A 115,343-nucleotide genomic window follows, 5' to 3' on the forward strand; every position below is an offset into this window, starting at 1 on the left:
GGAACGGACGTGTGCGTCACGATCAAGCGTACGAGGGCGAGCGTGCCGAGCTGCTCATCGTCGGTCGGCACGCGGTCGCCGAGATCTTCGAAGCGTCCGCGATGACCACCGGCCTCGTAACCCTGCGCGACGATGGCGTCTACACCGGCTGCTTCGATGGCGCGCGCCTCGGTGAGGTTCGTCGCTGTGGCGAACAGCGTGATGCCGGCGGCGTGAAATGCGTCGATCTTCTCTTGCGACGGCAAACCGAAATGGAAGCTGACGACGGCCGGGCGCTCTTCGAGCAGCATTGCGTACATCGCGTCGTCGGCAACAAAGCTCTTGTAAATCTCGGTGAGCGTGGCCGGCGGCGTGGCGTCAAAGCGTGCAAATTCCGGGGCTAGATAAGCCAGCCAGGCGGCGTCGCGCGAAGCGTCGAGTTTGGCCGGTGCGTGACAAAACAGGTTGACGTTGAACGGCTTGCGCGTGAGGGCGCGCGTGTCGTGAATGGCCTTGCGGGCGGTTTCCGCATTACCCGCCGCCACGCCGATGGAGCCGAGTCCGCCTGCGTTGGAGACGGCGGCGGCAAGCGCCGGCGTGGACGTGCCAGCCATCGGCGCCTGAATGATCGGCGTGATCAGGCCGAGTCGCTCGATCAGGGCGCGATTGCGGGATTGGGAAGCAAGGGAGCTAGGCATGACGATCTGCACCTAAGAGTGTTCGATTTGGGGGGGAACAGCGGCAGTCACAGCAGGCGGTATGTTCACTATGGCATACGCCCAACGCGACAAAAGATACCACTTAAATGCATCTTTATGCCAGCGACCCTTGGCGCTGATAGGGCTTCTCGCGGTCAAGTACGCTTGTGCGGCAATAGCTGAGCAATGCTCACGTACTCACTCTTTTTCCGGGTCGTCGTTACCCATCAGATCGGAGGCGCGCGAGCGTTGCATGTCTGCTCGACGGAAATACCCGACGACGGTGGCCACACTCGTGTGTCCGGTCATCGACATCGTCTCCGCCAAGGGGACTTGCTGAAGTGCCGCCTCGGTCACAAAGCCAGCACGCAACGAGTGGGCGGAGAAATCGCCGTCGAGACCCGCCAATGCGCACCGGTCGCGCACGATGTCGCGCACTGCGGCTTCCGATAGCGCTTCGCCGACATGGCCTCCGCGCCGCACACGCCGGAAGATTGGACCCGCTTCGATGCCGGACGCCGCCAGCCAGTCCGTGAGCGCGGCGGCGGCGGCACCTGTGACAGGCTTTTCATTCTCCGGGCGGTCCGCACCCTGCTGGTTCGTCTTCGACCAGCCCAGCGTGTAGACGTAGTGCTCCGGTCCACTGCGTCGCACGTTCTCACACGTTGCCCGAACGACTTCGGAGCGTCGACGTCCGCCGCTGGCCCAAGCGAAGAGCAGCAATGCGCGGTCGCGCTTGCCGCGTAACGAGTCGTCGCAGGTGGCCAGCAGCGCGCGCAGCGGCTCGCGGGTGAGGGCATCTTTCTTGATGGTCCGCACGCCGCGTTTCGCATAGGCGCGACGCGTTTTCGCGAGCAGCTCGCGCACCGCCGGTTCGGCACAGGGGTTAGGTAGTTCGCGCGACGTATGCAGCTTGGCGATGACGCTCATCCGGTGGAGCAGCGTCGCGAGCGCGGGCGGACCGACGCGCGCTTTGAGCCCTTGCGCGACCAGCGCCGAATCGAGCGCGTCGGGCATCTCCGTCGTCAGTCCATGCTTGCCTTGACGTTGGGCGTGATCGACGACGAACTGCACGATCGCTGCGACCGATAGCGGCGGGACAAGCGGCGCGCCGTAGCGCAACCGGTACCAGCCCATCCAGTAGCGCATGGCCGACTGATAGCTCTGACGCGTATTCGCGGAGTCGCCTTCACGAACGAGCGCCTGCGCGGCTTCCCGGGCGTCCGCGTCCAGCTTTGCGGGGTCTAGCGGCGCAGGGAGGTGTGCTGCATCCGCGATTTTCACGATATCGCCAGCGTTGCTTTTGCGCATTGAATCGCCTCAAAACGTAATTTTCCCACTAAACATATGAATTAATATGTAATATGTAGTAAATATAACGTATGTGTTAAATAAGTATCGATAATCTTCCATTATCGTGACTTATTTGGCAATGCCGTCGATTTCAAGGAGTGCTCGCGATGACTGCGTCCCAACCCCCCAAATCCGCCACGCTCGCGCCGTCGCCCCGACAGGGCGGTCGCGGTATTTCGGAGCGCGACGTGTGGACGGCCGCCGATACGTTATTGATGTCGGGGCAGCGTCCGACGATTGAGCGGATTCGCCAGCAATTGGGGCGCGGATCGCCGAACACCGTGAGTCCGTATCTGGATGCGTGGTTTGCGGGTTTGGGTGCGCGTCTGAGCGGTGCGGGCAGTGGTGTGCCGGGCTTGCCGGATGGCGTGGACATGCCGGAGCCGGTGGCCCGGGCCGCATTGGATTTGTGGACGTTGGTGATACACGAAGCCCGTACGGCGCTGGCCGAGGAAGCTGCCGTGCAACGTGCCGCGCTCGAAGCGCGGGAAGCTGAGTTGGCGGCAGATCGGGAAGCGTTGGAACAAGCCCGCGCTGTGCTGCATGAGCGGATTGCTTCGGCGGAGACGGCGGCGGCGGATGCGCGTCAGGCGCGAGATGAGGCACAGGCGCAGGCGCGTCGCGCCGAGGCGCTGCTTATCGATGCGCAGGCGGATGCTGTCGCGTCACGTCAGTCGCTTGCCTCAGCGCGCGACGCCGCGCAAGCGATGCAGGAGGCGCATGCCTCGCATCGGTCCGACTGGGACGTTGAGCGTACAAAGCTCGCGGAGCGTGCCGATGCCAACGAGCGTCGACTGATGCTTGAACTGGACGCGGCGCGCGAATCCATCAAGTCGTTGCAGCAAGAGCGCAAACAGGCACAACGTCAATTGCAGGACACCGAGGTCAGTCTCAACGCGATGACCGAAGCACAACACGAAATGCGTTCGGCCAAAGCGCTACAGGACGCCGTCATCGCGCGACTGCGCGAGCAGGTCAGCACGCAGGAAGCGTTGGCCTCGACCTATCAGTCGATGTTGGCGGCACCGCTGGCGTCGGGTCCGATGGCCGGGCGTGGCATGACGCAGGGCGTCAAGCGGCGCCTTAGCAGTGCCGTCGCGCCGACGGCTTCAGTGTTGCGTCGAGCGCGACGTCCTTAATGGTTCTGAGGGTTCTGAAGGTTCTGAACAAATTCGGTCGGCGACCTTGGTGTAGTGCCGACCTTCACTTCGCCTGCGCCAGCGTCGGCGCATCCGCCTCCCATCCACCGCCTAGCGCACGGAACGTCGCCACGGCCGCTCGCGCGTTGTCTGCTTGTGCGCGGGCATCGGCGTCGCGCACCGTCAACAACTGGCGGTCGGCGTCGAGCACTTCGTAAAGACTGACGGTCCCGCCGGTGTATGCCTCCTGCGCGCTGTCGCGAGCGCGTGTCTGCGCGTCGACTGCGCTGGCCAAATCCTTGCGCTGCTGCTCCAGTTCGACCAAAGTGACGATGGCGTTCTCGACGTCCTCCGTGGCGTGCAACATCGACAGCCGGTACTCCGCCAACGCCTGCGCGTTCGCGCCGCGCGCCTGAGCGACTTCGGCGTCGATCCGTCCGAAATCGAACAGACGCCAGCGCAGGCCCAGTGCGGCCAGCGGCTGGAACGTCGCAACGCTCGGCACACGTCCGCCGGCGAGCGTATCGAATCCCAGAACGCCGGACAGCGACAGCTTGGGGTAATACTCCGCAAGCGATGCGCCGATCCGTTCGTTCGACGCGGCCAGTTTGCGTTCTGCTGCGATGACGTCCGGTCGGCGGCGCAGCAAGTCGGCGGGGGCGCTGGCGTCACCAATCGCGGGAATTGTCAGCGCACGTGCCTTCAGGTCGTCATCCTGCGTCGCTACGCTCATGCGTCTCGCATACGTTCCCGGCGCGGCACCCATCAGCACATCGAGCCGGTTGAGTTGTGTCTCGCGCTCGATGCGTAGCGGCGGCAGCGTTGTGCGCGCCTGCGCCAACAACGCTTCCGATTGGGCCAGTTCGCGCGCCGTCGCCAATCCATCCTTCAGTCGCAATCGGACGATCTCCATCAACCGGGCATCGGTGTCGATCTGGTCCTGCGCAATGGCCAGTCGTCGCTGAGCAGCTCTGACGCGGAAGTAGGCGTCGGCGGCTTCGGCCACGATGCTCACGCGCACACCGTCGCGCTGCGCCTCGGCGGCTTGCGCCAACGCACCTGCGGCCTGCGCCGAGCGTTGCAGTCCGCCAAACAGATCCAGCTCCCAGCTCGCACCCGCGCCAATGTCGTAGATCGTCATGTTGCGGTTGTAGCCGGGGAGGTTGCGCGCCACCACGCCGAGCGGGCTTTCCAGCGACTGATGCTCGCGCGTGACGCTTCCGTCCAGCGTGAGCGAGGGCAGCCGTTGCGCCCCGGCCGCGCGTGCCTGCGCCCGGGCCTGTTCTACGCGTGCCATCGCGGCCTGCAAGTCGAGGTTCTGGGCGAGCGCCTGCTCGACGATCCCCGTGAGCACCGGGTCATGAAAGTTCGTCCACCAGCGATCCAGTGCCACACCCTTTTCGGACGGCAGGCCCGTCGCCCCATGGTCCGCATCGCGTTGCGTCAGGGCGGCGCTGCCCTGGAAATGCGCCGGCAAATCGGCCTTCGGTGCGACGTAATCGGGGCCGACGGCGCACCCGGCCAACGCGCTGGCTAATGCGCTGACAGACAGTGCCAGCAAGGCATTGCGCAGAATCGACGGGGTAACGCCAGAGGCCTTCAGCAAGGATGCATTCATGGAATTTAACGAGTTACTTGCAAGATGATAGTTGCAACTCTATACTCACTTCCATTATGAAAGCAACCCCCGGTTGCGATTTCCTGTTCTCCGTTTCATCACTGCCTAATCACCGCCTTAAGCGCAAAGAAGGATCGACCCATGACATCCCCGAGCACTCCCGCCCAACCCGCCAGCCAACCGGGCGGTTCCTCCGAGAAGCGCACGTTCCCGCGTCGCCTCGCCATGCGTGGAGCGATTGTGGTCGCAGCGATTGCTGTGCTCGGTTACGGGACTTACTGGTGGACGACGGCGCGTTATCTGGAATCGACGGACGATGCCTATGTCGGTGGCGACGTCACCGTGCTCGGCCCCAAGGTGCCGGGGTACATCGCAGAAGTGCTGGTGACGGATAACCAGACGGTGCATGCGGGCGACGTGCTGGTGCGACTGGACGATCGCGATTACCGCGCCGCTTTGGCGAAGGCTGAAGGGGCAGTCGCAGCGCAGCAGGCGCTGATGGCGAATCTCGACGCGACAGCGAAGTTGCAGGCGGCGGTCATTGCGCAGGCGCGTGCCAGTGTGGTGGCCGTGAGCGCCGACGCGCGTCGCGCACATGACGATCAGGTGCGTTATCAGGATCTCGTCGCCAAGGCGGCGGTGTCGGTCCAGAGCGCGCAGAAGGCGGATGCCGATTACAAGCAGATCGCCGCGAATCGCGAGCGGGCGGAGGCGGGCGCTGTGGCGGCAGAGCGTCAACTGGACGTGATCGCCACGCAAAAGCAGCAGGCGCAGGCGGCGCTGGCACAGGCCGTTGCCGAGCGCGACATCGCCAAACTCAACGTCGAGTACACGGTCTTGCGTGCGCCGGTCGACGGCACCGTCGGGAACCGCCGGGCGCGTCCGGGGGCTTACGCGCAGGCGGGCACACAACTGCTGGCCGTTGTGCCGGCGCACGGTCTTTGGGTCGATGCGAACTTCAAGGAGGGGCAGGTGGCACATCTGCGCCCTGGCATGCCGGTGAAGATCGAGGCGGACGTGTTGCCCGGTCGTGTCTTCCATGGTCGCGTGGCGAGCCTCGCGCCTGCGACGGGCGCGCAATTCAGCGTATTGCCGCCGGAGAACGCGACGGGCAACTTCACGAAGATCGTGCAGCGTGTGCCGGTGCGCGTGCAGCTTGACGATGCGGATGGGCGTCTGGGGACACTGCGCCCCGGGCTGTCGGTGACGGCCGAGGTGGATGCGCGGGGTGACGGCGGCGGCGACAAATCGTCGGCCCCGGCACCCGCCAAGGTGGCGGCACGATGAGCGCCGCGAACTCAGGCGCGGCACAGCCGCTGCCTGCCGGTGGTGATGGCGGCGGCGGGCGAGGCGACGGGCACTCTGCGAACGACGAACGCCCCCGGCTAGCGCCTGCCCCGGCACCGGCGGGTGGCGGTTTCTCGGTCGACGCCATGTCGACGCCCGCAAAGATCATCGCGTTCGGCACGATGGTCGTCGGCATGTTCATCGCGCTGCTCGACATCCAGATCGTGTCGGCCTCGTTGCGCGATATTGGCGGCGGTCTCTCGGCGGGGGCAGACGAAACGGCCTGGGTGCAGACCAGTTACCTGATTGCCGAGATCATCGTGATCCCGCTGTCGGGCTGGTTGTCGCGCGTGATGTCGACGCGCTGGATCTTCGCGGCTTCGGCGGCGGGCTTCACCTTGGCGAGCCTGCTGTGCGGCGCGGCGTGGAACATTCAGAGCATGATCGCGTTCCGCGCGCTGCAAGGGTTTCTCGGTGGTTCGATGATTCCGCTGGTCTTCACTACGGCGTTTGCGTTCTTCAGCGGGCCCCAGCGCGTGGTGGCCGCGGCCGTGATTGGCGGTCTTTCGTCACTGGCACCGACACTCGGGCCGACCATCGGTGGCTGGATCACCGACAACTACTCCTGGCACTGGCTGTTTTTCATCAACATCGTGCCGGGCATCTTTGTGACGGTGATGGTGCCGTTGATGGTGCGCATCGATCGTCCCGACTTCTCGCTGCTGCGCGGTGCCGACTATCTCGGCATGGTCCTGATGGCTGTCAGCCTTGGATGTCTCGAATACACATTGGAAGAGGGGCCGCGCTGGGACTGGTTCGGTGACGACACCATCCGTGCGACGGCATGGCTTGCCGGGCTGTGTGGCGTAGCGTTCATCTGGCGCAGTCTGGTGTATTCGCAACCGATTGTGGACTTGAGGGCGCTCAAAGAACGGAACTTCGCGCTTGGGTGCTTCTTCTCGTTTGCAACGGGCATCGGCATTTTCGCGACGATTTACCTCACGCCGCTGTTCCTCGGGCGGGTGCGTGGATTTTCTGCGTTCGAGATCGGGATGGCCGTGTTCTCGACGGGTGTTTTCCAGTTGTTGTCGATTCCTGTCTACGCGATGTTGGCCAACCGGATCGATTTGCGCGTACTGATGATGCTCGGGATCGGCGGCTTTGCGTTGTCGATGTGGCAGTTCGCGCCGATCACCCACGATTGGGGTTCGTTGCAACTGATGCTGCCGCAGGCGCTGCGTGGGGCGTCGCAACAGTTCGCAGTGGCACCGATTGTCACCCTGACGCTGGGCAGCCTTCCGCCTGCGCGATTGCGACTGGCGTCCGGGCTATTCAATCTGATGCGCAACCTCGGTGGGGCGATCGGGATTGCCGTTTGCACAACCGTCCTCAACGACCGGACGACTCTGCACTTCTTCCGGCTCGCCGAGCGCATGGGCGAGGGCAATCCGGCGGTCGGTCAGTGGCTGGCGAGCGTGGGTGCCCGGTTGGGGGCGGCGGGGCTGGATGTGGTCGACGCGCAGACGGCGGCGCTTCGGCAACTGTGGCTGCTGACGTTGCGTGAAGCGCAGACGATTACGTTCGGCGACATCTTCGGCGGGTTAGGGATGATCTTCCTGGGGGTCACGCTGATGGTGCCGCTCATGCGTCGGGTTGCACCGCCCAAAGCGCCAAGCGCAGATGCGCATTGAGGGTGCGGCGACGACGCTCTGAGGATATCGGCAGGAGATTTCACTTCAAACTATTTACGTCGAAAATCATTTGTAAGTTATTGATTTTCAATGATGGGCAGGGGCGGTGCCTCATTGTTAAAGTGAAATGTAAAGTTCTCGAGACACGGGCGGCTTGCCCGCCGGTGTCGACGCGCTTATGCTCACTTGCATGGTAATAGGCAGCGCTGTCGTCATCGGTGGCGCTGAACAGGAGGAATCCTTATGCAACGAAAGACATTTCGCGATATGCAGTGCCCCATTGCCCGCAGCCTTGAGCGCGTGGGCGAATGGTGGAGCATTCTGATCTTGCGCGAGGCCGGCTACGGCACCACGCGCTTCGACGATTTTCAGCGTCGTCTGGATATCGCACCGAACATGCTGACCCGACGTCTGAATGCGTTGGTGGAAGAAGGCTTGCTGGCGCGGCGTCAGTACTGCGACCGTCCGCCTCGCTTCGAATACGTGCTTACCGACGCCGGTCGGGATTTCCGTCCGGTACTGTGGGCATTACTCGCGTGGGGTAACCGGCACTTTGCGCCGGAAGGGATCTCGGCGCAGCTGGTGGACCGGGAGACGGGGCAAGTGGTCGAGCCGGTCGTGGTCGATGCGGTGACGGGGGTGCCTTTGGACCCGAAGCGTCACGTGCCGACAGCAGGTCCGGCGGCGTCCGACGGCATGCGTACGCGTCTGGCGCGAGCCGCTGCGTTTGCGACGGGGCAGCCTGTGGCGGAGGTGGACGGAAAAGCAGAGGTCAGTTCTGAGGAAGCGACGGCTGATCGTTGATTTTGTTTGCTATTTCGGCACGCGTTATTGTCTGCCCCGTGACGGCCGTTCAGGCCATCACGGGCGCGCCGGGGATGCCCGGCAGCGTCGAGAGCAGGCGCGCGAAGGCGTCGCCAGTCAGCGGTTTGCCCAGCAGGAAACCTTGCAGTTCGTCGCAATCGAGTGTTTTGAGCGCTTCGCGTTGCGAAGCCGTCTCGACGCCTTCTGCCACCACATCCATATCGAGCGAGTGGGCCAGCGCGATGATCGCCGACACCACGGCACTGCCTTCCCGTCCGCAAGTGTCCAGCCCGTTGGTGAAAAAGCGATCCATCTTCAACTGCTTGACGCGGAAGCGTTGCAAGTACGCCAGACTCGAATAGCCCGTACCAAAGTCGTCGATCGCCACCTCGAAGCCGTGATCCTGGAAGGCGCGGATCACGTCGATCGTGTGCTGTGCATCGAACATCGCGACCGTCTCCGTAATCTCGAACATCAGCCGCGTGCAGGCGATACCTGCGTCGTGCACGATTTCCACGATGTTCTCGACCAACTGCGACTGCGCCATCTGGCGCGGCGACAGGTTGATCGCCACCTTCACCGGCGGCAACCCGGCCGCATCCCACTCCTTGATGTGCTGGCAGGTGGCACGCACCACCCAGTAACCGATCTGCACGATCTGTCCCGTGCGCTCGGCCACCGGGATGAAGTCGGCCGGCTGTAATTCGCCGAAGGTCGGGTGCGTCAGGCGCAGCAGGGCCTCGGCCCCCGCCAGCGCTTCCGTGTCGCCACGATACTTCGGCTGGAAATGCAGCGAGAAGTACTGCTCGCTCTCGGCGTCGTGCAGCGCTTGCTGAATCTCCCAGGTGCGCTGGGCCGCCGCGTTCATGCGTGGCTCGAAGTACCGGAAGATGCCCCGTCCCGCGCGCTTGGCTTCGTACATGGCGGTGTCGGCATGCTTGAGCAGCAGGTCGATGCTGTCGCCGTCGTCGGGGAAGAGCGCCACACCAATGCTGGGCATGACGTGCAGCGACTGGGAGCCGACCTTCAGGCCGTCGCGCATGTCGTCAAGTAGGCGCTGCGCCACGCGTCCCGCCACTTCCGGGGACGACAGCGAACCGAGCAGCACCACAAACTCGTCGCCGCCGAGCCGTGCCACCACGTCGTCGCCGTTCACGTTCTTGCGCAGTCGCTTGGCGAAGGCGCGCAGCACGTCGTCACCCACGTTGTGGCCCAGCGAGTCGTTGATGGTCTTGAAGCCGTCCAGATCCATGAACAGCACCGCAAACCGGCGCTGGTCGCGACGCGAGTTGATCAGCATGCGCGCGGCGGCGTCATGCAGCGCGCGGCGGTTGGGCAGATCCGTCAGCGCGTCGTACGTCGCCATGCGGGCGATCTGGGTGTTCAGTTGCAGGACGGAATTGGCCAGGAAGCTCGTGCGGGCATCCAGACGGGAGACGAGCAGGGTGGTCACCAGAATCAGGAAGGTGAACAGGCTCACGGTCGTGACCATCCACGGCGAACTCACGCCGTTGGCCGCGCCGCAGACGGCACCCGCGGCGAACGTGGCGGCCGACATGCCCGTGTAGTGCATCGCCGTGATGGCGAGCCCCATGACGACGGCGGCACCCACGCGCTTGGCCATCACATAGCGCAGGCTGCCGTCGCGTAGTGTCCGGGCGATCCACAGCGCCGCCGTGGCGGCCGCAATGGCAATGGTGATCGACGCGGCGAAGAGCAGCGGATCGTAGCTGATGTCCGGGTCCATCTTCATGGCAGCCATGCCGGAGTAGTGCATGGCGGCGATGCCGATGCCCAGCGTGACGCCCGCGCATCCGAGACGCCACCGGGTGAAGCGTTCGCTGGCGACGAGCCAGAGCGCCGCCCATGAAATGGCAATCGCAATGCCGAGCGACGCGGCCGTGATGGCCGGGTCGTAGCCGAGCGGCAGGGTGGCCTTCGAGTCGAGCGGTGACCACGAAGGCGACAGCGACAGGGCGAGCATGCCGATGAAGTGCATCGACCAGATGCCGATGCCCATGGCGGTCGCGCCCACGGCAAGCCACGCGTGACGCATGCCACGGTGGGTCAGAAGATAAATGCGACCTGAAAGGTCGAGCGCCGTGAACGACGCCAGTACTGCCACTGCGAGCGATAGCGCAACAAGCCAACCACTGTACGAACTGGACATATGAAAACCGACCGAAAAGTCCCGCTTAACTGGTTATCGGCACGCAGCGCCAATAGTTGAGGATTGCAGTGGAATATTTCCGAGAATCCGGGAGCCGGCGACTGTTCACACCCGCGCGCGCATGTTTGCGCGCCTGCTGTGTCGATGCTCGACAGTGCCGATGCCATAGTGAATAATCCGTGCATACCCGCCCGCGCGGGGCGAAATACAGCAGCCCTAGATTTTGCCTGATTTCCTTGGGATTTCCTCTCACTGAGTGCAATCTTGGTGGCCAATGTGCCCGCAGGAGCCGTGATATGCGCATTCGCATGGGGCTGTTGCAAGTGCTGGTGGTGGTTGGAATGACTGTCGCGCCGCTCACGGCTGCGGTATCGGCGACATCGGCAACATCTACGGTCGCATCGTCGCCGGAGTCGTCGTCGGGTGCGGCGGACGCGTCTGCCAACGCCCCGAACGACGGTGCCGAGCTTCGCTTCATGGACCGGCCGGTCGTCACGTTCCGTGGCACGCTCGGCGGAGCAACGCCCGAGGTGCGGGCGGCCCGGGCGCAGGCGGTGCTCGACAGCCTGCCCGGCAGCACCTTCGATCTGCCTGTCGACGTGCTGCACGCATCGCTCGGCGGTGTATCCGGCGTGGCGTTCCGCGTTCGCGACCGAATCCTCTTCGCGCTGACGACCGACGACCTCGCGCCGGGCGACCCACGTCCGCTCGACGTCGTTGTGACCGAGGTGCAGAAGAATCTTCAGACGGCCTTCGCCGCCCGGCGCGAGCAACTTCACTGGCCGACGATTCTGCGAGGCATCGCACTCAGCGCGCTCGGTGCCGTGGTGCTGACGATTTTCGTGATCGCCATCGGACGCACGCGGACCCGGCTCGAGACACGGCTTCAGACCGCCTTCGAGAAGCGCGTCCTGCAACGCACGGCCCGCACCTTCGACTGGACGGGGTCGGCCGTCCATCTCGTGCATCAGGTCGTGCAGATCGGGGCCGTGTGTCTGGCGCTGGCCTTCGCTTATCTCTACCTCATCTTCGTGCTGATGCAGTTCCCGGCCAGTCAGCCGCTGGCCGGACGCCTGTCGGACTTCCTCTGGACACTCGTCGACCGTTTCGGCATCGGCGTGGCGGGTGCCATTCCGGGCATCCTCACCGTCATCGTCATCTTTCTTCTCACGCGCGCGTTGCAGAGCCTCGTCAACAATGTCTTCGACGCGGTGCAAAGCGGACGCCTGGCCATTCCCGGCATGCACCCCGAGACCGCCGGTGCGACGCGGCGAGTGGTGTCGGTCGTCGTCTGGGGACTTGCGCTGACGTTCGCCTACCCCTATATGCCCGGCGCGCAGAGCGACGTCTTCAAAGGTCTGTCGGTCCTGCTCGGTCTGATGGTCACGCTGGGATCGAGCGGCATCGTCAATCAGCTGATGAGCGGGATGGTCGTGATCTACAGCCGCTCGCTGAAGAAGGGCGATCTCGTGTCGATCGGCGACGCCACCGGTGTGGTCATCGGCGTCGATGCGCTTTCCGTCAAGCTGCGCAATCTCGCGCAGGAAGAGCTAACCATCCCGAACGCCGTGGTCGTGGCGTCGACGGTGCGCAACTTCACAGCGCAGGGGCGCGGACACGGTGTCGCGATCAGCACGACGCTGACCATCGGCTACGACACGCCGTGGCGTCAGGTGCACGCCATGCTGATCGAGGCGGCGACGCAGACGCCGCAAGTCGCCGCCGTGCCCGCGCCGTATGTGTTGCAGCGAGCGCTGTCGGACTTCTACGTCGAGTATGAAGTCTTCGCCACCTTGCGCGATCCGTCCACGCGTTTCGCCGCGATTTCCGCGCTTCACGAGAACATTCAGGACGTCTTCAACCGTTACGGCGTACAGATCATGTCGCCGCATTTCGAAGAGCAACCGCATTCGCCGCTGACGATCCGGCCGGAACACTGGTATCCGGTCCCGGCGCGTGCACCGGCGGATGCGGGCGGCGTGCCATCGGCATCCGCACCCTCGCCGACACCACAAGAATTAGGAGCCGGTCATGACAGTTAAGTCGTTGAGGAAAAAGGAAAGTGCCTCGAAAGCGACCCCAGCCGCTCCGGCCGCAGCGCCCGTCGCGCCTGTCGCGCCTGCGTCGTCTTCACAGTCGGCGGCCCCCACCGTTCCCAGCGTCCCATTCGAGGCCCGCGTCGCGGCGGGTCGCCAACTGCGCGAAAAGACACCCCGCAGCAGCCATTCGCATCTCGGCAACACCGACCGCGACATCGTGGAACTGTTGCGAACGAGCAGCGAGGGGCGGGTGGCGGCGCTCGTGCCGCTGCGTTACGGCCGGATGCTCGCGTCGCCGTTCGCCTTCTATCGCGGCAGTGCGATCGTTCAGGCCCACGACCTGGCGGGCACCCCGAACTCCGGGCTCACCATGCAGATCTGCGGAGACTGCCATCTGGCGAACTTCGGCGGATTTGCCACGCCGGAACGGACCTTGATCTTCGATCTGAACGATTTCGACGAAACCGCGCCCGGCCCATGGGAATGGGACCTGAAGCGGCTGTGCGCGAGCCTGGTGCTGGCAGCACGGCAGTTCGGTTTTGGCGACACGCTGGGGGTCGAGATGGTACGCGCCGCCGTGGACACCTACGCGCGACGGCTCGACGAATACGCCCACATGCCCACCATCGAGCTGTGGCATGAGCAGATCACCTTCGAGCGCATGCTGAATCTGGCGGGGACCGACCGGGTGCGTGAAGGCGTCAAGCGCGGCATCGCCCGGGCGTCTGGCCGCACGCATGAGAACGTTCTGCCGAAGTTCGCCCAGCAGATCGGCGATCACTGGCAGATTCGCGACACGCCGCCCACGGTGTTTCACGTCCACGGTGCGACCACGCTTTTCGGTCCGGAAGACGACTGGCTCGGTCTGGGCGACTGGCGCACCTTATTCGCCCCCGTCTATAAGAGTTACGTCAGCTCGCTCCCGCCTGACCGTGCGCGCATGCTCGAGAGCTATACGCAGCAGGACATGGCCTTCAAGGTGGTGGGGGTCGGCAGCGTCGGTACGCGTTGTCTGGTGTTGCTGATGATGGATGCTCACGAGCAGCCGCTATTCCTTCAGTTCAAGGAGGCGTCGCGCTCGGTCGTCTCGCGTTTCTTCCGCAGTGTCACGCCCAAGCACGACGGGCGGCGGGTGGTCGAAGGGCAGCGCCTCATGCAGGCGGCCTCTGACGCTTTCCTCGGTTGGGGATCGGGACCGTTCGGCCGTTGTATCTATGGCCGCCAGTTGCGCGACATGAAGATCTCCGCGCAGTTCGAGTTGTTCCGTGCCGACGGCTTTCGCGAGTACGCCGGGCTATGTGGCTGGGTGCTGGCCCGCGCGCACGCCAAAGCGGGAGGATGCGCGCCCGAGCTGGTCGGCTACGTCGGCAAGGGGATTCGACTGGGCGAGGCGATGATTCATTACGCGACGGACTACGCCGATCAGGTCGAGCGGGACTATGAAGTGTTCCGTAAGGCGTGCCGCGACGGGCGGCTCGAAGCCCGCACCGACGCGGATATGGCCGCCGACTTTATGGCTTGAACAAGGAGCGCATTGAAGTATGCCGCTGCATCGGTTGCAGGCACGTGTGGTCGTCGCGTTGGAAACGGCGGTGCGCTGGGTCGCGCGCACGCCGACGCTCATCGTCTGGAGCGGCGTGGGGATCTCCATCCTCGTCATGGTGGTGGCCGTGGCGTTGCTCTACGAAGGCCGACTATTGGTGCTCGCCCGCGCGGCCGACAATCAGCGCAACATCGCCGAAGTGATGGAGCGCGATCTGGAGCTCAACTTCCAGTTGTACGAGGCCTCGCTCGATGCGGTGGTGAAGTTGCTGGCGCGTCCCGATGTCGAGGCCATGGCACCCGCGCTTCGGCGTGAGTTGATCTTCGAGCGGGCGGGGGCGTCGCGTTACATCGGGTCGCTCGTCGTGCTCGACGCCGAGGGAAACATTGCCATCGACGCGGAGAGTACGGTGCCGCGGCCGTTTAACTTTGCCGATCGGGATTACTTCAGCGTCCATCGTGCCGGTCCCAACGCCGGACTCTACGTGAGCGGCTTCATTCACTCGCGCCTTCGCAACAACGCGCCGACCATGGTCCTTAGTCGACGCCTCTCGCGCCCGGACGGCTCGTTCGCCGGGGTCGTGTCGCTGGCCGTGGATATCGAATACTTCCGTCATTTGTTCGACCACATCGAGGTCGGACGCGAGGGGGTGATTCTCCTGCTTGGGAAGGACGGCGCAATTCTCATGCGCAAACCGTACGACGAAAGTGTGATCGGGCTGACGATGGCGCAGACCGGCCGCTATGAATCGCTGCCGCCGGGGCGTGACGATCAGCGTATCTTTCCCATTCGCTTTCTAGGACGCGACAGCCTGATGTCTCGGCGCTTTCTAAGTAATGTGCCGCTCACGCTGATCATCGTGACGTCCAGCGACGAGACGCTCGCCCCATGGCGCAAGCGGGTGTTCGAGTTCGGCGGACTGTTCCTGCTGCTCAACGCGGGATTCGTACTGACGTCGTTGCTCCTCGCGGCCCAATTGCGGCGACGCCTACGGGCCGAGCGGGAGTTGCGGCTTCTGGCCCGTACCGATGGCTTGACCGGTCTCTCGAACCGCCGCTCGCTCGACAAGATCCTCGCCCTGGAGTGGCGGCGCATGCGTCGCGCCGGACATTCGCTGGCCGTCGCCTTCATCGATATCGACTGGTTCAAGCGCTACAACGACACGCACGGACATCAGGCGGGGGATGCCGCACTCGCCGCAGTTGCCGGTGCCATCGGGGCGGCGCTGCAACGCCCGTCGGATGCTGCCGGGCGTTACGGCGGAGAGGAGTTCATGGCGGTGCTGCCTGACACCGACGCGCTGGGCGCTCAGCGCGTGGCGGAGGGTATCCGGCTCGCGGTCGACCGGCTCAATCTCGACCACACGTCGAGCGACTTCGGTCATGTGACGGTGAGTATTGGTGTGGCTTGCAGACACCCGCAGGCCGGGGAATCGGTCGACATGCTCGTCAAGGCGGCGGACCGCGCGCTCTATCGTGCCAAAGAAACCGGTCGCAATCGCGTCATCGTCGCTTCGGAAGCCGATGCGAGGGCTCCGGAGGAATCGTAAGGCCGTCGATCCCGGAAGGGTCGTCTCTATCTCCTCGTAGGAATTGTCTGATTCTCCGCCTGCAACGAGTGCGGATCGACGCGCCGCGCTCCCCATTTTCTCCAGAATCTCTCGTTCTTCAAGAGGATCAGAAGACGGCTGTAAGCCGTTGATCCTTTGGGGACTATTTGCGCCCCGACTTATTGATGCGGCCGCCATATACGTTTTGCCAGCGCCCGCCTACACGTCTTTCAGATTCCGCCGATTCGCCGAATGAAACTCGCTCTCTACAATCGATTTCAACAAGTCCGGTGCGCGTTGCAATAGCACGGACAGCAGCCAAGGAGTTGTCATGGCGAAGCGTAACCCCCCATCGCCAACACCGCCCACCGAGACTGACAAGCGTGGGTTGGTGGACGAAGGAACGCAGGAAGGCACGCAGTCCCCGTCGGAGCACGAGCAACACGCACTGACGCATGAAGACGGTGATGCCGAGACGCAGGGCGCGCCCATCGACGCGGTGAAGCGCAATGCGAAGGCCAGCAACGTCAGGGATATCGAAGGCGAAGCCGGACAGGCAGCAGGGAGTCGGGGCCGTAGTGGCGGAAGTGGAGGCGGAGACGCTCAGGCCGATGGCGCGGTACACGATGCGATCAGAGAGTCGCTATCCGCCGCCATCGACCTCGACGTCTCCCACGTCGAAGTCACCGTGACGTCAGGGCTCGTACTGCTGACCGGCTATGTGCCCGAACGCTGGATGCAGCACGTCGTGCAGACGGAAGTGGAGAGGATCGACGGTGTGAAAGGTGTCGACAACCGGTTGCACGAGCGGCGCATGAAATCGATGAGCCGCCCGGGCGAGAGCCAGGAAGGCCACAAGATTTAGCGCAGATTCAGCGCTAACAATCGAACAAAGGACAAACCGGCATCTGGGGTGCAGCGACATATGCGCAAAGAAGCGCAAAGCACCGAAGACGCCGGTCAAGAGGCAAGACCGGGCATCTCCGGGCGAGGGGATGTATCACCTAAGTCTCGGTCGTCGTATGGGCGCCGCACGTGTGCCGTGCAGGAGGTGACGCCCAAAGGCAACGCAAGGCAATGCCAGCGATGCGACGGCCCATTTCGGGAGGTCAACACAATGAAACAAGCCAATCTGCTCAAACTCGTCATGGCGGGTGCACTTGCTACCACGGGCATCGCAGCCCACGCGCTCGATCAGGGCGGGATCATCAAGATTGCCGATAACGCGACCGCCAGCGGCGTGATGAGCGATACCGGCCGCAAGATCGACGATTCGGCGCTGACCGCCAAGGTCAAGGCCGAGCTGCTCGCCAAGAAGGATGTGCCGTCGACCAAGGTCCACGTCACGACGCGCCACGGCGTGGTGCATCTGACGGGTTCGGTGCCGCAGTCGGCGCAGAAGACCCTCGTTGAGGATACGGTCAAGGGCGTAGACGGCGTGGTCGATGTCAAGAACGACATCAAGGTATCCGCCAAGTAAGCGTCAGTCATTGCAATTGCAGGACGTTGCGGAGGCACGTGCCGCCGCAACGTACAAGAGACCGCACTCTCGCCCCGTCGAAGGCGTGTTCTCGGGATGACGCTGTGAGTTGTCCGGCGTTGTTCTGAAACGCGTGCCTCGACTTCACAAGCGAAGGAGGAATCATGACTATGCAATCCGGCCGGGGCCAGACACCCCAAACCAGTCAATCAGGCGCTCGCATCGTGGGCGCATCGCACAAGCTACCCGACGGGCCGGGCCCGTCCGTGATGGCGGCCGACACGCTCGACGCGGAAGACGTCGTGAACACCGCAGGTGAGAGCCTGGGCAAGGTCAAGCACATCATGCTCGACGTCCAGCGCGGGACCGTGGCTTACGCCGTGTTGTCCTTCGGTGGCTTCCTCGGCATGGGCGACAAGCTGTTCGCCATTCCGTGGCATGCCTTGCAGCTCGACGTAGAGAACAAGCGCTTCATCCTGAACATCGATAAAGAGGCCCTCAAGAAGGCGCCGGGGTTCGACAAGGATCACTGGCCGAGTATGGCCGACATGCATTGGGCCGAGCAGGTGCATACGTATTACACCGTCGACCCTTACTGGCATTGAGCCGCACGAGTGTTTGCTCATGCCGAGCCTAGATCAAATTCGTCGACTGACGCAGACCCTTTGTCTGGACGGTCACTTGCCTGAGCCGTACGACCCGGGCAACCCGCCAGGCAAACCGCCGGGGACACCGCCGCCGAACACACCTCCTGACGAGGATGAACCGACGCCGATGCCACCGCCCGACCGGCCGCTCGATCCGCCGGTGGAAGAACCGCCGTTGCGCCCGCCCGGCAAGTACGTCAGGCGACCGAGCGGTCTGAACGGAGCAGCGTACAGGTCGTAAGGATGCATCGGCGGGTGAAGGTTGTCGTCGGATCGACAAGGGAGGAAAGCCATGCTTGGCACCATCTTGTTGATTGTTCTGATTTTGTTGTTGGTCGGTGCGTTACCCGCGTGGCCGCATAGCCGGGGATGGGGTTACTACCCGTCCGGTGGTCTCGGACTGATCGTTCTGATTGTGGTGTTGCTCGTGGTGATGGGGCATATCTGACGATAGGCCCCATTCAAGGCACGGAGGACTCGTCATGCCGTATCGACAGACTCACGATTTACCGGCGAGCGTGAAAGACAACTTGCCGGCGCACGCTCAGGAGATCTATCTCAAGGCGTTCAATTCGGCCTGGGATGAATACAAGGATCCTGGCGAGCGGCGCGGTCATGAATCGCGTGAAGAGACGGCGCACAAAGTGGCATGGAGCGCCGTGAAACAGACTTATGAAAAGGATGACAAGTCCGGGAAGTGGCATTCGAAGCCTCACTGACCACTGACCGGTGGTTCCGGAGAGTGGGCGTAAGCGCTGCGCAGTGATTCCCATGCGGCGCGCGAATCGTCACTCACCGTTGACCCCCAATACGACTGCATCCGGTTCCCGCAACCGGAGCGCATTCGTAGCTTGCCGGCCCACCCACTGGGCCGGCTTTTTTTTGCGCCGTGCACGCGTGTGCAAGTGGGGTGGCGTGTTCATTAGGGCGCATTCGTCGTTCGCCATATTGCAATGCGGTAGATGTGTGCCAAAACGAGGCTGTTTGCCCGTATTTGTGACGTTTTGATGATGTTGCAACGCCGCAGTGAGCCTGCAGACTTTGACGGCTTCGCGTAAAATCCACGCTTGCTGTCATCTCCGAATCCCGATGAGTTCCCCCCAAATTCTCCCTGTCGAGGCGACTGAAACGTTGCCTTCGTCGTCCATTCCCGTCTGGCTCTCGTTCGTGGCGCTCGCCATGGGCGGCTTCGGTATCGGGACCGGCGAGTTCGTCATCATGGGCCTGTTGCCCGACGTCGCCCAAGGTCTGAACATCACCATCCCTCAGGCGGGGCACGCGATCAGCACCTACGCACTGGGTGTCGTGATCGGTGCGCCATTGCTTGCGGTGCTCGGTGTGCGTCTGCCGCGTCGCGCGTTTCTCATCGCCCTGATGGCGATGTTCGCCATCGGCAATTTCGCGAGCGCGCTGGCCCCGGGCTATCTCTCGCTGATCGTGTTGCGCTTTCTCAGCGGTCTGCCGCACGGCACCTATTTCGGTGTGGCGGCGCTCGTCGGGGCGTCGCTCGTGCCGCCGCATCGCCGCGTGCATGCCGTCGGACAAGTCATGCTGGGTCTCACGCTCGCGACACTCTTCGGTGTGCCGATTGCCGCAGGCCTCGGCCAATGGCTGGGCTGGCGTGCGGCGTTCGTGATGGTAGGGGTGATCGGCGCGCTGACGGCCTTGCTCGTATGGCGCTGGGTGCCGGACGCGCCCGCACCGCATGGCGCAAGCCCGCTGCGCGAATTGAATGCACTGCGCAACTCGCAGGTCTGGCTCACGCTTGGGATCGGCGCTATCGGCTTCGGCGGCATGTTTGCCGTCTTCAGCTATATCAAGCCGACGCTGATGCAGGTCGCCGGTGTGCCCGAGTCGTGGGTGCCGTTCTATCTGGCGCTGTTCGGCGTGGGGATGGTCGGCGGCACGATCATCGGTCCGCGTCTGGTGGCGGCGGCCACGTTGATGCGCGCTATCGGCGGCACGCTGATCTGGTCGGCGTTGTTGCTCGTGGCCTTCACGTTCACGTCGTCTAGCCCCTGGCTGGCGGGCGTGAACGTGCTGGCGATCGGCACGATCATCATCATTGGCCCGGCATTGCAGATTCGTCTGATGGACGTGGCAGGCGAGGCGCAAACCCTCGCGGCGGCGCTGAATCATTCGGCCTTCAATATGGCCAACGCCGCCGGCGCGTGGCTCGGCGGCGTGGCGATCACCGCGGGTTACGGCTGGACGTCGACCGGTTGGGTCGGCGCGCTGCTTTCCTGTGCCGGCATGGTCATGTTCTTCTGGGCGCGACACGATGCCCGTCGGAAGGCCCGGTAACACAAGCCCTGCATCGCCAGCATGGCGATGAACGCGAGCGGATACGCCCACCAGATGCCGGTGAGTCCGGCGATCCGCTCGAACATCCACGCGGCGGGCACTTCGATGCCCAACAGCCCGATCATGCCGAGTAGCGTCGGCACCCACACGCGGCCGCTGGCGCGCATTGCGCCGGTCATCACCGCAGTGGTTCCCATCACGAGCACACTCCAGGCGACGATGTAGAGCAGGTGCGTCGCGAGCGACAGCACGTCGGGATCGGTCAGGAAGCCGCGAAGGATCGTGGGGGCGATCAGATAGATCACAACGATCAGGCTGCCGGTCAGTCCCAGGTTGCACAGCAGACCGGTGCGTACGATCGCACCGATGCGCTCACTGCGTCCTGCGCCGATGGCATGGGCGCACAAGATCGACGCAGTAATGCCCAGCGTCATCACCGGCATCTGCAACCAGCTCATCACCTGCGTCACCGCACCGTAAGCGGCAGTGGCATTCGCACCGTGTCGATTGACCATGCTCAGCAACACCATTTCGGCAATCGCCATCGTCAGCATCTGAATCGCTGCCGGCACGCCAATGTGGAGGATGCCGCGCGCCAACGCCGGGTTCCATCGAATCGCGCGCCACAGATCGGCGTTCGGTGCCAACGGATGTCCCTTGCGTCGCCAGTGGAGGGCCATCCAGATCAGGGCGACGGTGAACGCGAGCACCGTCGACGCCACGGCACTCGCCACGCCCAGTGCCGGGAATGGTCCCCAGCCGTAGATGAACGCCGGCGTCAGGCCGAGCGACAGCAGCGTCGCTATCAGTAGCGCGATGAGCGGCGAGACCGCGTCGCCGGTGCCCCGGCTCATCGACGTCGTCAACCAGAGCGTAAAGATGACGGGCATGCCGATGAGCATCCACCGGGCGTATAGCGTTGCGGCGTCGAACACAGGCTCGGGGGTGCCGAACACGCGCATCAGCGGTGTCGCAAACAAGGCGCCTAGTACGCTGATCACGATCCCCGCACCGAACATCATGACGAGCGCCGTGCCTGCGATGTTGCGCACAAGCGCACGATCCTGCGCGCCCCACGCCCGACCGACCATGACGGTGGCGCCGGCAGACAGACCGATCACGATCGCCAGCAAAAAGAAGAAGACGGGAAAGAAGGCGGAGACGGCCGCAATTGCGTCGGTACCGATCAGGTGCCCGAGATAGATGCCGTCGGCCGTGCCCGCAATGGACTGGAGCGCGTTGGTGAGCATCATCGGCACCGCGATGAGAAGCCAGGTTTTCCAGAGCGGCCTGGGCGGCTGCGGTGGTGTGGTGGGTTGTTGCGTCATGGTTCGTTTTCCTCGGTGAGAACGCAAACGTCGGACGGGATACGTCAGACAAGGACGTCGGCAAAAAGGGACGTCAAAAGGGACGTCAAATGCGACGCCAAAGGGGATGTCGCAAAAGCGACAGGCAAAGCGAGGCCTATCCGGGACGGCGGTCCGCCCGGTGAGCAGTGAAATCAGCGAAATCGGTGAAGGAGGCGAGGGCGCGACGCGGCCCCGCTCCGATGCGTTACGACGTGATCAGGTCGGTTCGACGGATGTCCGGCACTTCTTTTGCCGGGGGATCACGCCGACCTTGTCAGGCAAGCGCGTCGACCAGATCGTCGGTGGACGTGAGGCGCATCAGATGCGTGCGCACGTCTTTGGGCCATTCGACGATGCGTTGGGCCAGTGCGTCGAGATCGTTGGCGAAAAGCGCGCGGGACGCCTCTTCGAAGTGCGGCAAGTCGCCCGCCATCGTCGACATGAAGCTGTACGACCGCTCCTGCGCGCGACGCTGCATATCGCGCTCGGCATTCGCGCGGCGCGCTTCGTCGATCAGCTTGCGCAGTGCGACGGATGCGCCACCGCGCTGCTCGGCGAGCCAGTCCCAGTGACGCGGCAGCAACGTGACTTCGCGCGCCACGACACCGAGCTTCGGGCGACCCCGGCCCTTGGGGGCGTCGTCCGATTCGGGCGACGTGTCGGCGCTGTCGGCCACCGGTGCGGGATAACGCGCACGGATGTCGGCGGCGCTACCGCGCACGTCAACGTCGCGGGTGTCGCCCGTCAGGTTGTCGAAAATGAGGACCGACGCGTTCGGGTCGGCAAGCATCGCCTGGGCAAAGGCGATGGCGGCGTCGGCAAGCGAGCCGGAGGCAATGCGGCGCTTGTCGCGAAAGACGGTATAGCCAAGTGATTGAGTAGCCACAACGGACTCCGATAACAATGACGGATGGTCGATGTGGCGAATATTACCCGGGTGTTATTTGGATTGCAATATTATCCGGGTAATATTTTTGACGGTGTGGCAGAACGGTGTTTCAGGCCGTCAGCGCCACGCCGCCGTTCAGCCGTTCGAGCACGGTGGCCTTGACGGCACCCGGCGCATCGTCGAGCAATGTGGGCCAGGCGGCCTGCGCCTCGCGAACGGTCTCGCGGGCAATCGTCATCAGCCGTCCCACGCGCAGCAGACCGGCCCCTTTGAGCAGTGCTTCGAGGGCCGGCCAGTCGAAGGCGCGCAGCGTCTTGTCGATGGCGCGGTTCACGCCGTAATGCGAGGGCGGTACATCGTGGAAGAAGGCCGCGACGCACACCGGATCGTAGACGGGGGCGAGTTGTGGTGTCTGCGCGTCGGGATAGATCAGCGCCCAGTTCTTGAGATGCGCGTCGGTGTTGCCGAGCAAGATGAACGCGATCAGACGTCGCATGAATTCGCGCACGTCGCGCACGGGCTGGCCGGAGAGCTGGTCGAGCACGCGCAGCATCGTGGTGTAGTCGACGTCGAGGCCGCGTCCGTATTTGCTGCGCGGCGGGTATTGCAGCACCTGCGCGAACTCTTCCATGTGCACACGTCGGCCATCAGCCAGACGGTCGAAGCGGGGCACCGCGAGGATGTGCTCGAAGGGGACGTGTTCGGGCAGATCGGCGTCATGCCGCGAGATGATTTCGGCCTTGGCGCAGTCGAGATCGAGGGCTTCGCACAGCTGATAGCCGGTGAATTCGTTTTCGACGAGATCAGGGTGGCGCGTGGTCGGTAGCTTGAGAATGACCGATCCAGCGCGCCCCTGACGCTTCACGATGTAGCGGCGGCCGTCTCGAATGGCGGAGAACTTCGTTACGACACCGGGCAGCGACGCCGCATCTTCCACGGGCGTGTCGACGAAGCCGGGCTCGACCATCTCGAGTCCCAATGCGGTGTGCCAGCGATGCACGACGTCCGGCACGCCTTCGCGCGGCGGCACGGGTTCGACCTCCAGTGCCCCCATCAGATCATGACCGGCGGCGGCGAGCAGTTCGAACTCGTCGTCGGGACTGCAATGGCGCTCGGCGGCGAGGCGTTCGCGGTTGTGACCTTCGGGCAGCAAATTCTCGAAGTACACGGGCCAGCGGCCATCGGTGCGCACGAGCCGAACGTCTTGCGGCGACGCGAGAATTTCGCGCGTGGCCGTCTCGTTGGCCCCGCGATAGGCGAGCGAGAGGACGGGACGCCGTGCGTCAGCAATGTAATCCTCGTCGAACGACATGCGCAGGATGTCCCCGTACTGCGAGAGATAGCCGATGGCGCGACGCGTGCCGTCCGGCTGATGCAGATAAGCGCGCAAGTATTTGATATGCATGGCGAGAGTCTCGTGCGGGCGGTCATGTGCCGATTTCAACGACGATGACGGCCGGGGCGGTCGGGCGGGTTAGGCCCGAAGCGTTTCCACGATGGAGGGCGGGGCCGACACGCCGCTCGGCTGCGCGAGATATTTGCCGCCTGAGCGCAAGAACGCTTCGACTTCCTGACGAAGTGCCGCGGGCACGAACATCGGTTCGAGACCGAGTGCGCGTGCCGTCTCCAGCAGCGTCGACATGCGTGGGTCGAGCGCGCCCGACTCCATTTTTTGCACGGTCATGCGCGACAGACCGGCCTGATCCGCCAGTTCGGCCTGCGTCAGTCCGGCGTCCTTGCGTGCTGAAATCAGAGGCTCCATGAAGCTCATCATCATATGCTTTTCAGGGGAAATGATGATTTATCTTAGCATTATTTCGAGCGCCTGATGGAGATAGGCTAATTAAAATTAGTTTTTGCGTGTAAATGATAATAAATATTAGCTTCACCCTTCGTGTCCCGAATGCACTTTGCCTCTCGATGCCTTGACGCGAGACCGCACCTGTTTGGCGTCGCGGCGGCGCACCTGACTTGCGAGCGTGGGCCGCGTGGCCACGCGGCGGCGGGGCACGACAGCGGCGGCGTCGACCAGCGCCTGAAGACGCGCCAGCGCGTCGGCGCGATTGAGTTCCTGCGAGCGGTGTTGCTGTGCCTTGATGATGATGACGCCGTCTTGCGTAATGCGATGATCGAGCCGGGCGAGCAGCCGCGCTTTCACTTCGTCGGGCAGCGACGAGCGCATGACGTCATAGCGCAGATGAATGGCACTGGAGACTTTGTTGACGTTCTGGCCGCCTGCGCCTTGCGCGCGCATGGCAGTGAGTTCGACGTCTTCGGGAGCGATAAGAATGCGACGGTTCATGGGCTAAAGGATAACGTTCCCGATGCGGCACTCACAAGAGATCCCTAAAAGCGATTCGGCAGCGCCGGACTTGTCATCCGGCGCTGCCGATGCTCGCGCTGAGAGGGCCGTCTCAGTGAGGTGCGGTCACGACGACGAACTGGACGGTGGTGCCGGAGTAGACCGGCTGATACCACGTCGAGCCGCAACGCTGATAGGCGACGTTGTTGACGATAGTGCTTACACAACTCGGTGGCAATGAGGCAACGGTCGAGCCGATGATCGCCGCTGACACCCCGATGGTGACGGCGGCCGCCACCGGGTCATACCAACCACCACCCCAACCCCAATATGGCGGCGGGGGAGGTGGCGGAGGTGGAGGTGGAGGCGGCGGATGTGGTCCGGGCCCCGGTCCCGGTCCGGGAGGTGGTCCGGGCGGATGCGGCCCGGGCCCAGGTCCAGGTCCAGGTCCAGGTCCAGGTCCAGGTCCAGGTCCAGGCGGATGTGGACCGGGATTCGGCGACGGGTTAGGGCCGGGGTTCGGATGCGGCTGAGGTCCCGGTCCGGGTGGTTGCCCGCCGCCGGCATTGGCGTGCATCGCGCCACCGCCCGCAGGCCCGCCCCCTCGGGTGGCACCACTCAAATTGCCTTGCGGGGCACCGCCGCCATGGAATCCACCACCTCCGTGGAAGCCGCCACCAGCGGCACCACCGCCACCGTGAAGGCTGGTGCGCGCGCCGCCCCGAAACCCGAAGCTATGACTGGCCGTGGACGTCAGGACAAGCACCGCCGCTGTGGCAAGACACGTTGCGCGAGCCACCGTGAGGACGCCGGGTCTGCGCACCTTCGCTGTCGTGTTTCTTAAAGAGGTCGTTCGCGTCATTGCTGACCTCCTGCGGCAGGCGCGCCGTCCATTGCGGCAGACGGCGGCCGCATCTCGATGCGCTGCGCGCCGGCCGGGGCCTTGTACGTGAAGGTGCCCGACGGGAACGTCGGATTCAGATCCCAGCGGTAGTTCACGGAATGTCGCGGGCGCGACGGTTGCGACGTATCCGTGATCACGAAGCGGCATGGCAGCGGGCGCGAACCGACGCGAATCCAAAGCTCCCAGTCGACGTCGGGCTGCTGGAACGCGTAGTGGTTGCACCACTCGCCACCTACGCGATCAAGCCCGATGAACAGCGCCGAACGCAATTGCGAGGCATCGTCCGGGTCCATGCCCCAATAGAAGAGATCGGCCAGCGGCATGCCGATCTGATACTTCTCGTCGATATCCCGGATCAGCGCATCGATGGTCGGCGGGGCGCTTGCCTGACTGAAATACCGCTTGCCTTGCGATTCCTGGTAAAGGGTGAAAGTTTTGCCGTCGTAGACGAAGCCGCGATTGCGCGCCTGACCCGTTACAACGGCGCGTACCTTATCGGGGCGTTGAACGGAAAGCGCTGTTTGGTGAAGAAAGCCGACATTCTGTCCAGTGCTCAACACGGCATCCGTCACGGTATCCGCGTGGACCTGAAAGCGCTTGAGCGAGCGCAAATACCGACTCATTGTCGACAACGCATCGACCGCGCCTTGCTGCATCTCCGGCATGCCCTGTACGGGCAAAGTGCTGTCCGATTCAGGGGCCTGCGCCAATACCGGCGTGGCGACGAGCAGCGCGCCCGTCAACAGGATCAGCCTTACCCCGCGGGGCGGATCTCGTCGGATTTTTCGTCGGGAGAATGAAAAAAGCACTGTGTGACCTCATTCGAATAGTGGAATTGAACGGGACGACCGACACGTGCAGACGCGACGCCAGATGGCGCGCAAACATGAACTTCAGGCAATACACACGCGGCATGGCGCGCGGTATGTGAAATCAGAATAGTGATTCGGATTGCAAACTGTCAAGCTGCAAAACCATCATCCAAACGGATTAAGAATTACTTGAATCTTATGAATAATTTTGTAACAAGCTGTATCAAAATCGATGCAGGAAGAAAATCTATTACCCCGAGAATCATCAGGAAATGTTGATCTACATCAAAGTGTGATATTTCCAGTCCCCATATTTAGGGAGCATTAAGTGATTTCGTGAGAATTTGTCAGTAATTTTAATAACGTAAGTCGATGGTGAAATTTGGCATGCAATTCGAAAGAAACTTGCGGCTTTGAATTATTTTGTTACTATCCGATGGAAACATCCGGGTTTTTACGCAGTCGGCGAATGCCCGGTGTTTTAGTTTGGATAATTAACTAATTTGCGAAACCGGTTGCAGTATCTGCATTCGGTATTTGCATACATCGATAACAAAAGGACTCAGCATGAAGCTCACGAATGCCATGATTCTGGCCGGTCTGTTGTCGTTGGGAACGCTGGCGCACGCACAGGATGCGGCCCGTCCGGCACCGATCGTTGCGGGCGACGTCGTCGAATTTCGGACCACGTTGCTGGGTGTGGACGTCAAGAAACGCTCCATTCAGGTGGCCGACGATAACGGCAAGCCGGTCACGTTCCTCGTCGGCCCGGATGTCCGGAACTTTGAACAGATTCGCAAGGGCGACAAAGTCATCGTGGCGTTTAAGCGCTCGGTGGCCATTTCGGTCGCGCCGGGTGACGGCATTCGCAGCCGCGTGCTGACCGAAGGGGCCGACCGTGCTGCGCCGGGTGAAAAGCCTGCCGCCGATGCTGCGCGCAATCTGAAGGTCGTGGCGACGGTTCAGCGTATCGACCGCAAGTCGAATGTCGTGACGCTGCGCGGCCCGAACCGTACGGTCGACGTGAACGTGGAAGATCCGAAGCTGCTCGAAGGCGTGAAGGTGGGCGACGCCGTGACGGTGAACTACACCGAAGCGGTTGCCGTGGCCGTGACGCCCGATCCGTCGGCCAAGAGCAAGGCGAAGAAGTGGGTGCCGCCGGCACCTGCCTCGGCCCCGAAGCCCTGAAGTCGCTTCACATGGCGGCTGCGCCGCGCAGCGCGCAGTCGCATTGACCGTCGTATCCCCGGGAGGCCCAGTGTTGGCTCGCCGGGGCACGATACCCCCGATACGGTAAGCACCCGGAGATCGCCATGGCACGGTCCGCCTTGCAGTTCGACGATGCAACCTACGCTGCCTTGCTCGGCGCTGCACGCGATGCAGACGCCGCACACCCCCACAACAACCCCGCCTTCCTCGATGCCTTTCTGACGGATGCATGGAAAGCCGCGCGCCGGATCTACGGTGCGCAAACCTATCTGCGCTTTATGGCGCAGGCCGGTGTCACGCGCCGCCCCAGCGCCGGTACCGTGCAAAAAGCCATCGTGCGTGCCCGCGCGCTCTACGAAGTCCCGGTCATTCCGGCATTCGGAGGGATACCCGTCGCAGGGCAGTCCGTCTGGGCACAGCAACTCGAACAGAATCTGGCGCGCGCCATGACGCTGCTCGACGCGATGCCCGAAAGTCATGGCACGGTCAGCGATGGCGTTACCGATGTGGCAGACGCCATGCGTCGAGTGCAGCATCTGGAGCGGGAAAATCTGGAGCTAAGGGCGCGTCTGGCGCAAATGACGGTGGCCGCGGCCTATGCTCGCGAGGCACTGGGCGAGACGCTCACGGTCTTTGCACCGCATGCCGTACAGCAGGCGAGCAGCCTGGGTCGTCACGGGGTCTGACGCACGAGCTGGGTCGGAGTTGTCGCCGTTGAAGATGTAGCGGGTGGCGTGCCGGCGGCACCCGCGTCTTCGCGATAGCTCACCGAAAAGCCGAACGCATTGAAGCCGTTCGCACTGTGTGCCCACACCGTACCGCCGTGCATTTCCGCAATCGCCTTGACGATGGCCAGCCCAAGGCCGTGATTCTCACGGCTATTGGTGCGCGACGCCTCCGCGCGATAGAACCTGTCGAACAAATGCTTGAGCACGTCTGCCGGGATTTCTGCCCCCGGGTTGACGACTTCGATGCGCACGTGACGGGCGCGGTTCGGCTCGGCAGCGGTGGCGGCGTCGGGGATCTCGGTGGTAATGCGCACGTCGATATTGGCACCCGGTGCGCAATGCTCAATGGCGTTCATCACCAGATTGGCTAACGCACGTCCGAACAGCGCCTTGTTGACTTGCGCGAACGCGCTGCCATGCAGACGCGCCGTGACTTGTGCTTCTTCCAGCGGAAATTCCAGAAACTCCAGCGTGTGCGCCGCTTCGCTCGCCAGCGACACCGCCGTGAGTCCCGTCGCGCGTTCGCCCTGATCGGCGCGCGAGAGGAACAGCATGTCGTTGATGATGGTGCGCATGCGGCCGAGTTCTTCGAGATTCGATTGCAGCAGCAGGCGCAGTTCTTCGACCGGCCGGTCGCGCGTGAGGGCCACTTCCGTTTGTCCGATCAGGATCGTGACGGGCGTGCGCAACTCGTGGGCGACGTCGGCGTTGAACGATTCCAGACGTTCGTAAGCACCGTCGAGCCGGGCCAGCGCGCCGTTGAACGAATGCGCAAGATCGTCCAATTCCACGGGCAGCGAGCGGGTCACGAGCCGTTGCGTGCGGTTGTCCGGTCGAATCTCGGACGCCTCGCGTGTGAGTCGCGTGAGCGGCGAGAGGCCCAGCCGCGTCACCGAGTAGCTGAGCAGCAGCACGCCCAGCGCGCCCAATCCGGAGAGCGCCGCGAGACTGAGCCCGAACGCACGTAGCGTCTGCTCGTTGGGGGAATAACTGGCCGCGACTTGCAGCGTCACGGCCGGGCGCGTGCCATAGGGCGGCAGGATCTCACGCGTCGTCAGCATGTCGTCGCCACCGCCATCCGGGCTCAGACGCACGTAGCCATTGGATAGCCGTTTGACGAACATGCCGCTCACCGGCGTGCCGAACGTGTATCTCGGGTCGTCGCTGGAGACGGCATACGTGGTGGTGCCGTCGCGCGGGGTCATGTCGCTCAGCTTTTCCCGCACGATCTGCCACTTTTCGGGCGTGGCACCGTGATACACGATGATGTGAGCGATCTGCGCGCGGTCGTCGAGCGACTCACGCAGGTGCCGCTCAAGTTGCACGCGCAACACCAGATACAACGCCGCACCGACGAGCGCGAACACCGACAGCGCCACGACGGCGAACATGGCGGCAAGGCGGCGGGAGATCGAGTGTTTCACGGTGACGTCGTCGGCGTGGAGGGCGGGGGCGCTCAGGCCTCGCGCACTTCCAGCACGTAGCCCATGCCGCGTACGGTGTGCAGCAGCTTGGTGGTGAAGGGGCCATCGAGCTTGGCGCGCAGTCGTTTGATGGCGGTCTCCACCACGTTCGTATGGCTGTCGAAATTGACATCCCAGACCAGTTCGGTGATGGCCGTCTTGGACAGAATGTCGCCCTGACGGCGTGCAAGCACCGACAACAGCTGGAACTCCTTCGCGGTGAGATCGAGCCGGTGCCCGTCGCGCGTCGCCCGGCGGCCGATCAGATCGACGAACAGGTCGCCGACCGAGATCAGCGTCGATTCCTGCACGCGGGTGCGACGCGCGAGTGCGTGCAGACGTTCGACCAGTTCGATGAACGAGAACGGCTTGGTGAGATAGTCGTCGGCGCCTTCGCGCAGGCCGCGCACCCGGTCGTTCACATGATCGCGGGCAGTGAGCATGATGACGGGCGTGGACTTGCGCTCGCGCAGCGACCCGAGCACGGCAAAGCCGTCGCGCTTGGGCAGCATGACGTCGAGCACGATGACGTCGTAATCGAACTCCAGCGCCAGGTGCGTGCCTTCCTCGCCGTCGAGCGCAACATCGACCACCCAGCCTTGCTCGGTCAGCCCGGAGCGCAGATAGTCCACTACCTTTTGTTCGTCTTCAACGATCAGCACTTTCATGTCGTCACCTCATCTTTGCGCATTATACGAGTCAGAGGATGTCTCCGAGGGCTGCCATCCGCCGCCCAGTGCCTTGACCAGCGCCACCGACAGCACAAGTTGCTGTCCCCGGATCTGGACGTCCTGACGCTCGCTCGCCAGCGCTGCCTGCTGCGCCGTAATCACGCTGAGATAGGCCGTCAGTCCGCCCGAGTAGCGGTCGTTGGCAAGACTGAGCAGGCGCTCGGCGTCGACCACGGCCGCGTGCGATTCCTGCGCGGCGGCATTGAGGACAGACAGACCGGTCACGCCGTCCTGCACTTGCTGGAACGCGGTGAGCACCGTCTGACGGTAGTTGGCCTCCACCGCGCGATAACCGGCGCTCGCGTAGTCGACCCCGGCCTGACGCCGTCCGCCGTCGAAGATGACTTGCGACGCCATGGTGCCCAGCGTCCACAACAGGCTTGGCGCGGAGAGCAGATTGGCGAAGTCGGTGCTCTGCCAGCCGATACTGGGATTGAGCATCAGGCTCGGGAAGAAGGCTGCTTTCGCCACGCCGATCTGCGCATTCGCGGCGGCCATGCTGCGCTCGGCCGAGGCCACGTCCGGACGCCGTTGCAGCACATCGCTCGGCACCCCGAGCGGGATCTCGGGCAGCGTGGCAGGCAGCACGCCCTCCGGCACGGAGAACGCGGGTGCGGGCACGCCGACGAGCGCCGCGATGGCATGTTCGTACTGGTCGCGTTGCTGATGTAACAGACGGGCTTGCACGCGCGTGGTGTCGAGTTGCGATTGCTGCTGGAGGACATCCAGCCCCGAGACCGCGCCGAGATCGTGCTGCGCGCTCACATAATCGAGTGCCTTTTGCTGCAAGATGACGGACTGGTCCAGCACCTTGATCTCGGCATCGATGGCGCGCAACTGGAAGTAGGCGGTGGCCAGTTGCGTGGTGAGGACGAGTCGCGCATTCGCCAGATCGTCGCCCGCTTGTTCGGCGGACGCCTGCGCGCCTTCGACCTGACGGCGAATACGACCGAACAGATCGGTGTCGTAGCTCACGCCCAAGCCCACCTGAACGTTGTTCTGTACCGTCGACATGCTGCTCGACGAGTAGCTTGTGACCGGACGATTGGCCGAGATGCGCTGACGTGCCAGCCCAAATGAGGCATCCACTTCCGGTAGCCGTTGCGCCGAAATGCCGGACAACGTCGCCTGCGCCTGATCGTAGTGCGCGACGGCAGCGGCGAGCGTCTGGCTCTGCAAGAGGGCCTTGTCTTCGAGGGCATCGAGCGCCGGTTCGTTGAACGCTTTCCACCAGTCGGGCTGCATCGCGGCGCGCGACGGTTGCGCGACCTTCCAGTAGCCGTCCGTTTTCCAGATGGCGGGCGTCGGGACGTCCGGGCGATGGTAGTCCGGGCCGACGGCGCACGCGCTCAGCAGCGCGGCGACGGCAAGCAGCGTCGCGCTGAGCCGGAAGCCGCTATGGAGGTGACCCCGGCCGTCGTGATCCATGCGGCTCACGATTCGTCTCCCTGCGCCTTCGCTGCGGGTTTGCCGCCACCTTTGGCCTCAAGCGCCTTGGCTTGCACGTGGTCGCCGTCGTCCACCGAATCGCTGGGGTTGACGATCACGCGGTCGCTGGGCGACACGCCATCGGCCAGCTCCAGCGTCTGTCCGAGATCCTGCGCGATCACGATCTTGTGCAGATGCACGACGCCCTGATCGTCCACGACTGCCACACGCGGGCCTTCGGCACGGAACAGCAGCGCGTTGGCGGGCACGCTCAGATGCGGTTGCACGGCGCTGGGCAGCGCGAGTTGCACGTAAGCGCCGGGGCGCAGCTTTCCGTCCGGATTCGGCAAGGCGGCTTCGATCTGAAGCGAACGCGTTGCCACGTCGATGGCGCCGGACACGTGCGTGATCTTGCCCTGGAAGTGCTGCCCGGGCAGTTCGGCTTGCGTCACGACGACCGGCTGACCGACGGACACGCTTTGCGCATAGGCCTGCGGCACTTGCACGTAGACGCGCAGCGGGTCGGTCTGTGCCAGCGAGAACATGGCCTGTGCGCTGCCGCTGCCCGCCGCGATGAGATCGCCGACGTCCACGTTGCGCTGCGTGATCACGCCGTCGAAAGGGGCGACGATGCGCTTGAACGACTCCAGTTGCTGAAGCCGTTTGACGTTGGCATCGGCCGCCGCGAGATTCGCCACGCCCTGGGTGTAGGTGCTCTGCCGCTCGTCCAGTTCCTGCTGCGAGACGGCATCGCGCTGACGCAGTTGCTGCCACCGGTCGAGCGACGACTTGGCCAGACCGAGGCTGGCGTTGATCTGATTGCGCTGGGCGATGGCCTGAGCCAGTTCCTGATCGATTTCCGGCGTATCGAGGTCGGCGAGCAACTGGCCTTGTTTGACCTTCGCGCCGATGTCCACGTAGCGATGCAGCAAATAGCCCGTCGCACGGGCGTAGATGGGGGACTCCACCGCACCGCGCAGCGTCGCGGGCAACAGCGTTTCGCTGGCGGCGGTGGCCTGAGGCGTCACGACGCTCACGAATTGCTTTGCGTTCTGTGTCGTCACGCTGGCGACGGCACGGCGTTGCAGGAAGTTGGCGATGGTGGTGCGCGCAGCCCCTGCGATCAGCAGCAGGGCCACGATGATCAGCACGATCTTCGCGCGACGGAACTGGCCGTGACGCGGGGGGAGCTGCCGGCCGTCGGCAGGATCGTGCTCGGGAATGGCCAGTTCGGCGTGATGTTTCTCGGTCATGTCGTTCAACCCGTCAAATCTTGATATCTGGTGTGAGATGTCGGTCGCCGTGCCTTAGTGGCCGGCGTTATCGGTATCTGCGTTGTGGTTGCTATGGTCGCCATGTGCCGGCGTGGCCGCGCTCCCTGCGCGACGGGCCTTGCGGCGCACGAGTCGCGTGTGCACGCCCGCAAAGACCAGCGGCACGAAAAAGAGCGTCGAGACCGTGGCGAACATCAGCCCGCCGATCACGGCGCGGCCCAGCGGCGCGTTCTGCTCCGCGCCTTCGCCCAGACCGAGCGCCATCGGCACCATGCCGATGATCATGGCGAGCGCCGTCATGAGCACCGGGCGAATCCGGCTCGCGCCCGCTTCGAGCGCGGCCTTGAGCGGGGCCATGCCCGTTTCCATCCGTTGCCGCGCGAACGCCACCACCAGAATACTGTTGGCGGTCGCGACCCCCATGGTCATGATGGCCCCCGTGAGCGCAGGCACCGACAAGCGTGTGCCGGTGAGGAACAGCATCCAGACGATGCCGGCCAGCGCAGCGGGCAGGGCGCTCACGATGATGAGCGGATCGACCCACGACTGGAAATTCACCACGATGAGCAGGTAGACGAGCACGATGGCCATCGCCACGCCGATGCCCAGCCCCATGTATGAGCTTTGCATCGTGCTGACCTGACCGCGCACCACGATCTGGCTGCCGCGCGGCAGGTCCTTGCGGGCTTGTGCGACGAGCTTGTTGATATCGTTCGCCACGCTGCCCAGATCCCGGCCTTCCACGCTGACGTAGATGTCGATGACCGGGCGAATGTTGTAGTGGCTGACCACGGCGAAGCGCTGTGTCGGCTCGACCTGCACGAAGTTGGCGAGCAGTTGCGGCTGGCCGTTGTTGCCCGTGCCCGCCACCGGCAGGCGCAACAGATCGTCGATGGAGCTGATGCGGTACTGCGGCGACTGCACCGAGAGGCTGTACTCCACGCCGTTCTGTTCGTTGAACCAGAAGCCGGGCGACGTCTGCGAGCTGCCCGAGAGCGAAATCAGCACGTTCTGAGCGACGGCGTTGGCATTCAGATTCAACTGCTGCAAGCGCGAGCGGTCCATGTTCAGGTGAATCGTCGGCGCATTGACGCGTTGCTGAATATGCGTGTCGACGGTGCCCGGCACCTGGCGCACCTGCTTGAGCAGCTTGGTCGCTACATCGAAGTTCGCCAGTTGCTGATTCCCGCTGATCTGGATGTCGATGGCGGCGGGCAGGCCGAAGTTGAGAATCTGCGTGACGATGTCCGCCGGCTGAAAGAAGAACTCCACGCCGGGGAAGCGTTGCGGCAGCAAGGCCCGCAGCTTGTCGATGTATTCCGCGCTAGGACGATGGTCGGGGGTGAGCGCGATCTGGATTTCGCCGTCGAGCGTGCCGATCGTCCCAGCGTTGCTATAAGAAAGGTTGATACCGCTATACGGCAGGCCGAGGTTGTCGAGGATCGTTTCGAGTTCGTTGGCGGGCACGACCTCGCGCACGACCTTCTCGACCTGATCGGCCAGACGCGCGGTTTCCTCGATGCGTGTGCCTGTCGGCGCGCGCATGTGCATGCGGATGTTGCCCGCATCGACCGACGGGAAGAAGTCGGCCCCCAGCGCGAACACCAGTCCCATCGACAGCACGCAGAACGTCAGGAAGCTCATGGCGAAGACACGGCGGCGCACCAGCAAGGTGGACAGCACCACGATGTAGGCGGCGCGCATGCGCTCGAAGCTGGCGTCGAAGCGCAGGTAGATGCGGCGGAACACGCCGGGTTTCGCGTTCGGATCCGTGGGGTGCGCGTGCCCCATGAGCAGCATGGCAAGCGTGGGCACCAGCGTGCGCGAGAGGATGTACGACGCGAGCATCGCGAACACCACCGCCTCGGCCAGCGGCACGAACAGGTAACGCGCCACGCCCGTCAGGAAGAACATCGGCACGAAGACGATACAGATACACAGCGTCGAGACGAGCGCGGGCACCGCGATTTCCCCCGCGCCGTCGAGAATCGCCTGATGCAGCGGTGTCCCCATGTGGAGGTGCCGCTCGATGTTCTCGATGGTCACGGTCGCATCGTCGACCAGAATCCCCACCGCGAGCGCGAGCCCGCCCAGCGTCATGATGTTGATGGTCTGGCCGAGCGCGTGGAGTGCGAGCAGCGACGACAGGATCGAGAGCGGAATCGAGATGGCGATGATGCAGGTGCTGCGCCAGTTGCCGAGGAACAGCAGGATCATGGCTGCCGTGAGGGCGGCGGCGATCAGCGCTTCGTGAATCACACCCTGCACGGCGGCCTTCACGAAGACTGACTGGTCGAACAGCGCCGAGATGTGGAGGTCCGCCGGCAGGGCGGCGCGCGCCTCGGGCAGCAGCGCCTTCATGGCGTCGACGACGGACAGCGTCGAGGCATCGCCCGTCTTCATGATCGACATCAGCACGCCGCGCTGACCGTTCTGACGCACGATGTTCGTCTGTGGCGAGAAGCCGGTGCGAACGTGAGCGACTTCGCGCAGATAGGTCGTCGCGCCATTCACGGTGCGTACCGGAATGTTGTTCAGCCCCTCGACCGTCGGCGGCGAGCCGTTCATGTCGACGGTGTACTCGCGTGGCCCGATCTTCGCGGTACCGGTCGGCAGGATCAGGTTCTGCGCGTTGACGGCCGCGACCACGTCCTGCGCCGTCAGGCCCTTGGCGAGCAGAGCGCGCGAGTCGATGTCCACCGAGATCAGCCGCGTTTTGCCGCCATATGGATAGGGCACGGCGGCACCCGGGATCGTCACCAGTTGTGGACGCAGGAAGTTCAGCGCCGTGTCGTTAAGCGCCGGTTCCGACAGGCTGGGGCTCGACAGGCCCAACTGCATGACAGGAATCGACGAGGCCGAATAGCTGATGACGAGCGGCGGCGTCGCGCCGGGCGGCATCTGCTTGACCTGCGCCTGCTCGACCGCAACGACCTGTGCGATGGCCGTCTGAATATTGGCCGTCGGTTGCAGGAATATCTTGATGATGCCGATGCCCGGCAGCGATTGCGACTCGATGTGCTCGATGTTGTTGACGGTGGTCGTCAGGCCGCGTTCGTTGCCGGAGATCATCCGGTCGGCGATGTCCTGTGCGGACAGCCCGTTATAGGTCCAGATGATGCTGATGACGGGGATGTTGATTTCCGGCAGCACGTCGACGGGCGTGCGCAACAGCGCGAGCGGCGTAGCGAGCAGGATCAGAATGGCCATCACGATGAACGTGTATGGCCGTTTGAGCGCAACGTTGACAATCCACATGATTCAGACGCGCTCGGGCGCAGTCACAGGCGTACGGACAAGGGCGGCGCCAACAACGCGCACGCGGGCGCGCCACCGGTACCGGAAGGAACGCCGCCATGTTATGGGCGCACCCCCAACGCCAAAATGGCGCGAATATGGCGAAATTGACAGAATTCGCGGCGCCGCCCGGAAACCCCCGTCGCATAAGGCCTGACACATCGCCCTATCAATCAGAGTGGCATATTACGGCGTGTTGCGTTATAAAGTTGACACACTAAAAGTCGTCGTCCGATAGCCTATCGCCCACGCGGGACCGGGCGTCGGCGACTTCGAGAACTCCCGTCCCACGCAGGAAAGCAATGACAGAACGTCTGACGTCTCCTCCTCCCGAACCGCAGCCGGTTTCCGGCAAAGTGACCCGCAGCGCCATCTTCCTCGTCGCCACGATTCGCGACGACGAGGCCGCGCACGCCGCCGTGCGGGGCTGGTGTGCCGATGTGGCCGCGTATGTCCGATCTGTGGGCAAACGTGTGCCGACCGGCAATCTGACCTGTGTGGCTGGCTTTAGCGACAGCGCATGGGACCGCCTGTTCGGCGATCCGCGCCCGGCCGAGCTGCATCCGTTCCGTGAGTTCGGCGCAGGCAAGCGGCACGCCCCGGCCACGCCCGGCGATCTGCTGCTGCACATTCGTGCCGAACAGATGGACCTGTGCTTCGACCTCGCCACGCTGTTGCTCAACAAGCTGGGCGATGCGGTGAGCGTCGTCGACGAAGTGCACGGCTTCCGCTATTTCGATATGCGCGCGATGATCGGCTTCGTCGACGGCACCGAGAACCCGGAAGGTCAGGAGGCGTTCGACTTCACGGTCATGGGCGACGAAGACCCCGAGTTCGCCGGCGGCAGCTATGTTCTCGTGCAGAAGTATCTGCACGACATGACGGGCTGGAACGCGCTGCCGGTGGAAGTGCAGGAGCGCATCATCGGCCGTACCAAGTTCTCGGATGTCGAACTGGACGAGGACGTGAAGCCGAGCAATTCGCACAGCGCCCTGACCACGCTCGAAGTCGACGGTAAAGAAGTCAAGATCCTGCGCGACAACATGCCGTTCGGCCGCCCGGGATCGGGTGAGTTCGGCACGTTCTTCATCGGCTATGCGCGCTCGCCGTGGCCCATCGAGCAGATGCTCGAAAACATGTTCGTCGGCAAACCACCCGGCAATTACGACCGCTTGCTGGATTTCAGCACAGCGGTGACCGGCGGGTTGTTCTTCGTGCCGTCGGCCCCGCTGCTGGAAGAACTCGCTGATCGCGCGCCGCAAGCGGCCGCCACCGAATCCAGCCATGTCATCAAGACGTTGATCGACGCACAGCCCTCGGGCGTGCAAGTGTTCGACGCCGCTACCGCTTCTCATCAGGCGAGCCCCGCAGTCGCGGACGGCTCGCTGCAAATCGGATCGCTCAAAGGAGTTTCTCAGGCATGAATAACCTGCATCGCGAACTGGCCCCCATTTCGAGCGCCGCATGGGCGCAGATCGAAGAAGAAGTGGCCCGCACGTTCAAACGTACCGTCGCCGGCCGTCGCGTGGTCGACGTGAAGGGGCCGGGCGGTCTCGCGCTCTCCGGCGTGGGCACCGGTCATCAGAAAGCCATCGACGCGCCGCTCGACGGCGTGAGCGCGCGTCAGCGCGAAGTGTTGTCGCTCGTGGCGTTGCGCGTGCCGTTCGAGCTCTCGCGTGAAGCCATCGACGATGTCGAGCGCGGCGCGAACGACTCGGACTGGCAACCGGCCAAGGACGCTGCGATCAAGCTGGCCTATGCCGAAGATCGCGCGATCTTCGACGGCTACGAAGCCGCACGCATCACGGGCGTGCGACAGGGCACGTCGAATCCGGTGCTGCCGCTGCCGGACAACATCGCCGATTACCCGACGGTCATTGCCAAGGCGCTCGAACAACTGCGTCTGGAAGGTGTCGACGGTCCGTACAGCGTGCTGCTCGGCGCCGACGCCTACACGGCCGTGGCCGAAGCCAACGATCAGGGCTATCCGATTCTCGAGCACATCGGTCACATCGTGAGCGGCGAGATCATCTGGGCCCCGGCCATCGATGGCGGCTGCATCGTCTCGACGCGCGGCGGCGACTACGAAATGCACATCGGTCAGGACATCTCGATCGGCTATCTCGACCACACGGCCACCACGGTTCGCCTGTATCTGGAAGAGACGTTCACGTTCCTGATGCTCACGGCCGAGGCCAGCGTGTCGGTCGGTAACGCCAAGCCCGCCGGTGCTAAGAAGAAGTCGAAGTAAATCGTCTAAGTTTTTGACGAAGCAATAAAAAACGGCTGAAGGCGGCGAACCGCTTTCAGCCGTTTTTCTATGCCGCCGGTCTGGCGGCAATCGCTCAGTTGGTCGCGGGCGACGATGCCGCAGCCGGCGCTGCCGGGGCCGTGCTACCGCTTGCCGGTTCCCCGGCCATCGGCTTTTCGATGATCACGCGACGGTTGTCGCGCGCAATCACCTTCATCGGCAGATTCAACGTCTCCAGCACAGCGAACTTGTCCGGATCGACCAGGGCAAGCGCCTTGGGGTCTTCCATCCAGACGTCCACGAACTTCTCAAGCGTCGGTACCCAACTGTCGGGGGCCTGCGAGATGCCGAACTCCAGCTCGTCCTGCACGGCGACCATGATCATCGGCTGACGCAGGTAGTACGGCATGGTGTGGTCGAGCGTGCCGACCGAGTAGAACGGCGTGTCCGGTCCCAGACGATCCATCTCCGCACGCACGGCAGGCACCAGATCGATACCCGAGCTGCCGCGCCCGAACGCCTCGTGCCCCGAGCCACCGATCATCGTGAACGCGAGCCACGTGGCCGCAAACGCCACCAGCGCCTGCTTGGTGCTGCGGGTGCTCAGCCAGCGGGTGATGCCGATGCCGATCAGGCCGACCACGCTGGCCGCATACAAGTAATACGAGAACGTGCGGTACGCCTCCACCGGGTTGCGGCTGTCCGAGTGATGCGACAGGAACACCAGACACGTGACGATCGTCGCGATGAACAGCACGACGGACACGATGAGGTGTTTGCGCAGCGACTCGCGGGTCATGGTGGCCAGACCGAGGCCGAACAGCATGGCGATAGCCGGCACAATCGGCAGCACATACGAGATGAGCTTCGAGTGCGACATCGAGAAGAAGCAGAAGATGAAGACCGCCCACACGGTGATCATCAGCACCGGGCGGAATCCGTTCGCCTGAGGCGGCACGGCGCGCGAACCGGTAATGGCGCGCGGGATCGTCGAGAGCCACGGCAGGAAGCCGATCAACAGCACGGGCACGAAGTACCAGAGCGCGCCCGGACGATGGTGGTCCGGCTTCAGGAAGCGGTTGAAGTGCTCGTTGATGAAGAAGAAATCGAAGAACGACGGGTTGCGCGACATCACGGCTGCGAACCACGGCACCGTGATGGCCAGCATCACGATCAGTCCGCTCACGATGTGCAGACGTTTCCACAAAGCCCAGTCACGTGCGATCAGCGTGTAGATGACGAGCACGGCACCCGGCAGGACCACACCGATCAGCCCCTTGCTCAGGATCGACAGACCCATCGCCGCCCAGCACAGCCACATCCAGTTGCGGGTCTGCGTGTCGGTCAGGCCCGGGCGCTGTGCCAGCAACAGCGCGCACAGGACCAGCGTCATCATGAACGACAGGCCCATGTCCAGCACGTTGAAGTGGCCGAGCAGGCTCCACAGCGGGGCGCTTGCCAGGGCCAGCGCGGCGAACAGACCTGCGCGGGCGCTGAACACCCGACGGCCGGTGTAACCCACGAGCAGCACGCCGCCGAACCCGGTCAGCGCCGTCCACAGACGCGCCTGCCAGTCGCCCAGGCCGAAGATCATGAACGTGAGGGCGTTCATCCAGGTCTGGAGCGGCGGCTTCTCGAAGTACAGATAGCCGTTGTAACGCGGCGTGACCCAGTCGCCAGTGGCCAGCATTTCGCGGGCCATCTCGGCGTAGCGGCCTTCGTCGCTGGGAATCAGATGCCGCAGGTTCAGGACACCGAACCAGACCAACGCGAACATCGCGATCAGCCAGAGCAGGGCGGTGGGGGAAATCGGCCAGGGCTCTAACCCGGCGTCACGTTGAGGACGTGTAGACATGAATACGAGGCTTTCCGGTCTTGAGGATGAAGTTGAGGTCGGTTGAGTGTTCGGGTCGGGACTGTCGAGGCTAACGAGGCTGACGCTGCTGGCCGGATCCACCGGCCTGCACATCGGGCGCATCGGGTGAATCGGTCACGTCGGGCGCATCTGCATTAGGCAGCGTCACCCGGACATGCAGCCCGCGCGGCGGTGACTGACTCGCGTCGGTCAGTTGCACCTGCCCGCCGAGGCGGTCGACGATGGCCCGCACGATCGCCAACCCCAGCCCTGTTCCGTCGCCACCGTGTTCGCGAGGCTCGCGGTGATCGGTGGCGCGGTAAAACGCGTCGAACACGCGTTCGCGTTTGTCGGCGTCGATCCCGGGGCCGGAGTCGATCACGTCGATTACGACGTCGCCCCCCTTGGCCGACAACTGTACCGAGACCGTGCCGCCGGCCGGCGTGTAGCGTACGGCGTTGCCGACAATATTGCTCAGCAACGTGACGATGTCGCGCTTCGACCCTGCTACCCGCAGACCGGGCAAGCCGGAGCGGCCCGGCACACTGGTCGATGCGTCCGACAGATCGAGCATGATCTGCTTGCGATCCGCCAGAACGAAAACATCTTCGAGCGCTTCATGTACGGCCGGGAGCAACGTCAGGGGATGGGCCGGAACGGTCGGCGCGCTCTGGGCGCGGGCCAGCGTCAGCAACTGTTCGATCAGCGTGCGTGTGCGATGCAGCCCGCTCTTGAGCTTGGTCAGCCGGTGACGCGTTTCGGCATCGAGCGCGGCCGGTGCGAGTGCACGGTCGAGGTTTTCGGACTGAATCACCAGCGCGGTGACCGGCGAGCGCAGTTCGTGCGCGGCGTCCGCTACGAAGCGGCGTTGCTCGTCGAGCGCCTTGGCCAGCCGCGCCAGCAGACGGTTGATCGACACGATGAACGGCTCGATTTCCGTGGGGGCGCCTTGCGTGTCGAGGCCGCGCAGGTCGGTATCGCGTCGCTTGTCGACTTCGGCGGCCAGTTGCTGCACCGGACGCCAGGCGCGGCGCACCGTCAACACAATCGCGGCGATGAGTAGCGGCAGGAACCCGACGAAGGGCATTGCCGTGCGAAGTCCGCTATTGCGCGCGATTTCGTTGCGGCCTTCCGTCGGCTGCGCCACGACGATGCGCAGGTCCGGCTCGATGGTGCGCACGAAGGCTCGCCAGGTGTGGTCGCCGGTGTTGACCGTGTGGAAACCGTCGGACAGCGTCACAGGGAAGGTGCCGCCAAGGCGCTGCACGGTCAGACGGTAGTCGTGATCCTGAATCGGCAGGCCGTGCATGGCCGAATCGGCCCCAGCCAGATTGCGCGTGTCGACGAGCGCGGCGAGTTGCAGCAGTTGGTCGTCCTGAAAGCGATAGGCTTCGCGAAAGGCCGCACCGTACGAGACGAAGCCCGCCACGATGGCCAGTGCCAGCGCGCAGGCCGAGAGCGTAACGACGAGCCGTGACTGCAACGAACGCATCATGCCTTGGGCACCAGCCATCCCGCGCCGCGGATGTTGCGAATGACATCGGCGCCGAGCTTCTTGCGAATCGAATGGATCAGGAAGTCGATCATATTGCTCTCGATCTCCTCACCCCAGCCATACAGGCGATGTTCGAGCGCGTCGCGCGAGAGGATCGTGCCGGGGCGCAGCATCAGCGCGTGCAGCAGCGCGTATTCACGCGCCGAAAGGACGCAACTGTTTTCGCCGTACGTCGCCTGATGCGTTGCCGGATCGAGCGCGAGCGCGCCGTTGGTCAGCACCGGCACGGCCACGCCTGCGTGACGACGGATGACCGCGCGCATTCTGGCGAGCAGCTCACCCACTTCGAACGGCTTGACGACGAAGTCGTCCGCCCCGAGATCGAGGCCCTGAATGATGTCTTCCGCGCCGTCGCGGGCGGTGACGACGATAATCGGCGTACGCCCGCCCGCGCCACGATGGGCGCGCAGCACGTCCCAACCATCCCGGCCGGGCAGGCCGAGGTCGAGCAGCATGAGGTCGTACGCATGCGCGGCGAGGGCGGCGAGCGCGGCGTCACCGTCGCGACACCAATCGGCGGCGTATGAGGCGTCCTTGAGCGCCTGCATCATGGCCTCACCGATCATGGCGTCGTCTTCTACAAGCAATATCCGCATGGTTTTCCGTACGCATTCTGGCGGGCTGAGTCTAGCGTACTGAAATCAGCCTACGCCTAATCCTTGCTATCCACGGAGGACGGCACGGGCGCACGATAGCGCGCGAAACTTAGTAGAAACTTAGCTCGTGCGCGTGTGCATTCGCGCGACTATGCCATGCAAACACTTCAGCAATCAATGACTTAGCGATGATTCCTCAAGTGATGTGATCGCTAGGCCCGTTTCCGTGCCCCCAAATGCGAACAGGCCGGCATTTCGCCGGCCCGCTCATTTAAGGCATTTTCCCTCTGCAAATTCCGCCGAATTCGCGCAGCGCAGGGGACTTACTGTGCGCGGAGTGTCTTCGCGGCGGCGACCATGTTTTGCAGCGCCGGAATGACTTCCGCCCATTGACGCGTTTTCAGTCCGCAGTCGGGGTTGACCCACAGACGTTGTGCCGGAATGCGCTCGGCAGCCTTCTGCATGAGCGACACCATGTGTTCCTGCGTCGGGATGTTGGGCGAGTGAATGTCGTACACGCCCGGTCCGATTTCGTTCGGGTACTGGAACGAGTCGAACGCGTCGAGCAGTTCCATATCTGAGCGCGAGGTCTCGATGGTGATCACGTCGGCATCCATCTCGGCGATGGCCGCGATGATGTCGTTGAACTCCGAATAGCACATATGTGTATGGATCTGCGTGTCGTCCTGCACGCCGTTCGCCGTGATGCGGAACGACTCGACCGCCCAGTGCAAATAGGTCGCCCATTGCGAACGGCGCAGCGGCAGGCCTTCGCGCAACGCCGCCTCGTCGATCTGGATCACGCGCACACCCGCACGTTCCAGATCCAGGACTTCCTCGCGCATCGCGAGCGCGAGCTGGAAGCACGAGACCGAGCGTGGCTGATCGTCGCGCACGAACGACCAGTTCAGGATCGTGACCGGGCCGGTCAGCATGCCCTTCATCGGCTTGTCGGTCAGCGACTGCGCGTACTTGATCCATTCGACGGTCATCGCCTTCGGGCGGCTGATGTCGCCAAACATGATCGGTGGCTTCACACAGCGCGAGCCGTACGACTGCACCCAGCCGAACTGGCTGAACGCGTAGCCTTGGAGCTGTTCGCCGAAGTACTCGACCATGTCGTTGCGTTCCGCTTCGCCGTGCACCAGCACATCGAGCCCCAGCGCTTCTTGCTCGCGCACGCTGCGCTCGATTTCCTTTTTCATGGCTGCCACGTAACCCGCCTGATCCAGCTCTCCCGCTTTGTACTGGCTGCGGGCGTTGCGGATCTCGGCCGTTTGCGGGAACGAGCCGATGGTGGTGGTCGGGTAGCGCGGCAGGTTCAGTTTCGCGGCTTGCTTCGGTGCACGCTCGATGTACGGACGCTTGCGACGGCCCATCGCGGCTTCGATCCGCTCAACTGCCGCCTTGACGGTCGGGTTGTGCACGCGCGGCGACGCACGGCGACTGGCGATGGCGGCGGCATTGGCACGCAACTCGGCGGTCACGGCAGCACGGCCATCGTTAATGGCGCGGGCCAGCACCGTCACTTCAGCGAGCTTCTGTTTGGCGAAGGCGAGCCACGACCGGATCTCGGCGTCGAGCTTCTGTTCACTGTCCAGATCGACCGGCACGTGCAGCAGCGAGCACGACGGTGCGATCCACAGACGGTCGCCCAGCTGTTTTGCCACCGGCTCAAGCCAGTCCAGCACCGCCGCCAGATCCGTCTTCCAGATGTTGCGACCGTTGACCACACCCACCGACACGATCTTGTCCGCCGGTAGCGCAGCGATGACCTTGGCGACTTCGCTTTGCGCGTTCACAGCGTCGATGTGCAGACCGTCGACCGCCAGGCGGCACGCTAGCGGCAGGTTCTCTTGCAGCTCACCGAAGTACGTGGCGAGCAGACGTTTGACCGGCGCCGCAGCGAGTGCGGCGTAGGCGGTTTCGAAGGCTGTCCGCCATTCGGCATCCAGTTCGGTGACGAGGATCGGTTCGTCGATCTGCACCCATTCCACGCCTTGTGCGGCGAGGGTTTCCAGCAGTTTCACGTAGACCGGCAACAGGCGCGGCAGCAACGCCAGCTTGTCGCTGTCGTCCTTCGACTTGCCGAGCCACAGATACGTGACGGGGCCGACGATGACCGGCTTGGCTTTGACCCCGGCGGCGCGGGCTTCGGCCAGTTGTTCGACGAGACGCGAGGCGTCCAGCGTGAAAGTCGTGTCGACGGCGAACTCGGGGACGATGTAGTGGTAGTTCGTATCGAACCACTTCGTCATCTCGCCGGCGGCGACACCGCCGCAGCAGTCGGCGTGATCTTCGGCGCTCTGTGCCGAGCGGCCACGGGCGACGCGGAAGTAGTTGTCCAGGGCGTCGCCGTGAAAGCCTTGCACGCGCTTGGGCAGATTACCCAGCGTGACGCTCATGTCGAGCACCTGATCGTAGAACGCAAAGTCGCCGACCGGGGCCAGATCCAGCGCCGCCTGATCCTGCCAATGACGCGCACGCAATGAAGCACCGAGTGCCTTCAGTTCGTCGCGCGACGATTGGCCTTTCCAGTAGGCTTCCTGACCAAACTTCAGCTCACGCTTCGCGCCAACGCGCGGGAATCCCAGATTGTGTGTCTTCGCCATGTTCTCTATCGACCCCTATCACTGGAGGAATTGAAACGGTGACATCGATCATAGAGACTTCGATTCATGAATGAAAATGGTCTTATTTCTTGGTAACGTTAATTTTATTCATGATGAAGAGGGCTGGCGAGGGTGCGCGAGACATCCTGCAACACCGCGATAAGTGCGAGGGTTGCGGCACTCGGCGCGTGACCATGGAGGACGCCGACAGTCGGTGCGACGTGGGAGAACGGTAACCCGAAGTCATGAAGCGCCGGGGCGAGCGGTGAGCGCGCCACGCCTAACGTCGACGCGAGGAAGAGACACGGCATGGCCTGCGCGGTGCTCGCGTTGGTCATGAGCGTGACGGACTCCATGATCACGCGCGGCAGCGGCAGCCCTTGATGGGCGAATTCTGTGTCGATGGCCCGGCGCATGGGAGTGCCGGGCGGTGGGACGATCCATGGATAGCGCGCGACATCGGGCCAGCTGGGCGACGGGTGCGACGCCAACGGGTGGTTGCGTGCGCCGAACACCCGAACGTCATCTGTATACAGCGGCACGGTCCCGAAGCCCGCATTCATGGCGGTTTCGTCCAGTCGGCAGACGAGCAGATCGATCTCGTGCCAGCGCGCGCGGGGCAGCAGACGGTCGAGCGTGTCTTCGAACAGATTGACGCGAAGCGCAGGCCCGGTGTGCTCCAGCCGCGCGAGCGTTTGGGGCATGAGCACGCTCGCCATGCCCGGCAGGATGCCGACGTTGACCGGCTGCGCAAGTCCGTCGCGTAACGCCTGCATGGCGGGGGCGACACCCGCCAGATCGGTCAGCATGCGCTCGGCGCGTTCGAGTAGTGCGTCGCCATACGGGGTCGGGGTCACGCGCCGCGTGGTGCGTTCGAACAACGACACGCCGAGCGCGTCCTCGATTTCGCGCAACCACTTCGACAACGCGGGCTGGGTGATAGCAGCAGCTTCAGCGGTACGGGCGAAACTGCGCGTTCGGCCCAGCCAGCGCAACGTTTCGAGATCGCGAACCCGGAGTTTGCGCAGGACGGCAGGAATCTGACGCGCGAGCTGTGACGCCGGTAATGGTGACGGAAGCAGGGGTGACGGAGGCAGGGGATCTCGGTCCGCGCGGGAGTCTTCGGTCATGTCGGTGAGGTAATGCATCGATAGGTTGCCGATACGTTACCGCACTATTGATGTTCTCCAGGTAATGAATCGGGTGCGATTTTTCATCGATCTGTTCAGAATCCAGCCGAATAATGAGACTCCCATCCGGTAGTTAGCGCACGACACGACGCTGGCACCTCATCAGGAGCGAGACGCATGACGAAACGTAAGCCTTCATCCCCCACGATCTCCGACGACGCGACGCCGACCGACGCCACGTCCGCCAAACAGTCCGACACACCGAGTCGCAATGCGCGACGCGACTTTCTGAAGCAGGCCGGTGCGGCGATGGCGTCGGCAGGACTGGCGTCGTCGGCGATTTCGGCCACCCGGGAGGCAGCCCCGACGGCGCATGCGGCCGACGACGGTTACGTCATGCCGACGCAGGCCCCGGCCGTCGCCCCCAAGGGCTACAACATCCTGTTCATCCTCACCGATCAGGAGCGTCATTTCGACAAGTGGCCGTTTCCGGTGCCGGGCCGCGAACGGCTGCGCCGTGAGGGTGTGACGTTCATGAATCACCAGATCGCCGCGTGCGTGTGTTCGCCGTCGCGCTCTGTCGTGTACACCGGCCAGCACATCCAGCACACGCGCGTGTTCGACAATTGCGGCATTCCATGGCAGCCGGATATGTCGACCGATATCCGCACCATCGGCCATATGATGCGCGACGCGGGTTACTACGCGGCGTATCTGGGCAAGTGGCATCTGAGCGGTAAGCTGCATCACAACCACACGCCCTACGACACGCCGACGGCGGAGTACAACGCGCTGATCCGGTCGTACGGCTTCGACGACTACTTCGGCGTAGGCGATCTGATCGGGCGCGTGCGTGGCGGTTATACCTATGATGGCCTGACGACGTCGTCCGCCGTGTCCTGGCTGCGCGGGCGCGGTGCTCAACTGGCGACCGAACAGAAGCCGTGGTTCATGGCGGTGAATCTCGTCAATCCGCACGACGCGATGTTCCTGAACACCGACCCGACCGGCGTCGACACGCAAAACGCCAGCAAGCCGACGCTGGGCAACGCCCGTCCGCCGAAGGACAGCCTTTACGGCAAGCATTGGAACGTCCCCCTCGCTGCCACGCGAAAGCAGGCTTACGACGCCCCCGGCCGACCCGCTGCGCACGGCGTCTACAACGCGGCCGAGGGCGTGCTGGTCGGGGACTATCCGCTCGACGACGCGCGGCTTCAGGTCTATCAGGACTATTACTTCAACTGCATCCGGGACTGCGACACCCATGTCGTGACGCTGCTCGACGCGCTGCGCGAGTTGGGTATCGACAAGAACACCATCGTCGTGATGAGTGCCGATCACGGGGATCACGTCGGTGCACACAAGCTCGTGGGGAAGGGGCCGACGACGTATCGCGAGCAGAATCACGTGCCGCTGGTGATTCGTCACCCGGCGTACCCGGGCGGGAAGCAATGCGCAGCGCTCAGCTCGCACGTGGACATCACGCCGACGCTGCTCGGGTTGACGGGGCTCGACGCCGACAGCGTGGCCCGCATTGCGGGCAAGACCGCGCATGGGCATGACCTCACGCCGCTGCTGCGCCGCCCCGAGCAGCAGGCGGTCGATGCGCTACGCCCGGCCACCCTGTTCAACTACGCCATGCTGCTGTTCTACGACAGCGAGTGGCTGGCGCAGGAATATGCGACGTTGCGTCAGAAGGGCATGCCGGTCGACGAGATCCATCGACGGGTGATCGCACGTCAGCCGGACTTCCGACATCGCGGCATGATTCGCAGCGTGTTCGACGGCCGCTATCGCTTCTCGCGCTACTTTTCGCCGAAGGCGTTCAACCGGCCGACGTCGCTGGAGACGCTGTTCGCGAGCAATGACGTCGAACTTTACGATCTGCACGCCGATCCGACGGAGTCGCGCAACCTGGCGCTCGACGCACGTAGCAACGGGCCGTTGCTGATGGCGATGAACACGCTGCTCAACGATCGGTTGGACGCAGAGGTGGGCGAAGATCGCGCCGACATCCTGCCGATCCGCGACGGGCGCGTGCATTTCACGTTCGAGATGCAGGCTAGCTGATTCAACTGCGCGTTGATCCGACGGCACGGCGGCGACGCCGTTGCCGTTGGCGTGCCGGATGGCATCGGTGGTACGCTCATGCGACCTCGGGGGAGCGAATCGACGCCCCTCCCGCATGGGGCTGTCGCCTCCCTCATTCGCTATCGCCAACGCCATGAAGAAACGTGAATTCCTTGCCGGTGCCGTGGCACTGGGCGCATCGGTGCCTGTCTTCGCCAAGCCGGGCGCTGCGGGCGCATCCGCCGCTTCCGCGCCAGCTTCGACACCGCTTGTCACGCTCAGCGGCGCGATTGCGCGTCACAACCGCGGTGCGGTCGACCCGGCGCTCGATCAACTGTTTCACAAGCAACTTGTGCAATTCGACGCGGCGTACGCGCTCGACTTCGCCATGCTCACGCGCATGCCAGCGCAGACGATTCGCCCCACGCTGGAGTACGACGCGAAGCCGCACACGTTGCGCGGGCCGCGTCTGGCCGACGTGCTCGTGCAGGCGGGCGCACCGTCGAATCCGCTCACACAGGTGTTGTTGCGCGCCATCGATGGCTACGTGGTGGCGACTACGGTAGGGCAGGTGCGGGAGTACGGCTTTCTGCTCGCGACCCATATCGACGACAAGCCGCTCGCGCTGGGCGGCCTCGGACCGCTGTGGGCCGTGTACGACCCGGCCGGGATTCCGGCGCTGGCGGGCAAACCGCTCAAGGAGCAGTTCACCCTGTGTCCGTGGGGCGTGTATCACATTCAGATCAACGCCGTTTCCTGAGACGGCCGACGTGCCTTAGTAGGACGTCGGGCGTCCCGGCGTCGGTGTCGCGGTCGGCGGCGGAACGATCGCCTGATACGGGTTCAGTCGCCCCGGCAGTTTGATCGGATCGAGTTCGTCGACGTCCTCGTGCAGGATGCGACGGATCTCCAGAATCGCCTGCGGTGTCTCCTGCACGCTATGTCCTGCGACGATGACACGCTCGGATTGTGCACCCGCGAGATGGGCGCTCGTGTACGGCACCACCCCATCGCTTGAAGCCTCCAGCGGCCCCTTGGCATCGCGCCGAGCGATGATCGAGTGGTATTGCACGGCCGGCGAGATCTTCAGGCCGGCAGCGGCCATCACGTACGGATCGTCGTCGCGCAACTGATCGACGCTATTGGGCACATAGCGTGTCTTGCCCTCCGAAGGGCTGTCTTCGGACCCCGTCGCGTAGTGCAGCACGTCGTCGATCCCCGAGAGCAGCGTGACCGGCAGCTTGATCAGGTTCGACACCCAGCGTCCGATGCGGTTACGCGCAAACGGTGTGCCCCGGTGCGGTGCGGCGATGAAGATGGCGCGCTCGAACTGCGGCACCGGCTTGAAGCTGAACAGCGGATCGAGCCGGTCGCGGGCACGGTCGATCTGATTCTCGTCCAGGTGGTATTCGTGCTGGAAGGTATCCCAGAGCTGATCGTCCGAGCTGGACACCATCAGGCGAGCGATCACGCCCCCCATGCTGTGCCCGATGACGACCGCGTCGTGCGACGCCGCAGACTGGCCGTCCGGGTCGAAGTGCTTGAGCGTCGCCTCGAACGCGTTGCGAATGGCCATGGCGTTTACGAGAATCGGCGCATTCGTCGGGTAATAGACCTGCCAGACCTGGAAGTGCTCGCGCAACGTCGCGTCACCCTGAATTTCGTTGGCGAGATTCACCCACGCCTCCGGGCTGCTGGCCAGCCCGTGGAGCATCAGAATGACGCGGCGTCCCGGATCGAACGGCTGCATCAGGTAGATGTGGGGACGCACGATGCCACGGTCGCGTCCAAACAACGTGCGCAACGACTGCTCGGCAAAGCCCGAGCGCGCAAGCCACAGACCGTAACCGGCCGTGAAGTTGCCTGCGAGCGGCACGGTCTGGTGATTCAGTTCGACGGACGTCTGCCGGTAGGGGTCGTAGACCACCAGCGTGGCGACGTGCGTCGCGAGGACCTGTTCGAGCGTGGTGCCGTCGAAGCGCAGCAGCAGCGTGAGCGACGGTGAGGGCATCTCGCTGAACACCGGTCCGGCGTTGGGATCGGTGGCGCGCCGGAAATCGCGCGATGCGCGGCTTTCACGCGGGTTGTGGGGTGCCGTGTCGCGGTCGTCCGGGCCCGTTGCGGCATCGCCCCGGGGCGTCGGGCGCTGACCGGCGGCGGTGAGCGCCTCGGCGGCGGACTTCTCGTCGAGCACGGCCACCAGCTCTGCGCCGAAACCGTCGCGCCGGTACGGACTGCGCAGGCCGGCGAACGACAGCGTAGATGCGGGCAAGACTTCGCGCGGCTGGATGCTGTTATCGGCGAATCGCACGCTGCTGGCGTCGACCGGCAGGAGCCATCCGGCAATCTTGTCGCTGCCCGTTTGCTGCACGCGACGGAACAACGCGACCGAGAAGTTCTGCACCGCGTAGTTGTAATAGTCGCGAACCTGCGTCTGACGGTCTTCGAAGGCCCGTTCGCTCGACGGACGGTCGCTGTAGAACAGATACGCGTAGGCGTAGCGTGCCGAGCGCAGCCATAGGTCGAACTGCGCATCGTTCCATTGACGCTCGCCCGTGGGCGTCTGCGCGATGGCGAGCTGCATCGACATTTCAGCCATGGCCGCGAGTCGCCGATCGACGTCGATTTCCTTCGCGCGGCCTAGTGCGTCGATACAGTCGAGCGACGATTTGGCGCAAAGGGTGTCGTCGAGGCCAGCTACGCGAATGGTCTCATCAGTCGATGCGCTCAGCTTGCCCGTGGACAGAATGTCGCCGCGCTTCATGGCGATGTACTGCTCGGGGCCGAGCGAACGGACTTCCACCATCGCGCAGCCGGACAGCGCTGTCAGCCATAGCACAGTCATCAGCATGCCCGCTCGCCGCAACGCGAGGGGCTTGCCCGACAGCTTCAACGCGATCATGGCGTCACCTTCGGATCGTCGCCCGGCACGCCTTGACGGATGAGGGTCGAGAACTCGGGCGAGTCGCCTGCGGCCAGCGCTCGCGCAACGAAATTGCCTCGGTCATACAGTTGCGCGTAGGTGAAGCCCGGTGTCAGACCGCCCTGATCGTAGGCGTACTCCGCGAAGTAGCCCGACAGCAGCAATCGGTAGTCGAGCGGCAATCCCGGTGCGATAAGACGGGCGATCTCGAAGACGATGGTGGTGCAGTTGCTTGTGAGGGTGTTGTACCAGGCCGGCGTATCGTGCAGCTCACGCGCGCGGGCGAGATAGCCGAGGAACACTTCGCGCAGCTGTTTGGGCGGGATGTTGAGGCGATACAGATAGGTCGTCTCGCCACGCACGTTGCTGCGAACGCGCAGAATGTCGCGCTCGTCGGCGGCCACGAGCGTGGCTTCGAAGTCTTTGAAGAACCCGCCGATGGCCGAGAACTTCTGGCCTTGCTTCTTCCGAATCTCGATGGAAAAGACCACGCGGCGGCCGTCGGAGAAGCCGAACGACACCAACGTGTGCGCAATGGCCGGGCCCATCCAGTACGACAGGACGAGATCGGCACTCTCCAGCTTGTCGAGATCGTACTCGCGGGTTTCCCAGCGCGGGGTGAAATCGGTCTCCGTGCGCCATTCGAAGTTGCGCACGTTGTGCAGCGTGACGTGTTCGCCGTCGATTCGGGAGTCGAGCAATTGCGCGACATCGGCCGCCCAGGCGCGGTCGTTGGACGCCCGGATCGTCTGCCACCAGCCGACGAGCAGCACCAGCGCGATCAGAAAGGCAAGCGGCCAGCCCCGCAGCGGCATGCCAGCGCGCACACGCAAGAGCGCAACGATGGCGACGACCCCGAGCAGCACCCACACCGCGATCACGAGGTAGCGCGCGAGCGCCGGACCCGGGCAGCGGTAGGCGAGGGCCATCGCCCCCCAGGCGCAGGCGCCCAGCACGAGCAGGGCGAGGAACGAGCGCAGCACGTAGACGTACCACGCGATTTGATGGCTGGCGAGCGCGTCGCCAGCATGGGATTGCAGTTGCACCATGTTTCGCAGAGTTCAATCCGGGGCGGCCGCCTCACAACGGTTTGCGGCCGCCTCGCAACGGCTAAGGCGACCGCTTTACTGCACAGCCAACCGCTCGGCCCAACCCGCGCGGCGTACCACCCATTTTTCCAGTTCAGCGCCGAAGAATACCAGCAGACCGGCCCCCAGGACTTCCAGCCATTCACGCCCATTCAGCGGCGATGACCCGAACGTCGTCTGCATGAACGGCACGTACGTGTAGAACAGCTGGAGCACCAGGCACGCCGCGATGGTGATCAGCGCCACACGATTGCCGAACAACCCCTGCCAACTGAGCGACGTCGCAAAGATCGAGCGGCTGCTGATCAGATAGAACATCTCGGCCATGACGAGCGCATTCACCGCCATCGTACGCGCTGCTTCCACACTCGCGCCGTTGCGCCATTCCAGATAGAACAGCCCGAAGGTGCCGATCATCATCAGTATCGAGACGAGCGTCACCCGCCAGATGAAGAACCACGAGAGCAGCGATGCACCGGGCGGTCGCGGCGTACGGTCCATGATGCCCGGTTCGGCACGCTCGAACGCGAGCGCGATGCCCAGTGTGCTCGACGTCACCATGTTGATCCACAACACTTGCGCCGGGGTGAGCGCGACGACGCCCAGCGAGAGCATGACCCCGGCAATCACCACCAGCGCCTCACCACCGTTCGTCGGCAACATGAACAGGATGAACTTCTTCAGGTTGTCGTAGACGCCGCGTCCCTGCCGGACAGCCTTGGCGATGCTGGCGAAGTTGTCGTCCGTCAGCACGATATCGGCCGCTTCCTTGGCCGCTTCGGTGCCTTTGAACCCCATCGCTACGCCGACGTCTGCACGTTTTAGCGCCGGGGCGTCGTTCACGCCGTCGCCGGTCATGGCGACCACCTGGCCGTCGTCCTGCAGCGCCTGCACGAGGCGCAGCTTGTGTTCGGGGCTGGCGCGGGCGAAGACGTCGATGTCCAGCGCAACGCGTCGCAGCTCGGCGTCGTCCATGAGCGCGACTTCGGCACCGGTCACGGCAGGCTTGCCGATACCGATGTCGAGTTGCGCACCGATGGCCTTGGCGGTTTCTGCATGATCGCCGGTGATCATCTTCACGCGAATGCCCGCGCGGTGGCACTCGGCCACGGCCGCAATGGCCTCCGGACGTGGCGGGTCGATGATCCCGACGAGGGCCAGCAGGGTGAAGCCGTCTTCCACGTCGCTGAATTCCAGCCGGTCACCCGCCGGCTTCGCCTGTTTGTACGCCAGCCCGAGGACTCGCAGGCCTTGTGCCGCGGTGTCGGTCACCATGCGTCGCCAATAGTCGATGTCGACAGGCGCGCCCGGCTGACCGCCGGGCGCGACGATCTGCGTGCGGCACATCTCGAAAATGCGCTCGGGCGCGCCCTTGACGAAGATCCACGGAGTGCCGCTGCCGTCGCCGCCGTTCGCGTTCTCCGCCTTGTCCAGGTGATACGTCGCCATGAAGCGGTGCTGCGACTCGAACGGAATCGCGTCCAGTCGCGGCCATTGAGTTTGCAAGGTCTCGCGCGTGAGTCCCGCCTTGGCACCGAGCACGAGCAGCGCGCCTTCGGTCGGATCGCCTTCGATGCGCCAGTGGCCTTCGGTGTCCTGCAGCAGACGGGCGTCGTTGCACAGCTCGCCCGCCCGCGCCGTCAGCGCCAGCTCGGGATGCCCAAACAGATCGACGTCGGCACCATCGAGCGAAAAGCGGCCCTCAGGCACATAGCCCGCACCGCTCACGTCGTACACGTGACCGGCCGCGACGACGCGCTGGACGGTCATCTCGTTGCGGGTCAGCGTGCCGGTCTTGTCCGAACAGATGACGGTAACCGAGCCGAGCGTTTCGACCGCAGGCAGGCGTCGCACAATCGCTTTCTCGCGGGCCATGCGCTGCACGCCGCGCGCCAGAATCACCGTCATGATGGCGGGCAGCCCCTCGGGAATGGCCGACGCGACGAGCGCCACGACGACGAGGAACATCTCGCCAGCCGGCTCGCCACGCCACAACCAGCCGAGGAGGAACGTCAGCACGGCCACGACTGCGATAGCGCCCGCCAGCCCATGACCGAAGCGGTCGATCTGCCGAAGCAAGGGGGTCGTGCCGCTGTCAACGTCGGTCAGCAAATGGTTGATGCGACCGAGTTCCGTGTGCGCACCGGTCGCCACGACGATGCCCGTTGCCTGTCCATAGACCACGACCGTGCCCGCGTAGGCCATGCACCAGCGGTCGCCGAGTGAGGCGTCTTCCTTGGCAGTGGTCAGTTCTTTCTGCACCGGCTCCGACTCACCGGTCAGCGCCGCTTCGTCGACCCGTAATTCGCGCGAGGCAAGCAGGCGCAGATCGGCAGGCACGCGGTCGCCGGAGGCAAGCACTACGACGTCGCCAGGCACGAGGGTGGTGGCGTCGATCTCGCTGCGCGTGCCTTCGCGCATGACAGTGGCATGTGGCGCGAGCATGCCGCGAATGGCGGCCAGCGCCGATTCGGCCTTGCCTTCCTGAAGGAACCCGATGAGCGCGTTGACCACGACCGCCGCCATCAGCACTGCGGTGTCGAGCCAATGGCCGAGCAGTGCGGTGATGACCGCCGCACCCATCATGGCGTAGAGCAGAACGTTGTGGAACTGGGACAGCAGACGCATGAGCGGGCCGCGCCGGGCGGGCTCGGCCAGACGGTTGGGGCCGTATCGGGTAAGACGGGACTGGGCTTCGGTATTCGACAGCCCGTCGGGGCCCGTCTGGAGTTCGAGCTGGGTTTTTTCGACGGAAAACGTGTGCCACGGGCGTGACTGGGGGGCGTTGTCGTCGCGGTGCATCATGGGCCCTCGGAGCGGCGATAGCCGCGAACAGGCTCACGGCGTAGCGCGTGGATCGACGAGACGATGGTGACTCCCGGGCAGCATAGCGTAAGTTAGGTCTCCGAGGGAAGAGACGAGATCGGTGCGGCGTCGCGCTACAATGCCCCGCAGTCCGTGCATTTTCGACGCGGATTCCACGCGTTCGCTTCACGAATTGGAGACGTTATGAGGCTGGCATGCTGAGGCATCCCGAAGGGGGCTTTCTCGTTCGATGGGGCACCTGCCTGATGGTGATGCTCGGGGTCATCGGCCTCGCCGCCTGTACCACGCGCCCGTTTCAACCCTCGCCACCGCTCTACAAACTCTGGGCAAAGCGAGGTGTCGACGAGCAGGGCGTACGCAACGCCATGCTGGCGTGCGGCTTCCCGAACTCGGCTTACGTCGACCGCAAGGATATGACGCTCAACGATTTCGCCAAAGGCGAGTTGTGCATGATCGACCACGGATTCCAGTATCAGGACCGGCGGATCATTTGCACCGACTTCCCGGACTTGCCCGCGTGCGCCAACGTGCCGCGCGGCAAGACGTTCGGCTCGGACCCGGATTTCGGTCCGGCTGCGAACAAGCCCCGCTAGGTCAGCGGGCCGAGGTTGGCGCCTTCGCCTCTGGTGCCTCCGCTGTCCCGCTCGTCTGCGCCGGATGGGGGGCCGTGTTCTGTGCGAGCGCCTCATCCGACCAGCCCCCGCCGAGATCCCCGATGAGCGACGTGGCCGCCAGCAAGCGCGACTCCTGCACCGTCAGGGCGTTCTGCCGCGTGTTGAGTTGCGTCGTCTGCGCGGTGACGACCGTCGTGTAATCCACCGTCCCCGCCTGATACTCGTTCATCGCGATACGCGCACCGTCGGTCGAATCGCGCACGGCGGCGTCCAGTGCCTGCGCCTGCTGTTCCAGAATGCGCAGCGACGACAGATCGTTCTCCACCCCCTGCAACGCCGTGAGCACCGTACCGCGATAGTTGGCGACGGCGGCGTCGTAGGCGGCCCGGGCGGCATCGACTTTGGCGCTGCGTGCGCCACCATCGAAGATCGTCTCCGACGCACTCGCGCCGAGCGACCACACGTAGTTGGCGATCTTGAAGAGTCCCGCGACGGGGGCGGCGGAGAAGCCGTCCGTGAGGGAGAGCGTGATGTTCGGGTAGTAGGCCGCGATGGCTACGCCAATGGCGGCATTCTCGGCGGCCATCTGCCGCTCCGCCACCGCGATATCCGGACGTCGTTGCAGCAGCGTCGACGGCAGTCCGATCGGCACGTCCGGCAACGTCGGGAGCGCCGTGCTGTGCGGGATCGTCAGCGATTCCGGGTTGCGTCCGACCAGCACGGCAATGGCGTGCGCGTACTGGGCGCGCGAAACGCCCAGTGCGATCAGGCTGGCCCGTGCGTTTTCCAACTGAGTGCGTGCCGTGATGACGTCCGAGGGCGGCACCGTGCCGGCGCGGTCCTGATCGGCGACCACGCGCAGATATTCGGTATAGGCGGCGACCGTTTGCGTCAGCAGGTCGATATTGGCATCGGTGATACGCAAGTCGATGACGGCGTTGGCCAGTGCGATCTGCTCAGATAGTGTCGCGTTCGCCAGCGTCGCCTGACTGGCCTGCGCCGTCGCGCTGCTTTGCTCGACCGTTCGCCGCACCTGGCCCCAGATGTCCGGGGCCCAACTGACGCTGCCCTCAGCCGACGCCGAGTTCACGATGTTCGCGCCGCTACGCGACGCCAGCGCGGCCGTGGTACTTGCGCCGCCACTGCTACCGCGCGAGCGGCTGGCCGAGCCGTCGATGCCGAGCGTCGGGAACAGGCCCGCGCGTGCCTGACGCACCTCGGCGAGCGCCTGCTGATAGTTGGCGTAGCTCTGGCGCACCGTCTGGTTCGAGACCTGGACCTGAGGCTCCAACTCGTCGAGTAGAGGGTCGTGGAACGCCTTCCACCATTCCCCTTTGGGGCCTTCGGCGTCGGGGCGTGCCTGTGTCCAGCCGTCCAGTTCCGTGAAATGGGTGGGCATGTCGACGAGGGGCCGCTGATAGTCGGGGCCGACGGCACAGCCGCCGAGCAGGACAAGACTGGCGAGGCAGGCGAGCGTTAGACGGCGCATCGGACGTGGGGACATTCGGCGAGTGTTTCTGATGAGCGTCATGATCGAACCTCCGGGCCGGAATCGCGATGCCAGGGAAGACGCGTGGACCAGCGCACCAGCCGGGCGCGCAGGCGGTCGAGATAAAGATAGATGACCGGCGTGGTGTACAGCGTGAAGACCTGACTCAACAGCAGACCGCCCATCACCGTCACGCCGAGGGGCTGGCGCAGCGACGCGCCCTGACCAAGCGCAATGGCGAGCGGCACCGCGCCGAGCACGGCGGCGAACGTCGTCATCATGATCGGACGCAGTCGCACGACGGCCGCCTCGTGGATCGCCTGCTTGGCAGGCATGTTCTGGTTGCGCTGTAACTGGATCGCCACGTCGACCATCATGATGCCGTTCTTCTTCACGATGCCGATCAGCAGAATCATCCCGATCAGCGCGATGACGGAAAACGGTGTGCCGAAGATAAGCAGGGCGAGCGTCGCGCCAATGCCCGCCGACGGTAGCGTCGACAGAATGGTGAGCGGGTGGATCGTGTTCTCGTAAAGCACGCCCAGCACGATGTAGACAACGCCGAGCGCTGCGAGGATCAGCAGCGGCACGGTGCCCATCGACTGCGAAAAGGCTTGCGCGGCCCCGGCGAACGCGCCGTGAATCGACGCGGGCATGCCGATGGCGCGCGCCGCGTCATCGATGGCAACCTGCGCCTGACTCAGCGAGCCGCCCGCGGGGAGGTTGAACGAGATGGTCGCGGCTACCATGCCGCCCTGATGGTTGACCTGCGTGGCCGTGTGACGCGCGGAGAAGGTGGCCAGCGCGGTGAGCGGCACCATGGTTTCCGACGCCGTGCTGTCGGCACTGCCGCTCGAATTGCCGCCCCGGCTGTTCGAGATGGCGTTGTTCTGCTGATTGGCCACGGCGTTCGCATTGAGGGCGTTGGTGCCGGACGCCACCGTCTTCACGCTCGTGCCGCTCACGGTCTTGCCCGACATCTGTGTCTGGCCGGTACCGCTGGCATTGCCCGCCGCCGTACTCAGGTGAATCTGATCGAGCGACGTCGGGTACTGCCAATACTGCGGCGCGACTTCCATCACCACGAAGTACTGATTGATCGGGTTGTAGATCGTGGAGACGGTGCGCTGCCCGAATGCGTCGTACAGCACGTTGTCGATCTGGTTCGGTTGCAGATTGAATCTCGCGGCCATCTGGCGATGGATGTCGATGTACATCTGCAAGCCGTTCTGCTGGAGATCGGTATTCACGTCGAGCACCGTCTGGCGGTGCTTGCCCAGTTCCGTGACCAGCTTGGGCACCCATTTGTAGAGCGCCTGCGCGTCGTCGCTCGTCAACGTGTACTGGTACTCGGCGGCCGACTGGCGTCCGCCGATGCGCAAGTCCTGCTGGGCCTGAAGGAACAGCCGCGCGCCGGAGACCGCATTGAGTTTGGGCCGCAGCCGATTGACGACGGCGTCGGCCGACAGATGACGCTCGGCGAGCGGTTTCAACTGGACGAAGACCGTCGCCGAATTGAGCGAGCGCCCGCCGGTGAAGCCCGCGACCGACGCGACTGCGGGGTCCGTCTGCACGATGGTCTGCAACTGCTCCAGCTTCTTTCGCATGGCCGGGAACGAGATGCTCTGATCCGCCATGATCTGACCGATCAGAATGCCGGTGTCCTGCTCGGGAAAGAACGTTGCGGGCAGCAAGCGGAACAGGAACAGGTTGCCGACGAGCAGACCCAGCATCACCAGACCCACCAGCCCGGCATGGTCGAGGACTGCGGCGAGCGTGCGCGCATAGACATCGCGGAAGCGGTCGAACTGGCGACCGATCCACTGCGACCAGCGGGCCTCGGAGACGGCTGACTCCCGCGTGAGCACGTAGGCACACAACGTCGGCGTGACGGTGAGCGAGATCACCATCGAGATCAGAATGGCGATCGACAACGTGACGGCGAACTCATGGAACAGCAGGCCGACGATGCCGGGCATGAGCAGAATCGGCAGGAAGACGGCGATCAGCGACAGGCTCATCGACAGCACGGTGAAGCCGACTTCGCCTGCGCCGCGCAGGGCGGCTTCCTTCGGCGCTACACCCAGCTCCAGATGGCGCACGATGTTCTCCATCACGACCACCGCATCGTCGACGACGAAACCGGTGCCGATGGTCAGCGCCATGAGCGAGAGGTTGTCCAGGCTGTAGCCCAGCAGGTACATCGGGCCGAATGTGCCGATGATCGAGAGCGGCAGCACCACGGCGGGGATCAGCGTCGAGTTGGCTGAGCGCAGGAAGACGAACACCACGCCGATGACCAGCAGCACCGCGAGAATCAGGGTGCGCTCAGTGTCCTTAAGCGACGCTTCGACCGATACGGAGCGGTCCAGCGCCACGCCGACCTTGATGTCATGCGGCAGCGTGGCTTCGACGAGCGGCAGGATCTGGCGGATCTGCGTGACGGTCTTGACCACATTGCTGCCGGGCGACGGATAGACGATGACCAGCACCGCAGGCTTGTTGTTGAACAGCCCGGCGTTGCGAATGTTCTCGTTACTGTCGCGCACGAGGGCGACATCGTGCAGCAACACCGGCGCGCCATTTCGATAGGCGACGACCAGATCCTTGTAGCCGTCTGCCTTGCTGATTTGATCGTTGGAGGTGACCTCGAAACGCTGGTCGCCCTGATCCAGATGGCCCTTGGCACTGTTGGCGTTGGCCGCGGAGAGCGCGGCGCGAACGTCTTCCAGTCCGATCCCGTAGCTATTGAGCTTGCCGGGTTCCAGTTCGACGCGTACCGAGGGTAGCGCACCGCCACCGACCGTGATCTGGCCCACGCCATCGACCTGCGACAACTGCTGCAAGATGATCGAGTCGGCCGAATCGTAGAGCTGCGCCGTCGTGAGCGTGGCGGACGTCAGTGCGATCACCATCACCGGCGTATCGGCCGGATTGAACTTGCGGTAGCTCGGGTTGCTGCGTAGCGTGCTCGGCAGGTCGGCCCGCGCGGCCTGAATAGCGGCTTCGACGTCTCGCGCCGCGCCCTCGATATCGCGCTTCAGGCCGAAGACGACCGGGATCGACACGGAGCCCACGGTGCTCGTCGACGTGAGTTCGGTGACGTCGGCGATCACACCCAGCCGTCGCTCCAGCGGCGCGGCGACCGTCGCCGCCATCACCTCGGGGCTCGCGCCCGCCATGCTCGCTTGCACTGCGATCACCGGGAATGCGATGTTAGGCAACGGCGCGACCGGCAGGCGCAGGTAGGCCAGCAGCCCCGAAATCAGCACTGCGACCGCTAAGAGTGTGGTCGCGACGGGGCGTTTGATGAAGAGCGCCGAGAGGTTCACGGCCCCGCTCCCGGTTCATTTCCCGGTCCGTCTTCCGGCGGTGTTCCCGTCTGACGGTCTTTTGCCCGGCGTTCGCGCCGCGCGGCACGGCGCTCACGGACCCGGGCGGCGAGGCGGTCGAAGTACAGATAGATGACGGGCGTGGTGAACAGCGTGAGCAACTGGCTCAACGCCAGACCGCCGATGATCGCCAGCCCCAGCGGTCGCCGCAGCTCCGACCCCGTGCCCGTGCCGAGCAACATCGGCAACGCGCCGAGCATGGCGGCGAGCGTCGTCATCAGAATCGGCCGGAAACGCAGCAGCGACGCCTCGAAGATCGCCTCGCGCGGCGGCTTGTTATGCGTGCGCTCGGCGTCGAGGGCGAAGTCGACCATCATGATGGCGTTCTTCTTGACGATCCCGATCAGCAGCACAATGCCGATGATGCCGATCACGTCGAGATCGCTGCCCGTGAGCATCAGTGCGAGCAGTGCGCCGATCCCGGCCGACGGCAGCGTCGACAGAATCGTGACCGGGTGGATGAAGCTCTCGTACAGCACGCCGAGCACGATGTAGACGGCGACCAGGGCGGCTACGAGCAGGTACACCTCGCTGGAGAGCGAGTCTTCGAACGCCTGCGCTGCGCCCTGGAACGACGAGGCGATCGAGGGCGGCAGATGAACGGCCTGCTCGGCGTTGCGGATCTCCTTGACGGCGCTCGACAGCGAGGCGTCCGGTGCGAGGTTGAACGACACCGTGACCGCCGGGAATTGCTGAAGGTGGCTGATCGCGAGCGGCGTGCGCACGACCTTGAGCGACGCGATGGCCGAGAGCGGGACCTGACCGCTCGAACTCGTCTGGCTCGGCAGATAAATCGTACCGAGCGACTGGATCGAGTTGATCGATTCAGGCTTCGCCACAAGAATCACGCGGTACTGGGCCGACTGTTCGAAGATCGTCGACACAATGCGCTGGCCGAGCGCGTCGTACAGCGCATTGTCGATGGTCGCTGGCGTAATGCCGTAGCGCGCCGCGAGCTGACGGTTCACTTCCACCCGAATCGACAGACCGCTCGTATCGAGGTCGCTGGCCACGTCCGTGATCGACGAAATCTGCTTCATCCGGGCGATCAGCGGCGGGACGTATTGCGCGAGTGTCGCCTGATCGGGGCCGCGCATCACAAACTTGTATTGGTTGGGCGAGACGGTGGTGTCGAGCGTCAGATCCTGCGCTGGCTGTACATAGAGCCGGATGCCGGGCACCTTCGCCGTGGCTTGCTGAATGCGGCGGCCAATCTCGACGGCACTATCGGAACGGTCGTCCCGTGCCTTCAGGTTGATGAGGAACCGGCCGTTGTTGAGCGTGGTGTTGATGCCGTCGATGCCGACGTAAGAGGTGATGGACGTCACGTCCGGGTCTTGCAGGACGACTTCGGCGAGTGCGGCCTGCCGTTTGACCATCGCGTTGTACGACACCGAGTTGTCCGCCACCGTGATGCCTTGCAGCACCCCGACGTCTTGCACGGGGAAAAGGCCCTTCGGGATCACGACGTACAGCACGACGGTCAGCGCCACCGTGACGAGCGCGACCATCAGCGTCAGGAACTGATGGTCGAGCACCCATTTCAGCCCACGCTCGTAGGCGGCCAGCGTCTTGTCGAACACCCGCTCGCTCATGCGCTCGAAACGACTCGGGTGGCGCGCTTCCTGCGCCCGGAGAATGCGGGCGCACAACATCGGCACCACGGTGAGCGAGACGATGGCCGATATCACGATCGTCACGGCGAGCGTTACGGCGAATTCGCCGAACAGGCGTCCGATCACGCCGCCCATGAACAATAGCGGGATCAGTACCGCGATCAGCGAAATCGTCAGCGACATGATCGTGAAGCCGATCTGCCCCGCGCCCGCCAGCGCGGCTTCCAGCGGTGCCATGCCCGCTTCGAGATAGCGCACGACGTTCTCGATCATGACGATGGAGTCGTCGACCACGAAGCCCGTGGCGATGATGAGCGCCATGAGCGAGAGATTGTCGATCGAGTAACCCAGCTCGTACATGACCGCGAGCGTGGCGATCAGCGAGACGGGCACGGAAATGCTCGGGATGACGGTGGCCGGCACGTTGCGCAGGAAGACGAAGATCACCGCCACCACGAGCACCACGGCGAGCACGAGTTCGAACGCGGCGTCGCTCACCGACGAGCGGATCACGCCTGTGCTGTCGGAGACGATGTTGACTTTCATGCCCGCGGGCAGGGTGGCTTCCAGTTGCGGCAGCGCCCGCTTGATCTGATCCACGGTGGCGATGACGTTTGCGCCGGGCTGGCGTTGCACGTTCAGCACAATGGCGGGGGTCTTGTTCAGCCACGCGCCGCGCTCGACATCCTGCGCGGCTTTGGCGACATGTGCGACGTCGCGCAGGTAGACGGGGTTGCCGTTCTGATAGGCGATGACCGTGTCCAGATAGTCCTGCGGATCGGTAATCTGGTCGTTGGCGTCGAGCGTGTAATCGAGTTCGGGGCCGTCGAAGTTGCCCTTCGGCTGGCTGACGTTGACGTTTGCAAGCAGCGTGCGCAGGTCGTCCAGATTCAAGCCATAGGCTGCGAGCTTCTGCGGATCGGCTTCAACGCGCACCGCCGGTACATTACCGCCCGCGAGCGTGACGAAGCCGACGCCCGCCACCTGCGAGATTTTCGCGGCGAGCCGGTTGTTGGCGGCGTCCTGCAATTGCGTGAGCGACAGCGTGGACGACGTGACCGCCAGCGTCATGATCGGCTGGTCGGCCGGGTTGACCTTGGCGTAGGTCGGCGGTGCAGGCAACCCGCTGGGCAGCAGGCTGTTCGCGGCGTTGATCGCCTGCTGCACGTTCTGCTGGGCGACGTCCAGATTGAGCGCCAGATCGAATTGCAGCGTGATGACGGAGGATCCCTCCGCGCTGTACGAGATCATCTGTTGCAGGCCGGGGATCTGTCCGAGCTGCACTTCGAGCGGCGCGGTGACGGTCGTTGCCATGACCGACGGACTTGCGCCGGGGTAGAACGTCTGCACCTGGATGGTCGGGTAGTCGACGCTCGGCAGCGACGACACCGGTAACACCCGTACCGCCACGAGGCCGATCAGCACGAGCGCGATCATCAGCAGCCAGGTCGCGACCGGGCGCAGGATGAAGATTCGCGAAAAGTTCATGGGCGGGCGCTTGTCGACGTGGGATCAGACCGGGACACCCGGGTCATTGGGCCGACGGGCCTGATGCCGCCGACGCCCCCGAAGCGGGTGCGCCGCGATGCCCGCCATGACGTTCGGTGGACGCTTCTGTCGATGACGCCGCGCTCGCGCCGCTCGCCGTCGAGGGAAGGGCGATGTGGGCACCGTCGCTGAGCCGGTCCATACCGTCCGTGACTACCGTCTCATCGGCTTTCAGACCTGCCGTAATGACCGTGTGTTTGCCGTCGCTCGGCCCGATCGTGACCTTGCGCAACGACGCGGTGTTTTGCGGCGTGACGACGTAGACGAAGTCGCCCGGTGCGCCGCTCTGGACGGCCGGTGTGGGCACGAGCACGGCGTGCTGCATCGTATCGACGAGCAGCTTCACGTTGACGAACTCTTGCGGGAAAAGCACCTCGTCGTCGTTCGCAAAACGTGCGCGCAGCGTGACCGTGCCGGTGGCCGTCGCCATCTGGTTGCTCACGGCGTAGAGCGTGCCGGTCGCGAGTTGCTCCCGGTTGTCGCTGGAGTACGCGGTGACCGCCAGCGGCTCGCCGGTGCGGTAGCGCTTCATGACGGCGGGCAGGGCGTTCTGCGCGACGGTGAACTCGACGGTCGTGGGTTTGATGCTGGTAATGACGGCGATGCCTGTCGTGCTCGTCGCGGTGACGTAGTTACCCGGGTCGACGAGGCGCAGACCGACGCGTCCCGACACCGGTGCCGTGATACGGCAGTACGTCAGATCGAGTTCGTATTGCTTGATATTCGCGAGATCGGCTTTTACGGCGGCTTCGTCCTGCGCGACCGTGAATTGCTGGTCGACGAAGGTCTGCTCGGCAATCGACTTCTGCTCGTGGAGCTGGGTGTAACGGGCCAGATCGGCCTTCGCCTGTGCGAGCGCGGCGCGGTCCTTGGCAAGCTGCGCCTGCGCCTGTTCCTTGCTGATTTCGTACTGACGGGGGTCGATCTGGGCGAGGAACTGGCCCTGTTTGACGTCCTGCCCCTCTTGATAGCCGACTTGCGTGAGGTAGCCGCTCAGTTGCGGCAACACCGTCACCGTGGCTTCGGGGGTGACCGTGCCGAGCGAGGTGATCGTGACCGGCATCTCGCCGTAAGTGACCTTGGCGACGGAAACGATTTGCGGCTGCGCGCCGCGCCTGGTCGCCGGGCGGTGCATCAGGTGCCATGCAACCCATGCCACCAGCACAAGCACGACGATGCCGATCCAAAGCGCCGTGCGACGTCGCTTCGGGGGTTTCGTTTCCTGGGGTGACGCCGCTGTGTTCGACGTATTTTCCATCTTCGCCTCTCCGCCCGGCGAACATGCCGGGAAGCTCCCCGGCCCACCGGGAAGACCACGCTTAGCAGTCTAGCTAGGGGCATGCCGGTTTTGGCGATGCGAACGGACACCTGACGTTACGGCGTGTTACCTGCGGCCGTTTGGAATGGACGTGTGGCGTCGGGTCGAAAATCCCCGTAAACGCCTGTGGGGATAAGGAAACTGCGGCGCGAAAGTGTGAGCGCGAAGGGGCTCGGGAGGCAGGGGGGCGGTCGTCGTCCCCCTGTTACATCGTGTTACTGCAGGCTTGCCGGTAAGGGGCCGGAAGCCTTTCCACGCGGGGAAGGCGGTTCAGACAGCCTGACTGCGCGACGTGCGGCGAGGTGCGAGACGTTTGACGATGCGGCCGAAGGCACGGACCTGCTGAGCAATGACGCCCAGACCGTAGCGACGCGAACGTCCTGCGGGGGCGGGCAACTGGTCGCGAATGCCGGTCGGCTCCACGGTCTTTTCCCACGATGCCGTGCGGAACAGCATGTCCCACCAAGGGAAGAGCACGCCGAAGTTGCAGCCATAGCGCGTACCTTCGTGGCCGTAGCCGATGGCGTGATGGCGACGATGGAACGTCGGGCTCACGATCAGGCGTTCGAGCACAGGACCGTACGGCAGACGGGCGTTGACGTGCTGCACGCTTTGCAGGAAGTTGCCCACGGCCACCAGCACGACGTACTGCGCCGGCTGCACGCCGATGAACAAGGCGATGGCGGCGAAGAATGCGGCCTGCACGATGTCGTCGAGGAAGTGATTGCGGTCGTCCGACCACAGCGACATCTGTTGCTGGCTGTGATGCACGGCATGCAGCTCCCACCACACCCCGAAGCGATGCTGCCAGCGGTGATACCAATAACCGGCGAAGTCGAGCACCGTCAGATACAGCAGGAATGAGATGATCGGCTGGTCGGTTACCCCGGGCACCAGACCGTCCAGATCGACGCTGGGCAGCCCGTGAATCACCATCTGGCTTTGCAAGTCGTTGAACAACGGCTGCAACACCACGAAGAACAGCAGATTCAGAATGCCGAGCTTGGCGATCCACGTGTAGATGACGTCCGCCCGCACCTGCTTGCGGTCCTGCCACTGTTCGAGCGGGCGCAGCGCTTCGAGCGGACGCAACAGCAAATACGTCAGCCCGACCTGCAATACGCCGATGATCACCAGATACAGGGCATCGTAGATATCGTCGTCGTAGCCCATCAGGTTGAAGTGGAACAGCAGCGGCTGCACCACATCCACATAGACGAGTGTCTGGACGGCAGAGATGCCGCTATCGACGAAGTTGAGGGCTTCCTGAATCATCTGTCGGCCTTGTCAGTCCGGATTCGGCGAGAGAACCGGGGCGCGATCGGCAAAGTAGATGCCGTGCGGCGAACGGTTCACAGCGATCTTGTCGACCAGTTGACGCGTGGTCAGGTCGATCACGCCAACGTGGCGGGCAAATCGGAACGTTACCCAAAGATAGCGTTTATCGGCGGACAATTCCATATCGTCCGGTCCCGGCATCAGACCGGTGATGTCGGCGACCTTGGTCAGCGTCTCGTAATCGAGAATGCTGATGGTGCTCTCCACCCGGTTGCTGACGGCGATGTGTCGGCCGTCGGACAGCGAGCGGAAGTTGTGTGCGCCACGGCCGGTCTGGATGCGCTTGACGACCTTCTGGGCACGCCAGTCGACCACGGCCACATCGTCTTCACCCGTCATGCCGACGAGCAGGTATTTGTCGCCGGGCGTCATCCACAGGCCTGCCGGGGTCTTCCCGACCGGCATGCGCCATTTCACCGTCTGCGTCGCCAGATCGATGGCGGCCAGTTCATTCGAGTCCTGAAGCGTGACGAACACCGTCTTGCTGTCGGACGAGAACGTCATGTGGCTCGGGGTCTTGGCCAGCGGAATGCGCTTGGCGACCGTGACGTTTTCACCGTCGTAGTGATACAAATCGACGCGATCCAGACGCAGCGCTGCCGTCACGAACCACTTTCGGTCGGGCGAAAAACCGAGCTGATAGGGATCGTCGATGTCCGCGACCTGACGCTGGAACTTGCCGGTGTTCGGGTCGAGGAACATCAGGCTGTTCGAGACCGAATTGGCCACGATCAACGAGCGTTTGTCGGGCGTAATCATCAGGTGATGCGGCTCTTTGCCCGTGGGCATCGTGCCAATGACCTTGTGTGACGCCTGATCGATGAGGGAAAGCTGCGCAGCGCCCGAGTCGAGCACGATGACCGTGCCGGCGTGGGCGGACGAGAACGTCAGCGGGAGTACAGCGGCTGCCAGCAGGGAGAGCGTCGCGACGCGGGCGCGGCCGGCCAGCCGGGAAAGCTTGGAGCGCTTGGAAGAAAACACCATGAATGCCTAGGGCTAAGGTGGGGCGAAAAACGGTGACGTTCGCCGGTAAGCTTAACGTCGATTCTCACGTTAAACGCGCCAGACACCCCGTCCGTTGACAAGAAAATGGGACGAATTCGCGGTCCCGTTCAACGACATCAGGCCGCCTGATCAGGCTTGGTCAGACGCACCGGCCGCAGGACCGTCCCATTGCGCCAGCAGGGCCAGCGCCTCGCGGGTCCAGTCGAGCCACCCTTGTTCGTAGCGCACGCCCAGTCGCAGGATGTGGCGTTGCAGGGCGGTCTCGCGTGTCAGCGGTGCGTCTGCCGGGAAGTCGCGCGCTTCGATGGCCTGATAGGCGGCCAGTTTCTGCGCGTGAAGCGTCGCGCGCCGAGTCAGTTCTGGCTGTAGATGCAGGGAACCGATGGCGGCGTCGGCCCGCAACCGGACCATCAGGTCGTCGCGCAGGTCGGACGGCTCGGTCGGCGTGGCGGCCCAGGCGAGGAGTTCGTCGCGTCCGCCGTCGAGCACCCGATAGACGCGTTTGCGCGTGCGGCCGCCGTCCGGCGCAGCCGTCGACGCGATCCACCCGGCGGTCTCCATGCGCGCCAACTCGCGATAGATCTGCTGATGCGTGGCGTGCCAGAAGAAACCGATGGACTTGTCGAAGCGGCGGGCGAGATCGTACCCCGAGGAGGATTTCTCCAGCAGCGAGGTCATCAGGGCATGGGCGAGCGGCATGCCCGGTAGTTTAGGGCCTGTTCACACTAATTCCGAGCTCGTGTTGCCCGGCCAAAGGGGCGAGCGCAAGGAATGAGCCGAAGCGAATATCGGTAATATTCGCGAGGATCATGACGCCGCGATCGCCCCTTTGGGTGGACAACCCGGAGGGAACGTGCCCTACCGGCCGCCTGGCCGCGTTACCGCCAGCTTGCTTGGGGCGACCAAGCGGCGCTGCCGGTGCCTTGCCAGTCAGCCGGTAGAACACGTTCACGAGCTCGGAATTAGTGTGAACAGGCCCTAACGACTCTAATCGCACTATGCAACGGGTTGCATAGTCGTCGGGAAGCGCTAGAATCGCCATCAAACTATGCAACCGGTTGCATAACCGGATATGCACGTGGTCATCCCCCAATCCCACAAGACCCACGGTCCGCCATCTTCGGACCGGACGACGAGAGAGACAACCATGAGCGCGACAAGCGGCTATCCCCACCTGATGCAGCCCCTGGATCTGGGCTTTACGACGTTGCGCAACCGCGTGCTGATGGGTTCGATGCACGTTGGGCTGGAAGAAGCCCGCAACGGCTTTGCCCGGATGGCCGAGTTCTATGCCGAGCGCGCCCGTGGCGGTGTGGCGCTGATGGTGACGGGCGGCATTGCGCCGAACGAGGCGGGCCGTCCGTACGCAGGTGGTGCCAAGCTCAGCACGGAAGACGAAGCAGACAAGCATCGTGTCGTGACCGATGCGGTTCACGCCGCCGGTGGCAAGATCGCCATGCAGATCCTGCATTTCGGCCGCTACGCTTACCATCCCGATCTCGTCGCCCCCAGCGCCTTGCAGGCCCCCATCACACCGGCCAAACCGCGCGAACTGACGAGCGACGAGGTCGAGGCGACCATCGACGACTTCGTGCATTGCGCGGCACTCGCGCAGCGTGCGGGCTACGACGGCGTCGAGATCATGGGGTCCGAGGGGTATCTCATCAACGAGTTCATCGCCGCCCGGACCAACCATCGCACCGACGCGTGGGGCGGCAGCTACGAGAACCGCATGCGCTTTCCGGTGGAAATCGTGCGCCGGGTGCGTGAGCGTGTCGGACGCGAGTTCATCATCATCTATCGTCTGTCAATGCTAGATCTGGTCGAGGGCGGCTCCACCTTTGACGAAGTCGTTCGGCTTGCCCGTGCAATCGAGGCTGCCGGGGCGACGCTGATCAACACGGGCATCGGCTGGCACGAGGCTCGCATTCCGACGATCGCCACGAGCGTGCCGCGCGCCGCCTTTGCGTGGGTGACGGGCAAGCTCACGGGCCACGTGGGCATTCCGCTCATCACTACCAACCGCATCAACATGCCGGAGGTGGCCGAGCGGATACTGGCGGACGGCGAGGCCGATATGGTCTCGATGGCGCGCCCGCTGCTGGCCGATCCCGAGTTCGTCAACAAGGCGGCCGCAAACCGTGCGGAGACGATCAACACGTGCATCGGCTGCAATCAGGCGTGTCTCGACCACACGTTCAGCGGCAAGATCACTTCGTGTCTGGTCAACCCACGCGCGTGCCACGAGACCGAGTTGCGTATCGAGCCGACTGGGCGTCGACGTCGGGTGGCCGTTGTCGGCGCAGGTCCTGCCGGGTTGGCGGCGGCCACGGTCGCGGCGCGACGCGGACACGACGTCACCCTCATCGAAGCCGATGCCGAGATCGGTGGCCAGTTCAATATGGCCAAGCGTATTCCCGGCAAGGAAGAGTTCTACGAGACGCTGCGTTACTTCCGGCACGAGCTGGACGCCAGTGGCGTCAACATCCAACTGAACACGCGCGCGACAGTGGATTCGCTTAGCCGTGGCGGCTATGACGACGTGGTCCTCGCGACCGGCGTTTTGCCGCGCACGCCGGACATCGAAGGCGTCGATCATCCGAAAGTGCTGCGCTATATCGATGTGCTTCGCGGCGGGGCCGAGGTCGGCCGAACCGTCGCGGTGCTCGGTGCTGGCGGTATCGGCTTCGACGTGGCCGAGTTCCTCACGCAAGCGGGCGAGAGCGCCACGCTGGTGCCCGAGAAGTTCTACGCCGAGTGGGGCATCGATCCGTCGTACGCCCATGCGGGCGGCCTGCGTCCTCCCGTGCCCGAGACCTCACCACGCAAAGTCTTCCTGATGCAGCGCAAGACCTCGAAGGTCGGCGACGGTCTGGGAAAAACCACCGGCTGGATTCACCGTACGTCGCTCAAACATCGCGGCGTGGAAATGATCCCGGGCGTGACCTATCGGGGTATCGACGACGAGGGGCTTCACGTCACCATTGACGATGCGCCGCATGTGCTGCCCGTTGATAACGTAGTTTTGTGCACGGGGCAGGAACCGCTGCGGGAATTGGCTGATGGTTTGCAGGCCGCAGGCGTGCGTGTGCATGTCATCGGCGGGGCCGATGTGGCGGCGGAACTCGACGCAAAGCGCGCCATCAAGCAAGGCACGGAGCTGGCGATCGACCTATAAGTTTAGGGAGCTACACGGGGTGCGGCATACCGTTGTGCGACAATGGCACCTCGTGATTTCTGCCTTCCATTGGCGGTTTTTGCGATGCCAAGCGTATGTGCCAAGTGCCGGGCACGACGTTTCCGAGGCATGCCCCGGATTGCCGCCGTCACGGGGCATCCGTCGCGGCCTCAGTGGGACTCCGTACCGTGTGGCCGACGGTGTCATCGTCAATGAAGCGCAAGTTACTTTCGGCCATTTCGCTCACGGGCCGTCTCCGGTTACAGAATCTCGCCATCGTCTGCGCCGTCGTCGTGCTTTGCAGCGGCCTGCTGTCTGTAGTGTGGGGAACGTACCGGCAGGCCAGTGACGCAGCGCTTGCGCTCGACGCCTTGCGCGCGACGTTGCTGGCGATGGAGAAAGCGTCTGCCGAGCGCGGACCCGCCAATGCCGTTCTGGGGGCGGACCTCCCGCTGCCTGCATCGTCTGTCACCGCATTGCGCAACGCGCGCGAAGCAACCAACGAGCGACTTGAGGAACTGCTCTCGGCGTTGTCGTCGGACGACTGCAACCAATGCGCAAGCGGTCTGCGTGCTGTTGAGCGGGCACGGCTCGATCTCGCTGCGGCGAGTGCCAACGTCGATCTGTTGGTGCAGCGCCCGCGCGAACTGCGCAGCGACGCCTCTGTGCGCGATGCCGTCGAGCGCATGGTTCGCGTGATCGCGGACTTCACGCCCGTGGCGTCGTCGCGCATCGATATCGTGGCCCGCGGCGCACCGGGTGCACTGCATTACGTCATCCTCGCGCGGCTTGCGGCCGATCTCCGGGAGTACGCCGGACAACTCGGATCGCACTTCACCGCCGCACTCACTACCCGACAGACCCTGACCGAAGCCGATCAGCGCGCCATCGAGCGCACGCTCGGCCGTATCGATCAGCTGCGCGACATGATCGGTGCGCGCGTGAACGAACCGCCGGAACTGGGCCCCGACACGTTGAGCGTCCTGAACGCTCAATACTTCGGGACAGGGCTGCATTACGTAGCGACGGTTCGCACGCTGGCGGCACAGCCGAAGCCGCCAGTGCTCACGACGGCTGAGTTCGCCCGCCAGTATGTGCCGACGATGCGCGCCATCACCGATCTGCGCGACAGCATGCTGCGGCTTGCACAACGTAAGGTCGAGCAACAACGTTCCACGGCGTTGCGATGGCTGATCCTGACATCGTTGGCGGAGACGGCGTTGGTATTCGTCATCATCGTCGCGATGCGCAACTTCCGGCGCACCGTGGTGCTGCCGTTCGAGTCCGCCACCCGCTTCGTCGACGAACTTGCACAGGGCAACCTCGATGCAACGGTGCCGGTCGACGGCGTTCCGATGAAGCGCTCGCAGGTACGTGCCGTGTTCGACGCGTTGCGTGTGCTGCGGTTGAACGCCGTCGAGCTGGTGCAGTTGCGCCGCGAGCGCGCGCGACTGGTCGGCGAGCTGGAGATGAGTTCGGATACCGATCCGCTCACGCGCCTGATGAACTGGCGCGCCTTCGAGCGTCAGGCGCAGGCGCTGTGCGCCATGCGCACGCCCGGCCACATTGCGCTGATCAAGTTCGATATCGACAACTTCACGCAAATCAATGCCGCGTGGGGCCACAGCGTGGGCGACGACGTGCTGCGCCGTGTGGGTGCCGTCTGTTTGAACACCTGCCAACCGGGGGACGTCGTGGCGCGGCTCGGCTCCGATGCGTTTGTGATTCTGGCGCGCGTGCTCGACGAATCGCGCGCCCGGCAGTTCGCGGAATTGCTGCGCGGACGTATCGAAGCGACAACGCTTGCCTTGCCGAACGGAGAAAAGCTGACGCTGTCCGCCAGCTTTGGCATCGCGATGGCGGATCCCGCCACCTTCGACGCTTCCGTCGACGCTTCCGTCGACATTTCCATCGACCGCGCCGGCTCGCGCACCGGTGCCCCCGTGAGCGTGTCGGCCTTGCTGAGTCAGGCGGAACGCCAGTTGCACGCGGCGCGTCAGGCGAAGCGGCACGCCATCGACTGACGGCAGGGCGTGCGGATGGGGGCGCGGCAACGACCGCACCCCCCATCGCAGACGATTACGCCCACTGCGGCGTCGCGGTTCCCAGGGCCAGCGCGGGCAATGCCCAGTCGACGGGCGTGCCCACCACCGACATCGGCGTCGCAACGCGCCGCACTGGCCCCCACGACGTGTCCTCGATGCGCGGCGACAGATCGTCTGTCGTCTCGGCGGCCAACGGTGGCGGTGCGTTCTCCGGCGTACGGTGCGTCACCAGCAAGCTGGCCGTTCTGGCCAGCGAAGCCTTCACCGAACTTCCGACGCCCTGCGTCTGACGAAGGGCCAGCGCGTGCACGGCCGCTGCGGCCATCAGGTATCCGGTCGCGTAATCGATGCCTTGTCCGGGCAAAGGGACCGGACGTTCGGCACCTGCGGCGCGCATTCCGGCATCGGCAATTCCCGCGCTCATCTGCAGCAGACTGTCGAAGCCGCGTCGTGCGGACCACGGTCCTTGCCATCCGTAGGCGTCGAGCGAGACGTCGATCAAGGCCGGATTGAGTTCACGACGTCGCGCGGCACCGAGTCCGAGATGTTCCAGTGCGTCTGGACGATAGCCGTGAACGACGATGTCTGCGTCCCGCAGCAATCGTTCGAGTGCTTCGCGCCCGTCGGCGTGCTTGAGGTCGAGCCGAGCGCAGCGTTTGCCGAGCACGACTTCGGGCACCGTGCCGGGCTCGTCCCAGCCGGGCGGGTCGATGCGTAACACCTGTGCACCGAACCCTGCAAGGAAACGAGTGGCCGTCGGCCCTGCGAGGATGCGTGTCAGATCCAGCACGCGAATGCCGCTCAGCGGCCGTTCGCGCATGGGCTGCCATGTGTCGCGTCGCGTGTTGTCTGCGCGTGCGGTGTCGAACGTCTCCCAATGCAACAAAGGTTCTTTGGCGACGGCCATTCCGTGCGGATGTTCACGCCATTGCGAGAGCGAACGCATGGCGGCGGCGCAACCGCCTTGCGCCACGACGGCCGCTTCGAGCGCATCGGCCTGCCACGTCGAAACGATCCGCGCGACGGCGTCTCTATCGGCGTCTACGCCCAGTACCGCCAGTGCGGCCGCCCGATGATGCGGGGCGTTGGTATGCAGTCGAATCCAGCCGTCGGCCGTCCGGTAGTCGCCTGCAATCGGATCCCACATAGGGGGCGAGGACCATCCCTGCGCGCGCAACGACGTCTGAAACCAGAACGACGACAGCCGCCGATCGACATTGACTTGCGGCGCAACCGCGTGTGCGCCAAGACCGTAGTCACCTGACGCGCCTGTCGTGAGGCCCGCCACGGCGAGGGCCGCTGTGGCGATCGAGGCGGTCGCGAAATCGGTGTACGGAAATGTGCAGGGCAATGCACCGGTGCCGCTCAGCGTGAGATCGGTCTGCGCGCGCTTGCCGCCGTCGACGGCATGGCGCATTTCGCGCAGGTACGACGCGACCACACCGGTGTCTTCCGACAAGGGAAGCGCGAGACTGGATGTCGCGAGGGAAGTCTCTGAAACAGGGGAACGCATGGGAAGTCCTCGAACGATTCGATACGTGGCATCGCAATGAGTCGCGATGCAAGACTGCCGGCGCATTGAAGCTTAAGCCGATGGATTTTATTGTCAATATTGATTAACTTAATCAATCTGTTGGTCATCCACCGGTTTCGACGATGCAATACTTCACTGCGAAACAAGCCGCCGAGCATCTCGGCGTGTCGCTCCAGACCCTCTACGCGTACGTCAGTCGTGGCCTGCTGCACGCCGAGCCCGGCAAGACGCATCGCGACCGTCGCTATCGCGCATCGGATGTGGAGCGTCTGGCGACGCAACGCACGCGCGGCCGCAAGCCGAAGGAGGTGGTCAAGGCCGCGCTCGACTGGGGCATGCCGGTACTGGAGTCTTCCATCACGTTGATCGAAGACGGACGGTGCTATTACCGGGGACGCGACGCGTTGCAGATGGCGCAGACGGCCTCCGTCGAAGCCACGGCGGCGTGGTTGTGGCAGTGCGACGAGGCGTCTGCATTCGGCGACGACGCAACCGCCTCCATCGAACACCTCACCGCCGACTGGCCGGTGATGTTGCTTGAACGGTATCGCGACCGGCGGGCCGAAGACGCATTGCTGCCTGCCTTCACCGTTGCGAGCGACGACGCGTCCACCGCGATCTGGCAACGCGATCCCGTGCGTGTTGCGCAGGGCAGCGCCGCGTTGCTGCGTACGATGACGGCTTGCTTGCTGGGCACACTGCCTAGCCACGCGCCGATCCACGAACAATGTGCCGCCGCGTGGGGCGTGAAAGAGGCTGAAGGTGCTGACCTCATCCGCATGGCGCTGGTGTTATGCGCGGACCATGAGCTGAACGCATCGAGCTTCACGGCGCGCTGCGTGGCATCGACCGGCGCGAGCTTGCGGGCGGCCATCGTCGCGGGGCTTTCCGCGCTGACCGGCGGCCGTCATGGTGGCACCACCGCACGCAATGAAGCGATGTGGGACGAAGTCGGTGAGATCGATACCGCCGCGCGTATGCGCGAGCGATTGGCGCGGGGGGAGAAGTTGCCCGGCTTCGGCCATCATCTCTATCCGGCGGGGGATGTGCGGGCGAGTGCGATGCTCGCGCGGGTGTTACCTGCGAATCCCGCGTGGCAAACCATGATTGACTCGGCCGACGCGCTGATCGGCCAGCGCCCGTCGCTCGATTTCGCGCTCGTGGCGGTGCGCCGTCATCTTGAGTTGCCGGTCGGGGCCGCGTTCGGTCTCTTCGCGCTCGGGCGCACCATCGGCTGGATCGCGCACGCCCGCGAGCAGCGCGAGAGCACACAACTGATTCGTCCGCGTGCCGCCTATGTCGGCACGCGACCCGAAGAGTCGCCATCGATCTGAGCGACACCCGCGACCTCGCGCGGGCGTCGCCGAAGGGGACTACGCCCCCGACCGTCGTCCGAACACCGCCCGGTCGCCGGCCCAGACGAGCGCCATCGTCGCGCCCATGAGCGGGAAGACGCAGCCGAGCGCCACCATACCTGCGGTCCATCCGCGCATCGGCGGACGCGTCTGCGGGCGCGACGGCGCACCGAGCGTTCCGAGCGTGAATGCGGGGCGTCGCATCCACCACATGATCGCGCCCGTCACCGCCATGGCGAACAGGCCCATCGAAATCGCCGCGCACAGCCATTGATTGGCAACGCCGAAGTACCGGCCCATGTGCAGCGCGGTGCCGTATGAGACCGCCTGTGCGACGGCACCGTAAGCGTTGTAATCGATGTCGCGAAGCACGCGGCCGCTGTACTGATCGATGTGAATCGTGCGCTCGGCCTTCGGGTCGGCGGGGAAGTACGACACGGTGTAGACGCCGTCCGGGCGCTTCGGTACGACGAGGCTGTAACCGCTTTGCGCCCCCATACGCGAGGCAATGGCCATCACGGCATCGACGGGCAACGCACCTTCTGCGCGCAACCCGGCGGGCGACAGACCTGCGTCACCCGAAGCGCTGTGCCCGTTGTGGGCAGCATGTTCGTCGGCCTGTCCCTTGGTGTCCTGCGCCGCGTGGTTCATGCCCGGCATGTTCGCCGTCCCGGCCATCCCCGGCATTCCGGCCATGCCATCGGCACTGGCAGGCGGCGTGGACTGCGGGACCTGCGTGTTACCCACGGCCCACGGAATCTGGGCGATGGGCAGATCGTCCATCTTCATGGGCTTTACCGGCACTTGTGAGCGCACCGGTGCTTCGCCCCAGACGCCGGGCGGCGAGCCCATGCCGATCTTCGACGTCAGCACCTTGAACTGTGCGCCCCACGAGCCGGACCACGGTAGCCCCGACAGCACGAACGCCAGCCCGCCGACGGCCAGCCACAGGCCCGCGACACCGTGCAGATTGCGCAGCAGCGGCCGCCCGCGCAACTGCAAACGCGGACGCAGCGCATTCGCCCACGTTGCCCCGGCACGCGGCCACCAGAGCGCGAGGCCGGTCACGAGCATGACAAGCGTCCAGCAGCCCGCCAGCTCCATGAGCAACTCGCCGGGCTTGCCCAGCATGAGCGAGCGATGCAGCGCGCGTGCCTGCGCCATCAGCCGGTGCTCGACGCTGAGTGTGCCGAGCACGGCACCGGTGTACGGATTCAGATAGACGCTCTCGCGCTCGCCACTGGGCAGACGGAAGATGAATTCTGCGCTGCGCGTCGGATCGCGATTGACTTCGACGGAGCTGATTTTCGCCCCTGAGGGCAGCGCCGCCGCTGCGCGCTCCATCAGCGTCTGCTCGGCCAGACGTGGCTCGCTGGACGCCGCGACGGTCAGCCGATCGTGATAAAGCCACGATTCGATCTGCGGCTGGAAGACGTAAATCGTGCCGGTGATGGCGAGCACCATGAGCCAGGGCATCACGAAGAGACCGGCATAGAAGTGCCAGCGCCAGAGGGTGCGGTATTGACCGGCGGCGGCCGTCGGTTGCGCTTCACGCGTGTGAGGCGTCTGGGAGTACGGCGGATGAGAGGTCTGCATGTTGCGACGATTCCGTCTCGTGTCGCCACTGCATGGCAGCGGCGCGCGCATGCCGCTGGCGCAAACGTCAGACAGGCATTGGGCGCGAATGAAGAGCGACACCGTCACCGGACGTGGCGAGGCATCGGACTGAACGCGAGATCAGGAAATGGCAGGCGGGGCACGCGCAGGCGGCGTGTAGGCGAACTGAGTGTTCGACGGGACGGCCTTTGCAACCGGTCCGGCGCGTGCGATCCATGCGAACGAGATCGCACCGGCGAGGGCGGGCATGACGAGCGGCGGATGATTGGCGAGCAGCGAACAGTAGCCGCAAAGGTCGCCCTGATTCTCATGCGCGGCATGTGACATGCCTGCGCCGTGCGTTGCGTCGCTGTCGTGACCATGGACCATCGCCGTCATTGTCATGACGGACGACGCGTGCGTTGCACCGTCGACCGTGCAGAACGCGGCGTCCAGCAAATGCGTCTGTCCGGCCCGATGCGCAGCGAGCCCCTGACTGACGATCGGCATGCAAATCGCCAGCCACATGGCGGCGAGGCCGAGCCATGCAGTGAGACGTTTGCGGGAAGACGATGTCATGCGTCGAAGGGCCGTAGATTGCGGTGGGCTGGGGCGCTAAAGCCGGAATGCTATCACGCGAGGCGTCAGATCATGCCTGCCGTGAGTGCCTTGAGGGTCGCGGCCGCACGCGTCGAACAATCCAGCTTGCGGAAGATGCTCTCGACGTGGGTGCGCACGGTGCTTGGACTCAGGGCCAGCGCACGGGCGGCTTCCTTGTTGCTCAGCCCTGCGCTGATTTGACGCAGTACGTCGATCTCACGCGGCGAGAGCAGCGAGGCGGTGCCCGATGGCGTCGCGCGCGGGCGTACCGTTTGCCCCTGCGACGTCGCGACGACCGCCGCCACGATTTCCGCGTCGAACTTTCCGGCGGCGGCTTCGCGTTCGATCAGGGCCGACGCCTCGTCGAACGAATGGGGCGGCCGCCACGGACGCGTCGCCAGCAATGCTTCGAACGCGACCGACGTGGCGAGCACACGTTGCGGTGTCGTCAGCGTCGAACCCTCCACGCCACGGAAGTACCCGCTGCCGTCCAGCCGCTCATAGGCGTAGGACGCAAGGTCGGCCACTTGCCGTAGTCCGTCGATCTGTTTGGCGGCACGCGCGCTCCAGTACGGTACGAGGCGCACCTTCTCCCATTGATCGGCGGACAGTTTGCCGTCCGTCTCCCAAAGCCGGTTCGGCAAGGCAGCGCGACCGATGCCGTGCAACAGGGCCGCCGAGTGCAATTGCGTCTGATCGTCTACGTCGAGCGCCAGGCTTTGCGCCGTGCGCGACGCCAGGTCGGCCGTGCGACGCGAGAATCCTGCGAGCCATGGGAGCTTGAGTTCCGTGACATCCGCAAGCAGCGAGAGCGGCACGTCGACCTGACGATCGGACTCGGCGAGTTGCCATGTGCTGCTGTCGGGATCGGCGGCGTCCAGCGCATCCAGCCAACGGTTCGCCTGACGCAAGGCCGCGTCCACCAGCCGCGCGGGATATTTGGTGTCCGACTGACTGCGCAGGAAGGCGAGGGCGCTTTCGCGTCCGTGGGCGCGCGCCAGAATTTCGAGATCGCTGGCAACGTTGACGAAGAACACCGTCTCGGGAATCGCATCGCCATCGCGCCCGGCGGGCATGCCTTTCCCGTCGAAGCGCTCGAAGACGTTGCGCAGCGCCTCGACCACGCGCGACGGCATGCCCATCGTCGCGGCGACGTCACCCGACACTTCGCAGTGAATCAGGGCCAACGGCACGATGAGCGATTGCGTTTGTGCGGAGAGCGGCGGCAGTGTCTGCGCCATCATGGCCTCTCGCGCGGCAACGTCGTCGCCCAGCAACTCGGCAAAGCCACCGGCGTTCGCCGTGCAGCCGGACCAGCGCAGCAGTGCTGTCGCGCGGGCATGATTCTGCGCATCGAGATCGGCACCGCATTCCTGCGCGAGCCAGCCTGCAAGGCAGGCGGCGCGGCGTGAGTGGTCGGTCGAGCGGCCCATGCTGAGATCGCCGATGAAGGCGAGTGCAAGAATCGCGTCGGTGAGGCCGGCGGTGCTCGATGACATGGTGAACGTGGATGAGGGGCGCAAGGAAGGGGGCACTATCGGTCAACGGGCGTCTCTATCGGTCGATCGTCCGATACCGGCACGAGCGCGAGACGACGACACTGGCAACCAGTCGAGCCAACCTCGTGGCTCGTTTTCCCGAATCAAGGAGATTTCGATGAAACGCCATTCTACTCTCGCCACCATGTTGCTTAGCGCCGGTCTGCTGGGCGCTGCCGTTTCCGCACACGCCGCGCCTGCGGCCGCCGCCCGCGACGCCGCACCGTCCGTCGTGATCGTGCACGGCGCGTTCGCCGACGGTTCCGACTGGGCCAAGGTCGTCGGCATCCTTCAGGACAAGGGTGTCCACGTGACGGCAGTGCAGAACCCGCTTGACTCGCTCTCCGGTGACGTCGCAGCCGCCACGCGCGCCATCGACAATCAACCGGGTAAGGTCGTGCTCGTCGGCCATTCGTGGGGCGGCGCAGTCATCACCGAAGCCGGTAAGGACGACAAGGTCGCCAGCCTCGTCTACGTGTCCGCCTTCGCGCCGGACGCCGGTCAGTCGGTCGAAACGCTCTCGAAAGACCTGCCCAAGGCGCCGGGCATCGATCACATCGTGGCCGACGCCAGCGGGTGGCTGAGCCTGCCGCCGGCGGACGTCGCCAAGTACTTCGCGCAGGACGTGCCCGCCAAGCAAGCCCGTGTGATGGCCGCGACGCAAGGCCCGATCAAGGGTTCGGCGTTCGGCGACAAGATCACGGTCGCGTCGTGGCACCAGAAGCCGTCGTGGTTTGTGATCAGCCAGAACGACCGCATGATCAACCCGGAAGCCCAGCGCATCATGGCACGCACGATCGGTGCGAAGGTGACGGAGCTGCCGACGAGCCACGTGCCGCAGCAGTCGCGTCCGGCCGATGTGGCGAAGGTGATTCTCGACGCGGTCGCCAGCGTCAAGTAAGGCGTGAGGTTTGAGGGCGACGGGACGGCCAGAGCGCGGTTCCGTCGCCCCGATCCACCCCCGAAAACGCAGTTTTTTGAATCCGTATGTGTCACTTGTCCGGCCAGATACATTCGGACATAAACGACGATGAACTCCCCGATATAACTACGGGTAAGCGCTCGGCACGCACCGCAGGTGTGATGCAGGAGCTACCCCCGGCAGCCGCCGGAATATCACTCAGAGAGGTCATCAGTCATGTCGGATCCGGTCAATCTTCGCCGTCGTCGTCTTCTTGGCACCACGCTCGCAGGCGTCACGCTCGCCGAACTGGGGCTGTCGCAACTGGCTAACGCGGCATCTTCGACCGGTGCATCCGGCGCGGTCGGTGGACACACGTCGTTCGAAGCGATTCGTCAGATCGACGCGGGCGACCTGAACGTCGGTTACGCCGAAGCCGGACCGAAAAATGGCAAGGTCGTCATCCTGCTGCACGGCTGGCCGTACGACATTTACAGCTATGTTGACGTCGCGCCGCTGCTGGCCGCCGCCGGTTATCGCGTGATCGTGCCGTACCTGCGGGGTTATGGCACGACGCGTCTGCTCTCGGCCAGCGCCCCGCGTAACGGTCAACAAGCCGTGGTGGCGGCCGACATCATCGCCCTGATGGACGCGTTGAAGATCGATCAGGCCATTCTCGGCGGCTACGACTGGGGCGCACGCACGGCGAACATCGTCGCGGCGCTCTGGCCCGAACGCGTGAAGGCGATGGTCTCCGTGAGCGGCTATCTGATCGGCAGTCAGGCGGGCAATGCCGTGCCGCTGCCGCCGCAAGCCGAACTGCAATGGTGGTATCAGTTCTACTTCGCGACCGAGCGTGGTGCGAAGGGCTACGCCGCCAATACCGACGCGTTCAACAAGCTGATCTGGCAACTGGCATCGCCGAAGTGGCAGTTCGACGACGCAACGTACGCGCGCTCGGCTGCTGCGTTCCACAACCCCGATCACGTGGATATCGTGATCCATAACTACCGCTGGCGTCTGGGTCTCGCACAAGGCGAGGCGCGGTTCGATGCACTGGAAAAGCGTCTGGCGACGGCACCTGCGATCACCGTACCCACGATCACGATGGAAGGCGATGCCAACGGCGCGCCGCATCCGGCACCGGCCGCCTACGCGAAGAAGTTCACCGGCAAGTATCAGCACCGCGATATCGGCGGCGGCATCGGTCACAACCTGCCGCAGGAAGCCCCGAAGGCGTTCGCCGACGCGATTCTGGAAGTTGTCACACTGTAAGCCGGTTTGGCTTCACCGTCTGCGCGATGGGGCGGTGACGGTGAAGCCTGCGCGTACTGGTAGCGTTCAGAAAATCAGCGTCGCCGTCGCCATGAACGTCTTCGTGCTCTTGAGACGGTTCGTGGCAGTGATCGTCGGCACCCAGCGTGCCGAAAACGACAACGGGTGCTTGCCGTCGATCTTGGTGTCGTAGGTGACGATCGGCCCCAATGCGAAGTCATGCCCCCGGAAGCCATTGAGCTGATCGGCGGTCGGGCCGCTGTCGCTGCCCAACTGCTGGGTCGTCCCCATGACCAGCCCGACCCCCAGTCCGTTCGAAAACTTCTTCAGGCCCATGACGTCGAGCGTGAAGAGTGGGGCGTTCTGGTAGTTGGTCGCCGTGTTGCGGGTATAAAACTGCACGCCTGCGATGACGTCGAATTCCAGGCCGTAGGACGGCATGAACTTCGTGTAGGCGACCTGAGGAATGAACGTCCAGTTGTTCAGGCTCGGGTTCGCCAGCGCATTGGGATCGTAACGGCCGGTCGGTGCCCAGATTGCGACCGAGAACGACATGTGATCGGTCTGCGAGAAGTGGTAACCGGCGATGATCGGGGTGAAGGTGATGTCGAACAGATTCGACGCCGTCTGCGACGTCCCGAGCGAGTTGCCACGTCCGCCGCTCAGCGTCGCCGTTGTTTTGGTCCAAAGATAAGGCAGCGTGAAGCTCGACGCGAAGTTCCACGCGCCCGTGTCTGTCTTCCACGTCTTCATCAGCGTGGCGAGCGTGAACGACAGTTCGCCGTTCAGCCCCAGCGACGTCGTGCCGGCAATTGGTGCCTGACGGCTGCCGCCGATGTTCCCGTCGAAATAGATTTCCGCGATATTGACTGCCCAGATCGGCTCCGGTGAGACGACCCCAGCATTCGGCTGCACCCCGGTGCCGCTGACAGGACGCCCGAGGGCACCTTCTGTGGCGTTAGCGTGCGGTGTCGTGGCAGCAAGCGCGAAAAGTGTCGCGGCGAACGCCAGTGGTTTCCGGCATCGCCGGTCACGCACGGCGGACGTGTTTTTAGTCGACGAAGCAGGCAAGAGGCGCGATGGCAGCATGTTGTTAGCGTCGAGTGTCATGGGCGGGAACGGCTGTCGGTGTCCTGGCGTTGTCCTGCGAACCAGCGGAAGTACGGGTTATCGGCCTCCAGTTGTAGTGCGGTCCCCAACTGGCGTGCCCAGGTGTTGCGGTCACCGTCGAGGGCGGCCAGCGACGCACCGTAAAACGCCAGCAACGCCTGTCGCGACCGGGCGATCTCGGCGGTGAGCGCCTCGTCGGTGCCGGTCACAGGCGGTTCGCTTTGCAGTGCCAGCAGGTTGCGCAGCGTCGGGGCGAAGGCCTGACGTCCGACCCACGGCGCGTATTCGATGCGCGGATGGTCGTCGGTCACCGGTGCGGCATCTTCCACGTAGTACGCGAGTCCCGAGCGATCCGTCATCCATGTCGCCAGTAGCGCCCCCGGCGAATCGATGCCGACTTCCCGAAGCGATTGCGCCACGCCCGGCTGCGCGAAGCGCTGGCGAATCGAGGCGGCGTCGAGTACCAGCGGTGATTGGCCGCCGACGAGCAGCATTTCGTGCAGTTCGGTCGTCCAGAGGCTGGCGTGCGGGAAGACGGCAATGAAACTGGCGATGAGCGCCTTCGTTTCGGCTTCGTTCTGCGTAGGCAGCGGCAGCCATTGCGCGACAACGCCTCCGTCGTTCAGGCGTGACGATGCAAGCTTGTAGAAGTCGGTGGAGTAAAGGTTAGCGACCCCCGCAGCGCTCGGCGGCGGCGGTTCCAGCGTGATGAGATCGTAGCGATCCGTACTGCGCAGCAGTTCGCGACGGCCGTCACGCACGCGAATGTCCATGCGCTTGTCGTCGGCCACACCGTAGTTGCCTTTGAAGTGGGACGACGCCTTGACCACCGCAGGCAGGAGTTCTGCCGTCACGCGGTGCGTGAGCCCCGGATATTGGAGCAGGGCACCGGCTGTTATGCCTGTGCCGAGGCCGATGACCAGCGCGCTTTGCGGCTGTGTCTTGGCGACGATGAGCGGTAGCAGCGCCTGAAGCCGCATGTAGCGCAGCGACGTCATGGCGTCACCCGAATTCGATACGCCTTGTATATAGAGACGCTCGAACCGGTTCGAACCGGTTGACTGACGTAGCACGGCGACCGTCGCCCCCCGGCCTTCTTCATAGAACGTCAGCTCGCCACCGCGTGCGTCGGTCAGCAAGGTCGCGAGCCGCTGCGGTGGCGTGGCGACGGTGGCGCTGCCCAGCAGCACAGCGAGTCCGATAACGGCCCCACGCGCGACGTTCCCGACACCTGCACCGCGCCAGACGGCGACCAGTGCCACCACACACGCAATGCCCGCGAGCACGCCGAGCGTTCGCACCAGACCGAACGACGGGACCAGCCAGAAGCCCGTCGCGAGCGAGCCGACGATGCCGCCCGCCGTGTTGAGCGCGACGACACGGCCGACGCCCTGACCGACGTAACCTGCGTCCACCGCCAGACGCAATACGTAGGGAAAGGCTGCGCCGAGCAGCAGCGTTGGCAGGAAGACGATACCCAAACCAGCCACGAAAAAGCGTGCGCACATCGCGAGTGTGGCGCTTTGCGTCGTCGCATAGACCATGCTCGCGAGCTTGCCCTGAGCGACGAAAATCCAGTCGCCGAGCCCGTACAGCGTGACAGCGGCGACTACGCCCGCACCCGCGATCAGCAGCGCGAATACGCCCCACGGATCGCGGGAACGCTCTACGCGTCGCGCCACAAGGGCGCTACCGAGCGTCAGCCCGCAGAGATAGGTGGCGAGCACGATGGCAAAAGCAAACGCGCGGGTGCTCACGAATTGCACGATGGCTTGCGACCACATGACTTCGTAGCCGAGTGCGACACCACCGGCGACGGCGTACAACCAGAGCGCCAGCGTGCCCCGATGACGTGCAGACGATGCGGTAGCTTCGACTGTGTCCGCAGGACTTTCAACGCGCGCCGATGCCACCGGCATCGTCGCAGACGTGCGTCGCGACGCCACGACCGCTGCCAGCGCCAAAAGAACGTTCAGCCCGGCCGCAGCACTCGCTGTGCCTTGCATGCCGAACGACGGAATCAGCCAGAACGGTACCGCCAGCACGCCGACGACTGCGCCGATGGTATTGGCGGCGTACAGACGCGCCCCCGCATGCCCGATGTAGCCATCGATTGCGCCACGCGAGCGCATGAGCACCGGAAGTGTGCCGCCCATGAAGACGGCGGGCATGCCGACAAGCACGAACGGCAACGCCCACGCGGCGAGCCCCACATGGGCTTCGAGCCAGGCGAAGGGCGCTGCGGCGCGCGCGAGGATCAGGGTGCTGACGATAGCCGTCAGGGCCACGGCAGCTTCGAGCGCGGCGTAGAGCCGCATCGGGTTGGCGACGCCGTCGGCGCGCCGTCCAAAGTACCAGCCGCCGAACGCGAGGCCGCCGAAGAAGGCGCTGATCGCGATGGACACGGCATGGACTTCGACGCCCACGACGAGCGAGAGCTGCCGGATCCATACCATCTGGAAGACGAGCGCCGACGCCCCCGAGAGGACGAGCAACAACGCGGGCCATGCAAGCGAGGGCGCAGACGTGTTTGTCGGAAAGGTGGTGGCAGCAGGGGAATCGGGGGAAGCGGGTAAGGCAATAGCGGGCGACGCAGACGGCGATGCACCCTTGCGGCGGCCGCGAGGCGCAGGAATCGACGGAGAGGCCAGCAGATCGGTCATGGCGCGCAGTAGAGGTCGGAGGTCAGTCGGGTGAAACAACCCCGCCGGGCCGGAGGGACTTCAGACTCCGGCACGGCGAGGTCTACGGTCGGACTTACTCCAGTCCGCGGTTCTTGAAAGACTGATCGATCTTCTTGTCGACCTGCTTGCGCACCTGATCGATGCTGAAGCTCGCAGGCCGCTGGCTCGGCGGATAGTCGACGAATGTCTGGAGGAATGCCGCCGCCTTCAGGGTGCCGTTCTCCACGAGATAGACGTTCCGGGCAAGGAACTCGTTATACGAAGCCGAGGTGATGTCCGCTCGTTCGTATGGGTCCATTCGCAGGTTGTAGAGCTTTGGCAATCGCAGGCAGACGAACGGTTCCTGCCAGATGTTCAGATTGCCCGGCGCGCGCTGCTCGCAGAACACGACCTTCCAGTCGGCGTACCGCATGGCGACCAGTTCCCCGTCGTCATTGAAGTAATAGAACTCGTTACGCGCGCCCTTCGGCGCTTTGCCGGTGATGTACGGCAGTTGATTGAAACCGTCGAGGTGATTGCGGAACTTGGTTTTGTTGCCCTTGGGTGTCCAGCCCTTGAGCAATCGATCCTTCACGCCGTCGTCACCCGCTGCGGCGAGCAGCGTCGGGAACCAGTCGAGCCCCGAGAAGATCTCGTTGGACACACTCCCTGGCTTGATCTTCCCTGGCCACCGAACCATCGCAGGCACCCGGAACGCGCCCTCCCAGTTGGAGTCCTTTTCGCTGCGGAACGGCGTCATGGCCGAGTCAGGCCACGACCACATGTTCGGTCCGTTGTCCGTGGTGTAAATCACGATGGTGTTGTCGGCAATCTTCAGATCGTCGAGCAACTTGAGCAGTTTGCCCACGTCCTGATCGTGCTCCCACATACCATCGGCGTATTCGTTACCGACCATGCCGCTCTTGCCCTTGAATTCAGGGCGTACGTGCGTGTAGATGTGCATGCGCGTGAAGTTCATCCAGACGAAGAAAGGCTTGCCCGCCTTGGCCTGCTTCTGAATGAACTCCGCTGCCCGGCCACCGGTTTCGTCGTCGATGGTCTCCATGCGCTTCTTGTTGAGCGGCCCGCTATCCTGCACCTTGCCGTCGGACGTGCTATGAATCACGCCACGCGGCGAGAAATTCTTGACGAACGGATCGTTCGGGTCCTTCGGCCAGTACGGGCGCTCGGGTTCCTCTTCGGCGTTCAGGTGGTACAGGTTGCCGAAGAACTCGTCGAAGCCGTGTGCCGTCGGCAAGTATTCATTGCGGTCGCCGAGGTGATTCTTACCGAACTGAGCCGTCGCATAGCCGAGCGGCTTGAGTGCTTCGGCGATGGTGATGTCGGTCTTTTGCAGACCGGCAGCAGCCCCCGGTGCGCCGACCTTCGACAAGCCGGTGCGCAGCGGCGACTGCCCTGTGATGAACGAGGAGCGTCCCGCCGTACAACTATTTTCGGCGTAGTAGTCGGTGAAGATCATGCCTTCCTTGGCGACCCGGTCGATATTCGGTGTGCGATAACCGACCAGCCCGTTGGAGTAGGCGCTGATATTGCTTTGCCCGATATCGTCGCCAAAGATCACAAGGATGTTCGGGGGCTTGGTGCCGCTTTGCGCTGGCGCGTCGCCGGGCGCAACCAGCACGTACGCGGCCGTTACGGCGACCATCGCTGTGCTGGTAAAGCTGAAGACTCGTCTAAGTGAGAATGACATCGTCGTCTCCGGTGAGGTCATTGGGAGGGAAGCGGGAACACGGTGGCCCAGTCGTCCTTCATGCTCACGACGGTCCAGCCTCGGGTGACGGCGGCGTCCCATGCGCGGTCGAGCCGGCCGATTTTCGATTGACGGTCGTAGGCGAATTCGCGGACAGCGTCGTCGTGATGCACGAGCAGCGCCAGATGCGGGCCCTTGCCGGTGGTGGTGTACTCAAGCATTTGCAGATCGCCGTCGGAGTTGCCGAACGCGAGAATCGGCTTGCGCCCGATGCGTCGGTAGATGCCGACCGGCTTGCCCGGACCGTCGTCGACGAAGTCGATCTTGGGCTGACGGATGAGCTGCCCCTGGCCGTCACGGCCTTCATACTTGAGGCCTTCATCGGTGCCGATGACCTGTTCGGGCGGCACGCCGTACACGCGTTCGACCCACGCGCGCATGAACTGCGTTGTGCCGCCAGAGACGATGTAAGTCTTGAAGCCGTTCGCCCGCAGATACGTCAGCAGTTCGAGCTGCGGCTGAAACACCAGTGACGTATAGGGGCGATGCAACGTCGGGTGCTTTGCCGAGGCGAGCCATGCCTCGATGCGCGCGTCGTAGTCGTCGACGTTCATCCCGCTATTCGCCTGCGCGAGCAGTTCCAACAGGGGTTTCTTCTGTGCGCTCAGTTCGCGCAGATCACCGGCCATCAGCGCACGGAATGCGGGATTGTCTTTCCATTCCGGATGCGCCGCTGCCTGCGCTTTCACCTGATCGACCATGAAAACAAGCTGGAAGTACAGGGGTTGTTCGCTCCACAGCGTGCCGTCGTTATCGAACACGGCAATGCGTTCGGCCGGCGGGACATAGCTGGGTGCGCCGTCGCGGGTCACATCGGCCACGAAGCGCACGATGGTCTGCTTCGCCGCGCCGTCACGCCACGAGGGCAGGGCGTCGGTCGTGCGGGCAGACGACGATGCCGGTGCGGCGGCTTGCTGCTCAGGCGGCGTCGGCGTCTGTGTTGCGCAGGCCGCAAGCGACAGCGCCACCACGACGGCGGTCGCAGCCCGACAAAAACGCGAGCGAAGTCTTTCCATCCCCCAATCCTTGATCGTTGTAATGGTGCTAGTTCGTTGGCGTGAAGCAGTGAAGCGGTGAAGCGTCAGCGCGAAGGCGTTCCCGACGTCACCGACGCTAGCTTGTTCTCCGACGCCCGGCGCGACGCCTGCCACGCGCTTTCGTCCATCACCAGCCGGAAGCCGAGATGCGACATGCTGTTGTAGGGGTCGGTGCCGCGTCGCGCGCTCGGGCGATAGCTCAGGCAGTACGCTTCGTTACACAGGAACGAGCCACCGCGCGTTACGCGCTTGGGGGCCTGCACGGGCACGCCGGGATCGGCCGGATCCCATGAGTCGGACGGGCCGGTCGGGTTGTCCGCGAGCTTGCTGGCTGCTGCTTCGCGCCGGAATTGATCGGCGCGATACCAGTCGGCGACCCACTGCCAGGCGTTGCCCGTCATATCGGACAAGCCATATCCGTTCGGAGGGAACGTGCCGACCGGACTCGTGCCGACGGCGCCGCCGGCCTTCGGGTTGACGACAGGGAACGGTTGCGCCTGTTCGCCTTCCCAGACGTTGGCCATCTGCTTGCCGTTCGGTGCGAACGATTCGCCCCACGCGTAAGTGGCTTGTTCCAGTCCGCCACGTGCGGCGAATTCCCATTCGGCCTCGGTTGGCAGACGCTTGCCTGCCCACTTCGCATAGGCCTGCGCATCTTCGAACGAGACTTGCACGACGGGGTGATCGTCTTTGCCCGCGATGCTGGTGTCCGGCCCACCCGGATGCCGCCAGTCCGCACCGGGCTCGAAACGCCACCAGCGTGAATAGTCCTGGAGCGGTACTGGCTTGTCGGTGCCGACGAACACCATCGCTCCGGCGACCAGTGCGCTTTCGGGCGGACGCGGCGTGCCCGGCGGCAACTGCACCCTGAGCGTCTCCCAATCCGGCTTGCGCTCGGCGGTCGTGACGTAGCCTGTCGCCGCAACGAAACGACGGAACTGCGCGTTCGTGACGTGATGCGCATCCATCCAGAAGCCGTGAACGCGCGCGGGATGGGCGGGCTTCTCGTTGGGCTGCGCCATGCGGCTGTCGCTGCCCATCAGGAATCCACCGCCGGGAATCCACGCCATGCCCTCGGGGCCACGGACGCCGTCGCCCATCACGACCTTGATATCGCGCGGGCTCGCAGCATCGTTGCGGGTCATCGCCCAGGACATCGCACCACCGGCCGCGACCGAGACGCCAAGCGCTGCCCCTGCCCACAGGAGGAACGTCCGGCGACCGCGCACCGGGGGCGATGCGGCGGGTGCTTTGCCGGATGAGGTGTCGTGTTGCGCGATTCGCTTGCGTCGTGACATGTGCTGAAGCTCCCGCAATACGTGCTGGCGTATCCGGCCCTTTATACGTGGGTATGCGCTAGGCAAACACCATCGCAATGGAAAGAGTGAATCGCCAGCCTGGTGTGGCTTAAAGACTATTATCTAATTTGTGTAAACTCAATTGAAATTTCTAATGCCGTTGGAAATTAATCTTTGACGCGATTCATTTGTTTGCTTAAGGTTTGTTGGGTGTTTGATTGAATCGTGAGTTGTCGAGTTATTTTTAAAGTAATTTAAATTATCGGTATTATGAAAAATACCATTATTGAATTCGAAAAACATATCGGCGATGCCGTTGTCGGGCAGGAGACGGTGGTGCGTCAAATCCTGATCGCGTTGCTTGCTGACGGGCACGTCCTTCTGGAAAGCCTGCCCGGGCTTGCTAAAACCCGCACGGTGAAAGCGATTGCGGCCCGTCTGGCGGTTACGATGCGTCGCATTCAATTCACGCCGGACCTGCTGCCATCGGATATCACGGGTGGCGAAACGCTGCTGCAATCGGGAACGGAACGTGTCCTTCAGTTTCAGCCCGGGCCGATCTTTGGCAATCTGATTCTTGCTGATGAAATTAACCGGGCACCCGCCAAGGTGCAGTCGGCATTGCTTGAGGCCATGGAGGAAAGGCAAGTGTCGGTGTCGGGAAAGACGCACGCAATGGCCGATCTCTTTATGGTGATGGCTACGCAGAATCCGATAGAGCAAGAAGGGACATATCCATTGCCGGAAGCACAAATGGATCGCTTTCTTTTAAAAATACTCATTACGTACCCGACGCCTGAAAGCGAGCAGGCGATGTTGCAACTGCTCAGAAAGGAGACGAAGCGGACTTCGTCTGCCGGCGGGACGTTGTCGCAGGAAGATGTCTTCGCCGCGCGACGCGAAATCGAAGACGTCAGCGTGTCGCCTGCGGTAGACGCGTACATCGTCGCGCTGGTGAACGGCACGCGTCACGGGATCGCCAGCGATGCCGAGCTCTCCCGCTGGATCGACGTCGGCGCAAGTCCGCGCGGGGCCATCGGGCTCGACCGCGCCGCGCGCGTGCATGCGTGGTTGGAGGATCGCAATTTCGTGACGCCGGACGACGTGAGGGCGATCGTGCATCCGGTATTGCGCCATCGTCTGGTGCTGTCCTACGACGCGAACGCCGACGGCATCGACGCCGATCGCGTGGTCGACCGTCTGGTGGAAACGACGCCGGTACCCGCCTGAAATCACGAGCTTCGCGCGGAGCCAGCCGTTGCACCAGTAGCAGAACATCTTCGGGGAGCGTGCTCATGACAGCATCGCCGCCATTGCCTGCCAGCCGTCGTGAAGTCCCCGTCGACACGCTCGGGACGGTGCATGTCGACGTGCCGCATCTGATGCGGCTGCGGTTCCGCGCGCACGGACTGAGCTTCGTCGCGCCTGCACCGGTCAGGAGCGTGCTGTCGGGTAATCACGCATCGCGGCTACGTGGGCGAGGGCTGAATTTCGATGAAATTCGCGGCTACGTGCCGGGTGACGACATTCGACACATCGACTGGCGCGCATCGATGCGCGTGGCGAGGCCGCTGGTGCGTGCTTATACGGAAGAGCGCGACCGCCCCGTGCAGGTGGTCGTCGATCAGCGCATGAGCATGCATTTCGGATCGCAACGCGCGTTCAAGTCGGTCGTCGCGGCAGAGACGGCCGCTTTGGCGACATGGATGGGCTATGCGGCCGGCGATCGTGTAGGCGGCGTGGTCTTCAACGATGCGCGCATCGAGCGGGTGCGTCCCTTGCGAAGTCTGAGCCGGATCGCCCGGCTGTTCGGTGCCATCGCCGAAATGAATGCCGAATTGCGCGCGGACAGTCCGGTGCGGACCGACTACGCGCAGTTGAATCAGGCGCTGGGGCAGTTGCTGCATATGGCACCGCACGATCATCTGATCTGCATCGTGAGCGACTTCGCCGGTGCCGACGCGCGCACACAGGCGTTGCTACGGCAACTGAGCGTGCACAACGATGTCGTCGCCGGACTGGTCTTCGACCCGCTATGGCAGCACGTCGACGAGCGCAGTGCGCTGGTCGTGAGCGAAGGACATTTGCAGGTCGAGCTGCGCGTCGCGAATGAACGGGTGCGTACGCCTGTCGCCGCGTTTTTCAAGGGGCGTACCGCCGAGGTCGCGGAACTGCTGCGCACGAGCGGCGTGCCGTGGATGCCGCTCTCAAGCGCGCAAGCGGCAGTCGATCAGGTGCGCCGGTTGCTGGGGGCGCGTCATTCGGGCGTGCATGGAGGAGGACTGTGAGCACTACGTGGGTTCTTGCCCAGACAACCACCCCGGTCGCCAACGCGCCGAACGACATGCCAGACGACGTGCCGGAGACCATGGACGCCTCGCTGGCATTGACTGGCCTGGACGAACTACCGCTCCCGCCCCCCGCGTCGTACATGCCTCAGACGTGGGGATGGGGCGTGGTGGCACTGCTCGTGCTGCTCGGCATGGCGTGGTGCGGCTGGCGCGCATGGCGGCGATACCGTCGCGATCGATACCGCCGTTTGGCGCTGGCCGAACTCGAAACATTGGTGTCGATGACCCATGATCCCGCACGCCGCACGATGGCCGTCGCGTCGCTTGCCGCGTTGCTCAAGCGCACGGCGTTGGCCGCGTACCCAGGCGCGGGCGTCGGCCGTCTGCGCGGTGCCGCGTGGATCGACTTCCTGAACGGACATCGTGGCCGCTTCGTCGTGGCCGATGGTCATTACCTGGCGATGGCCAGCTATGCACCGCGTGGCGTGGACGACACCCCGCAAAGCGACATCGACGCGCTGATGCAGCGCGCCCGTCAATGGATCCGTGATCACCATGTGGAAGTTTGAGCTGCCGTGGATGCTGGCGTTGTTGCCGCTGCCGATACTGGTCGCGTGGCTCGTGCCGCCGTACCGGGCGATGGCGCTTGCGCTGCGCACGCCGTTTTTTCACGAGATGGCGGATGCCGCCGGTGAGCGCCCGTCACCGGGTGGTGTGCGTTTGCGGCGCAACTGGCTGCAATGGCTGCTGTTGCCGATTGTATGGTTTTTGGTGGTGGTGGCGGCGGCCCGTCCGGTGCATGTCGAAGCGCCGATTACGCACGAGACGCCGGCGCGCGACCTGATGCTCGCCATCGATCTGTCTCAGTCGATGGGTACGACGGACTTCGTCAGCGCGTCCACGGGCGAGCGGACCGACCGGCTGACGGCGGTGAAACACGTGGTGGCCGACTTCATTGCGAAGCGGCGCGGCGACCGTATCGGACTGGTGGTGTTCGGCGACGCCGCATATCCACAAGCACCGCTCACGCTGGACCACGACAGCGTCATGATTCTGCTCGATCAGATGCAGATCGGTATGGCTGGCCCTCGCACAGCGATCGGCGACGCTATCGGGTTGACCGTCAAGCTGCTGGCCGATTCGAAAGCGGCTGAAAAGGTGCTAATTCTGCTGACGGACGGCAACGACACCGCCAGCAAGATTCCTCCGGATCAGGCCGCGCGCATCGCGAAGGAGCACGGGCTGGTGATTCACACCATCGGCATTGGCGACGTCGACGCGACCGGTGAGGATCGTGTCGATCTGGCGGCCTTGCAGCGCATCTCCCATGCGACCGGCGGCCGGTCGTATCAGGCGTTCGGCCGCGAACAGGATCTGGCCGACGTCTACACGCAGCTCGACCGTCTGACACCCGAGCGCATCAAGCAGGAGGTCTACCGGCCGCAGACGGAGTATTTCTGGATACCGCTGGGGCTGGCCTTGCTGATCGTGACGGCGTACCACCTGTGTGCATTGCTCGTCGCGATCATCCGCAGCACGGCCCGCAGAGGTGTGCAGGCGGACGGCGAGCGCAGCGACAGCCAGGCACCCGCACCGGCGAGCCTGCCGACATCCGAAGCGAAGCCCGAGGTCATGGCCGGAGCCACGCATGGAAATTGACCTGAGCGCGTTCCACTTTCTGCGTCCGCTCTGGTTGTGGCTGCTCGTGCCCGCCGCACTGTTGCCGCTGGTCTGGCGACGGCGCAACGACGTTCGCGCACGCTGGCGCAAATTCATCGCGCCAGCATTGCTGGAGCATTTGCTCGTTGGCGATACGCGGACGTATCGGCTTCAGCCGGTGCATACGCTGGCCATGCTGCTGGCTGTCGGCGCGATGGCGGCGGCGGGGCCGACGTGGGAGCAGGTGCGGCCACCGTTCAGTCAGGACAAAGCACCGATGGTCATCGCGCTCGCCCTGAACCGTTCCATGGACGCCAACGACGTGCCGCCCACACGACTGGAGCGCGCGAAGGCAAAGGTGCTGGATATCGCGCGCTCGCGCAAAGGCGCACGCACGGGGCTTGTCGTCTACGCCGGAACATCGCATCTGGTCGTACCGCCGACGGAGGACCCCGCGATGCTCGAACTCTATGTGCCTGCACTCGCCACCGGGCTGATGCCCAAGGACGGCAAGCGCATGGATCTGGCGCTCGACGTGGCCGAGCGACTGCTCGCGCACGATGCCGCGGCCGGCACTGTCGTGTTCATCGGAGACGGTTTCGATGCGACGTCGCGCGAGGCCTTCATCGCAAAGGCGAAAGCCTCGAAGCAGCAACTGCTGTGGCTCGTGGCGGGCACGTCGAAGGGCGGTACCGTGCGCAATGCCGACGGCACTGTCGCCACCGACGCGAGCGGCGTGCCGGTGACTGCCGGATTCGATGCCGACGGCATCCGCACACTGGCAAGCGACGCGGGCATACCGCTGGCGAGCTTGCGCGCTGACGGCGACGACGTCGTCTGGGTGCAGCGCCGCGCGCAGACCTATCTCGCCGAGATGGACGAAGCGCATCGCGAGCCACGCTGGCAGGAAAACGGGTTCTGGCTGGTCGTCCCTTTGCTGTTGCTCGTGTTGCTGTCGTTCCGTCGTGGCTGGACGGTGAAGTGGTTGCCGGTCGTGGTGCTCTCGCTGGCGTTTGCGGCAACGCCGGATGTCGTTCGTGCCGCCGATACCGGCGATACAGCGCCCCAACACGATGGCTGGCGATGGATCGACGCTTTTGCAACGCGCGATCAACAGGGGCGCTGGTATTACGAACGAGGCGACTTCGCAACGGCCGCCGCGCGCTTCGAGGACTCGATGTGGAAAGGCCGTGCCCAATACGCGGCGAAGGACTACGGCGATGCGCTTGCCACGTTCTCGCAGATATTCACGCAGCAAAAAAGCGAGACAGCCGCGTTCTATATGGGCAACTCGCTGGCGCATCTGGGCGATTATGAGGGCGCGATCAAGGCCTACGAGATTGCGTTGAAGTTGCATCCGGGCTGGGCGGAGGCGACCGCAAACATCGCGCTGATGAAGGATCTGCTCAAGGCCGACGAGCAGACGGAGGAAGCGCACCAGCAGCCCTCCCAGGGGCAGGACAAAGAAGATGCGAAAAAGGGGAAGGGCGCACAGCAGACGGTGGTGACGATGGCCCCGACGGAGGACGTCTGGATGCGAGGACTCAACACGTCGCCCGCCATGTTCCTGCGTCAGCGCTTCGAACAGGAGGCTGCTACGCCATCGGTTCCATCGGTTAGGCCCGTGGCGGCCGGGCCGTCAGCATCGGTCGGCGGTGCAAAGGCGGCCGTGCCATGACAAAAATCATGCAGCAGGTCGTGCGGTGCTTGATGGTGCGGATCGCGAGTCTGGCCATCGGACCTTGGCTTTGTGCCACGTGCCTCGCCGTCACCGCAATAATCGCGCCGGGCGCGCACGCCGACGAACCGCCGAAGACGATGATTCGTGCGCATCTCGAACCGGCGGGCAATGTGGTCGCGGGCACGCAGGTGAAACTCGTCGTCGACATTCTGACGACCACCTGGCTGAGCGACGCCCCCGACTGGCCGTTGTTCGACATGCCGGGCGCCATCGTCACGTTGCCGGACGAGCAGGCACGCAACCTCAGCGAGACGATCGGCGACGAGCGTTGGTTCGGCGTGAGCCGCGCGTATCGCATTGCACCGCAGGCCGGGCAGCGATACACCGTGCCTTCGTTCGTGATCCATGTGCTACCGGGCGGGGCAACGGGACCGGTCGCGCTGCACACGCCATCGCTTTCCTTCGTTGCCACGGTGCCACCGGGCGCGGAAGGCATGGCCGTATTCTTCCCGACGAGTGGCCTGAACGTCAGCCAGAAGATCGAACCGTCGCCGTCGCATCTTCAGGTGGGTGACACCGTCACCCGCACCATCACCCAGCGCGCTACGGCGACCGAAGCGATCCTGATTCCGCCTGCGCCATTGGTGGACGTGGACGGTCTCCAACGGTACATGCGACCCGCGCAGACGTCTGACGACCTGCAAGGCAGCCGGGGTCTCGTTGCCGGGGTGCGCACGGACTCGGCGATGTACGTGGTCAACCGGTCCGGTCATATCGAGCTGCCGGCCGTCGAGATCGAATGGTGGAACACCGCGGCGCACCGGCGCGAACACGTTTCGTTGCCAGCGATTTCCCTGAGCGCCCGGGGTGCCCATGAAACGCCGTTGTTCGAGATTCCGGTCGATGCCGTCGGCCGCGCGGCGCATCGAGTGATCGTGCTGAATCGTTCCGACTTGTGGATTGCAGGCGCGGGCCTCGCGTTCGTGTTCGCCCTCGTGTGGGTTGGTCCCCGGCTGCTAAGCGCCGCACGCGGTTCGCGGCAACGCATTGCCACCTGGCGTCGAACGATGACGACCGGGGAACCGCATGCGTGGCGGCAGTTGAAGCGTGCTGCACGAGGCACGTCATGGTCCGCGTTCGTGGGGGCGCTATACGCCTGGCTGGATCGCCGGGCGGATGCGCCGGGCGGGCTGACGATGGAAGGCTCGCAGGACATGGTGGCGCTTCGTGGCGCGGTGTATGCGCGGTATGCACTCGGCGCGCCGCACGATGGCCCCGTCGATCCGCAACTCGCGCAGCGATTGAAAGTCGTCCGCAAGCAAATGATCCGAGCGTCGCGCCGGTCGTCCGCGTCGGACGATCTGCCGCCGTTGTACGCCCCGGTGCCGCCGCACCGCCCCAGCCGTCGCTCTCCCAATTGACGAGGAGCTCCGATGCCACGTTCTTCCCCCCACTTCGACGATGTCACGCTGGGCGTACTTCACGCCGCCGCCCGACGGGCCAACGCAGCACATCGCGAGTCGAACACGGCATTTCTCGACCAGTTCATTCGCGACGCCACCGGCGCAACGCATCGCCTGCACAGCGCACAAACTTACCTTCGCGTATTGGCGGGCGCGGGCATCGAGCGCTTGCCCAGTGCGGGCACGGTGCAGCGGGCGATTACGCGGGCACGGATCGGGCCGGGCGGCATTGCACCGGCGGGCGATGCGATGCATCCCGGCATGCGTGCCGCTGAGCAGCAGACGCTGGCGCAGCACGTCGCGCGGGTCATGGCGCTGCTCAGCCCGGACGGCAGCGGACGCCCGGCAATCGATCCGCCTGCGGATGCCCCGTTCGATGCGATGGATGCCTACCGGCGATTGCAGCGTCTGGAAGGAGAGAATCGCGCGTTGCGCGTGCGCGCAGAGGAACTCACCGCCATGCTGATGGCGGCGCGTGTGGCGTTAGCCGAAGCGCTCAGCCATCACGGGCATCGTGAACGAGGGGAAGCGGGGAGTGGCGGGCGCATGTCCGATGCGCCCGGTGCCGAAACCCCGGGCGCAAGGGATAAACGGGACAAGTCAGACAAGCCGGGCAGGTCGCGTTACGACTGACCCGGCGGCAGATAGCACGTGCCGGTGAAGCGCGTGCCGTTCCACTGGATCTTGAGCGGCATGGCGGGCTCCTTGCACGAGAGCATTTGAAGCTCGCCGAACCGGTCGGCGTGCAGCGACGATTGCTGACCCGGGTTCAGGCCGTACATGCCGGAGTATTGCTTCTCGCACTGCGCCGTATCGCTTTCGCCCTTCAGGCTGGTCACGCACCAGGCGGTGTTCACGATGTAGCCGCATTTGTTGACGATGCCGGTCTCGTAGTCGTACCAACCACCCCAGCCACTCGCGCCGCGCTTTATGCGCACCTGCTCCATGCAGCCTTTGACGGGGGCGGTCGCCTTGCGTCCGGCAAACGGATCGTTGGACGAGGCACGTCCGCCCCCGGATCCTGCGCTTCCTACGCTGCCATTGCCTGCCGACGCCATCGTCGAGACCGGCTGCGCCATCGGCATGGTGCCGCCGCCAGACGATCCCGTTCCTGAAACCGCTTGTAGCGCGGTGGCGGCGGCCTGATATTGCGCGGCATTGCGTCCGCCACCACTGGCGACGCCTTGGGCGGCCGCGCCCAGCAGACCGGCAACGAACGAGAATACGCCGGGGCCGCTATCCGTCGATGCCGCCTTGGTTCGCACACCGTTGGAGTACGTCGCGATGAGTGTGCCGTCCGCCTCGCTGTCGGTTCCCTCGACGATCTTGCTGTTGACGAACTGACCGGCGCGAATCGAGCCGTCCTGTGCAAACACGATCACGCCGTTGCCGCTGAACTGGTTCTTCAGCCATCCGCCGCGATAGGTGTTGCCGTTAGTTTCCAACTGATAGCCTTCGCCGGTCATGTCGCTGTCGATGAAGTCGCCTTCGTAGCGTTTGCCGCTGGCCCAGACATAGACACCCTTGCCGGTGCGCTTGCCCGCGATGAAGTCACCATCGTAGAAGTCGCCGTTGGGCCAGTAGTATTTTGCTTTGCCGGTGCGTCCGTCTGCGGCGAACGGTCCTTCGTAGCGATCGCCGGACGCCCATGTATAGACGCCTACACCCCCGCGTTTGCCATTAACCATGGTGCCTTCGAAGCGCGCCGAGAAGGCGCCATTACGGCTCCACTCCTGGACCCCAGGGCCATCGGCGATACCGCTCTTGTTGCACGGCCCGGTCCAGGTAGAGGTCCACTCAGGACGCTCCTCGGGCTTGGCGTCCGACCAGACCTTGCAGTGATTCGGGCCTTCCGCCTGAATGAATGCGCCTTCTTCGGCGTGTGCGTTGCCGATGACGACAAATAGTCCGACTGCGCTTGCGGCAGCCAGGGCGAGTTTTGCGCGATGGATGCGCTTATATACGCGTGCCATGTTTTCCCCCTGTGTTTTTGTGGTGCTGTTTTGATAGGAGGATAGTCGTGCGCGAGCGTTCGCTTCATCATCCATTTGAGGGATGCTTGATTATTTGCGGCGCAAGCGCTTGAATCCGCTAATCCGTAACTCATTCCGGATCGACGACCCATATGGTGAATCGCCTGCTGCTGTGCGGCCTGCCTGTGCTGGCCCTATGCCTGACTTGTACCGCCATGGCGGCCGACGCACCGGCGTCCGGTGCTACGGCGGACATCGATAAAACGCTCACAAGCTGCCTTGCCGATCCCGAGAAGCAGTCGACCGGCGGGCAGGACGAGTGCATCGTGGATGCCACCCATGCATGGGACGCGCGTCTCAATACGACCTATCAATCGCTGCGCGACGCATTGCCGGAAACGGCGCGCCCGGCGTTGCTCGCGGCGCAGCGCGCATGGCTTGCGAGTCGGGACGCGGATCTGAAGCTCATCGAGGCCGTCTATGCCACCGTGCACGGCACGATGTATGCCCCGGCGAACGCCAACGACGTGATGCGGCTGACACAGCGTCGGGCACAGACGCTCGCACGGTATCGCGACGACGTCTCGTTGGCCGCGTCGGAGGGCACAGGCCCGGCGTCTGCGAAGGTGGCCGGTCATGCTGGTCATGCCCAGAATGCCGAGGTCGACCGCTGGGGCCGTCGCATGATGCGCAGATTGCCGTCAGCGTCGGGCGGTGTCGTTAGAGCGTCGAATGAGAAGTGGCGTACGTTTGCGTCTGCCGAGAAGGGACTGATTGCCGTCGTGTGTCCGTCGGACGGCAATACAAGCGCTTCGAGCGCTCAGGCTTGTCGCAATGTGCAGGCGGCAAATGAGACGGCCGCCCGCGTGCAATGGCTCAAAGGGCTCGATGGGATGATCGGCGCGGACTGATTTGTCCAGACCGTTCGAACGTGGCGTTCGGTGTCACTTGCGTCGGACGCGCACCAGCAGCCACGCCATGATGGCGGTGACAACAACTGTCGCGACAACCGCCTTCCAGACAGATCGGGTGGTGGCCCAAGTGCCGACGGCGACCGCCGCAAAGACTAGAATTGCCACCCATTCCAGCGCCTTGTCGAGCGCGTTGGGATCCCGATACTGATGCTTCTCGACGGTGGGCGGGCGCTCTGTGACCGCCGGACGCGTGCGCGGTGCGCATGCCGGGAAGGCTTCCACCAGCGACCGGCTCGGCCACGGGTTCACCTCGGCGCGCGGATTGCCAGTGCCGGTCGAGCGCCAGACGGCGTCGCTGTCGGCGACGCGGCGGAGGTCTTCGATCTCGTCGGCCAGTGCGGGTTGCACGTGTGTGCCGTGATCCAGCGCCGCAACCTGTTCCAGCTCGGTGGTCATCCACTCGGTGGCGTCGGTCACGTCGGGCAGGCCGCCGGTGCGCACGAGAATGAACCCGCCGTATGCCGTGCCGAGGTAATCGACGAAGGCGTCGAAGATCGCTCGGTAACGTTCCCCGAGCAGTTCGATGACGTGATCGCGCCGACGGGCGGCGCGTTCGAGCGCCAAGGTCTTTGTCGTCACCAGATAGGGGTACTTCGCATCCTTTTCCGCTTGCGTCGCACCTTCCAGAAACTCGTCGATTTCTACGGCGTCGTCGTCCGGGTCGAACTCGTCGATGACGTACGCAAAGTGAATGTCTTCGGCGGAAAAGAGGACTCGCCAGAACAGCGGGAGATAGGCGTTGGCTTCCAACGACGGGCCGTCGGCGGAGAAATACGTCTTCAGTTCGCCCTTACGGCCCTCCGGCATGCGTGGCCACGGCGGACTCTCGAGAAACACTGGATGTGACATTTCTTGAGCCTTCTGCTGAGTTGGTCGGTGCATCAGGAGGTGACACGCCGGGCGTTTCTGACCGAATCCGGCGAGCCGGGGAAATTCTGTCCGAAATGCCCGTGTTTGTCATCCATTTCAAGAACTGATGAATTTCCGTCATTCTGAATCTCGCGAGACTTGTTCGTACCAATGCTTCGAACGATTGACGGCACGAACGACGATGAGCATCAGCGGGACTTCGACCAGCACGCCGACGACTGTCGCCAATGCCGCGCCGGACCGTAGCCCGAACACGCTGATGGCCGTTGCGACCGCAAGTTCGAAGAAGTTGCTCGCCGCGATCAGGCTCGATGGGCCGGCCACGCAATGCGCAACGCCGAGTTTGCGATTCAACAGATAGGCGAGTCCGGCGTTCAACAGCACCTGAACCACGATGGGAATGGCGAGCAATCCGATCACCACGGGATTCGCGACGATTGTGGCTCCCTGGAACGCGAACAAGAGGATGAGCGTCGCGAGCAATGCTGCCATGGAGAATGGCGCGGCAGCCGCCGCGACAGTGTCGAGTGTTTTGCGACTGCGTCTGAGTAAGACGCGACGCAATCCCTGTGCAATCGCCACGGGAATCAGGATATAGGCAAACACCGACACCACGAGCGTCTCCCACGGCACGGTGATTGAGGACACGCCCAGCAGTAGCGCGACGATGGGCGCGAATGCGACAACCATGATGGTGTCGTTCAACGCGACCTGCGACAGTGTGAAGTACGCATCGCCCCGGCAGAGCTGCGACCATACGAAAACCATCGCGGTGCAAGGTGCGGCGGCAAGCAGGATGAGGCCTGCGATATAGCTGTCGAGCGATTCCGCCGGCAACCACGTCGCGAAGAGATGACGGACGAACAGCCAGCCGAGAAGCGCCATCGAGAATGGCTTGACAAGCCAGTTGACCGCTACCGTGACCACGACACCGCGCCAGTGTTCCGTTACGCGCCTCAACGCGCCAAACTCGATTTTTAGCAGCATCGGCACAATCATCACCCAGATCAATGCGGCGACCACGATGTTGACGTGAGCGACTTCAAGCTGAGCCACGATGTCGGCCAGTCCAGGTGCTGTGTGCCCGATGAGCACGCCCACCGTCATACAAAGGAGCACCCAGATCGACAGAAATCGCTCGAAGGCACGCATCGGCGTTGGCGTTGCGGCGCTATCGCCGAGCGTCTGATGAGATGCATCTGTCATCACTGTCCCCTGGCGCGCAGCCGGTTCGCCATTTCCTGAAGGCGTTGTTGTGCGTCTGCCGATTCGAGCTTGTCCAACGGGAGGTCGAGGAACAGTTCGATGCGCGTGCGAAGTTGCAGATACGTCTGAAGAAAGGCTTTGCGGACCTCGTCCGGATCGCCTTGTGTTTGCGACGGATCGGGCACACCCCAGTGTGCTTTGGCCGGATGCCCGGGCCAGATCGGGCAGGTTTCGCCGGCCGCGTTGTCGCAGACGGTGAAGATGAAGTCGATGCGCGGTGCGTCCGGTTGCGCGAACTCGTCCCACGACTTGCTTCGCATCGACGATGTATCGATGCCGCGCGACGACAACAATTCCAACGCATGTGGATTCGGTTGTCCGGCTGGCTGGCTACCCGCGCTGTGCGCGACGAAGCGCTTGCTGCCGAGGTCGTTCAGAATGCCTTCGGCGAGAATCGAACGGGCGGAGTTGTGCGTGCAAAGGAACAGCACGTGGCGCTTTAGGGTGTCTGCTTGTATCATTTGATCTAAAATTCCAGAAATATAGAAATAACGAGTCCGCGATGAATGCGGATGACCTCTATGCCTGACGCTATGCAAACTGTTCTGAACGATACCGACGCCGTGAAGGCCCTTGCTGCATTGGCGCAAGGCAATCGACTTGCCGTGTTCCGGCTTCTGGTCGTTGCCGGGCCGGGCGGGCTGAGCGTCGGCAACATCGCCGAATCGCTGGGCCTCGCCAACGCCACACTGTCCTTCCACTTGAAAGAACTCGCAAACGCCGGGCTGATTACTGCACGGCAGGAAGGCCGGTACATCTACTACGCAGCGGCCATCGACAAGATGAATGCGCTGATCGGTTTCCTGACCGAAAACTGCTGTGGCGGAGTGCCAGGGCTGTGCGAGCCGGTGTCGCCGCGCAAGTGCTGATGTGACGACGACGGGCCCTGCCTCACCGGGCGTTCGGTGAGGCGCCGAGGGCGATGCTGGACAGATCCGTGACCGGATCCATCGGCGTTCCGGCTTCCACGCGCTCGCTGTAACGATCGACCAGATAATCGCGCTTGCCGCGCAGCAGCAGCGTGAACTTCACTAGCTCCTCCATCACGTCGACGACGCGGTCGTAGTAGGCCGACGGCTTCATGCGACCCTCCTCGTCGAACTCCTGAAACGCTTTGGCCACCGACGACTGGTTCGGGATCGTGAACATTCGCATCCATCGGCCGAGCTGCCGCAATTGATTGACGGAGTTGAATGACTGCGATCCGCCACTGACCTGCATCACGGCGAGCGTGCGGCCTTGTGTCGGACGGATGCCGCCCATCGAGAGGGGAAGGTGGTCGATCTGATTCTTGATGACGGCGGAAATCGTGCCGTGCCGCTCCGGGCTGCACCAGACGTGGCCTTCGGACCAGAGCGACAGGTCACGAAGTTCTCTGACTTTGGGATGGGGCTCGCCAGTCGTCTCGTCGGGCATCGGCAGACCGCGCGGATCGAAGATACGGACTTCTGCGCCCATCCGTGTGAGGAGTCGAGCCGCTTCCTCGGTGACCAGACGCGAGTAAGAGCGTTCGCGCAAGGAGCCGTACAACATCAGGATGCGAACCGGCGGATCGCCGCGCAGGCCGAGCCGGGTAGCGATGGTTTCGTCGAGATACTCCGGCTTCAAAGCAGCGGTCGTCTGAGGTGGCACGATTGACATGAGGGTCTTGAGCGTTTTGTTTGATGTTTCCAATAATATGGAAATATAGAATTCAACGCAAGCAATCCATTGAGCGGGCAGGGGTTTGTCAGTGGCTGGAGGGAAAGCGGAGGCGCCGATGCTGCGGAGGTCGTCGCCCGTGGTCAGCGTGAAGGCGCGTGTCGATTTCGTGCTGTTTATTGCAAATGCAATTGTCGGATGGCATCATCTCGTCAAATGAATTGCAAATGCAATCGTATGAGGGGGAGCCTTTACGGTGCATTTGTATCTCTTCGACGGCACGACGATTGGACTATCGCAATGACAATTCAGCTCTATGGCTTCTGGCGTTCCAACGCTGCGTTTCGCGTGAAGGTTGCGCTTGCACTGAAACAGCTCCCGTATGAGGAAATCGAGGTCGATATTCTCGCGGGACGGCAGTTCGACACCGATTACGCGGATGTCAACGCGGAGCGCGTGGTTCCGACCCTGGTGCACGACGGCCATCGTGTCTTTCAGTCGATGGCGATCATGGAGTATCTGGACGAGATTTTCCCCGAGCCGAGATTGATGCCGGTAGATGCACGAGACCGCGCGTATGTCCGTGCGGTCGCGCAGGTGCACGTGGCGGATTCACACCCGTTTGTCGTGCCGCGTGTTCGCAAGCATCTGGCGCAAACGTTCGGCGTAGGCACGGATGCCGTCGAGGCCTGGTGTGCGCATTGGGGGAGGGAAGGGCTGGCGACGTACGAGCGGATGCTGATGGTGCGCCCGGCGGCGCCGTTCGTCATCGGCGCGACACCCACGCTCGCGGACATCTGCATCGCCGGTCAGAGAATCATTGCCGATCTGTATCAGGTCGACATGGACGAATTTCCGCGGGTGGCCGAATTGACGAAGCGCTGCTTCGAGATGCCGGAATTTGCCGAGGCGCATCCGTTCCGGCAACCGGGGTATCGTGCGGTGGAGATTTAGGCTTCGGCGGGCGTGGCGGGTGCATCGGCGGTGAAGAAACGATCACGCATTTCTTCGAGCCCCAGCGACGCCAGCACACTTTCCAGACGCTCGGCGGGCCGACGACGCGGCAGATCCTTGTACTGGGCGATGATCAGTTCGTTTTTCATCGAGTGTTCCCAGCCGACCAGTTCGGTCACGCTGACCTGATAGCCATGGGCTTCGAGTTGCAGGCAGCGCAGCACGTTGGTGACCTGGCTGCCGAATTCGCGCGTGTGCAACGGGTGACGCCAGATTTCCGTCAGCGCGTTGCCGGCCAGTTGCTGGCCCTTGTGTTTGCGCAGTACGGCGGCGACTTCGGCCTGACAGCAAGGGACGAGCACGATGTGGCGGGCTTGCTTGGCGAGCGCAAAGCGGATGGCGTCGTCCGTTGCGGTATTGCAGGCGTGCAGTGCGGTGACGACGTCGACCGTTTCGGGCAATGCCGGCGAGGTAATCGAATCGGCGACGGACAGGTTCAGGAACGACATGCCCGGAAAGCCGAGGCGTTGCGCCAGCGCCGTGGAGGTCTTGACGAGTTCCTCACGGGTTTCGATCCCGAAGATATGCGAATCGTCTGCGAGCGCCTTGAAGAACAGGTCGTAGAGGATGAAGCCCAGATAGGACTTCCCGGCACCGTGATCGACGAGCGTCAGGCGGCCGTTGTCGTTCTTGACTTCCTGGAGCAGCGGCTCGATGAACTGAAACAGGTGATAGACCTGCTTGAGCTTGCGGCGGCTGTCCTGATTCATCTTGCCGTCGCGCGTCAGGATGTGGAGTTCCTTGAGCAGCTCGATGGACTGACCGGGACGGATTTCGTGGGTATTCGACATGGGAAACTGAATAAGCTGCGGGAGGCAATGCCGCCCGGAAACCGATAGTTTACCGAAAATGGGGGGAATGCTCCCGATGTGACCGAGTCAGCCGTCGCGGGTGACCAGAAAGTGATTCACGTCGACGCGCCGTTCGTCGAACGCCGCTTCGCAATATTTCAGATATAGGCGCCACGTGCGGATGAACGATTCGTCGAATCCCTGTGCGAGGACCTCCTCGATTCGGGACGAAAACGCTGCGTGCCACAGATTGAGTGTGCGTGCGTAGTCAGGGCCGAACGTCAGTGTCTCGCGGGCATGCAAGCCGCCGCTTCGCGCAGCGGCGACGAAGTGCGGCACGCTCGGCAGCATGCCGCCCGGAAAAATGAATTCCCGAATGAAGTCGCTGGATTCTCGATAGGCGTCGAACGCCTCGTCCGCAATCGTGATGGTCTGGATCAACGCGCGGCCACCAGGGCGAAGGCGCTGCGCCAGTAGGCTGAAGAACGACGTCCAGTAGGCTTGCCCGACCGCCTCAAACATTTCGATGGACACCACGGCATCGAACTGTCCCCGAACGTCACGGTAATCGGTGAGCGAGACGGTTGCCGCGTGCGCCAGACCGGCGTCGGCGATCCGGCGGCGCGCGAGCGCCAGTTGCTCCTGCGACAGCGTGATGCCGTGGACCGAAATGCCTTGCCGTGCCGCGTGCAGGGCAAATCCGCCCCAGCCGCACCCGATCTCCAGTACCTCGTCGCCAGAACGTAATCCAAGCGTATCGATAATGCGTTGGTACTTGGCGCACTGCGCGTCGGAGAGCGAGCGTTGCGTGTCGCCCTCAAACAGCGCACTCGAATAAGTCCAGGTCGGGTCCAGCCACAGCCCGTAGAACCGGTTACCCAGATCGTAATGCGCATGAACGTTACGCTGGCTGCCCGTCCGTGAGTTCCGGCGCATCGCGTGCCGCAGGTGAAACCAGATCCGGCTCAATCGCGATCCGACGATCGGTCTTTCAATCGAGGACCGATTGCGTAGCGCCAGGCGCAGCAGTGCGGCGATGTCTGGTGTATCGACCCACCCCGAAATATAGGCTTCAGCAAAGCCGATATCGCCTGCGCGCAGGATCTGGCGACAGGCTCGCCAGTCGTGGATCTGAAGCGTGGCACCGGGCGAGTCGCTGGATTGACCGAAAACTTGTACCGAGCCGTCGGGTGTCACGAGTGTCAGATGGCCCGTGCGAAGACGCTGCAATAGGGCACAGAATACGCGGGCACCCAGCGGGACTGTGGCGTGAGGGGAAAGAAGGCGAAGCAGGGTCATGATCTGATTTCCTGATCGGAGGGCAACTTTCCGTGGAACGGCACGCCTTTGCGCCATAGTCGCAGTGCCTGCCAATGAATTCGAAAAACGACGCTCAGGGCATTGAGCGGCGCACCGAGCATGGCCTTCAGTACTGCCACGCCGGTGAGTGGCTCGGCATGCATGCCGATGGCCGTTTGCAAGATCCGCTTGTCGTCCACGGAGTATTCGATGCAGACCGACCACACCCGCCCGTGTCGGTTGACGCGAAACGCATACTGTCCTTCGATCCGGCAGAACGGGGAAACGTGAAATTCCTTGCGGCATTGGAGTGCGACATCGCCGCGAATGGGGGCCGCGCCCGGCGCGCACAGCAAGTAGCCGTGATGGTGGCCGAACGTGTTGTTCACATCCGCGTAGATCGCGCGCAGGTCCCCAGCGCGATCGTGGCAATACCAGAAGCTCACCGGGTTGAACGCGTAACCGGCGATGCGCGGAATGGTTTGCAGCCAGATGACACCGTCGGCAGGAATCGCGGCCTCGGCGAGACGCTCACGCATCCACACGTCCAGCGAACGGCCGTCTCTCGGTCCGTAGTCGGCCGACTTCAGGCTCAGAAGGCGACATCGGTCCACGGCGAACCACCAACGTACCAGCGTGTTCATTCGCGCAACATCACAAGAAATCTGAAACAAGGGGTATGTGAACCGGTGCGCTACGGGGTAAAGACGCTCGTGCATGACGCGCCCTTTGAGCAGCCAGGCGGCCGGGGCGTTCGTCGGATCGGTCGCGTTGGTTCGGGCGGTCGGGGCGGTCGTATTCATAGGGAGGCCCACGGCGGCAGAACATCGAAATCGCGAGCGACACGCAGCGCGGATTTGAGGCCATCCTCGTGAAACCCATAACCGCTCCACGCCCCAGCGAACCAGGTGCGCCGACGGCCCTGCAACGCCGGAAGTTGCAACTGTGCGTCCACTGCGGCGAGATCGAGTAGCGGATGTTCGTAGGCATATCGGCCGAGCACCGTGGACGGCGAGGGCTCCCGTACCGGGTTGAGCGTCACGACAACTGGCGTGCTGAATGGCAGGGCCTGGAGCTGATTGATCAGGTAGCTCACGCAAACGGCGGGGGCGTCGGCGGTCGCGCGGCTCGTATGGCTCACATAATTCCAGGCCGACCACACGCGTCGGCTTCGGGGGAGCAACGTCGCGTCGGTGTGGAGCACGGCAATGTTGGGCTGATAGCGCACGCTGCCGAGTACGCGGTGTTCCTCGGGGTCGGCGTCTGCAAGCAAACGAAGACTCGTCGGCGTATGGCTTGCCATCACCACCGCGTCGAAGCGTTCGGTCTGTGCGTCGCCAAAACGGATCGTCACGCCATTGCTGTCGCGCGCCACTTGCCTCACCGGCGTGCGCAGTCGAACGTCCTCCAGCGTGGCGGTAATACGCCTGACGTACTCGCGGCCGCCACCGGCGACCGTGCGCCATTGCGGTCGATCCCGAATTTGCAGCAGGGCGTGATTCAGACAAAACCGCAGGAAGGTGACCGCCGGAAATCGCAGAATATCGCTCGCGCGGCTTGACCAGATTGACGCCGCCATGGGCAACAGGTAGTGCTGCTGAAACGGCTGCCCATACCCATGCGCGAGCAGCAGTTCGCCGACAGACTGCCGTTCGCTCGATGCGCTCTCGAGATGTCGTTGCGCCGCGGCATTGAATCGCACGATGTCACGCAGCATGCCGAGAAAACTCGGCGAACAGAGGTTCCTGCGTTGCGCGAAGACGGTATTCAAATTGGTCCCCGCCCACTCGAGCGCGCCGCTGCCGATGGAGACGGAGAACGACATGTCGCTGGCGATGGACCGCACGCCAAGCTCGTCGAAGAGTGCGATGAGGTTCGGATAAGTGCGCTCGTTGAACACGAGAAAGCCCGTGTCGACGGGCGCGTGCCTGCCGTCGAGCTCGACATCGACGGTGTTGGTGTGGCCGCCCGCGTATTCGCCCGCCTCGAATACCGTCACCCGATGCTTGCGCGCAAGCAGATAGGCGCTCGCCAGCCCAGAGATCCCTGCGCCGATCACCGCAATTCGTTGGCCAGGAGGCAGAACCGTCGTTGGACTCATTGCACGATCTCTCCGTCAGTCGGATCCGTTGGATGGGGCAAAGCCGGGCTTCCCGAGTTGCTCCGGCAACTGCGGCACGCGTCGAAAGCGCGATGTGTCGTAGCCCATGGCCGATAAGCGCATCAGTAGCGAGCGATACGTTGCGTCGTCCATCGTTGGGGTCCGCGAAAATATCCAGCCCAGCGATTTGTCCGGATAGCCGAGTAGCGTGTAGCGGTAATCCGGGTCCACGTACAAGGTGAGTTGTGAGACATAGATCGGCCAGAAGAGCCGCACCCGCCAATGGCCGCCGCCGCTGCCGGGCACGACGCTGTCGACGAATTGGTAGTGACTCTCGGGTTGGTCGAACCCGCCTTTGCGACCGTAGAAGTGATCGTCGATACGCCCGTCTTCGCGCAGCGTCCACTCGGCCCGGCTGGCGACGAAATCGCGCTCGGCGAAATAAGGAATATTGGCAATGACATACCAACGGCCCATATAGCGTGGCAAATCGACCGCAGCGACCTTGAGCGGCACGTCGGCGAGCGGATTCGGGTTGGGCTGAGAGCCGGAGCAACCGGTCAGCGCCGCGAAGACGAGTGCCGCGCCTGCGGCCGAATGTCGAATCACGGCGTGCCTCCGACGGTCGTTCCACGCTTTTCGAACAGGTAATGGCCCACGCCCCACGCTTGGCCCCGGGCGTAGCCGAACAGCTCCGCGACAGCCATGTAGAACATGCGCCAGCGCTGAAATTGCAGACGAGCCTGCGCCCCGTAGGCCGCCTCCAGCAGCGGCATCGTCTTCGTCTTGGAGGCGTCGAGCGCGTCGCCCCAATCGTTGGCCGTGCGCGCGTAGTGCTGCCCATCGACCCACCACCGGTCGGTCAGGCGTAGGTCGTCCTGGAAGTGAAGCAGCAGGTCGGCGCTCGGCATGGTGCCGCCGGTAAAGAAATGCCGCGACATCCAGTCGGAGCCGTCCCGATCCTGGAAGTGATAGGCCAGATAGCGATGCGCGAAGATATGCACGAACAACATTCCCCGATCGTCGAGCCAGTGCGCGATCTTCTGCATCAACGCACCGTAATTCTTCATGTGCTCGAACATCTCGATGGAAAGGACGCGGTCGAAGTGCGCAGGGACGTCGTCGGAGAAATCGAAGTCGGCGACGTTGCCCGTCACAATCCGAAGGTTGCGCAGCCCTCGTTTTGCGGCCGTCGCTTCGATGAACCGTCGTTGGCCGTGGGAATTGGAGAGCCCGACGATTTGTGCGCCGGGGTACCGCTCGGCCAGCCACAGCGCGAGCGATCCCCATCCGCAGCCGAGATCGAGGATGCGTTGTCCGTCGGCGAGCTGTGCGCGCTCGGCATAACGCGCCAACATCGCCCGTTCGGCCTGTTCCAGCGTTGTCTCCTCGTGTTCGTAATAGCAGCAGGAGTACTTCATCGCAGGACCAAGGTGCGCCTGGAAAAATTCGCTCGGCACCTCGTAGTGCTGTGCATTGGCGTCCTGAGATGCAATGGCAATAGGACTCGCGCGCAGTTCTTTCACGAGCGCCGCCAGCGCCGACACGCTGTGTTCAACGTGGGACGCGTGCTCCTGCCTGAGCCGTTGGCGTATCAATCGGCGCATTCCGGCGCGCAACAGCGCGCCGGGCACCACACCCGACTCACAAAGCCGGATCAATCCCGATGGTTCGGCAGCGCTGGGGCTGATCGAAGGCGGCTGCGTAAGAGAGACAGTCATAGTGTCGTGCTCCGGGCATGCGGATGTTGATCAAGCCGATTACGGCTGGCGAGAGGCTTTCGGCGGCCAGGGGACCAACGAACTGGTGGTATTCATGTACTCCCGGTAGGCCGGGCGGGTGGCCATCAGGTGCGCCTCCAGTAGCGGGATGCCCGACACCTTGAGCAGCAGCCATGCCATGAGGAGCGGGGGAAAAAGCGTTGTCCATCCCCAAGGAGCCGAGATGGAGAGCGCGGCGTAGCTGCACCAGTGCAGGCATTCGAAGAAATAATTGGGGTGACGCGAGTACCGCCACCAGCCTGCGCGGCAGACCTGTTCCCGATGTGCGGGATCGGATACGAAGCTGCGCAACTGGTGATCGGCAGTCGTCTCTCCTGCGATCGCACTCGCCCAGACGAGCGCCGCGACGCCCATATTCAGAGGGGAGGGGGCCTGTGCACTGAATGCCGGTACAAAAAACGCGACCGCGAGCAACATTGCAATCACGCCCTGGAGTTGGAAGAACCAGAACATGTTGCGGTCGGCCGCCGCCGCCCATCGTTCTCGGAAGGCCCGGTAGCGTGCGTCTTCCGGCTTGCCCCAATTTCTACGCCACAGATGCATGGCCAAGCGCGCACCCCAGACGCCACCGGCCACACCGACGAATATCCGGTTGAGCGCATCCCCGGTGCCCCGTAACGCCACGAAAATGGCCACTGCGGCCAGTGCGGCAGCCCAGATGGGATCGACCATGCCTGCGTTTTTCGTCCGTTTCTGCAATAACCAGGCCAATGCGAAGGTGATGATCAGTCCGCATAGGGTTATCACGGCAGTCGTTAGCATCGGTGACATTTCCGGCCGGTGAGTGTCGTTGCGATGTATACGAAGAAAGGGCGTCGCCGGATGCACATTTGACGCTTTTTTTTGAATTCGGCGGTCGTCGCGCCGTGTGCCCGGCACGGGCACCGGGAGCAAGCAGCCCTCGTGGTCGACGACCGGGGGGCAGGGCATTGGGCTTGTGGAGGCGGATGAGGGATAATGGGCGCAGGTCGATGGCAGATCAGGGTGCAAAACGATCGCCGTCGCACCGACGTGTTAACTCAGAGATTTCCTATGCGTGACATCATTGACGGCTTCCTGCGTTTCCAGCGGGAGGCCTTTCCTCAGCGCGTCGAGCTTTTCAAGCGACTTGCCACGAGTCAGAACCCCAAAGCCCTCTTTGTGACTTGTTCGGATAGCCGTGTCGTTCCGGAGCTGCTCACGCAGCGCGAGCCCGGCGAGCTATTCGTCATTCGCAATGCCGGCAACATCGTTCCGTCATACGGACCGGAGCCGGGAGGCGTTTCCGCCACAGTCGAATATGCGGTTTCGGTACTGGGTGTACAGGACATTGTGATCTGCGGCCACTCGGACTGTGGTGCGATGGGCGCGATTTCACGCTGCACCTGCCTCGACCACATGCCTGCGGTGGCCAACTGGCTACGTCACGCCGACGCGGCGAAGGCAATCAATGCCGCGCATTCCTACGACACGCCCGGTGCGAAGCTCGACGGGCTGGTCAGGGAGAACGTGATTGCCCAGTTGGCGAACATTCGCACGCATCCGTCGGTGGCCCTTGCGCTTGAGCAGGGCCGTATGAACCTGCATGGATGGGTGTACGACATCGAAACCGGCGGCATCGACGCGCTTGACGGTGAGACCCGCAAGTTCGTCCCGCTGGCCGACTCGCCGAATACGGTGGCCGTCGCGTCTCGCATTCGATAATGAGAGACGTTGCGCAGCGTTGTTCGACGCTGCGCAACCCCCAAGTCGGTACGAATTGGCGCGACGCGGTTCAGCGCAACACGCTGCTGAGAAACTGCTGCGTTCGCGCTTCCTTCGGCGCGCCGAAAATCTCGGCGGGAGAGCCGCTCTCGACGATTCGCCCATGGTCGAAGAAGATGACCCGATCGGCGACCTCCCGGGCAAAGGCCATCTCATGCGTGACGACGATCATCGTCATGCCGTCGCGTGCCAGATCGCGCATCACGCCCAGCACTTCGCCTACGGTTTCCGGATCGAGCGCAGAAGTCGGTTCGTCGAACAGCATGAGCTTCGGCTTCATCGCCAGCGCCCGCACGATTGCGACACGCTGCTGCTGCCCGCCAGAGAGCGATACTGGATAAGCGTTCGCCTTGTGCCCCAGCCCGACGCGCTCCAGCAGTGCATGCGCGGTCCGCTCGGCGTCGGCCTGCGTCATTCGTCCCAGCTTGACCGGTGCCAGCGTGATGTTGCGCAAAATGGTCAGGTGCGGGAATAACGTGTAATCCTGAAACACCATGCCCACATCCTCGCGCAGCCGCGCCATCGCCCGATGGTCGCGCACGTTGGTGGCGGCGTCGCCGAGCGTCACCGTGCCGTCGGTCGGCGTCTCGAGACTGTTCAGGCAGCGGATCAGCGTCGATTTTCCCGATCCGCTCGGTCCGATGACGACCACTACCTGTCCTGGATAGACGTCGAGGTCCACGCCGTTGACCACCTGATGCGGACCGAAATGCTTACGGAGTCCGCGAATCGAGAGCAGCGCGTTCATTGCAGTCCCGCCAGCGCGCGGGTGGCACTTTGCAGTGCCTGCCGGGCATCCGCCAGACGGGTGTGCCATCCGGCGAGGGTCGTGCGGGCGTCGTCGAGCCTGACCTGCGCGTCTTCCAGGTGCGCGCGCAGGGTTTGCGGGTTCGGGCTGCCCGCCGACGCTCGCCCGGCGACATTGCTTGCCGGGTCCAGACAGGCACGTACCGAGGCGGCGTCAATGCCCAGCGGCGCACCGAGCTGCTCGCGCGCCGCGGCTTCGACCATGGCGACATCGATCCTGTCGGCCGGCACGCCTTGGTCCATCGCGCTGCGCACCACCGACCCGACGACATGATGCGCGGCCCGGAAGGAGAGGTCGTGTTCGCGCACCATATGGTCTGCCAGCGCGGTCGCAGTCGAGAAGTCTTCGGCGGCTAGTCGGCCTGCACGCGACGCGACCGGTCGCGCCGTGCGCAGCACGAGTTCGAGCAGTTGCAGGCAGCGGATGGCCTCGCGCGCAGTGTCCCAGAAGCCCTGGGTGCCTTCGCGACTGGCGTCGCCGGAGTGGGTAAAGTTCGTACCCTTGATAGCCATCGCGCTGGCCATCAGTGCGGCGACGATCTGTCCGGTGCGTCCTTTCAGATACTCGAGCACGACGGGATTCTTCTTCTGGGGCATGATGCTCGACGTCGTGGCGACACTGTCCGGGAATTCAATCAGCCCAAATTCGTGCGTGGTCCACACGAAGTAGTCTTGCGCGACGCGGCTCCACAGCACCGCGAGCAGGCTCAGGTCGGCAATGCTCTCCAGAACGAAGTCGCGCGAGCCCACAGCATCGAGCGCATTGTCCACGAACGTATCGAAGCCAAGCAGGTCGGCGGTGCGCTGACGGTCGATCGCGAACGGTGTGCCAGCGAACGCTGCGGCCCCGAGCGGGGAGACGTTCATGTTCGTGAGTGTATCCATGAGGCGACGGGTGTCGCGCTCAAGGGCCTGTGCGACCCCTGCGAGATAGAACCCGTAGGTGATCGGTTGCGCCGGTTGCAAATGGGTGTATCCGGGCATGACGATGTCCGCGTGATGGGCGGCTTGCACCAACGCCGTTTCGCGCACGCGCAACAGGGCGTCGACAAGATCGAGCAGCACGGCGCGTCCGCGCAGACGGTCGAGCGTTGCAAGAATGTCGTTGCGGCTTCGCCCCGTGTGCATCCGTCCGCCGACGTCGGCCCCGACGTTGTCCATCAAATGCGCTTCGTAATTGAAATAGCTGTCTTCCCGGCTCGGATCGAGCGGTACGGCACCCGGGCCTGCGTCCTCCATCGCGAGAATGCCGCGCGCCAGTGCCGACGCATGTTCGGGACGAATTAGCCCTTGTTCGGCCAGCATCACGACATGTGCCTTGTTGATGTCGCCAAGCGGGACGAAGGTTTCGTCGAAACCGTCGAGGCGAGGTTTGAAGATGATGTCGTTGACTTCGGGCGCGGCGGCTTCGGTGAGCCGACGACTGACTTTGGAGGTGGACATGTTCAGCCTTGTTGGGGGAAAGAACGAACGGGATCGCGTTGCAGGCGTCGTTCGAGGTAACGGGACAGCGCGCTCAGTGCCGAGCAAACGATGAAATAGACGATGAGAACGAAACCGTAGACTTCGAAAGCCGGATTGCGGCCCTGCATGACGGTGACGCGCTCGATGATGTTCTGATTGATCTTGAGGAACTCGCTCACGCCGATCAGTGCGCCGAGCGAAGTCGACTGGACCAGCAGCGTGAGCAGTCCTGTATAGGCGGGCAGAATTGCGCCAACCGATTGTGGGCCGATCACGTAGCGGTAGATCTGCCAGCGGCGCAGACCGAGGGCAGCGGCGCTTTTCCATTGGTGCGGGGGAACGGACAGGATGCCGCCGGAGACGACGACCGTCCCGTTGGCACCGCCCCATAGCGACAACCCGACGGTGGCCGCAACGAACGGGCTGAGATCCAGACCGAACATCGGGGCGACGAAGAAAACGCAGAACACATTGACGATCAGCGGAATCGAGCGAAACAGTTCGACGTAGCCGTGGATCGTCGCCTTGAGCCAGCGTGAGGGCAGGGTTGCCAGCACCCCCAGCAGCAAAGATATCGCCGTCGTGCACAACAGGACTGTCCCGGCAAGGGCCAGTGTCATGCCCAACCCTTTGGCGATCAGCAACCAGTTTTCCAGAATGACGTGCATGGTGGGCAAGCGCCTCAATGAGTGCGAAACGGTCGTTGCATCC

Annotated in this window: 93 protein-coding genes (2 of these 93 running past the window's edge); 37 read left to right on the forward strand and 56 right to left on the reverse strand. The window is 63.9% G+C overall.

Annotation, left to right across the window (positions count from 1 at the left end):
* Both PAQ31011_RS00430 and PAQ31011_RS00435 read right to left on the reverse strand, forming a co-directional pair.
* A protein-coding gene (locus PAQ31011_RS00430; protein ID WP_150573981.1) for an NAD(P)H-dependent flavin oxidoreductase crosses the window boundary here: on the reverse strand, positions 1-677 show its 5' portion. 457 nt of this gene lie to the left of the window's left edge; only the first 677 of its 1,134 coding nucleotides appear in the window; it begins with the start codon at positions 675-677; the stop codon falls past the left edge of the window.
* Between the two features lie 198 nt (positions 678-875).
* The gene (locus PAQ31011_RS00435) at positions 876-1,988 is read right to left on the reverse strand and encodes a site-specific integrase (protein WP_150573982.1); all 1,113 of its coding nucleotides are present in this window, start codon (positions 1,986-1,988) and stop codon (positions 876-878) included.
* 149 nt (positions 1,989-2,137) lie between these two features.
* On the opposite strand from PAQ31011_RS00435, the gene PAQ31011_RS00440 reads away from it, so the two are divergent.
* Positions 2,138-3,169, forward strand: coding sequence for a DNA-binding protein (locus PAQ31011_RS00440; RefSeq protein ID WP_150573983.1), 1,032 nt, complete (start codon positions 2,138-2,140; stop codon positions 3,167-3,169).
* 64 nt (positions 3,170-3,233) lie between these two features.
* Here PAQ31011_RS00440 and PAQ31011_RS00445 read toward each other — a convergent pair whose 3' ends face one another.
* Entirely contained in the window at positions 3,234-4,787 is a 1,554-nt protein-coding gene (locus PAQ31011_RS00445; RefSeq protein ID WP_150573984.1) for an efflux transporter outer membrane subunit, read from the reverse strand.
* A 141-nt stretch (positions 4,788-4,928) separates the two neighbouring features.
* On the opposite strand from PAQ31011_RS00445, the gene PAQ31011_RS00450 reads away from it, so the two are divergent.
* From PAQ31011_RS00450 to PAQ31011_RS00460, 3 genes are all read left to right on the forward strand, one after another.
* Positions 4,929-6,074, forward strand: coding sequence for an HlyD family secretion protein (locus tag PAQ31011_RS00450; RefSeq protein WP_150573985.1), 1,146 nt, complete (start codon positions 4,929-4,931; stop codon positions 6,072-6,074).
* 146 nt (positions 6,075-6,220) lie between these two features.
* On the forward strand, positions 6,221-7,765 hold the full coding sequence (locus PAQ31011_RS00455; protein ID WP_150574817.1) for a DHA2 family efflux MFS transporter permease subunit: 1,545 nt from the start codon (positions 6,221-6,223) through the stop codon (positions 7,763-7,765).
* A gap of 243 nt (positions 7,766-8,008) precedes the next feature.
* Positions 8,009-8,569 carry a winged helix-turn-helix transcriptional regulator gene (locus PAQ31011_RS00460; protein ID WP_150573986.1) on the forward strand — a complete coding sequence of 187 codons (561 nt, stop codon included), beginning with the start codon at positions 8,009-8,011 and terminating at the stop codon, positions 8,567-8,569.
* Between the two features lie 49 nt (positions 8,570-8,618).
* Here PAQ31011_RS00460 and PAQ31011_RS00465 read toward each other — a convergent pair whose 3' ends face one another.
* Positions 8,619-10,739 carry a putative bifunctional diguanylate cyclase/phosphodiesterase gene (locus PAQ31011_RS00465; protein WP_150573987.1) on the reverse strand — a complete coding sequence of 707 codons (2,121 nt, stop codon included), beginning with the start codon at positions 10,737-10,739 and terminating at the stop codon, positions 8,619-8,621.
* Positions 10,740-11,035: 296 nt separating this feature from the next.
* Between PAQ31011_RS00465 and PAQ31011_RS00470 the strand changes: the two genes are divergently transcribed.
* The 6 genes from PAQ31011_RS00470 (at position 11,036) to PAQ31011_RS00495 (ending at position 17,955) form a co-directional block, all read left to right on the forward strand.
* Complete coding sequence (locus PAQ31011_RS00470; protein ID WP_150573988.1) at positions 11,036-12,781, forward strand: mechanosensitive ion channel family protein; 1,746 nt, start codon at positions 11,036-11,038, stop codon at positions 12,779-12,781.
* Complete coding sequence (locus PAQ31011_RS00475; protein WP_150573989.1) at positions 12,771-14,300, forward strand: DUF2252 domain-containing protein; 1,530 nt, start codon at positions 12,771-12,773, stop codon at positions 14,298-14,300. Before PAQ31011_RS00470 ends, PAQ31011_RS00475 begins: the two co-directional genes overlap by 11 nt.
* A 19-nt stretch (positions 14,301-14,319) precedes the next feature.
* A complete protein-coding gene (locus PAQ31011_RS00480) occupies positions 14,320-15,870 on the forward strand; it encodes a GGDEF domain-containing protein (RefSeq protein WP_150573990.1) in 1,551 nt (516 codons plus the stop codon).
* Between the two features lie 331 nt (positions 15,871-16,201).
* A complete protein-coding gene (locus PAQ31011_RS00485) occupies positions 16,202-16,735 on the forward strand; it encodes a BON domain-containing protein (protein WP_150573991.1) in 534 nt (177 codons plus the stop codon).
* A 252-nt stretch (positions 16,736-16,987) separates the two neighbouring features.
* The gene (locus PAQ31011_RS00490; protein WP_150573992.1) at positions 16,988-17,350 is read left to right on the forward strand and encodes a BON domain-containing protein; all 363 of its coding nucleotides are present in this window, start codon (positions 16,988-16,990) and stop codon (positions 17,348-17,350) included.
* A 164-nt stretch (positions 17,351-17,514) separates the two neighbouring features.
* Positions 17,515-17,955, forward strand: coding sequence for a PRC-barrel domain-containing protein (locus PAQ31011_RS00495; protein ID WP_150573993.1), 441 nt, complete (start codon positions 17,515-17,517; stop codon positions 17,953-17,955).
* 72 nt (positions 17,956-18,027) lie between these two features.
* On the opposite strand, the gene PAQ31011_RS26250 is transcribed toward PAQ31011_RS00495, so the two are convergent.
* Positions 18,028-18,291: a hypothetical protein gene (locus tag PAQ31011_RS26250; RefSeq protein WP_174989836.1), complete on the reverse strand. Its 264-nt coding sequence runs from the start codon at positions 18,289-18,291 to the stop codon at positions 18,028-18,030.
* Here PAQ31011_RS26250 and PAQ31011_RS00505 point away from each other — a divergent pair.
* From PAQ31011_RS00505 to PAQ31011_RS00515, 3 genes are all read left to right on the forward strand, one after another.
* On the forward strand, positions 18,290-18,445 hold the full coding sequence (locus tag PAQ31011_RS00505; RefSeq protein ID WP_072633275.1) for a DUF3309 family protein: 156 nt from the start codon (positions 18,290-18,292) through the stop codon (positions 18,443-18,445). The two genes, PAQ31011_RS26250 and PAQ31011_RS00505, sit on opposite strands and share 2 nt — an antisense overlap.
* A 34-nt stretch (positions 18,446-18,479) precedes the next feature.
* Positions 18,480-18,716, forward strand: coding sequence for a ChaB family protein (locus PAQ31011_RS00510; RefSeq protein ID WP_150573995.1), 237 nt, complete (start codon positions 18,480-18,482; stop codon positions 18,714-18,716).
* A 370-nt stretch (positions 18,717-19,086) separates the two neighbouring features.
* Positions 19,087-20,301, forward strand: coding sequence for an MFS transporter (locus PAQ31011_RS00515; protein WP_150573996.1), 1,215 nt, complete (start codon positions 19,087-19,089; stop codon positions 20,299-20,301).
* On the opposite strand, the gene PAQ31011_RS00520 is transcribed toward PAQ31011_RS00515, so the two are convergent.
* From PAQ31011_RS00520 to PAQ31011_RS00550, 6 genes are all read right to left on the reverse strand, one after another.
* Positions 20,199-21,629, reverse strand: a complete 1,431-nt coding sequence (locus PAQ31011_RS00520; protein ID WP_217424820.1) for an MATE family efflux transporter — start codon at positions 21,627-21,629, stop codon at positions 20,199-20,201. The two genes, PAQ31011_RS00515 and PAQ31011_RS00520, sit on opposite strands and share 103 nt — an antisense overlap.
* Before the next feature lie 295 nt (positions 21,630-21,924).
* The gene (locus PAQ31011_RS00525) at positions 21,925-22,536 is read right to left on the reverse strand and encodes a DUF2239 family protein (protein WP_150573997.1); all 612 of its coding nucleotides are present in this window, start codon (positions 22,534-22,536) and stop codon (positions 21,925-21,927) included.
* Between the two features lie 112 nt (positions 22,537-22,648).
* The gene (locus tag PAQ31011_RS00530; protein ID WP_150573998.1) at positions 22,649-23,944 is read right to left on the reverse strand and encodes a type II toxin-antitoxin system HipA family toxin; all 1,296 of its coding nucleotides are present in this window, start codon (positions 23,942-23,944) and stop codon (positions 22,649-22,651) included.
* Positions 23,945-24,013: 69 nt separating this feature from the next.
* The gene (locus tag PAQ31011_RS00535; protein ID WP_246179251.1) at positions 24,014-24,301 is read right to left on the reverse strand and encodes a helix-turn-helix transcriptional regulator; all 288 of its coding nucleotides are present in this window, start codon (positions 24,299-24,301) and stop codon (positions 24,014-24,016) included.
* A 123-nt stretch (positions 24,302-24,424) separates the two neighbouring features.
* Positions 24,425-24,841, reverse strand: a complete 417-nt coding sequence (gene arfB / locus PAQ31011_RS00540; protein WP_150574000.1) for an alternative ribosome rescue aminoacyl-tRNA hydrolase ArfB — start codon at positions 24,839-24,841, stop codon at positions 24,425-24,427.
* An 858-nt stretch (positions 24,842-25,699) separates the two neighbouring features.
* Complete coding sequence (locus PAQ31011_RS00550; RefSeq protein ID WP_150574002.1) at positions 25,700-26,488, reverse strand: DUF2092 domain-containing protein; 789 nt, start codon at positions 26,486-26,488, stop codon at positions 25,700-25,702.
* A gap of 636 nt (positions 26,489-27,124) precedes the next feature.
* On the opposite strand from PAQ31011_RS00550, the gene PAQ31011_RS00555 reads away from it, so the two are divergent.
* Together PAQ31011_RS00555 and PAQ31011_RS00560 are read left to right on the forward strand one after the other, a co-directional pair.
* Positions 27,125-27,745: a hypothetical protein gene (locus PAQ31011_RS00555; RefSeq protein WP_150574003.1), complete on the forward strand. Its 621-nt coding sequence runs from the start codon at positions 27,125-27,127 to the stop codon at positions 27,743-27,745.
* A 125-nt stretch (positions 27,746-27,870) separates the two neighbouring features.
* The gene (locus PAQ31011_RS00560; protein ID WP_150574004.1) at positions 27,871-28,452 is read left to right on the forward strand and encodes a hypothetical protein; all 582 of its coding nucleotides are present in this window, start codon (positions 27,871-27,873) and stop codon (positions 28,450-28,452) included.
* Here the strand turns inward: PAQ31011_RS00560 and PAQ31011_RS00565 are convergent.
* The 5 genes from PAQ31011_RS00565 to PAQ31011_RS00585 are packed head-to-tail and all read right to left on the reverse strand — an operon-like array spanning position 28,440 to position 36,648.
* Entirely contained in the window at positions 28,440-29,918 is a 1,479-nt protein-coding gene (locus tag PAQ31011_RS00565) for a heavy metal sensor histidine kinase (protein ID WP_150574005.1), read from the reverse strand. The two genes, PAQ31011_RS00560 and PAQ31011_RS00565, sit on opposite strands and share 13 nt — an antisense overlap.
* A 32-nt stretch (positions 29,919-29,950) precedes the next feature.
* Positions 29,951-30,625 carry a heavy metal response regulator transcription factor gene (locus PAQ31011_RS00570; protein WP_039398512.1) on the reverse strand — a complete coding sequence of 225 codons (675 nt, stop codon included), beginning with the start codon at positions 30,623-30,625 and terminating at the stop codon, positions 29,951-29,953.
* A 9-nt stretch (positions 30,626-30,634) separates the two neighbouring features.
* Positions 30,635-32,116, reverse strand: coding sequence for an efflux transporter outer membrane subunit (locus PAQ31011_RS00575; RefSeq protein WP_150574819.1), 1,482 nt, complete (start codon positions 32,114-32,116; stop codon positions 30,635-30,637).
* A 5-nt stretch (positions 32,117-32,121) separates the two neighbouring features.
* Positions 32,122-33,369 carry an efflux RND transporter periplasmic adaptor subunit gene (locus PAQ31011_RS00580; protein WP_150574006.1) on the reverse strand — a complete coding sequence of 416 codons (1,248 nt, stop codon included), beginning with the start codon at positions 33,367-33,369 and terminating at the stop codon, positions 32,122-32,124.
* A gap of 54 nt (positions 33,370-33,423) precedes the next feature.
* A complete protein-coding gene (locus PAQ31011_RS00585; protein WP_246179253.1) occupies positions 33,424-36,648 on the reverse strand; it encodes an efflux RND transporter permease subunit in 3,225 nt (1,074 codons plus the stop codon).
* Between the two features lie 341 nt (positions 36,649-36,989).
* On the opposite strand from PAQ31011_RS00585, the gene PAQ31011_RS00590 reads away from it, so the two are divergent.
* Together PAQ31011_RS00590 and PAQ31011_RS00595 are read left to right on the forward strand one after the other, a co-directional pair.
* Positions 36,990-38,111, forward strand: coding sequence for a Dyp-type peroxidase (locus PAQ31011_RS00590; RefSeq protein ID WP_150574007.1), 1,122 nt, complete (start codon positions 36,990-36,992; stop codon positions 38,109-38,111).
* Positions 38,108-38,938, forward strand: coding sequence for a family 1 encapsulin nanocompartment shell protein (locus PAQ31011_RS00595; protein ID WP_150574008.1), 831 nt, complete (start codon positions 38,108-38,110; stop codon positions 38,936-38,938). Before PAQ31011_RS00590 ends, PAQ31011_RS00595 begins: the two co-directional genes overlap by 4 nt.
* Before the next feature lie 94 nt (positions 38,939-39,032).
* On the opposite strand, the gene PAQ31011_RS00600 is transcribed toward PAQ31011_RS00595, so the two are convergent.
* From PAQ31011_RS00600 to PAQ31011_RS00620, 5 genes are all read right to left on the reverse strand, one after another.
* On the reverse strand, positions 39,033-40,793 hold the full coding sequence (locus tag PAQ31011_RS00600; RefSeq protein WP_150574009.1) for a glycosyltransferase family 39 protein: 1,761 nt from the start codon (positions 40,791-40,793) through the stop codon (positions 39,033-39,035).
* A gap of 70 nt (positions 40,794-40,863) precedes the next feature.
* On the reverse strand, positions 40,864-42,306 hold the full coding sequence (locus PAQ31011_RS00605) for a sensor histidine kinase (RefSeq protein ID WP_150574010.1): 1,443 nt from the start codon (positions 42,304-42,306) through the stop codon (positions 40,864-40,866).
* Positions 42,285-42,944 (reverse strand): response regulator transcription factor, encoded by a 660-nt coding sequence (locus PAQ31011_RS00610; protein ID WP_039398505.1) that lies wholly within the window; start codon positions 42,942-42,944, stop codon positions 42,285-42,287. The genes PAQ31011_RS00605 and PAQ31011_RS00610 overlap by 22 nt, the downstream gene beginning before the upstream one ends.
* Positions 42,945-43,267: 323 nt before the next feature.
* Complete coding sequence (gene metE / locus PAQ31011_RS00615; protein WP_150574011.1) at positions 43,268-45,556, reverse strand: 5-methyltetrahydropteroyltriglutamate--homocysteine S-methyltransferase; 2,289 nt, start codon at positions 45,554-45,556, stop codon at positions 43,268-43,270.
* Positions 45,557-45,660: 104 nt separating this feature from the next.
* Positions 45,661-46,704 carry a LysR family transcriptional regulator gene (locus PAQ31011_RS00620; protein WP_150574012.1) on the reverse strand — a complete coding sequence of 348 codons (1,044 nt, stop codon included), beginning with the start codon at positions 46,702-46,704 and terminating at the stop codon, positions 45,661-45,663.
* A 159-nt stretch (positions 46,705-46,863) separates the two neighbouring features.
* Here PAQ31011_RS00620 and PAQ31011_RS00625 point away from each other — a divergent pair, with 159 nt between their 5' ends.
* On the forward strand, positions 46,864-48,756 hold the full coding sequence (locus tag PAQ31011_RS00625) for a sulfatase family protein (RefSeq protein WP_150574013.1): 1,893 nt from the start codon (positions 46,864-46,866) through the stop codon (positions 48,754-48,756).
* Between the two features lie 154 nt (positions 48,757-48,910).
* The gene (locus PAQ31011_RS00630) at positions 48,911-49,516 is read left to right on the forward strand and encodes a putative pterin-binding protein (RefSeq protein WP_150574014.1); all 606 of its coding nucleotides are present in this window, start codon (positions 48,911-48,913) and stop codon (positions 49,514-49,516) included.
* A 15-nt stretch (positions 49,517-49,531) separates the two neighbouring features.
* Here the strand turns inward: PAQ31011_RS00630 and PAQ31011_RS00635 are convergent, their stop codons facing one another.
* From PAQ31011_RS00635 to PAQ31011_RS00645, 3 genes are all read right to left on the reverse strand, one after another.
* Positions 49,532-51,658, reverse strand: coding sequence for an esterase/lipase family protein (locus PAQ31011_RS00635; protein WP_246179255.1), 2,127 nt, complete (start codon positions 51,656-51,658; stop codon positions 49,532-49,534).
* On the reverse strand, positions 51,655-52,728 hold the full coding sequence (locus PAQ31011_RS00640) for an Lnb N-terminal periplasmic domain-containing protein (RefSeq protein WP_150574015.1): 1,074 nt from the start codon (positions 52,726-52,728) through the stop codon (positions 51,655-51,657). The genes PAQ31011_RS00635 and PAQ31011_RS00640 overlap by 4 nt, the downstream gene beginning before the upstream one ends.
* A gap of 75 nt (positions 52,729-52,803) precedes the next feature.
* Positions 52,804-55,572 (reverse strand): cation-transporting P-type ATPase, encoded by a 2,769-nt coding sequence (locus tag PAQ31011_RS00645; protein WP_150574016.1) that lies wholly within the window; start codon positions 55,570-55,572, stop codon positions 52,804-52,806.
* Positions 55,573-55,787: 215 nt separating this feature from the next.
* Here PAQ31011_RS00645 and PAQ31011_RS00650 point away from each other — a divergent pair, with 215 nt between their 5' ends.
* Positions 55,788-56,186, forward strand: a complete 399-nt coding sequence (locus PAQ31011_RS00650) for a hypothetical protein (protein WP_246179257.1) — start codon at positions 55,788-55,790, stop codon at positions 56,184-56,186.
* Position 56,187: 1 nt separating this feature from the next.
* Here the strand turns inward: PAQ31011_RS00650 and PAQ31011_RS00655 are convergent, their stop codons facing one another.
* The 7 genes from PAQ31011_RS00655 to PAQ31011_RS00685 all read right to left on the reverse strand — a co-directional run bounded on the left by PAQ31011_RS00655 (position 56,188) and on the right by PAQ31011_RS00685 (position 68,612).
* Entirely contained in the window at positions 56,188-57,738 is a 1,551-nt protein-coding gene (locus PAQ31011_RS00655) for an efflux transporter outer membrane subunit (protein WP_150574017.1), read from the reverse strand.
* Complete coding sequence (locus tag PAQ31011_RS00660) at positions 57,735-61,028, reverse strand: efflux RND transporter permease subunit (RefSeq protein ID WP_150574018.1); 3,294 nt, start codon at positions 61,026-61,028, stop codon at positions 57,735-57,737. Before PAQ31011_RS00660 ends, PAQ31011_RS00655 begins: the two co-directional genes overlap by 4 nt.
* Positions 61,025-64,192: an efflux RND transporter permease subunit gene (locus tag PAQ31011_RS00665; RefSeq protein ID WP_150574019.1), complete on the reverse strand. Its 3,168-nt coding sequence runs from the start codon at positions 64,190-64,192 to the stop codon at positions 61,025-61,027. The genes PAQ31011_RS00660 and PAQ31011_RS00665 overlap by 4 nt, the downstream gene beginning before the upstream one ends.
* 43 nt (positions 64,193-64,235) lie before the next feature.
* Complete coding sequence (locus tag PAQ31011_RS00670; protein ID WP_150574020.1) at positions 64,236-65,510, reverse strand: efflux RND transporter periplasmic adaptor subunit; 1,275 nt, start codon at positions 65,508-65,510, stop codon at positions 64,236-64,238.
* Positions 65,511-65,840: 330 nt separating this feature from the next.
* Positions 65,841-66,845, reverse strand: a complete 1,005-nt coding sequence (locus PAQ31011_RS00675) for a sterol desaturase family protein (RefSeq protein ID WP_150574021.1) — start codon at positions 66,843-66,845, stop codon at positions 65,841-65,843.
* Between the two features lie 12 nt (positions 66,846-66,857).
* A complete protein-coding gene (locus tag PAQ31011_RS00680) occupies positions 66,858-67,892 on the reverse strand; it encodes a YVTN family beta-propeller repeat protein (protein WP_150574022.1) in 1,035 nt (344 codons plus the stop codon).
* A gap of 150 nt (positions 67,893-68,042) precedes the next feature.
* Complete coding sequence (locus PAQ31011_RS00685) at positions 68,043-68,612, reverse strand: PadR family transcriptional regulator (protein WP_150574023.1); 570 nt, start codon at positions 68,610-68,612, stop codon at positions 68,043-68,045.
* A 448-nt stretch (positions 68,613-69,060) separates the two neighbouring features.
* Between PAQ31011_RS00685 and PAQ31011_RS00690 the strand changes: the two genes are divergently transcribed.
* Together PAQ31011_RS00690 and PAQ31011_RS00695 are read left to right on the forward strand one after the other, a co-directional pair.
* Positions 69,061-71,091, forward strand: a complete 2,031-nt coding sequence (locus tag PAQ31011_RS00690; RefSeq protein WP_150574024.1) for an NADPH-dependent 2,4-dienoyl-CoA reductase — start codon at positions 69,061-69,063, stop codon at positions 71,089-71,091.
* A 212-nt stretch (positions 71,092-71,303) separates the two neighbouring features.
* Positions 71,304-73,115 carry a GGDEF domain-containing protein gene (locus PAQ31011_RS00695; RefSeq protein WP_174989838.1) on the forward strand — a complete coding sequence of 604 codons (1,812 nt, stop codon included), beginning with the start codon at positions 71,304-71,306 and terminating at the stop codon, positions 73,113-73,115.
* 55 nt (positions 73,116-73,170) lie between these two features.
* Here PAQ31011_RS00695 and PAQ31011_RS00700 read toward each other — a convergent pair whose 3' ends face one another.
* Positions 73,171-74,553 carry a CoA transferase gene (locus tag PAQ31011_RS00700; RefSeq protein ID WP_150574820.1) on the reverse strand — a complete coding sequence of 461 codons (1,383 nt, stop codon included), beginning with the start codon at positions 74,551-74,553 and terminating at the stop codon, positions 73,171-73,173.
* Between the two features lie 239 nt (positions 74,554-74,792).
* Here PAQ31011_RS00700 and PAQ31011_RS00705 point away from each other — a divergent pair, with 239 nt between their 5' ends.
* The gene (locus tag PAQ31011_RS00705) at positions 74,793-76,004 is read left to right on the forward strand and encodes a citrate synthase family protein (protein ID WP_150574026.1); all 1,212 of its coding nucleotides are present in this window, start codon (positions 74,793-74,795) and stop codon (positions 76,002-76,004) included.
* A gap of 39 nt (positions 76,005-76,043) precedes the next feature.
* Here PAQ31011_RS00705 and PAQ31011_RS00710 read toward each other — a convergent pair whose 3' ends face one another.
* On the reverse strand, positions 76,044-77,621 hold the full coding sequence (locus PAQ31011_RS00710; RefSeq protein WP_150574027.1) for a PepSY-associated TM helix domain-containing protein: 1,578 nt from the start codon (positions 77,619-77,621) through the stop codon (positions 76,044-76,046).
* Between PAQ31011_RS00710 and PAQ31011_RS26825 the strand changes: the two genes are divergently transcribed.
* Entirely contained in the window at positions 77,620-77,754 is a 135-nt protein-coding gene (locus PAQ31011_RS26825) for a hypothetical protein (RefSeq protein WP_281349958.1), read from the forward strand. The genes PAQ31011_RS00710 and PAQ31011_RS26825 overlap by 2 nt on opposite strands.
* Positions 77,755-77,762: 8 nt before the next feature.
* Here the strand turns inward: PAQ31011_RS26825 and PAQ31011_RS00715 are convergent, their stop codons facing one another.
* Both PAQ31011_RS00715 and PAQ31011_RS00720 read right to left on the reverse strand, forming a co-directional pair.
* Positions 77,763-78,200, reverse strand: a complete 438-nt coding sequence (locus PAQ31011_RS00715; protein WP_150574028.1) for a DUF2946 domain-containing protein — start codon at positions 78,198-78,200, stop codon at positions 77,763-77,765.
* A 65-nt stretch (positions 78,201-78,265) separates the two neighbouring features.
* The gene (locus tag PAQ31011_RS00720) at positions 78,266-79,720 is read right to left on the reverse strand and encodes an HD domain-containing phosphohydrolase (protein ID WP_150574029.1); all 1,455 of its coding nucleotides are present in this window, start codon (positions 79,718-79,720) and stop codon (positions 78,266-78,268) included.
* Positions 79,721-79,877: 157 nt separating this feature from the next.
* Here PAQ31011_RS00720 and PAQ31011_RS00725 point away from each other — a divergent pair, with 157 nt between their 5' ends.
* Both PAQ31011_RS00725 and PAQ31011_RS00730 read left to right on the forward strand, forming a co-directional pair.
* Positions 79,878-80,660, forward strand: coding sequence for an alpha/beta fold hydrolase (locus tag PAQ31011_RS00725; RefSeq protein WP_150574030.1), 783 nt, complete (start codon positions 79,878-79,880; stop codon positions 80,658-80,660).
* Between the two features lie 237 nt (positions 80,661-80,897).
* Positions 80,898-81,935, forward strand: a complete 1,038-nt coding sequence (locus PAQ31011_RS00730; protein WP_150574031.1) for an alpha/beta fold hydrolase — start codon at positions 80,898-80,900, stop codon at positions 81,933-81,935.
* A gap of 66 nt (positions 81,936-82,001) precedes the next feature.
* On the opposite strand, the gene PAQ31011_RS00735 is transcribed toward PAQ31011_RS00730, so the two are convergent.
* From PAQ31011_RS00735 to PAQ31011_RS00755, 5 genes are all read right to left on the reverse strand, one after another.
* Complete coding sequence (locus PAQ31011_RS00735; protein ID WP_150574821.1) at positions 82,002-83,024, reverse strand: SphA family protein; 1,023 nt, start codon at positions 83,022-83,024, stop codon at positions 82,002-82,004.
* A 17-nt stretch (positions 83,025-83,041) separates the two neighbouring features.
* A complete protein-coding gene (locus tag PAQ31011_RS00740; RefSeq protein ID WP_150574032.1) occupies positions 83,042-85,708 on the reverse strand; it encodes a fused MFS/spermidine synthase in 2,667 nt (888 codons plus the stop codon).
* Positions 85,709-85,802: 94 nt separating this feature from the next.
* The gene (locus PAQ31011_RS00745) at positions 85,803-87,374 is read right to left on the reverse strand and encodes an arylsulfatase (RefSeq protein WP_150574822.1); all 1,572 of its coding nucleotides are present in this window, start codon (positions 87,372-87,374) and stop codon (positions 85,803-85,805) included.
* A gap of 62 nt (positions 87,375-87,436) precedes the next feature.
* A complete protein-coding gene (locus PAQ31011_RS00750; RefSeq protein WP_150574033.1) occupies positions 87,437-88,495 on the reverse strand; it encodes an HAD family hydrolase in 1,059 nt (352 codons plus the stop codon).
* Between the two features lie 65 nt (positions 88,496-88,560).
* Positions 88,561-89,814: a formylglycine-generating enzyme family protein gene (locus tag PAQ31011_RS00755; RefSeq protein WP_425495070.1), complete on the reverse strand. Its 1,254-nt coding sequence runs from the start codon at positions 89,812-89,814 to the stop codon at positions 88,561-88,563.
* A gap of 270 nt (positions 89,815-90,084) precedes the next feature.
* Between PAQ31011_RS00755 and PAQ31011_RS00760 the strand changes: the two genes are divergently transcribed.
* From PAQ31011_RS00760 to PAQ31011_RS00790, 7 genes are all read left to right on the forward strand, one after another.
* Positions 90,085-91,044: an AAA family ATPase gene (locus PAQ31011_RS00760; protein WP_150574034.1), complete on the forward strand. Its 960-nt coding sequence runs from the start codon at positions 90,085-90,087 to the stop codon at positions 91,042-91,044.
* Between the two features lie 152 nt (positions 91,045-91,196).
* Positions 91,197-92,102: a DUF58 domain-containing protein gene (locus tag PAQ31011_RS00765; protein ID WP_425495078.1), complete on the forward strand. Its 906-nt coding sequence runs from the start codon at positions 91,197-91,199 to the stop codon at positions 92,100-92,102.
* Positions 92,099-92,674: a DUF4381 domain-containing protein gene (locus PAQ31011_RS00770; protein WP_246179260.1), complete on the forward strand. Its 576-nt coding sequence runs from the start codon at positions 92,099-92,101 to the stop codon at positions 92,672-92,674. The genes PAQ31011_RS00765 and PAQ31011_RS00770 overlap by 4 nt, the downstream gene beginning before the upstream one ends.
* Positions 92,661-93,764 carry a vWA domain-containing protein gene (locus PAQ31011_RS00775; RefSeq protein ID WP_174989840.1) on the forward strand — a complete coding sequence of 368 codons (1,104 nt, stop codon included), beginning with the start codon at positions 92,661-92,663 and terminating at the stop codon, positions 93,762-93,764. The genes PAQ31011_RS00770 and PAQ31011_RS00775 overlap by 14 nt, the downstream gene beginning before the upstream one ends.
* Entirely contained in the window at positions 93,754-95,442 is a 1,689-nt protein-coding gene (locus tag PAQ31011_RS00780; protein ID WP_150574036.1) for a vWA domain-containing protein, read from the forward strand. Before PAQ31011_RS00775 ends, PAQ31011_RS00780 begins: the two co-directional genes overlap by 11 nt.
* Complete coding sequence (locus PAQ31011_RS00785; RefSeq protein WP_246179262.1) at positions 95,439-96,866, forward strand: hypothetical protein; 1,428 nt, start codon at positions 95,439-95,441, stop codon at positions 96,864-96,866. The genes PAQ31011_RS00780 and PAQ31011_RS00785 overlap by 4 nt, the downstream gene beginning before the upstream one ends.
* Positions 96,867-96,878: 12 nt before the next feature.
* On the forward strand, positions 96,879-97,541 hold the full coding sequence (locus tag PAQ31011_RS00790) for a hypothetical protein (RefSeq protein ID WP_150574037.1): 663 nt from the start codon (positions 96,879-96,881) through the stop codon (positions 97,539-97,541).
* Here PAQ31011_RS00790 and PAQ31011_RS00795 read toward each other — a convergent pair.
* Positions 97,532-98,881, reverse strand: a complete 1,350-nt coding sequence (locus tag PAQ31011_RS00795) for an MORN repeat-containing protein (RefSeq protein WP_174989842.1) — start codon at positions 98,879-98,881, stop codon at positions 97,532-97,534. The genes PAQ31011_RS00790 and PAQ31011_RS00795 overlap by 10 nt on opposite strands.
* 152 nt (positions 98,882-99,033) lie before the next feature.
* Between PAQ31011_RS00795 and PAQ31011_RS00800 the strand changes: the two genes are divergently transcribed.
* Positions 99,034-99,792 carry a lysozyme inhibitor LprI family protein gene (locus PAQ31011_RS00800; protein WP_150574039.1) on the forward strand — a complete coding sequence of 253 codons (759 nt, stop codon included), beginning with the start codon at positions 99,034-99,036 and terminating at the stop codon, positions 99,790-99,792.
* Positions 99,793-99,825: 33 nt separating this feature from the next.
* Here PAQ31011_RS00800 and PAQ31011_RS00805 read toward each other — a convergent pair whose 3' ends face one another.
* The 3 genes from PAQ31011_RS00805 to PAQ31011_RS00815 all read right to left on the reverse strand — a co-directional run bounded on the left by PAQ31011_RS00805 (position 99,826) and on the right by PAQ31011_RS00815 (position 102,452).
* A complete protein-coding gene (locus PAQ31011_RS00805) occupies positions 99,826-100,704 on the reverse strand; it encodes a hypothetical protein (protein ID WP_150574040.1) in 879 nt (292 codons plus the stop codon).
* Positions 100,705-100,842: 138 nt separating this feature from the next.
* Positions 100,843-101,931, reverse strand: a complete 1,089-nt coding sequence (gene arsB, locus PAQ31011_RS00810) for an ACR3 family arsenite efflux transporter (RefSeq protein WP_150574041.1) — start codon at positions 101,929-101,931, stop codon at positions 100,843-100,845.
* Positions 101,931-102,452 carry an arsenate reductase ArsC gene (locus PAQ31011_RS00815; RefSeq protein ID WP_150574042.1) on the reverse strand — a complete coding sequence of 174 codons (522 nt, stop codon included), beginning with the start codon at positions 102,450-102,452 and terminating at the stop codon, positions 101,931-101,933. Before PAQ31011_RS00815 ends, arsB begins: the two co-directional genes overlap by 1 nt.
* Positions 102,453-102,536: 84 nt before the next feature.
* Between PAQ31011_RS00815 and PAQ31011_RS00820 the strand changes: the two genes are divergently transcribed.
* Complete coding sequence (locus tag PAQ31011_RS00820; RefSeq protein WP_425495079.1) at positions 102,537-102,860, forward strand: ArsR/SmtB family transcription factor; 324 nt, start codon at positions 102,537-102,539, stop codon at positions 102,858-102,860.
* 22 nt (positions 102,861-102,882) lie between these two features.
* On the opposite strand, the gene arsH is transcribed toward PAQ31011_RS00820, so the two are convergent.
* Positions 102,883-103,632: an arsenical resistance protein ArsH gene (gene arsH / locus PAQ31011_RS00825; RefSeq protein ID WP_150574044.1), complete on the reverse strand. Its 750-nt coding sequence runs from the start codon at positions 103,630-103,632 to the stop codon at positions 102,883-102,885.
* Positions 103,633-103,932: 300 nt separating this feature from the next.
* Between arsH and maiA the strand changes: the two genes are divergently transcribed.
* The gene (maiA, locus tag PAQ31011_RS00830; RefSeq protein ID WP_174989844.1) at positions 103,933-104,586 is read left to right on the forward strand and encodes a maleylacetoacetate isomerase; all 654 of its coding nucleotides are present in this window, start codon (positions 103,933-103,935) and stop codon (positions 104,584-104,586) included.
* Here maiA and PAQ31011_RS00835 read toward each other — a convergent pair.
* The 7 genes from PAQ31011_RS00835 to PAQ31011_RS00865 form a co-directional block, all read right to left on the reverse strand.
* Complete coding sequence (locus PAQ31011_RS00835; RefSeq protein ID WP_150574046.1) at positions 104,583-105,437, reverse strand: class I SAM-dependent methyltransferase; 855 nt, start codon at positions 105,435-105,437, stop codon at positions 104,583-104,585. The two genes, maiA and PAQ31011_RS00835, sit on opposite strands and share 4 nt — an antisense overlap.
* Positions 105,438-105,524: 87 nt before the next feature.
* Positions 105,525-106,736 (reverse strand): SAM-dependent methyltransferase, encoded by a 1,212-nt coding sequence (locus PAQ31011_RS00840; RefSeq protein WP_150574827.1) that lies wholly within the window; start codon positions 106,734-106,736, stop codon positions 105,525-105,527.
* Positions 106,733-107,539, reverse strand: coding sequence for a DUF1365 domain-containing protein (locus tag PAQ31011_RS00845; RefSeq protein ID WP_150574047.1), 807 nt, complete (start codon positions 107,537-107,539; stop codon positions 106,733-106,735). Before PAQ31011_RS00845 ends, PAQ31011_RS00840 begins: the two co-directional genes overlap by 4 nt.
* A complete protein-coding gene (locus PAQ31011_RS00850) occupies positions 107,536-108,837 on the reverse strand; it encodes an NAD(P)/FAD-dependent oxidoreductase (protein WP_150574048.1) in 1,302 nt (433 codons plus the stop codon). The genes PAQ31011_RS00845 and PAQ31011_RS00850 overlap by 4 nt, the downstream gene beginning before the upstream one ends.
* A gap of 15 nt (positions 108,838-108,852) precedes the next feature.
* Positions 108,853-109,446, reverse strand: coding sequence for a lipocalin family protein (locus PAQ31011_RS00855; RefSeq protein WP_150574049.1), 594 nt, complete (start codon positions 109,444-109,446; stop codon positions 108,853-108,855).
* The gene (locus tag PAQ31011_RS00860; RefSeq protein WP_150574050.1) at positions 109,443-110,558 is read right to left on the reverse strand and encodes an SAM-dependent methyltransferase; all 1,116 of its coding nucleotides are present in this window, start codon (positions 110,556-110,558) and stop codon (positions 109,443-109,445) included. The genes PAQ31011_RS00855 and PAQ31011_RS00860 overlap by 4 nt, the downstream gene beginning before the upstream one ends.
* A gap of 39 nt (positions 110,559-110,597) precedes the next feature.
* Positions 110,598-111,380 (reverse strand): DUF1295 domain-containing protein, encoded by a 783-nt coding sequence (locus PAQ31011_RS00865; RefSeq protein ID WP_150574051.1) that lies wholly within the window; start codon positions 111,378-111,380, stop codon positions 110,598-110,600.
* 270 nt (positions 111,381-111,650) lie between these two features.
* Between PAQ31011_RS00865 and PAQ31011_RS00870 the strand changes: the two genes are divergently transcribed.
* Entirely contained in the window at positions 111,651-112,301 is a 651-nt protein-coding gene (locus PAQ31011_RS00870) for a carbonic anhydrase (protein WP_150574052.1), read from the forward strand.
* Positions 112,302-112,371: 70 nt separating this feature from the next.
* On the opposite strand, the gene PAQ31011_RS00875 is transcribed toward PAQ31011_RS00870, so the two are convergent.
* The 4 genes in view from PAQ31011_RS00875 to PAQ31011_RS00890 are tightly spaced (at most 14 nt apart) and all read right to left on the reverse strand, a layout consistent with a single transcriptional unit that may run on beyond the window.
* On the reverse strand, positions 112,372-113,109 hold the full coding sequence (locus tag PAQ31011_RS00875; RefSeq protein ID WP_281349959.1) for an amino acid ABC transporter ATP-binding protein: 738 nt from the start codon (positions 113,107-113,109) through the stop codon (positions 112,372-112,374).
* Positions 113,106-114,611, reverse strand: a complete 1,506-nt coding sequence (gene argH, locus PAQ31011_RS00880) for an argininosuccinate lyase (protein WP_150574053.1) — start codon at positions 114,609-114,611, stop codon at positions 113,106-113,108. Before argH ends, PAQ31011_RS00875 begins: the two co-directional genes overlap by 4 nt.
* 2 nt (positions 114,612-114,613) lie before the next feature.
* Positions 114,614-115,300 carry an amino acid ABC transporter permease gene (locus PAQ31011_RS00885; RefSeq protein WP_150574054.1) on the reverse strand — a complete coding sequence of 229 codons (687 nt, stop codon included), beginning with the start codon at positions 115,298-115,300 and terminating at the stop codon, positions 114,614-114,616.
* A 14-nt stretch (positions 115,301-115,314) separates the two neighbouring features.
* A protein-coding gene (locus PAQ31011_RS00890; RefSeq protein WP_150574055.1) for an amino acid ABC transporter permease crosses the window boundary here: on the reverse strand, positions 115,315-115,343 show its 3' portion. The gene runs 637 nt beyond the window's last position; only the last 29 of its 666 coding nucleotides appear in the window; the start codon falls outside the window, past its right edge; it ends in the stop codon at positions 115,315-115,317.

The organism is Pandoraea aquatica, from assembly GCF_902459565.1.
In the GTDB taxonomy this organism is placed as follows: domain Bacteria; phylum Pseudomonadota; class Gammaproteobacteria; order Burkholderiales; family Burkholderiaceae; genus Pandoraea; species Pandoraea aquatica.

Coding starts and splice junctions, on each gene's coding strand:
- PAQ31011_RS00435 (WP_150573982.1), bottom strand. CDS start 1,988: ATGCGCAAAAGCAACGCTGGCGATATCGTGAAAATCGCGGATGCAGCA.
- PAQ31011_RS00440 (WP_150573983.1), top strand. CDS start 2,138: ATGACTGCGTCCCAACCCCCCAAATCCGCCACGCTCGCGCCGTCGCCC.
- PAQ31011_RS00445 (WP_150573984.1), bottom strand. CDS start 4,787: ATGAATGCATCCTTGCTGAAGGCCTCTGGCGTTACCCCGTCGATTCTG.
- PAQ31011_RS00450 (WP_150573985.1), top strand. CDS start 4,929: ATGACATCCCCGAGCACTCCCGCCCAACCCGCCAGCCAACCGGGCGGT.
- PAQ31011_RS00455 (WP_150574817.1), top strand. CDS start 6,221: ATGTCGACGCCCGCAAAGATCATCGCGTTCGGCACGATGGTCGTCGGC.
- PAQ31011_RS00460 (WP_150573986.1), top strand. CDS start 8,009: ATGCAACGAAAGACATTTCGCGATATGCAGTGCCCCATTGCCCGCAGC.
- PAQ31011_RS00465 (WP_150573987.1), bottom strand. CDS start 10,739: ATGTCCAGTTCGTACAGTGGTTGGCTTGTTGCGCTATCGCTCGCAGTG.
- PAQ31011_RS00470 (WP_150573988.1), top strand. CDS start 11,036: ATGCGCATTCGCATGGGGCTGTTGCAAGTGCTGGTGGTGGTTGGAATG.
- PAQ31011_RS00475 (WP_150573989.1), top strand. CDS start 12,771: ATGACAGTTAAGTCGTTGAGGAAAAAGGAAAGTGCCTCGAAAGCGACC.
- PAQ31011_RS00480 (WP_150573990.1), top strand. CDS start 14,320: ATGCCGCTGCATCGGTTGCAGGCACGTGTGGTCGTCGCGTTGGAAACG.
- PAQ31011_RS00485 (WP_150573991.1), top strand. CDS start 16,202: ATGGCGAAGCGTAACCCCCCATCGCCAACACCGCCCACCGAGACTGAC.
- PAQ31011_RS00490 (WP_150573992.1), top strand. CDS start 16,988: ATGAAACAAGCCAATCTGCTCAAACTCGTCATGGCGGGTGCACTTGCT.
- PAQ31011_RS00495 (WP_150573993.1), top strand. CDS start 17,515: ATGACTATGCAATCCGGCCGGGGCCAGACACCCCAAACCAGTCAATCA.
- PAQ31011_RS00505 (WP_072633275.1), top strand. CDS start 18,290: ATGCTTGGCACCATCTTGTTGATTGTTCTGATTTTGTTGTTGGTCGGT.
- PAQ31011_RS26250 (WP_174989836.1), bottom strand. CDS start 18,291: ATGGCTTTCCTCCCTTGTCGATCCGACGACAACCTTCACCCGCCGATG.
- PAQ31011_RS00510 (WP_150573995.1), top strand. CDS start 18,480: ATGCCGTATCGACAGACTCACGATTTACCGGCGAGCGTGAAAGACAAC.
- PAQ31011_RS00515 (WP_150573996.1), top strand. CDS start 19,087: ATGAGTTCCCCCCAAATTCTCCCTGTCGAGGCGACTGAAACGTTGCCT.
- PAQ31011_RS00520 (WP_217424820.1), bottom strand. CDS start 21,629: ATGACGCAACAACCCACCACACCACCGCAGCCGCCCAGGCCGCTCTGG.
- PAQ31011_RS00530 (WP_150573998.1), bottom strand. CDS start 23,944: ATGCATATCAAATACTTGCGCGCTTATCTGCATCAGCCGGACGGCACG.
- PAQ31011_RS00535 (WP_246179251.1), bottom strand. CDS start 24,301: ATGGAGCCTCTGATTTCAGCACGCAAGGACGCCGGACTGACGCAGGCC.
- arfB (WP_150574000.1), bottom strand. CDS start 24,841: ATGAACCGTCGCATTCTTATCGCTCCCGAAGACGTCGAACTCACTGCC.
- PAQ31011_RS00555 (WP_150574003.1), top strand. CDS start 27,125: ATGAAGCTCACGAATGCCATGATTCTGGCCGGTCTGTTGTCGTTGGGA.
- PAQ31011_RS00560 (WP_150574004.1), top strand. CDS start 27,871: ATGGCACGGTCCGCCTTGCAGTTCGACGATGCAACCTACGCTGCCTTG.
- PAQ31011_RS00570 (WP_039398512.1), bottom strand. CDS start 30,625: ATGAAAGTGCTGATCGTTGAAGACGAACAAAAGGTAGTGGACTATCTG.
- PAQ31011_RS00575 (WP_150574819.1), bottom strand. CDS start 32,116: ATGGATCACGACGGCCGGGGTCACCTCCATAGCGGCTTCCGGCTCAGC.
- PAQ31011_RS00580 (WP_150574006.1), bottom strand. CDS start 33,369: ATGACCGAGAAACATCACGCCGAACTGGCCATTCCCGAGCACGATCCT.
- PAQ31011_RS00585 (WP_246179253.1), bottom strand. CDS start 36,648: ATGTGGATTGTCAACGTTGCGCTCAAACGGCCATACACGTTCATCGTG.
- PAQ31011_RS00590 (WP_150574007.1), top strand. CDS start 36,990: ATGACAGAACGTCTGACGTCTCCTCCTCCCGAACCGCAGCCGGTTTCC.
- PAQ31011_RS00595 (WP_150574008.1), top strand. CDS start 38,108: ATGAATAACCTGCATCGCGAACTGGCCCCCATTTCGAGCGCCGCATGG.
- PAQ31011_RS00600 (WP_150574009.1), bottom strand. CDS start 40,793: ATGTCTACACGTCCTCAACGTGACGCCGGGTTAGAGCCCTGGCCGATT.
- PAQ31011_RS00605 (WP_150574010.1), bottom strand. CDS start 42,306: ATGGCTGGTGCCCAAGGCATGATGCGTTCGTTGCAGTCACGGCTCGTC.
- PAQ31011_RS00610 (WP_039398505.1), bottom strand. CDS start 42,944: ATGCGGATATTGCTTGTAGAAGACGACGCCATGATCGGTGAGGCCATG.
- metE (WP_150574011.1), bottom strand. CDS start 45,556: ATGGCGAAGACACACAATCTGGGATTCCCGCGCGTTGGCGCGAAGCGT.
- PAQ31011_RS00620 (WP_150574012.1), bottom strand. CDS start 46,704: ATGCATTACCTCACCGACATGACCGAAGACTCCCGCGCGGACCGAGAT.
- PAQ31011_RS00625 (WP_150574013.1), top strand. CDS start 46,864: ATGACGAAACGTAAGCCTTCATCCCCCACGATCTCCGACGACGCGACG.
- PAQ31011_RS00630 (WP_150574014.1), top strand. CDS start 48,911: ATGAAGAAACGTGAATTCCTTGCCGGTGCCGTGGCACTGGGCGCATCG.
- PAQ31011_RS00635 (WP_246179255.1), bottom strand. CDS start 51,658: ATGATCGCGTTGAAGCTGTCGGGCAAGCCCCTCGCGTTGCGGCGAGCG.
- PAQ31011_RS00640 (WP_150574015.1), bottom strand. CDS start 52,728: ATGGTGCAACTGCAATCCCATGCTGGCGACGCGCTCGCCAGCCATCAA.
- PAQ31011_RS00645 (WP_150574016.1), bottom strand. CDS start 55,572: ATGATGCACCGCGACGACAACGCCCCCCAGTCACGCCCGTGGCACACG.
- PAQ31011_RS00650 (WP_246179257.1), top strand. CDS start 55,788: ATGCTGAGGCATCCCGAAGGGGGCTTTCTCGTTCGATGGGGCACCTGC.
- PAQ31011_RS00655 (WP_150574017.1), bottom strand. CDS start 57,738: ATGACGCTCATCAGAAACACTCGCCGAATGTCCCCACGTCCGATGCGC.
- PAQ31011_RS00665 (WP_150574019.1), bottom strand. CDS start 64,192: ATGAACTTTTCGCGAATCTTCATCCTGCGCCCGGTCGCGACCTGGCTG.
- PAQ31011_RS00670 (WP_150574020.1), bottom strand. CDS start 65,510: ATGGAAAATACGTCGAACACAGCGGCGTCACCCCAGGAAACGAAACCC.
- PAQ31011_RS00675 (WP_150574021.1), bottom strand. CDS start 66,845: ATGATTCAGGAAGCCCTCAACTTCGTCGATAGCGGCATCTCTGCCGTC.
- PAQ31011_RS00680 (WP_150574022.1), bottom strand. CDS start 67,892: ATGGTGTTTTCTTCCAAGCGCTCCAAGCTTTCCCGGCTGGCCGGCCGC.
- PAQ31011_RS00685 (WP_150574023.1), bottom strand. CDS start 68,612: ATGCCGCTCGCCCATGCCCTGATGACCTCGCTGCTGGAGAAATCCTCC.
- PAQ31011_RS00690 (WP_150574024.1), top strand. CDS start 69,061: ATGAGCGCGACAAGCGGCTATCCCCACCTGATGCAGCCCCTGGATCTG.
- PAQ31011_RS00695 (WP_174989838.1), top strand. CDS start 71,304: ATGAAGCGCAAGTTACTTTCGGCCATTTCGCTCACGGGCCGTCTCCGG.
- PAQ31011_RS00700 (WP_150574820.1), bottom strand. CDS start 74,553: ATGCGCCATGCCGTCGACGGCGGCAAGCGCGCGCAGACCGATCTCACG.
- PAQ31011_RS00705 (WP_150574026.1), top strand. CDS start 74,793: ATGCAATACTTCACTGCGAAACAAGCCGCCGAGCATCTCGGCGTGTCG.
- PAQ31011_RS26825 (WP_281349958.1), top strand. CDS start 77,620: ATGTTGCGACGATTCCGTCTCGTGTCGCCACTGCATGGCAGCGGCGCG.
- PAQ31011_RS00710 (WP_150574027.1), bottom strand. CDS start 77,621: ATGCAGACCTCTCATCCGCCGTACTCCCAGACGCCTCACACGCGTGAA.
- PAQ31011_RS00715 (WP_150574028.1), bottom strand. CDS start 78,200: ATGACATCGTCTTCCCGCAAACGTCTCACTGCATGGCTCGGCCTCGCC.
- PAQ31011_RS00720 (WP_150574029.1), bottom strand. CDS start 79,720: ATGTCATCGAGCACCGCCGGCCTCACCGACGCGATTCTTGCACTCGCC.
- PAQ31011_RS00725 (WP_150574030.1), top strand. CDS start 79,878: ATGAAACGCCATTCTACTCTCGCCACCATGTTGCTTAGCGCCGGTCTG.
- PAQ31011_RS00730 (WP_150574031.1), top strand. CDS start 80,898: ATGTCGGATCCGGTCAATCTTCGCCGTCGTCGTCTTCTTGGCACCACG.
- PAQ31011_RS00735 (WP_150574821.1), bottom strand. CDS start 83,024: ATGCTGCCATCGCGCCTCTTGCCTGCTTCGTCGACTAAAAACACGTCC.
- PAQ31011_RS00740 (WP_150574032.1), bottom strand. CDS start 85,708: ATGACCGATCTGCTGGCCTCTCCGTCGATTCCTGCGCCTCGCGGCCGC.
- PAQ31011_RS00745 (WP_150574822.1), bottom strand. CDS start 87,374: ATGGTCGCCGTAACGGCCGCGTACGTGCTGGTTGCGCCCGGCGACGCG.
- PAQ31011_RS00750 (WP_150574033.1), bottom strand. CDS start 88,495: ATGGAAAGACTTCGCTCGCGTTTTTGTCGGGCTGCGACCGCCGTCGTG.
- PAQ31011_RS00755 (WP_425495070.1), bottom strand. CDS start 89,814: ATGTCACGACGCAAGCGAATCGCGCAACACGACACCTCATCCGGCAAA.
- PAQ31011_RS00760 (WP_150574034.1), top strand. CDS start 90,085: ATGAAAAATACCATTATTGAATTCGAAAAACATATCGGCGATGCCGTT.
- PAQ31011_RS00765 (WP_425495078.1), top strand. CDS start 91,197: ATGCGGCTGCGGTTCCGCGCGCACGGACTGAGCTTCGTCGCGCCTGCA.
- PAQ31011_RS00775 (WP_174989840.1), top strand. CDS start 92,661: ATGTGGAAGTTTGAGCTGCCGTGGATGCTGGCGTTGTTGCCGCTGCCG.
- PAQ31011_RS00780 (WP_150574036.1), top strand. CDS start 93,754: ATGGAAATTGACCTGAGCGCGTTCCACTTTCTGCGTCCGCTCTGGTTG.
- PAQ31011_RS00785 (WP_246179262.1), top strand. CDS start 95,439: ATGACAAAAATCATGCAGCAGGTCGTGCGGTGCTTGATGGTGCGGATC.
- PAQ31011_RS00790 (WP_150574037.1), top strand. CDS start 96,879: ATGCCACGTTCTTCCCCCCACTTCGACGATGTCACGCTGGGCGTACTT.
- PAQ31011_RS00795 (WP_174989842.1), bottom strand. CDS start 98,881: ATGGCACGCGTATATAAGCGCATCCATCGCGCAAAACTCGCCCTGGCT.
- PAQ31011_RS00800 (WP_150574039.1), top strand. CDS start 99,034: ATGGTGAATCGCCTGCTGCTGTGCGGCCTGCCTGTGCTGGCCCTATGC.
- PAQ31011_RS00805 (WP_150574040.1), bottom strand. CDS start 100,704: ATGTCACATCCAGTGTTTCTCGAGAGTCCGCCGTGGCCACGCATGCCG.
- arsB (WP_150574041.1), bottom strand. CDS start 101,931: ATGACAGATGCATCTCATCAGACGCTCGGCGATAGCGCCGCAACGCCA.
- PAQ31011_RS00815 (WP_150574042.1), bottom strand. CDS start 102,452: ATGATACAAGCAGACACCCTAAAGCGCCACGTGCTGTTCCTTTGCACG.
- arsH (WP_150574044.1), bottom strand. CDS start 103,632: ATGTCAATCGTGCCACCTCAGACGACCGCTGCTTTGAAGCCGGAGTAT.
- maiA (WP_174989844.1), top strand. CDS start 103,933: ATGACAATTCAGCTCTATGGCTTCTGGCGTTCCAACGCTGCGTTTCGC.
- PAQ31011_RS00835 (WP_150574046.1), bottom strand. CDS start 105,437: ATGTCGAATACCCACGAAATCCGTCCCGGTCAGTCCATCGAGCTGCTC.
- PAQ31011_RS00840 (WP_150574827.1), bottom strand. CDS start 106,736: ATGACCCTGCTTCGCCTTCTTTCCCCTCACGCCACAGTCCCGCTGGGT.
- PAQ31011_RS00845 (WP_150574047.1), bottom strand. CDS start 107,539: ATGAATACGACCGCCCCGACCGCCCGAACCAACGCGACCGATCCGACG.
- PAQ31011_RS00850 (WP_150574048.1), bottom strand. CDS start 108,837: ATGAGTCCAACGACGGTTCTGCCTCCTGGCCAACGAATTGCGGTGATC.
- PAQ31011_RS00860 (WP_150574050.1), bottom strand. CDS start 110,558: ATGACTGTCTCTCTTACGCAGCCGCCTTCGATCAGCCCCAGCGCTGCC.
- PAQ31011_RS00865 (WP_150574051.1), bottom strand. CDS start 111,380: ATGCTAACGACTGCCGTGATAACCCTATGCGGACTGATCATCACCTTC.
- PAQ31011_RS00870 (WP_150574052.1), top strand. CDS start 111,651: ATGCGTGACATCATTGACGGCTTCCTGCGTTTCCAGCGGGAGGCCTTT.
- PAQ31011_RS00875 (WP_281349959.1), bottom strand. CDS start 113,109: ATGAACGCGCTGCTCTCGATTCGCGGACTCCGTAAGCATTTCGGTCCG.
- argH (WP_150574053.1), bottom strand. CDS start 114,611: ATGTCCACCTCCAAAGTCAGTCGTCGGCTCACCGAAGCCGCCGCGCCC.
- PAQ31011_RS00885 (WP_150574054.1), bottom strand. CDS start 115,300: ATGCACGTCATTCTGGAAAACTGGTTGCTGATCGCCAAAGGGTTGGGC.